The 115343-nt window shown below is 32.7% G+C and carries 102 protein-coding genes, 8 tRNA genes and 1 pseudogene (2 of these 111 cut by a window edge); 73 read left to right on the forward strand and 38 right to left on the reverse strand.

Going from position 1 to position 115343, the window contains the following annotated elements:
• On the reverse strand, positions 1 to 39 hold the 5' end (the start) of the coding sequence (locus B4L98_RS00950; protein ID WP_260509597.1) for a glycerophosphodiester phosphodiesterase family protein. The gene continues 816 nt to the left of window position 1, outside the view; the window shows 39 of its 855 coding nt (coding positions 1-39); it begins with the start codon at positions 37 to 39; the stop codon falls past the left edge of the window.
• Between the two features lie 132 nt (positions 40 to 171).
• On the opposite strand from B4L98_RS00950, the gene B4L98_RS00955 reads away from it, so the two are divergent.
• Positions 172 to 606: a hypothetical protein gene (locus B4L98_RS00955; RefSeq protein WP_038336372.1), complete on the forward strand. Its 435-nt coding sequence runs from the start codon at positions 172 to 174 to the stop codon at positions 604 to 606.
• Positions 607 to 725: 119 nt separating this feature from the next.
• Complete coding sequence (locus tag B4L98_RS00960) at positions 726 to 1700, forward strand: hypothetical protein (RefSeq protein WP_280035376.1); 975 nt, start codon at positions 726 to 728, stop codon at positions 1698 to 1700.
• Positions 1701 to 1759: 59 nt separating this feature from the next.
• On the opposite strand, the gene B4L98_RS00965 is transcribed toward B4L98_RS00960, so the two are convergent.
• Positions 1760 to 2854 carry a mannose-1-phosphate guanylyltransferase gene (locus tag B4L98_RS00965; protein WP_291077325.1) on the reverse strand — a complete coding sequence of 365 codons (1095 nt, stop codon included), beginning with the start codon at positions 2852 to 2854 and terminating at the stop codon, positions 1760 to 1762.
• A gap of 9 nt (positions 2855 to 2863) precedes the next feature.
• Positions 2864 to 3454: a SprT-like domain-containing protein gene (locus B4L98_RS00970; RefSeq protein WP_180905771.1), complete on the reverse strand. Its 591-nt coding sequence runs from the start codon at positions 3452 to 3454 to the stop codon at positions 2864 to 2866.
• Between the two features lie 53 nt (positions 3455 to 3507).
• On the opposite strand from B4L98_RS00970, the gene B4L98_RS00975 reads away from it, so the two are divergent.
• The 6 genes from B4L98_RS00975 (at position 3508) to B4L98_RS01000 (ending at position 7810) form a co-directional block, all read left to right on the forward strand.
• On the forward strand, positions 3508 to 4254 hold the full coding sequence (locus tag B4L98_RS00975) for an MlaE family ABC transporter permease (protein WP_291077326.1): 747 nt from the start codon (positions 3508 to 3510) through the stop codon (positions 4252 to 4254).
• Positions 4254 to 5021 carry an ABC transporter ATP-binding protein gene (locus tag B4L98_RS00980; protein WP_114998788.1) on the forward strand — a complete coding sequence of 256 codons (768 nt, stop codon included), beginning with the start codon at positions 4254 to 4256 and terminating at the stop codon, positions 5019 to 5021. Before B4L98_RS00975 ends, B4L98_RS00980 begins: the two co-directional genes overlap by 1 nt.
• Positions 5022 to 5045: 24 nt before the next feature.
• Positions 5046 to 5645: a porin family protein gene (locus B4L98_RS00985; protein WP_280049384.1), complete on the forward strand. Its 600-nt coding sequence runs from the start codon at positions 5046 to 5048 to the stop codon at positions 5643 to 5645.
• Between the two features lie 74 nt (positions 5646 to 5719).
• Entirely contained in the window at positions 5720 to 6427 is a 708-nt protein-coding gene (locus B4L98_RS00990; protein ID WP_125349548.1) for a tetratricopeptide repeat protein, read from the forward strand.
• A 114-nt stretch (positions 6428 to 6541) separates the two neighbouring features.
• Positions 6542 to 7039, forward strand: coding sequence for a 6,7-dimethyl-8-ribityllumazine synthase (ribH, locus tag B4L98_RS00995; protein ID WP_125349547.1), 498 nt, complete (start codon positions 6542 to 6544; stop codon positions 7037 to 7039).
• Positions 7040 to 7069: 30 nt separating this feature from the next.
• A complete protein-coding gene (locus B4L98_RS01000) occupies positions 7070 to 7810 on the forward strand; it encodes an acyl-[acyl-carrier-protein] thioesterase (protein WP_280035367.1) in 741 nt (246 codons plus the stop codon).
• A 99-nt stretch (positions 7811 to 7909) separates the two neighbouring features.
• Here B4L98_RS01000 and B4L98_RS01005 read toward each other — a convergent pair whose 3' ends face one another.
• Complete coding sequence (locus B4L98_RS01005; RefSeq protein ID WP_180905775.1) at positions 7910 to 8368, reverse strand: copper resistance protein NlpE N-terminal domain-containing protein; 459 nt, start codon at positions 8366 to 8368, stop codon at positions 7910 to 7912.
• A gap of 100 nt (positions 8369 to 8468) precedes the next feature.
• Positions 8469 to 8885: a nucleoside-diphosphate kinase gene (locus tag B4L98_RS01010; RefSeq protein ID WP_038330990.1), complete on the reverse strand. Its 417-nt coding sequence runs from the start codon at positions 8883 to 8885 to the stop codon at positions 8469 to 8471.
• 174 nt (positions 8886 to 9059) lie between these two features.
• Here B4L98_RS01010 and B4L98_RS01015 point away from each other — a divergent pair, with 174 nt between their 5' ends.
• Positions 9060 to 9587, forward strand: coding sequence for a hypothetical protein (locus tag B4L98_RS01015; protein ID WP_221856200.1), 528 nt, complete (start codon positions 9060 to 9062; stop codon positions 9585 to 9587).
• Positions 9588 to 9602: 15 nt separating this feature from the next.
• On the opposite strand, the gene B4L98_RS01020 is transcribed toward B4L98_RS01015, so the two are convergent.
• The 3 genes and pseudogenes from B4L98_RS01020 to alaS form a co-directional block, all read right to left on the reverse strand.
• Complete coding sequence (locus B4L98_RS01020) at positions 9603 to 10022, reverse strand: DUF805 domain-containing protein (RefSeq protein WP_180905777.1); 420 nt, start codon at positions 10020 to 10022, stop codon at positions 9603 to 9605.
• Between the two features lie 56 nt (positions 10023 to 10078).
• A pseudogene (locus B4L98_RS01025) lies at positions 10079 to 10990 on the reverse strand (DMT family transporter).
• Positions 10991 to 11092: 102 nt separating this feature from the next.
• Positions 11093 to 13702, reverse strand: a complete 2610-nt coding sequence (gene alaS, locus B4L98_RS01030; RefSeq protein WP_291077330.1) for an alanine--tRNA ligase — start codon at positions 13700 to 13702, stop codon at positions 11093 to 11095.
• A 99-nt stretch (positions 13703 to 13801) separates the two neighbouring features.
• Here alaS and B4L98_RS01035 point away from each other — a divergent pair, with 99 nt between their 5' ends.
• Positions 13802 to 14752 (forward strand): M23 family metallopeptidase, encoded by a 951-nt coding sequence (locus tag B4L98_RS01035; RefSeq protein WP_038330999.1) that lies wholly within the window; start codon positions 13802 to 13804, stop codon positions 14750 to 14752.
• Between the two features lie 9 nt (positions 14753 to 14761).
• Positions 14762 to 15130, forward strand: coding sequence for a MerR family transcriptional regulator (locus tag B4L98_RS01040; RefSeq protein WP_038331000.1), 369 nt, complete (start codon positions 14762 to 14764; stop codon positions 15128 to 15130).
• A 15-nt stretch (positions 15131 to 15145) separates the two neighbouring features.
• Here B4L98_RS01040 and B4L98_RS01045 read toward each other — a convergent pair whose 3' ends face one another.
• Together B4L98_RS01045 and B4L98_RS01050 are read right to left on the reverse strand one after the other, a co-directional pair.
• Positions 15146 to 15649 carry a hypothetical protein gene (locus B4L98_RS01045; protein WP_038331001.1) on the reverse strand — a complete coding sequence of 168 codons (504 nt, stop codon included), beginning with the start codon at positions 15647 to 15649 and terminating at the stop codon, positions 15146 to 15148.
• Positions 15650 to 15919: 270 nt separating this feature from the next.
• Positions 15920 to 16444 carry an NADPH-dependent FMN reductase gene (locus B4L98_RS01050; protein WP_115001941.1) on the reverse strand — a complete coding sequence of 175 codons (525 nt, stop codon included), beginning with the start codon at positions 16442 to 16444 and terminating at the stop codon, positions 15920 to 15922.
• Between the two features lie 102 nt (positions 16445 to 16546).
• On the opposite strand from B4L98_RS01050, the gene dnaE reads away from it, so the two are divergent.
• From dnaE to B4L98_RS01105, 11 genes are all read left to right on the forward strand, one after another.
• Complete coding sequence (dnaE, locus tag B4L98_RS01055) at positions 16547 to 20947, forward strand: DNA polymerase III subunit alpha (RefSeq protein ID WP_291077332.1); 4401 nt, start codon at positions 16547 to 16549, stop codon at positions 20945 to 20947.
• 111 nt (positions 20948 to 21058) lie between these two features.
• Positions 21059 to 21376: a thioredoxin gene (gene trxA / locus B4L98_RS01060; RefSeq protein WP_038331009.1), complete on the forward strand. Its 318-nt coding sequence runs from the start codon at positions 21059 to 21061 to the stop codon at positions 21374 to 21376.
• A gap of 127 nt (positions 21377 to 21503) precedes the next feature.
• Positions 21504 to 21577: transfer RNA gene (locus B4L98_RS01065), tRNA-Asp, on the forward strand.
• 43 nt (positions 21578 to 21620) lie between these two features.
• Positions 21621 to 21694: transfer RNA gene (locus B4L98_RS01070), tRNA-Asp, on the forward strand.
• Positions 21695 to 21742: 48 nt separating this feature from the next.
• Positions 21743 to 21816, forward strand: a tRNA-Asp gene (locus B4L98_RS01075).
• A 57-nt stretch (positions 21817 to 21873) separates the two neighbouring features.
• A tRNA-Asp gene (locus B4L98_RS01080) sits at positions 21874 to 21950 on the forward strand.
• Between the two features lie 79 nt (positions 21951 to 22029).
• The gene (locus tag B4L98_RS01085) at positions 22030 to 22437 is read left to right on the forward strand and encodes an NUDIX hydrolase (protein WP_291047681.1); all 408 of its coding nucleotides are present in this window, start codon (positions 22030 to 22032) and stop codon (positions 22435 to 22437) included.
• Between the two features lie 78 nt (positions 22438 to 22515).
• On the forward strand, positions 22516 to 22995 hold the full coding sequence (locus B4L98_RS01090; protein ID WP_291047682.1) for a DUF2938 domain-containing protein: 480 nt from the start codon (positions 22516 to 22518) through the stop codon (positions 22993 to 22995).
• A gap of 72 nt (positions 22996 to 23067) precedes the next feature.
• Positions 23068 to 23331: a hypothetical protein gene (locus B4L98_RS01095; RefSeq protein ID WP_291047683.1), complete on the forward strand. Its 264-nt coding sequence runs from the start codon at positions 23068 to 23070 to the stop codon at positions 23329 to 23331.
• A gap of 77 nt (positions 23332 to 23408) precedes the next feature.
• On the forward strand, positions 23409 to 23840 hold the full coding sequence (locus tag B4L98_RS01100) for an RNA polymerase sigma factor (protein ID WP_409410629.1): 432 nt from the start codon (positions 23409 to 23411) through the stop codon (positions 23838 to 23840).
• Positions 23830 to 24420, forward strand: a complete 591-nt coding sequence (locus tag B4L98_RS01105; protein ID WP_291047685.1) for a hypothetical protein — start codon at positions 23830 to 23832, stop codon at positions 24418 to 24420. The genes B4L98_RS01100 and B4L98_RS01105 overlap by 11 nt, the downstream gene beginning before the upstream one ends.
• Before the next feature lie 18 nt (positions 24421 to 24438).
• Here the strand turns inward: B4L98_RS01105 and B4L98_RS01110 are convergent, their stop codons facing one another.
• Together B4L98_RS01110 and B4L98_RS01115 are read right to left on the reverse strand one after the other, a co-directional pair.
• The gene (locus B4L98_RS01110) at positions 24439 to 24741 is read right to left on the reverse strand and encodes a PDZ domain-containing protein (RefSeq protein ID WP_291047687.1); all 303 of its coding nucleotides are present in this window, start codon (positions 24739 to 24741) and stop codon (positions 24439 to 24441) included.
• Positions 24742 to 24759: 18 nt separating this feature from the next.
• Positions 24760 to 25764, reverse strand: coding sequence for an aspartyl protease family protein (locus B4L98_RS01115; protein ID WP_291047689.1), 1005 nt, complete (start codon positions 25762 to 25764; stop codon positions 24760 to 24762).
• A gap of 158 nt (positions 25765 to 25922) precedes the next feature.
• Between B4L98_RS01115 and B4L98_RS01120 the strand changes: the two genes are divergently transcribed.
• Positions 25923 to 26549, forward strand: a complete 627-nt coding sequence (locus B4L98_RS01120) for a hypothetical protein (protein WP_291047691.1) — start codon at positions 25923 to 25925, stop codon at positions 26547 to 26549.
• Positions 26550 to 26570: 21 nt separating this feature from the next.
• On the opposite strand, the gene B4L98_RS01125 is transcribed toward B4L98_RS01120, so the two are convergent.
• Positions 26571 to 27146 (reverse strand): hypothetical protein, encoded by a 576-nt coding sequence (locus B4L98_RS01125; protein WP_291047693.1) that lies wholly within the window; start codon positions 27144 to 27146, stop codon positions 26571 to 26573.
• Positions 27147 to 27306: 160 nt separating this feature from the next.
• Positions 27307 to 28620 (reverse strand): adenosylhomocysteinase, encoded by a 1314-nt coding sequence (ahcY, locus tag B4L98_RS01130; protein WP_291060234.1) that lies wholly within the window; start codon positions 28618 to 28620, stop codon positions 27307 to 27309.
• Positions 28621 to 28694: 74 nt separating this feature from the next.
• On the opposite strand from ahcY, the gene B4L98_RS01135 reads away from it, so the two are divergent.
• The 4 genes from B4L98_RS01135 to B4L98_RS01150 all read left to right on the forward strand — a co-directional run bounded on the left by B4L98_RS01135 (position 28695) and on the right by B4L98_RS01150 (position 31644).
• Positions 28695 to 29324, forward strand: coding sequence for a 4'-phosphopantetheinyl transferase family protein (locus B4L98_RS01135; RefSeq protein ID WP_280049879.1), 630 nt, complete (start codon positions 28695 to 28697; stop codon positions 29322 to 29324).
• An 82-nt stretch (positions 29325 to 29406) separates the two neighbouring features.
• The gene (gene pnuC / locus B4L98_RS01140) at positions 29407 to 30093 is read left to right on the forward strand and encodes a nicotinamide riboside transporter PnuC (RefSeq protein ID WP_291060231.1); all 687 of its coding nucleotides are present in this window, start codon (positions 29407 to 29409) and stop codon (positions 30091 to 30093) included.
• Positions 30094 to 30152: 59 nt separating this feature from the next.
• Entirely contained in the window at positions 30153 to 30857 is a 705-nt protein-coding gene (locus B4L98_RS01145; RefSeq protein WP_284584249.1) for a Bax inhibitor-1/YccA family protein, read from the forward strand.
• 70 nt (positions 30858 to 30927) lie between these two features.
• On the forward strand, positions 30928 to 31644 hold the full coding sequence (locus B4L98_RS01150; RefSeq protein ID WP_225538918.1) for a TIGR00730 family Rossman fold protein: 717 nt from the start codon (positions 30928 to 30930) through the stop codon (positions 31642 to 31644).
• Positions 31645 to 31697: 53 nt separating this feature from the next.
• Here B4L98_RS01150 and B4L98_RS01155 read toward each other — a convergent pair whose 3' ends face one another.
• From B4L98_RS01155 to B4L98_RS01185, 7 genes are all read right to left on the reverse strand, one after another.
• Positions 31698 to 31865 (reverse strand): sialidase family protein, encoded by a 168-nt coding sequence (locus tag B4L98_RS01155; protein ID WP_225532378.1) that lies wholly within the window; start codon positions 31863 to 31865, stop codon positions 31698 to 31700.
• A complete protein-coding gene (locus tag B4L98_RS01160) occupies positions 31852 to 32055 on the reverse strand; it encodes a sialidase family protein (RefSeq protein WP_225532379.1) in 204 nt (67 codons plus the stop codon). The genes B4L98_RS01155 and B4L98_RS01160 overlap by 14 nt, the downstream gene beginning before the upstream one ends.
• Positions 32049 to 32396: an exo-alpha-sialidase gene (locus B4L98_RS01165; protein WP_260541246.1), complete on the reverse strand. Its 348-nt coding sequence runs from the start codon at positions 32394 to 32396 to the stop codon at positions 32049 to 32051. Before B4L98_RS01165 ends, B4L98_RS01160 begins: the two co-directional genes overlap by 7 nt.
• A gap of 404 nt (positions 32397 to 32800) precedes the next feature.
• Positions 32801 to 35605, reverse strand: a complete 2805-nt coding sequence (locus B4L98_RS01170) for an alpha-amylase family glycosyl hydrolase (protein ID WP_291077336.1) — start codon at positions 35603 to 35605, stop codon at positions 32801 to 32803.
• Between the two features lie 88 nt (positions 35606 to 35693).
• The gene (locus B4L98_RS01175) at positions 35694 to 36719 is read right to left on the reverse strand and encodes a SusE domain-containing protein (protein WP_125349454.1); all 1026 of its coding nucleotides are present in this window, start codon (positions 36717 to 36719) and stop codon (positions 35694 to 35696) included.
• Between the two features lies 1 nt (position 36720).
• Entirely contained in the window at positions 36721 to 38349 is a 1629-nt protein-coding gene (locus B4L98_RS01180) for a RagB/SusD family nutrient uptake outer membrane protein (protein WP_291077337.1), read from the reverse strand.
• Between the two features lie 10 nt (positions 38350 to 38359).
• On the reverse strand, positions 38360 to 41278 hold the full coding sequence (locus tag B4L98_RS01185; protein ID WP_125349452.1) for a SusC/RagA family TonB-linked outer membrane protein: 2919 nt from the start codon (positions 41276 to 41278) through the stop codon (positions 38360 to 38362).
• Positions 41279 to 41502: 224 nt separating this feature from the next.
• Between B4L98_RS01185 and B4L98_RS01190 the strand changes: the two genes are divergently transcribed.
• From B4L98_RS01190 to B4L98_RS01240, 11 genes are all read left to right on the forward strand, one after another.
• Positions 41503 to 42522: a LacI family DNA-binding transcriptional regulator gene (locus B4L98_RS01190; RefSeq protein WP_038331040.1), complete on the forward strand. Its 1020-nt coding sequence runs from the start codon at positions 41503 to 41505 to the stop codon at positions 42520 to 42522.
• 162 nt (positions 42523 to 42684) lie between these two features.
• Positions 42685 to 44031, forward strand: a complete 1347-nt coding sequence (locus tag B4L98_RS01195; RefSeq protein ID WP_038331042.1) for an MFS transporter — start codon at positions 42685 to 42687, stop codon at positions 44029 to 44031.
• Positions 44032 to 44036: 5 nt separating this feature from the next.
• Positions 44037 to 44693, forward strand: a complete 657-nt coding sequence (gene pgmB, locus B4L98_RS01200) for a beta-phosphoglucomutase (protein ID WP_221853995.1) — start codon at positions 44037 to 44039, stop codon at positions 44691 to 44693.
• 27 nt (positions 44694 to 44720) lie between these two features.
• On the forward strand, positions 44721 to 47018 hold the full coding sequence (locus B4L98_RS01205; RefSeq protein WP_114998830.1) for a glycoside hydrolase family 65 protein: 2298 nt from the start codon (positions 44721 to 44723) through the stop codon (positions 47016 to 47018).
• Between the two features lie 275 nt (positions 47019 to 47293).
• Positions 47294 to 49150 (forward strand): glycoside hydrolase family 13 protein, encoded by a 1857-nt coding sequence (locus B4L98_RS01210; protein ID WP_291047710.1) that lies wholly within the window; start codon positions 47294 to 47296, stop codon positions 49148 to 49150.
• 107 nt (positions 49151 to 49257) lie between these two features.
• Positions 49258 to 51363, forward strand: a complete 2106-nt coding sequence (locus B4L98_RS01215) for a glycoside hydrolase family 97 protein (protein WP_219033777.1) — start codon at positions 49258 to 49260, stop codon at positions 51361 to 51363.
• Positions 51364 to 51678: 315 nt separating this feature from the next.
• On the forward strand, positions 51679 to 53847 hold the full coding sequence (locus B4L98_RS01220; RefSeq protein ID WP_221853992.1) for a glycoside hydrolase family 97 protein: 2169 nt from the start codon (positions 51679 to 51681) through the stop codon (positions 53845 to 53847).
• A gap of 69 nt (positions 53848 to 53916) precedes the next feature.
• Positions 53917 to 55572, forward strand: a complete 1656-nt coding sequence (locus B4L98_RS01225; protein ID WP_291071909.1) for an alpha-amylase family glycosyl hydrolase — start codon at positions 53917 to 53919, stop codon at positions 55570 to 55572.
• A gap of 25 nt (positions 55573 to 55597) precedes the next feature.
• Positions 55598 to 56986 (forward strand): alpha-amylase family glycosyl hydrolase, encoded by a 1389-nt coding sequence (locus tag B4L98_RS01230; RefSeq protein WP_286495094.1) that lies wholly within the window; start codon positions 55598 to 55600, stop codon positions 56984 to 56986.
• 260 nt (positions 56987 to 57246) lie between these two features.
• Positions 57247 to 57621 (forward strand): PepSY-like domain-containing protein, encoded by a 375-nt coding sequence (locus tag B4L98_RS01235; protein WP_422653351.1) that lies wholly within the window; start codon positions 57247 to 57249, stop codon positions 57619 to 57621.
• A 127-nt stretch (positions 57622 to 57748) separates the two neighbouring features.
• On the forward strand, positions 57749 to 59350 hold the full coding sequence (locus tag B4L98_RS01240) for a class I SAM-dependent methyltransferase (RefSeq protein ID WP_291077341.1): 1602 nt from the start codon (positions 57749 to 57751) through the stop codon (positions 59348 to 59350).
• 72 nt (positions 59351 to 59422) lie between these two features.
• On the opposite strand, the gene B4L98_RS01245 is transcribed toward B4L98_RS01240, so the two are convergent.
• Positions 59423 to 60439 carry a hypothetical protein gene (locus tag B4L98_RS01245; RefSeq protein ID WP_038331054.1) on the reverse strand — a complete coding sequence of 339 codons (1017 nt, stop codon included), beginning with the start codon at positions 60437 to 60439 and terminating at the stop codon, positions 59423 to 59425.
• A gap of 218 nt (positions 60440 to 60657) precedes the next feature.
• A complete protein-coding gene (locus tag B4L98_RS01250; RefSeq protein ID WP_291077343.1) occupies positions 60658 to 63339 on the reverse strand; it encodes a M16 family metallopeptidase in 2682 nt (893 codons plus the stop codon).
• 180 nt (positions 63340 to 63519) lie between these two features.
• Between B4L98_RS01250 and B4L98_RS01255 the strand changes: the two genes are divergently transcribed.
• Positions 63520 to 65934, forward strand: coding sequence for an alpha-ketoacid dehydrogenase subunit alpha/beta (locus B4L98_RS01255; protein ID WP_291047720.1), 2415 nt, complete (start codon positions 63520 to 63522; stop codon positions 65932 to 65934).
• A gap of 84 nt (positions 65935 to 66018) precedes the next feature.
• Entirely contained in the window at positions 66019 to 67275 is a 1257-nt protein-coding gene (locus B4L98_RS01260; RefSeq protein WP_286495085.1) for a type IX secretion system plug protein domain-containing protein, read from the forward strand.
• Between the two features lie 5 nt (positions 67276 to 67280).
• On the opposite strand, the gene B4L98_RS01265 is transcribed toward B4L98_RS01260, so the two are convergent.
• Entirely contained in the window at positions 67281 to 67640 is a 360-nt protein-coding gene (locus B4L98_RS01265) for a DUF2200 domain-containing protein (protein WP_219033767.1), read from the reverse strand.
• A gap of 100 nt (positions 67641 to 67740) precedes the next feature.
• Here B4L98_RS01265 and B4L98_RS01270 point away from each other — a divergent pair, with 100 nt between their 5' ends.
• The 6 genes from B4L98_RS01270 (at position 67741) to B4L98_RS01295 (ending at position 75352) form a co-directional block, all read left to right on the forward strand.
• Positions 67741 to 68730 (forward strand): hypothetical protein, encoded by a 990-nt coding sequence (locus tag B4L98_RS01270; protein ID WP_286495084.1) that lies wholly within the window; start codon positions 67741 to 67743, stop codon positions 68728 to 68730.
• Positions 68727 to 71291 (forward strand): hypothetical protein, encoded by a 2565-nt coding sequence (locus tag B4L98_RS01275; RefSeq protein WP_291077345.1) that lies wholly within the window; start codon positions 68727 to 68729, stop codon positions 71289 to 71291. Before B4L98_RS01270 ends, B4L98_RS01275 begins: the two co-directional genes overlap by 4 nt.
• A gap of 66 nt (positions 71292 to 71357) precedes the next feature.
• A complete protein-coding gene (locus B4L98_RS01280) occupies positions 71358 to 72077 on the forward strand; it encodes a DUF1003 domain-containing protein (protein ID WP_114998848.1) in 720 nt (239 codons plus the stop codon).
• Between the two features lie 113 nt (positions 72078 to 72190).
• The gene (gene pruA / locus B4L98_RS01285) at positions 72191 to 73819 is read left to right on the forward strand and encodes an L-glutamate gamma-semialdehyde dehydrogenase (RefSeq protein WP_125349439.1); all 1629 of its coding nucleotides are present in this window, start codon (positions 72191 to 72193) and stop codon (positions 73817 to 73819) included.
• A gap of 58 nt (positions 73820 to 73877) precedes the next feature.
• The gene (locus B4L98_RS01290) at positions 73878 to 74807 is read left to right on the forward strand and encodes a cation diffusion facilitator family transporter (protein WP_125349438.1); all 930 of its coding nucleotides are present in this window, start codon (positions 73878 to 73880) and stop codon (positions 74805 to 74807) included.
• An 11-nt stretch (positions 74808 to 74818) separates the two neighbouring features.
• Positions 74819 to 75352 (forward strand): hypothetical protein, encoded by a 534-nt coding sequence (locus B4L98_RS01295; protein ID WP_038331063.1) that lies wholly within the window; start codon positions 74819 to 74821, stop codon positions 75350 to 75352.
• Between the two features lie 75 nt (positions 75353 to 75427).
• On the opposite strand, the gene B4L98_RS01300 is transcribed toward B4L98_RS01295, so the two are convergent.
• Positions 75428 to 76072, reverse strand: coding sequence for an OmpW/AlkL family protein (locus B4L98_RS01300; protein ID WP_291077348.1), 645 nt, complete (start codon positions 76070 to 76072; stop codon positions 75428 to 75430).
• Between the two features lie 240 nt (positions 76073 to 76312).
• Between B4L98_RS01300 and B4L98_RS01305 the strand changes: the two genes are divergently transcribed.
• From B4L98_RS01305 to B4L98_RS01395, 19 genes are all read left to right on the forward strand, one after another.
• Complete coding sequence (locus B4L98_RS01305; RefSeq protein WP_038331167.1) at positions 76313 to 77455, forward strand: acyl-CoA dehydrogenase family protein; 1143 nt, start codon at positions 76313 to 76315, stop codon at positions 77453 to 77455.
• A gap of 68 nt (positions 77456 to 77523) precedes the next feature.
• The gene (gene rpsU, locus B4L98_RS01310) at positions 77524 to 77718 is read left to right on the forward strand and encodes a 30S ribosomal protein S21 (RefSeq protein WP_038331168.1); all 195 of its coding nucleotides are present in this window, start codon (positions 77524 to 77526) and stop codon (positions 77716 to 77718) included.
• 82 nt (positions 77719 to 77800) lie between these two features.
• The gene (locus B4L98_RS01315) at positions 77801 to 78700 is read left to right on the forward strand and encodes a tyrosine-type recombinase/integrase (protein WP_125349436.1); all 900 of its coding nucleotides are present in this window, start codon (positions 77801 to 77803) and stop codon (positions 78698 to 78700) included.
• Positions 78701 to 78702: 2 nt separating this feature from the next.
• Positions 78703 to 79002, forward strand: coding sequence for a ribosome hibernation-promoting factor, HPF/YfiA family (gene hpf / locus B4L98_RS01320; RefSeq protein WP_038331066.1), 300 nt, complete (start codon positions 78703 to 78705; stop codon positions 79000 to 79002).
• Between the two features lie 130 nt (positions 79003 to 79132).
• Positions 79133 to 79206, forward strand: a tRNA-Thr gene (locus B4L98_RS01325).
• A 31-nt stretch (positions 79207 to 79237) separates the two neighbouring features.
• Positions 79238 to 79318: transfer RNA gene (locus B4L98_RS01330), tRNA-Tyr, on the forward strand.
• A 73-nt stretch (positions 79319 to 79391) separates the two neighbouring features.
• Positions 79392 to 79464 (forward strand) — tRNA-Gly (locus B4L98_RS01335).
• Between the two features lie 185 nt (positions 79465 to 79649).
• A complete protein-coding gene (gene tuf, locus B4L98_RS01340) occupies positions 79650 to 80837 on the forward strand; it encodes an elongation factor Tu (RefSeq protein ID WP_038331067.1) in 1188 nt (395 codons plus the stop codon).
• 60 nt (positions 80838 to 80897) lie between these two features.
• Positions 80898 to 80968 (forward strand) — tRNA-Trp (locus tag B4L98_RS01345).
• 15 nt (positions 80969 to 80983) lie between these two features.
• The gene (gene secE / locus B4L98_RS01350; RefSeq protein ID WP_038331172.1) at positions 80984 to 81172 is read left to right on the forward strand and encodes a preprotein translocase subunit SecE; all 189 of its coding nucleotides are present in this window, start codon (positions 80984 to 80986) and stop codon (positions 81170 to 81172) included.
• 32 nt (positions 81173 to 81204) lie between these two features.
• Entirely contained in the window at positions 81205 to 81753 is a 549-nt protein-coding gene (gene nusG / locus B4L98_RS01355) for a transcription termination/antitermination protein NusG (protein WP_219033762.1), read from the forward strand.
• Between the two features lie 73 nt (positions 81754 to 81826).
• A complete protein-coding gene (gene rplK, locus B4L98_RS01360; protein ID WP_038331069.1) occupies positions 81827 to 82267 on the forward strand; it encodes a 50S ribosomal protein L11 in 441 nt (146 codons plus the stop codon).
• Positions 82268 to 82284: 17 nt separating this feature from the next.
• Complete coding sequence (gene rplA / locus B4L98_RS01365; protein WP_038331070.1) at positions 82285 to 82980, forward strand: 50S ribosomal protein L1; 696 nt, start codon at positions 82285 to 82287, stop codon at positions 82978 to 82980.
• 18 nt (positions 82981 to 82998) lie between these two features.
• Positions 82999 to 83511, forward strand: coding sequence for a 50S ribosomal protein L10 (rplJ, locus tag B4L98_RS01370; RefSeq protein WP_291059290.1), 513 nt, complete (start codon positions 82999 to 83001; stop codon positions 83509 to 83511).
• Between the two features lie 46 nt (positions 83512 to 83557).
• The gene (gene rplL / locus B4L98_RS01375; RefSeq protein WP_019974307.1) at positions 83558 to 83926 is read left to right on the forward strand and encodes a 50S ribosomal protein L7/L12; all 369 of its coding nucleotides are present in this window, start codon (positions 83558 to 83560) and stop codon (positions 83924 to 83926) included.
• Between the two features lie 102 nt (positions 83927 to 84028).
• On the forward strand, positions 84029 to 87871 hold the full coding sequence (rpoB, locus tag B4L98_RS01380) for a DNA-directed RNA polymerase subunit beta (protein WP_291059288.1): 3843 nt from the start codon (positions 84029 to 84031) through the stop codon (positions 87869 to 87871).
• 62 nt (positions 87872 to 87933) lie between these two features.
• Positions 87934 to 92211 carry a DNA-directed RNA polymerase subunit beta' gene (rpoC, locus tag B4L98_RS01385; RefSeq protein WP_125349433.1) on the forward strand — a complete coding sequence of 1426 codons (4278 nt, stop codon included), beginning with the start codon at positions 87934 to 87936 and terminating at the stop codon, positions 92209 to 92211.
• Entirely contained in the window at positions 92211 to 92504 is a 294-nt protein-coding gene (locus B4L98_RS01390) for a DUF3467 domain-containing protein (protein WP_038331074.1), read from the forward strand. Before rpoC ends, B4L98_RS01390 begins: the two co-directional genes overlap by 1 nt.
• A gap of 235 nt (positions 92505 to 92739) precedes the next feature.
• The gene (locus B4L98_RS01395; RefSeq protein ID WP_291059149.1) at positions 92740 to 94059 is read left to right on the forward strand and encodes a dihydrolipoamide acetyltransferase family protein; all 1320 of its coding nucleotides are present in this window, start codon (positions 92740 to 92742) and stop codon (positions 94057 to 94059) included.
• 38 nt (positions 94060 to 94097) lie between these two features.
• Here the strand turns inward: B4L98_RS01395 and B4L98_RS01400 are convergent, their stop codons facing one another.
• Positions 94098 to 94673: a DUF3575 domain-containing protein gene (locus tag B4L98_RS01400; protein ID WP_291047747.1), complete on the reverse strand. Its 576-nt coding sequence runs from the start codon at positions 94671 to 94673 to the stop codon at positions 94098 to 94100.
• A gap of 99 nt (positions 94674 to 94772) precedes the next feature.
• Here B4L98_RS01400 and B4L98_RS01405 point away from each other — a divergent pair, with 99 nt between their 5' ends.
• On the forward strand, positions 94773 to 95288 hold the full coding sequence (locus B4L98_RS01405; protein ID WP_291047749.1) for a hypothetical protein: 516 nt from the start codon (positions 94773 to 94775) through the stop codon (positions 95286 to 95288).
• On the opposite strand, the gene B4L98_RS01410 is transcribed toward B4L98_RS01405, so the two are convergent.
• The 3 genes from B4L98_RS01410 to B4L98_RS01420 all read right to left on the reverse strand — a co-directional run bounded on the left by B4L98_RS01410 (position 95260) and on the right by B4L98_RS01420 (position 97890).
• Positions 95260 to 95742, reverse strand: coding sequence for a hypothetical protein (locus B4L98_RS01410; RefSeq protein WP_286495068.1), 483 nt, complete (start codon positions 95740 to 95742; stop codon positions 95260 to 95262). The two genes, B4L98_RS01405 and B4L98_RS01410, sit on opposite strands and share 29 nt — an antisense overlap.
• 67 nt (positions 95743 to 95809) lie before the next feature.
• Positions 95810 to 96109 (reverse strand): hypothetical protein, encoded by a 300-nt coding sequence (locus B4L98_RS01415; protein ID WP_286495066.1) that lies wholly within the window; start codon positions 96107 to 96109, stop codon positions 95810 to 95812.
• A gap of 263 nt (positions 96110 to 96372) precedes the next feature.
• The gene (locus B4L98_RS01420; protein ID WP_291077349.1) at positions 96373 to 97890 is read right to left on the reverse strand and encodes a Do family serine endopeptidase; all 1518 of its coding nucleotides are present in this window, start codon (positions 97888 to 97890) and stop codon (positions 96373 to 96375) included.
• A 162-nt stretch (positions 97891 to 98052) separates the two neighbouring features.
• Here B4L98_RS01420 and dapF point away from each other — a divergent pair, with 162 nt between their 5' ends.
• The 3 genes from dapF to B4L98_RS01435 are packed head-to-tail and all read left to right on the forward strand — an operon-like array spanning position 98053 to position 101291.
• Positions 98053 to 98829, forward strand: a complete 777-nt coding sequence (gene dapF / locus B4L98_RS01425) for a diaminopimelate epimerase (protein ID WP_291077351.1) — start codon at positions 98053 to 98055, stop codon at positions 98827 to 98829.
• Positions 98830 to 98838: 9 nt separating this feature from the next.
• The gene (gene mltG, locus B4L98_RS01430; protein WP_291077352.1) at positions 98839 to 99861 is read left to right on the forward strand and encodes an endolytic transglycosylase MltG; all 1023 of its coding nucleotides are present in this window, start codon (positions 98839 to 98841) and stop codon (positions 99859 to 99861) included.
• A gap of 29 nt (positions 99862 to 99890) precedes the next feature.
• Complete coding sequence (locus tag B4L98_RS01435; protein ID WP_291077354.1) at positions 99891 to 101291, forward strand: FAD-dependent oxidoreductase; 1401 nt, start codon at positions 99891 to 99893, stop codon at positions 101289 to 101291.
• 46 nt (positions 101292 to 101337) lie between these two features.
• Here B4L98_RS01435 and B4L98_RS01440 read toward each other — a convergent pair whose 3' ends face one another.
• From B4L98_RS01440 to panB, 9 genes are all read right to left on the reverse strand, one after another.
• Positions 101338 to 104085 (reverse strand): TonB-dependent receptor, encoded by a 2748-nt coding sequence (locus B4L98_RS01440; protein ID WP_291053235.1) that lies wholly within the window; start codon positions 104083 to 104085, stop codon positions 101338 to 101340.
• A gap of 96 nt (positions 104086 to 104181) precedes the next feature.
• Positions 104182 to 104958: a GLPGLI family protein gene (locus B4L98_RS01445; protein WP_291077356.1), complete on the reverse strand. Its 777-nt coding sequence runs from the start codon at positions 104956 to 104958 to the stop codon at positions 104182 to 104184.
• A gap of 139 nt (positions 104959 to 105097) precedes the next feature.
• Positions 105098 to 105700: a bifunctional nicotinamidase/pyrazinamidase gene (pncA, locus tag B4L98_RS01450; RefSeq protein WP_221853970.1), complete on the reverse strand. Its 603-nt coding sequence runs from the start codon at positions 105698 to 105700 to the stop codon at positions 105098 to 105100.
• A gap of 98 nt (positions 105701 to 105798) precedes the next feature.
• The gene (locus tag B4L98_RS01455) at positions 105799 to 106584 is read right to left on the reverse strand and encodes a GLPGLI family protein (protein ID WP_221853969.1); all 786 of its coding nucleotides are present in this window, start codon (positions 106582 to 106584) and stop codon (positions 105799 to 105801) included.
• 64 nt (positions 106585 to 106648) lie between these two features.
• On the reverse strand, positions 106649 to 107440 hold the full coding sequence (locus B4L98_RS01460; protein ID WP_291077358.1) for a GLPGLI family protein: 792 nt from the start codon (positions 107438 to 107440) through the stop codon (positions 106649 to 106651).
• 106 nt (positions 107441 to 107546) lie between these two features.
• Positions 107547 to 108539, reverse strand: a complete 993-nt coding sequence (locus tag B4L98_RS01465; RefSeq protein WP_291061322.1) for a glycosyltransferase family 2 protein — start codon at positions 108537 to 108539, stop codon at positions 107547 to 107549.
• Positions 108540 to 108551: 12 nt separating this feature from the next.
• The gene (locus B4L98_RS01470; protein ID WP_291077360.1) at positions 108552 to 109412 is read right to left on the reverse strand and encodes a lysophospholipid acyltransferase family protein; all 861 of its coding nucleotides are present in this window, start codon (positions 109410 to 109412) and stop codon (positions 108552 to 108554) included.
• A 24-nt stretch (positions 109413 to 109436) separates the two neighbouring features.
• Entirely contained in the window at positions 109437 to 110120 is a 684-nt protein-coding gene (locus tag B4L98_RS01475; RefSeq protein WP_291077362.1) for an RluA family pseudouridine synthase, read from the reverse strand.
• Positions 110121 to 110218: 98 nt separating this feature from the next.
• Positions 110219 to 111034, reverse strand: coding sequence for a 3-methyl-2-oxobutanoate hydroxymethyltransferase (gene panB, locus B4L98_RS01480; protein ID WP_291072575.1), 816 nt, complete (start codon positions 111032 to 111034; stop codon positions 110219 to 110221).
• Positions 111035 to 111281: 247 nt separating this feature from the next.
• On the opposite strand from panB, the gene B4L98_RS01485 reads away from it, so the two are divergent.
• The 4 genes from B4L98_RS01485 to B4L98_RS01500 form a co-directional block, all read left to right on the forward strand.
• The gene (locus B4L98_RS01485; protein ID WP_291077364.1) at positions 111282 to 112448 is read left to right on the forward strand and encodes a nucleotide sugar dehydrogenase; all 1167 of its coding nucleotides are present in this window, start codon (positions 111282 to 111284) and stop codon (positions 112446 to 112448) included.
• 21 nt (positions 112449 to 112469) lie between these two features.
• Positions 112470 to 113516: a dTDP-glucose 4,6-dehydratase gene (gene rfbB / locus B4L98_RS01490; RefSeq protein WP_291077366.1), complete on the forward strand. Its 1047-nt coding sequence runs from the start codon at positions 112470 to 112472 to the stop codon at positions 113514 to 113516.
• A 262-nt stretch (positions 113517 to 113778) separates the two neighbouring features.
• Positions 113779 to 114189, forward strand: coding sequence for an ABC transporter permease (locus B4L98_RS01495; protein ID WP_221853961.1), 411 nt, complete (start codon positions 113779 to 113781; stop codon positions 114187 to 114189).
• Positions 114190 to 114890: 701 nt separating this feature from the next.
• Positions 114891 to 115343 carry the 5' portion of a hypothetical protein gene (locus tag B4L98_RS01500; RefSeq protein WP_221853960.1) on the forward strand. Its footprint extends 264 nt past the window's final position, so the window shows 453 of its 717 coding nt (coding positions 1-453); it begins with the start codon at positions 114891 to 114893; its stop codon lies off the right edge, out of view.

Below are 115343 nucleotides of genomic sequence, written 5' to 3' on the forward strand. Positions count from 1 at the left end.
CTTCGGATTACAACTAAAAATAGTCAGTAAACTGAACATTAAAATTCTGAAATAATATCGTTTAAAATAGCTGAAATTCATATTTTTAAATAAAAAATTAAATTAATTCATTCTAAAATTACGAATGAAGCTGTAAATTTAAACTGAAAATAATCAACAAAATAAATTATTATGGGACTTAGAACTTTTTTGAAAAGAATTTTAGGAAAAACGGAAACCGCGATTGATGTTGCGGGAGATAAATTTGACGATGTTTCGGCAACTGTGAAAAAAGCAGGAACATTGATTGCAGATGATGCATCGGATTTTGCGCGTAAAACAATCAATAATATAAAAGATGCTTCTGGTGATCTGAAAGAACAATCGAAAGAAGCCGCTAGAGATTTTAAAGAAAGATCGAAGCAAGATTATAACGAAGTAAAAGATATTGCGGAAAAGCAAATGAAAGAAACAAGTGCTTTTGTGAAAGAGAAAGTTTCGGATTTGAAAGAAACTTTTAAAGAAGAAAAAACAGAATTGGAAGAAAAAGCTGATGAGTTAAAAACAAAAGCCGAAAATAAATTAGACGAAGCTTCTGAAGATATTAAAAAAGAGACAAACGATTAAAAAGTCTTTATTTATCAAGTTTTATTACAATTTATAAATGTTAAATTTAACATTAGTTATTGATTATTATAAAATTGGTTTAATTTTTGATTCAATAATTTTTCCTCGAAATAATTAAAATGACTGAATACAAAGATCTCGAGCCCTCTACAAACCCTAAACATAAAAATGAATTCGTAAAGAATATTATTATTGCTGTTTTAGCAGTATCCTTGTTATTAGCTATTGGGTATATTGTATATTCTAAAGAAGCAAATGCAAAATCTTCGATAGAAATGCAAAGTGATATCAATGATTTGGAACGATCTAGAGAAATTCTGAAACAAGAATTACGTATAATTAGATCAGATTTTGATGATGCTAAAACTCGTGTTGTAAAAAAAGATTCTTCTTTAAGTTATCAAGATCGATTGATTTTGGAGAAACAAAAAGAGATTCAATCAATCTTAAATAAAGAAGGAATTACAAGTGGAGAATTGCAACGTGCTAAACGTTTGATAACCTCTTTACAAGCAGATATTAAAGTTTATAAAGAAGAAATTGTTCGCTTGAAAGACGAAAATAAAAAGCTGACAAACAAGAATACAGAGTTAACTTCGGAAAATTCTCATTTGAATGAGCAGAAAAAAACTGTTGAATCAAATTTGAGTACTGAAAAAGAAAATCATCAGAATTTAATCAAAGAAACAAATTCTACTTTATCGATTTCAAATTATACGATTAAAGGTTTGCGAGTAAAATCAAGCGGAAAAGAAGTGGAAACAACGCGAGCAAGAAGAATTGATAAGGTTAGAGTATCCTTTGATTTGGATAAAAACTTGAATGCGACTTCAGAAACCAAAGAATTGTATGTATCTATTTATAAACCAAGCGGCGAGATAGGAAAATTTAAAGGGGCTGATGCTGGTGAAACAACTTTACGTTCTGGATCTTCTGTAGAATATTCTGATCGTGTAAAAGTTAATTACAATAATATGTCTGGTTCAAGAGTTAATTTTGACTGGGTTGATTATGATTTTCCAAAAGGTGAATATAAAATTGATATTTACCAAAATGGATACAAAGTTGGTCAAAATGTGATTACACTTCGATAAAGATTAAAATTATAAATACATAAAAAAAACTCTTCAAGATTCTTGAAGAGTTTTTTTTATTAACAATATTTTTCTCCGTTTTTCTGTAATTTTAAATCGCTCACATAAGTTTTTATAAACTGTACATTGCTTCGAGGACAAATGAGTAATCCTTTCTCCGAATTAATAACCACATAACTGTCTAATCCATCAATAATAATAGCTTTATCTTGCGTAGAATAAATAAAATTATTTTTGGCGTTGTAACCAGAAAAATGTTTACATAATAATGTATTGTGATTTTCGTCCTGATCTTCACCTGTATATTTATACTTTTCGTTGATTGCAGACCAAGTTCCAATATCACTCCAGCCAAAAGTTGTTGGAATGACATAAACATTATCCGCTTGTTCTAAAATTCCTTTGTTGATAGAAGTTACGTCTAACGTTGTGTAAATAGGTTTTAAAGTTTCTGTATTTTGTAAAGAACGATCAAGATCAAAATATTTTTTTAAAGTTTCTTTCATCGAAGGTAAATGTTGTTGAAAAGCTTTTACAATACTATCTACAGACCAAACAAGGATTCCTGTATTCCAAATAAATTCACCACTCGTTATAAAAGATTCAGCAAATTCTAAATCAGGTTTATCGATATAAGATTTTACTTTTTTTATAGGTGTTGTATTTTCGATGAACTGAATATAACTGTAATTAACATCTGGACGCGTTGGAGCTACTCCCAAAGTAATCAATCGATCGTTGTCAGCATCCTCGAAAGCAAGATTTACTTTTTCTACAAATTCATCTTCATCAAAAATAAAATGATCTGAAGGAGAAATAATCAATTTTGCATTTGGATTAAATTGTTGGATTGTCATTGCGGCCAATAAATTACAAGCTGCGGTATTCATGACTCTTGGTTCGATGATAAAATTTTTATCCTCAAAATCTGGTAATTGTTCTTTTACAATCTCTTTATAATCTTGAATAGTTACAATGAAAATATTTTCTTGCGGAACGACTTTTTTAAGGCGATTATACGTTAATTGAATAAAAGTTTTTCCTATTCCTAATAAATCATGAAATTGTTTTGGTTTTTTAATTGTACTCAAAGGCCATAATCTCACTCCTGTACCACTGGCAAGGATAACAGCGTAGTTATCTTTATTATTCATGATTGTCTTTTAAAGTTTATTTACAGTTGCAGTTGCGTTTATCAAATATTTTTTCTTGGTTTTCAACTCTAAACAAAGATACCTTAATTTTCTTTTAGATTCTTTTTTAAAGATTCTTTTTCCTATCGAAAATATTGTACCATCCTCCAAATCTTCAAGATAAATTTGAGCAGGATTTTTATCATCTATAATATATTTTGAGATATTAATATCTGCTCCTAAACTCGCTTTCGGATGTTTGGCATGATGAAGAATATACGGTTGCAATTCTTCGGGATAAATGTGAAGAGATTCTAATAATAAATGCCCAAAAATGGTTTTCCATTCTTTTCCATGCGGATTTATTTTACGCGAATCAAACTGAACAAAAGTTTTGAGATGCGCCACTTCATGTGTAAAAACAAAAAAGAAAGCATACTGATTTAAGTCGCCATTCACTGTAATTTGATGACGATTATTTTCGACCAATTTGCGATAATCTCCCAACTTAGTTTCACGTCTTCTTGTAATTTTTAACGTTATAAAATGATTTTCTAACCACTTTTTTACATACAAGTCTGCATTATGAGGGAGATAAGAAGTTAAATGTTCTAAATTCACATTGTGCAAGATAAATAAAAAGCCTTTCCAATAAAAATATTAATTTTGTCGTAATGAAACTAATCGAAAATTTAGGGTCATACTTTATGCTTATGGGTAAAGTATTTAGCAAACCTCAAAAATTGAGCGTTTTCTGGAAATTGACCGTTAGAGAAATATATGATTTAGGTGTCAACTCTTTAGGGATTGTAACCTTTATCTCAACATTTATGGGTGCAGTTGTAGCAATACAAATGGCGCAAAACTTTCAGGGAGCTTCTATTCCTGTTCCAGATGCCTACATTGGTTATGCAACCAAAGTGGTTTTGGTATTAGAGTTTGCTCCAACCATTATGTCGCTAATTTTAGTTGGTAAAGTAGGTTCGTATATCGCTTCGAGTATCGGAACCATGCGTGTTACCGAACAAATTGATGCGTTAGATGTTATGGGAGTCAATTCTGCAAACTTCTTGATTTTACCAAAAATTATCGCCTGTGTATTTTTCAATCCTTTATTGGTTATGATTTCTATCGGATTTGGATTATTAGGCGGTTATTATATTGGAGTTTTTACAAAACTATGGTCGGCAGCCGATTTTATTACAGGTTTACAAATGAATATGGCAACAAAATTGTTTGTCTATACATTCCTTAAAACAATGGTATTCGCGTTTGTTATCGCAACAATTCCGGCATACTATGGTTATAAAGTAAAAGGAGGTTCGTTAGAAGTTGGTCGTTCTGCAACAACAGCTGTTGTATGGACATCAGTAGCAATTATTGTGATCAACTTAATATTAACACAAACAATTTTGAGCTAATGATTGAAGTAAAAGATATCAGAAAATCATTTGATGCAGTAGAAGTTCTGAAAGGTTTTTCTGTCACTTTCGAGAAAGGAAAAGTTAGTTTGATTATTGGTCAAAGTGGTTCTGGAAAAACAGTTTTCTTGAAAAATTTGATTGGATTATTAACACCAACTTCAGGTCAAATTTTGTACGAAGGAGATAATATGATCGAGTTTGATTACAAAGAAAAACAACGTTTACGTTCAGAAATTGGAGTAGTTTTTCAAGGTTCGGCTTTGTATGATACGATGAATATTGTAGAAAATGTAAAATTTCCATTGCAAATGTTTTCGGATATGTCAAATGCTGATGCCGAAAAACGTGCGCGTGAAGTGTTAGATCGTGTAGAAATAGCTCGTACAGCGCTTAAAAAATATCCGTCAGAAATATCTGGAGGAATGCAAAAACGTGTGGCGATTGCGCGCGCGATTGTAAATAATCCAAAATATTTATTTGCTGATGAACCAAACTCTGGTCTTGACCCGAAAACGGCGTTAGTTATCGACCAATTAATTTATGATATCACAAAAGAATACAACACAACAACCGTTGTAAATACACACGATATGAACTCGGTAATGGAAATTGGAGATCATATTGTTTTCTTAAAAAATGGTTTCTTGGAATGGGAAGGGACAAAAGAGGAGATTTTGGTGGCTGATAATCCAAATGTTATTGATTTTGTATATTCGTCAAATCTTTTCAAGAAACTAAGAGAAGCCTTATTAAAAGAACAATAATAAATCAATAAAAATAAAAATTCTATGAAAAAATTAATTTTAACTGCAATTGTAGGTTTAGCTGCAAATTTTGCAACAGCACAAAATATCAATTTTGGTATCAAAGGAGGAGCTGTTTTCAATACAGATAAAGGAAAAGTTTGGGAAGATGCTGGAAATATTTCCAAGAAAGATGGGAAAGCTTCTGCAGGGTTTCAAGCTGGTGCTTTAGCTCGTGTCTCTTTAGCAGGAATTTACATACAACCAGAGTTATTGTATACGCAATTCAAAAATGAATATGATGTTGATGGACAAAAACTGAATGTAACTAAAAAACGTATGGATATTCCTGTAAATGTTGGAAAAAGATTTTTAGGAATCGGACATATTCAAGCTGGTCCAGTTTTCTCTTACTATTTTGATGATAAATTATCTGTAAAAGATTTTACAACTGCAAAACAAGACGAATTTAATGTCGGAATGCAAATTGGTGCAGGTGTAGAAGTTTCTAAATTATTATTCGATTTACGTTACGAATTCGGTTTAGGAAAAGTTGGATCTGACATTTTGAACGGATCAAATGGACAATATAGAACAGAAAATCGTCCGCAAATGTTAAACTTATCAGTAGCATATTTATTCTAAAAGGTTGTTTGTAAATAAATTTATTGGATATATTTGTTCCAAATTGTATTTTTGCAACCTCGTAAATTATTAAAATGGCAAAAAATAATAAAAAAGAAGAATTCGCTACAGAGCAATTCGTAGAAAAATTAGATAGAACAGCTTTCAACGTAGAGTTTTTTGTTGAAAAATATGCTAAAGCAATTGGTATTGGTTTAGGAGTAATTATTGTAGCTGTTTTAGGTTATTTTGCTTACTTAAAATTAGTCGTAGAACCTAAATCAGAAGACGCTTTCAAAGAAATGGTTCAAGCAGAACGTCTTTTTGATCAAGATTCTATTAACGTTGCTCTTAATGGTAGCGCAGGAAGTTTCCAAGGTTTACAACAAATTGTTGATGAATATGGAAATACTGATGCTGGTAATTTAGCACGTTTCAAAGCGGCAAGTTCTTATTATAAATTAGGAGATTACGCATCTGCGGTAAAATTATTAGAAGATTTTGACACAGATGACAATGTAATGTTGGCGCAAAAATATGGTATGTTAGGAAATGCATTAGTTGCTTCTAACAAATTAGAAGAAGGTTTACCTTACTATGTAAAAGCTGCTGAAGCGACAGAAGTTGAAACATTACAATCGACTTACTATACAAAAGCGGGTGAAATTGCGATGGAATTAGGTAAAAATGCTGATGCTTTAAAATATTTTCAAGCTTTAGAGGATAAATATCCAAATGCAAATAATGGTGAAACTGCGAAGTTTATTGAGCGTTTAAAATACGCTTCTGAAACTGCGAAATAATTCACTTCAAAAGATAATTACAAGCCGAACAAATTGTTCGGCTTTTTTTATTGATTCAAATCAAAGTTTATCCTAAATCATTTTTGTAATTTTACCATTCAAATTTTAAACAAAATGGCAACAGAAAATAAAAATTTATCTCAATATAATAAAGCAGAATTACCAAATGTAGCGGGCTCTAAGTTTGCAATCATTACATCTGAATGGAATAATCATATCACATTTAATTTGCGAGATGGAGCAAAAGATACATTGATTGATTTGGGCGCAAATCCTGATGATGTTACTTTATATGAAGTTCCTGGTAGTTTTGAGTTGATTTATGGAGCTGATAAAGTTGCGCAAACTCATCCAGATTTGGACGGAATTATCGTTGTTGGATGTGTGATTCGTGGAGCAACAGCGCATTTTGATTATGTTTGTCAAGGTGTGACGCAAGGTGTAAAAGATTTGAATATCAAACACAATATGCCAATTATTTTTTGTGTTTTAACAGACGAAAATGAACAGCAATCAATTGATCGTTCTGGTGGAAAACATGGAAATAAAGGAGTTGAAGCTGGTGTAGCTGCGGTTATGATGGCGGATATGAAAAAGAAATTAGGAAAATAATTTTAGAATGATAGATTCAAAACTTTATCGATGCCAATAGCAGAAGATTTTAAATCAATTTATACGAAAAATTGGGAGATTTACTTTTCTCAATGTGATCCGACAGGTAAGATGAAATTGTCTGAAATGGCAAATCTTTTTCAATTAACTGCTTCAGAACACGCGATAAAAGGAGGTTTAGGTTTCTTTGATTTACAAGAATTTAATCAATCTTGGGTAATGAATCGACTTCGAATTGAGATTGATGAATTACCTTCTTGGACAGATTTTGTTGACGTGAAAACATGGATTGAAGTTTTGAAAGGTGCAAAATCTATTCGTGATTTTACAATCGAGAAAAATGGAAAAAAATTAATTGGAGCTTCAAGTTTGTGGGCGGTTTTCAATACAGAAAAACGTCGTCCTGATATTCTTCAAATTGATTCATCTCACATTGAACGTTTTCCTGATCTGAAACCAACGGAAGTCGAGAATTCGATTTTAAACATCGATTTTGAACCAACAGAAGTTATTCAATATAAAGTTCAGTTTTCTGATTTAGATATCGTAAAACACGCAAATAATACCAAATATTTGGATTGGTGCTTGAATACTATTGATCCTGAAATCATATTAAAACATCGTATCAAAGCGATTGATATGAATTTCTTGAAAGAATTAAGTTTACATGACAAAATAGAAATTCAGAAATTAGAAACTGAACATTTAATTCAGTTTAAAATTGTTAATCAAGAAAAAGTAAACTTCGTTTGTCGATTGGAGTTGAGGTAAAGTTATTTGAAGAAATGTCATTCTGAATGTAGCATTAGCGCAATGAAAAATCTAAAATTATTACAATAAAAAAAGGTTTCATATCGAAACCTTTTTTATCTATTTTTCTTTTGTCAAAACAAATTTAGCAGAATCGGCCGACTCTATTTTCTTCTGATTTTTATTTAACTGAGTAATTTTTCCTTCTTCAACCAAAAAAGCATTCGGAACATTGGCAATTTCAGGAAAAACAATTGTATTTCCATCTTCTTTAAACTGAAAAGTTCCAGTTGTCATAATAGCCATTTTATCTAACCCCAAACGTTTTGTAGAATAGACATATCCTTTGTTTGGTAATAATTTTATTTCCATTTCAACCTCTTTGCAATCTTTCTCATAACAAGGCAAAATTCCTTTGTAAGCTCCTTCGTATTGAATAGATTCTTCGGCAGTTTTTGCTTCAACTTTTACTGAATCTTCTACATTTTCTACATCATTTTTTACAGGTTCTGTTTCGCTTTTACAACTTGACACAACAAAAGCTGCGATTGTAAATGTGGCTAAAATTATTTTTTTCATTTTTTAGAATTTGATTTAAAGGTAAGTAAATTTTGAGCCAAAAAAAATCCTTCCGAATATTTTCAGAAGGATTTGTATAATGTTTTGTAATCTTATTCGATTAGAAAATTTCTTTCGCAGCAAAGTGGAAAGCAGCTTCAATAGCAGCATTTTCGTCAGAATCAGAACCGTGAACAGCGTTAGCATCGATAGATTCAGCATATTTAGCACGGATTGTACCTTCTGCAGCCTCAGCTGGGTTAGTAGCACCGATTAAAGTACGGAAATCAGCAACTGCGTTGTCTTTTTCTAAAACTGCAGCAACGATTGGTCCAGAAGTCATGAATTCTACTAAATCCTTGAAGAAAGGACGCTCTGCGTGGATAGCGTAAAATGCTTCAGCATCTTGTTTTGCTAATTGAGTCATTTTAGCCGCTTTAATTTTGAAACCAGCGTCAGTAATGTCTTTTAAAATATCTCCGATGTGTCCTTTTGCAACTGCATCAGGCTTAATCATTGTAAATGTAATGTTTGCCATTTTATTGAATTGTATTTATTACTTATTTTTTGAGGTGCAAAATTACAAAAATGATTCGAATGTTTTTGTTTTATAATTAAAATTTCTTATTTTAATAAAAATAGTTAATTGTTATTCATTTAAGATTGTTTCAATTCGATAATATTTCTTATTTTTAAGAGAAATCTAAAACTTATGAATACAAATGATCTTTCCACATTTCATCATAAAACAAAACTCAAAAAGGTTGGTGATAAATATTTTCTACCTTTCGAAATTTGGAATTATTTAGATTTTGGGCTGATGTTTGCACTTGTTTTATTCTTTATTTATGCATCAAGTGAAATGAATATTGTTTTTATTTCAATGATTTTAATTTTTGGAATCCGAATAATAACGACAATTAAAGACAGATTTTTTGTAGAAATTAAAACATCAAAATCGTTGAGTGAGAATATTAATTTAATCAAAGAATTAGCACAGCGTCAACATAATTTTACGCAATCATTGGACGAAGAAGGTTTGTTTCTTTTTGAATATTCGGAACGAAATATTTTTTACAAATACAATTACCGAAGAAGAGATTATATCGAAACAGTTGTGATTTACTGTGAAGACAATTCGATTTGGGTGAACTCTTTTAATCAACGTTATTTCGGAATTTTTAGACGATATAATCTAAAACAATGGATAAAATTGATCCAATTAAAAAGCGAGAATTAATCTCGCTTTTTAATTTTAATATCTTTCGATTAAATCGTTTCCTATTTCGTTGATAGAATCATCAGTTTCTTTTGGGTTTGGTCCCCATTGATTAGAACCTGGTTGACTATCCATAATAAAAAATATTAATAAAATAAGATTTCCTCCAGGTATAAAAGTTAATAAATAGAACCATCCACTTTTTCCTGTGTCATGCAATCTTCTACTTATTAAAGCTAATCTTGGTATAAGAGTTATAAAAAAAAATAAAACTATTATTCCTCCAATAGTATATGAAACTATGTCTGATATATTTATAAATTTAAATAAACAAATGAAAGATATTATAAAAAATATAGTATTAATTAAAGTTGTATACCAAAATTCGCTTCTGCGGGCTCTTCCCGAGAAATTGGCGTAATTGTCAAACATTACTCGTTTGTATATTTCAATCATAGATTAAGTTGTTAAATTATGTTAAAAATATTAAAATAAATTTTATTACGCAACTCTTAATCTGCTTTTAAACGTTTAGTTTTGAACATTTCTGGCTTATAATTAATAATAAAAACACCAAGAATAATTAGAATAGTAGCGACGATAAACTTTGATGAAATTTGTTCGTCTAATATTAACCAACCCAAAATTATTGCAATAATCGTATTGAAATAAGAAAGAATAGAAACTTGTATTGGAGAAATTTTGGTCAACGCATAATGAAATGAAAAAAACGTAATCACAGAACCAAAAACAGCTAAATAAAGCATGGCAGAAATACTTTTTGTACTCCAATTTTCGAAATTATAATTTTTTGTAAAAGCGAAAGCAAAAATAATTTAAACAATTCCAGCAAATATAAATTGGTAAAAAAGATTGAGAGAAATATTTTTGGATTGAATATTCATTTTTTTAATGAAAATAGTTCCTGTTGCCCAACCTGTAATTGCACAAAAAAGTAAAATAATTCCAGTTCTATATGCTAGATTTGCTAATTCTTGATTTCCCTACCAAAAAATAAATATTACGCCGCAAAAACAAAGTAAAACACCTAATAATCCGCGGTAACTAAATTTTTGTAAACCAATAAAAATACTTCCTGAAAAGACTAAAATAGGAGAGGTTGCGCTGATTAATGCAGCTAAACTACTCGATAAATTTTCTTCGGCAACAGTAGTTAATCCATTTGCAGCGATTAACATCAAACTTGAAAATATAAGTTGATAAGACAAATTTTTCCAGCCAATCCATTTTAATTCTTTTTTCGAAAGTAAAATAATTAGCATAATTAGTCCTGCTAAAAATTGACGAATTCCAGCTACAAACCAACCTGGAATGGTTTCTACGGCTACACGAATTCCGAGAAAAGTTGTTCCCCAAACAATTGCAACTATGCTTACGGCAATCAATAATTTGATGTCTTTCAAGATTAAAAAAGTTAAAAGTGTTAATTCTAAAATAGAATTATAAAAATAAAAAAAGCGACTTGATAAACCAAGTCGCTTTTAGAGTATTATAATAGAGATTTGTTATTTAACAAAATCTTCTGCTTGTTTTAGTGCAGCATCTAATCCAGAAACCTCTTTACCACCTGCTGTAGCTAAGAAAGGTTGTCCACCTCCGCCACCGTTGATGTGTTTTGCAATTTCTTTTACAATTTGTCCTGCGTTATAACCTTTTTCTTCCACAAGATTTTTTGTAATAGAAATTGTGATAGATGGTTTTACAGCATCATTAGTACCTACTACGATAAATGCATTTTCGATTTCTTTTGTCAAATCAATTGCATTTTGTTTTGCAGCATTTGTATCTAAATTTGTTTTAACCGCTAAGAAATTAACACCATTAATCTCTTTAATTGCAGCTTTCCAAGTTGCTTTTTCAGCAGCAGCTTGTTGCGCAACAAAAGATTCTAATTGTTTTTTCAATTCTGCATTTTCATCTAATAAATGTTGAACAGCTTTTACCGCATCATTTTTCGTTTTAAGTGCAGCTAAAACATCATTGTAATTTTTCTCAGCATCTTTGTATGCTTCGATTGCTTTGTTTGATGTAATTGCTTCGATACGACGAATACCAGCAGCAGTAGAAGATTCAGATAAAATTCTGAACAAACGAATATCTGCTGTGTTTTTTACGTGCGTACCACCACATAATTCGATTGAAGATCCGAAACGAATGACACGAACTTTATCACCATATTTTTCACCAAATAGAGCCATAGCTCCATCAGCAATAGCTTCGTTGATATCACAATCTCTTTTTTCGATTAATGGTAAAGCTTCTGCAATTTTATCGTTTACTTTTTGCTCAACAATAGCCAATTCTTCATCTGTCATTTTAGAGAAATGAGAAAAGTCAAAACGTAAATAATCGTCTCCAACATACGAACCTTTTTGTTCTACGTGCGTTCCTAAAACTTCGCGTAAAGCTTCGTGCATTAAGTGTGTTGCAGAGTGATTTTTAGTTGTCTCATTACGTTTTTCTGTGTCAACTTTCGCATTGAATGTAGCGTTTACATTTTCTGGTAAAGTTTCAACGAAATGAATTACTAAGTTATTTTCTTTTTTCGTGTCAACAACTTCAATTGTTTCATTCAAAGTAGAAATTGATCCTGTATCACCAATTTGTCCTCCAGATTCTGCATAGAATGGCGTTTGGTTGAATACCAATTGGAAAAATTCTCCTTTTTTATTTTTTACTTTTCTGTAACGTGTAATTTTTACTTCAGCTTCTGTGTTATCATAAGCGATAGAGGTTTCCTTTCCTTTATCATCTAAAATAACCCAGTCATCCGTTACTAAAGCAGTTGCTTTTTTCGAACGTTCTTTTTGTTTCGCCATTTCAGCTTCAAAACCAGCTTCGTCAATTGTGAAACCGTGATCTTCTGCTACAATACGAGATAAATCTGCGGGGAAACCAAATGTGTCATATAATTCGAAAACCACATCACCAGGAACAACTTTAGAATCTCCTAATTGCTCAATGATTTGATTTAATCGATTTAATCCTTGTTCAATTGTACGTAAGAAAGATGCTTCTTCTTCGCGAATAACGCCAGTTACAATTGTTTCTTGTTTTACTAATTCTGGGAAGAAATCGCCCATTTCAGCTTTCAAGATTGGATATAATTTATAGATAAAAGGCTCTTTAAGACCTAAGAAACGATATCCGTAAGAAATAGCACGACGTAAAATACGACGAATTACATATCCAGCTCCTGTGTTTGATGGTAATTGTCCGTCTGCAATTGCAAAAGAAACTGCACGTAAATGGTCAACTACAACACGAATCGCGATATCTGTTTTTTCTGCTGCGCCATATTTTACACCAGAAATTTCTTCTAATTTTTGAATTGTTGGTTGAAAAACATCTGTATCATAATTTGATGATTTTCCTTGTAAAACCATTGCTAAACGCTCAAATCCCATTCCTGTATCGATGTGTCGCGCTGGTAAAGATTCTAAAGAACCATCAGCTTTACGTTGGTATTGCATAAATACCAAGTTCCAAATTTCGATAACTTGTGGGTGATCCATATTAACCAATGTTTTACCATCAACAGCTAAACGATCAGCTTCTGGACGAATATCAACATGAATTTCAGAACATGGTCCACATGGTCCGATATCACCCATTTCCCAGAAATTATCTTTTTTATTTCCGTAAAGAATTCTGTCTTCAGCAATATGTTGTTTCCAAAGTTCTAATGCTTCTTCATCTAATGATGTTCCGTCACCTTTATCACCTTCAAAAACTGTTACATAAATTTGATCTTTAGAGATTCCGTATTTTTCTGTTAGTAATTCCCACGCCCAAGCGATTGCTTCTTTTTTGAAATAATCACCAAAAGACCAGTTTCCTAACATTTCGAACATCGTGTGGTGGTAAGTATCTTTTCCTACATCATCCAAATCATTATGTTTACCAGAAACACGAAGACATTTTTGTGTATCCGCGATACGATTACTTTTTGGAGTTCCGTTTCCTAAAAAATATTCTTTGAATTGTGCCATCCCCGAATTATTGAACATTAATGTCGGATCGTCTTTCAAAACAATCGGCGCAGAGTCTACTATTAAGTGGCCTTTTGTCTCAAAAAAATGCAGAAATTCTTTTCTTATATCTTTGGATTTCATTTAATTAAATTATTTTTATCATTTGATTAACAAGTTTACTCGTACAATATTCGTTACTTTGCAAACGTTTTACAAAGATAATAAAAGGTTGGTTAAGTAATGGAAAATAAAAACTATAAGTATAATTCTGTGAAATTTTTAATGAGTTGGGCGAAGAAAAGAGTCCAAAAAACTCCTAAAACAGCATTATACGTATTACTATTTTTATGTCTATCGACAATATCTGCTGGAATGATTGGTTATCATTTTAATGATTCTGAATACGCATCGAGAGCAGGGAAATTCAAAGACGACAAAAGCAAATTATTAGCTGAGTTGGAAAGAATGGAAAATGAAAATCAGCAATTACATAAAAAATTCAAAGAAGTTGAAGAAGCTTTGACAGAAATCGAAGAAAAAGATCGCAATATTTATCGTACAATTTATGATATGCGTGTCAATGAAAATATCGATTCTGTAAACAAAGAAATTGATAATTATACAGCAGAAGATATCGAAAAATTGATTGATAAAATTGAAATTGAATCAAAATCGTTGGACGAAGTATTTCGTTCGGCTGGTGTTAAAGATGCCAATTTATCATCAATGCCAGTACTAAAACCTGTTGCAGATAAATATGTAAGTAGATTAGCTTCTGGTTATGGATCTCGTTTTCACCCAATTTTGAAAGTGAATAAAATGCACAAAGGTTTAGATTTTGCAGCTTCTACAGGAACACCAATTTATGCAACTGGAGATGGTTCTGTAAAAGTTTCTGAATTTAATTCGGGTTACGGAAATATGGTGGTCTTGAAACACGGAAATGGTTACGAAAGTTTGTATGCTCACATGTCTCGTGCGAAAGTTCGTAGTGGACAAAAAGTGAAAAGAGGCGATGTAATTGGTTATGTTGGGACGACTGGATTGTCGACAGGAGCGCATTTGCATTACGAAATTCACAAGAATGGAGAACCTGTAGATCCAATTATGTATTTCTACAATGATGTAGATCCAGACGATTTCATTAAAATTTATCAAAACTCTAAAAAATTGTCATTATCTTTGGATTAAACGCTGATAATGAACGTAGACCTGCCTGATAAACTATATTACTCGATTGGCGAAGTCGCCAAAGCCTTTGATGTAAATGCATCGTTGATTCGATTTTGGGAGAAAGAATTTGAAATTATTCAACCCAAAAAGAACAAAAAAGGAAATCGATTATTTACCAAAAATGATATTGATTGTTTCAAGAATATCTATTATTTGGTAAAAATAAAAGGCTATACGTTAGAAGGTGCAAAACAAGCGATTGGTAAAAAAGGAATTGCGACAACAACAGATGAAATAGATGTTGTGAAGCGATTAGAAAATATAAAAGATGAACTCATCAAACTTAAAATGAGTTTTGAGTCGGAAGAAATTTTAGAAAAAGATGAACTGAATTAAGTTCATCTTTTTTGGTTATAAAACTTTTGTTTCAATAAATTTAAAGCCAATTGCAAGTATAAAACTTATAATGATTAGAATCCAGTTTGGTTTTAGTTTAGTTTTTAATTCAAATAGTTTCGAAAAAATTTCAATCACTCTTTCTTTGTCAATAATTAAGATAACAAAGACTAAAACTTGATAAAAAATAGAAGAATTTAGCGCAACAATTTCATAGAAATAATCTTGTAGAATAATATTGATTAAAATTGTAGTTAATAACAAGCATGCAAAAATTCTTGTCCTTCTAAAAAGTAATGTGATTGCACCAATCACTTCAAAAATTCCGATGATTATTGGATACCCTTTGGTAAAACTATAAAAATTCCACATCAATCGATGACCTTCAGAAAGATGATTATTAATGCTGTTATCCATATTTGTGAATTGAGTAGGTTTTACAATTCCATACACAAACATTGATATTGAAACCGTAAATATTGCTGACCAATAAAGTATATAGATTAGTTTTTGTTTCATTTATTTTTTAAAATTATTTAGAATAATCATTACAATTTTTATAATTAATACAATAATAGTGATTGGAAGTAAGAAGAGTAAAATGGAGTATAAACTCCAAAAATCATTTAAAATTTTAAAATATTGTAAAAAAAATAAGCTAATCAAGTAAAGCCAGAATAAAAAAACTAAAATGAGAAGGTTATTTATTTTGAATATTTTTCGTTCAACGAAATAAAAAGTCAAAATAATCAAAAGTGGTATTGCAATAGTATAAACGTAAAACATATTTTAGGTTAATAGTTGGTTATAAGCTACGATGAACTCTTCCAATTGTTGTAAAGTTACTTTATCAATAATTTTTCCTTCCGAATTTACTTTTCCTTTAACACCTTGAATGAGTAAAGTTGTTTCATTATTGAAGTTTGTCATCAACGTTTTCATTATCAATTGCAATTCTTCATGTCCTTTTTCTCCATTTGCAGACGCAGTGATAATTCCTAAAGGTTTTCCATCAAAAATGGTTGTAGAAACGCACCATTCTAATACATTTTTTAATCCACTCGGAATACTAAAAATATATTCGGGCGTACAAATAATTATTCCATCAGCTTTTTCTATTTCAGTTCTAAAACCAAGTATTTCTTGCGGCGTATTTTCGATAGAACGTTCTGGATCAAAATGAGGAAGAGTTTTTAATTCATCAAAAACAGTACATTTGAAATATTGAGATGTAGAAGAAATAAAATTTTCTATGATTTTTTGATTAGATGAATTTTCGCTTGTGCTTCCATTAATGATGAAAATATTTTTCATTTTCGTTGATTTGAACATCTAAAATAGATAATTATTCTTAACTTATCTTAAGAAAATCTTCTGCTAAGATTTCGTAAATTTACAGATTCAAACGAAAACTCAATGTACTTAATATACGATACAGAGACAACTGGTCTTCCGAAAGATTGGAATGCGCCGATTTCTGACTCCGACAACTGGCCGCGTTGTATACAAATCGCTTGGCAATTGCACGATGAAATGGGGCAAATTATTGAACATCAAGATTATTTGGTGCGTCCAGATGGTTTTGATATTCCGTATGATTCTGAACGTATTCACGGAATTTCAACTGATTTAGCAACCGAAAAAGGTGTTCCATTAAAAGAAGTTTTAGATAAATTCAACGAAGCTTTAGGTAAAGCTAAATTTATTGTTGGACAAAATTTAGGTTTCGATATTAACATTATGGGAGCCGAATTTTATCGTCTGAATTATGAAAATAATTTAGCCGAAAAACCTGTTTTGGATACCTGTACCGAGGTGACTGCTGAGTTATTGAAACTTCCTGGAGGTCGTGGAGGTCGTTACAAATTACCAACGTTAACGGAATTGCATCAATATCTTTTTGGTGTTTCGTTTGGCGAAGCGCATAACGCAACTGCCGATGTGGAGGCAACTACGCGTTGTTTTTTCGAGTTGATTCGTAAAGGTATTTTTACAAAAAACGAGTTAGAAGTTGAAGATGAATATTTTGTTCGATTTAATGCAATTAATGAAACAAATATTCAGCCAGTTGGACTAAATCACGTAAATCTTAAAAAAGCTTCACAAGAAATTGCGAAAATTAAAGCCAAAGAAGATGGAGGAGATGAGGTTATTGATATTTCGGAAGAAGTTTTAGCACAATTCGAGAAAGCAAAATTTGCACATTTACATAATCACACACAATTTTCAATTCTTCAATCGACTATTTCTGTAAACGATTTGGTGAGTGCTGCGGCAAAAAATAAAATGACTGCAGTTGCAATTACCGATCATGGAAATATGATGGGAGCTTTTCATTTTAATGCAGAAGTACAAAATCATAATAAAGCTGCAAAAGTAAAGAATGAAGAGTTAATTGCTGACGGAGCAGAACCAACGGAAGTTATCTTAAAACCTATTATTGGTTCCGAATTCTTTGTTTGTGAAAATCATTTAGACAAAACAAAAAAGGATAATGGCTATCAAATTGTAATTTTTGCAAAGAACAAAAATGGTTATCATCATTTAGCAAAAATGGCATCGAAGGCTTATACTGATGGGTTTTACTACGTGCCTCGAATTGATAAAGCGATTATTGAAGAATATAAAGAAGATTTAATTGTTTTGTCTGGAAACTTACAAGGTGAAGTTCCAAACAAAATTTTGAATCTTGGTGAAAAGCAAGCCGAAGAAGCTTTACTTTGGTGGAAAGAGCAGTTTGGTGATGATTTTTACATCGAATTGATGCGCCACGGACAAGAAGATGAAGATCGTGTTAATCAGACTTTGCTTGCGTTTGCGCGTAAACACAATGTAAAAGTTGTTGCGACAAATAATACGTATTATATCAATCAAGACGATTCGAATGCACACGATATTTTGTTGTGTGTGCGCGATGCAGAAAAACAATCAACGCCAATTGGTCGTGGTCGTGGATTCCGTTTTGGTTTGCCAAATCAAGAATATTATTTTAAGTCGGAAGCAGAAATGAAACAATTGTTTCAAGACATTCCCGAAGCAATTATTAATATTCAAGAAATTGTTGATAAAATAGAAGAATACACGCTTTATCGAGATGTATTACTTCCAAAATTTGATATTCCCGAAGAATTTCATCACGCAGAAGATGATGAAGATGGAGGGAAAAGAGGTGAGAATGCTTATTTAAAACATTTAACCTACGAAGGTGCAAAAATTCGTTATCCAGAATTGACAGACGAAATTAAAGAACGTTTGGATTTCGAATTAGCCACAATTGAAAAAACAGGTTATCCTGGTTATTTCTTGATTGTACAAGATTTTATTGCTGCGGCGCGTAAAATGGGCGTATCGGTTGGTCCAGGTCGTGGTTCGGCGGCAGGATCAGCAGTTGCTTATTGTTTATGGATTACCAATTTAGATCCAATTCAGTACGATTTACTTTTTGAGCGATTCCTAAATCCTGATCGTGTATCTATGCCCGATATCGATATCGACTTTGATGACGAAGGTCGATCGTTGGTAATGGATTATGTGATTGATAAATATGGAGCAAATCAAGTAGCGCAAATCATCACTTATGGTACAATGGCGGCGAAATCTTCGATTAAAGATACGGCGCGTGTATTGGATTTACCATTGTTTGATGCGAACCGTGTTGCAGGTTTGATTCCGAATATGAAGTTATCTAAAATCTTCAATTTAGATGAAGCTGCATTAAAAGGAGCCTTAAAACCAGAAGAGTTTGATGCTGTAAGCGAATTTAAACGTTTATCGAATGGAGACGATTTAGCTGCGGAAACTATTCAGCAAGCAAAAATCTTAGAAGGTTCTGTTCGTAACACGGGAATTCACGCGTGTGGGGTAATTATTACGCCAGATGATATTACGAATTTCGTACCTGTAACAACAGCTAAAGATTCAGATTTATATGTAACGCAGTTTGATAACTCGGTTGCAGAAAGTGCCGGATTATTGAAGATGGACTTTTTGGGGTTGAAAACCTTAACCTTGATTAAAGATACCATCAAATTAGTAAAAGCGAGAACAGGAATCGAAATCAATCCGGATGAAATTCCGATTGACGACGAAAAAACATATGAGCTTTTCCAGCGTGGCGAAACGGTTGGGGTTTTCCAATACGAGTCACCCGGAATGCAAAAATACATGAAGGATTTACGTCCGACAGTTTTCGCGGATTTAATTGCCATGAATGCCCTTTATCGTCCTGGGCCTATCGAATATATTCCGTCGTTTGTTCGCCGTAAAAATGGTGAAGAACCAATTCAGTACGATTTGGATGCGATGGAAGAATATTTATCAGAAACCTACGGAATTACGGTTTATCAGGAGCAAGTAATGTTGCTTTCGCAAAAATTAGCAGGTTTCTCGAAAGGTGATGCCGACGTTTTGCGTAAAGCAATGGGGAAAAAGCAAAAAGCTGTCTTGGATAAAATGAAACCAAAATTTGTTGCGCAAGCTTCAGAAAAAGGGCATGATCCTAAGATTTTAGAAAAAGTTTGGACAGACTGGGAAGCCTTTGCATCCTATGCCTTCAATAAATCGCACTCGACGTGTTATGCATGGGTAGCGTATCAAACAGCTTATCTGAAAGCACATTATCCAGCAGAATATATGGCGGCTGTTCTTTCAAATAATATGAATGATATCAAGCAAGTGACCTTCTTTATGGAAGAGTGTAAGCGAATGGGATTGGCGGTTCTTGGTCCAGATATCAATGAATCGATTACGAAGTTTAACGTAAACGAAAATTATGAAATTCGTTTTGGAATGGGAGCTGTAAAAGGTGTTGGGCAAGCCGCAGTAAACTCGATAATTTCTGAACGTGAAGCAAATGGTCCGTTCAAAGATATATACGACTTTGTTAAACGTGTCGAATTGCGAACAGTGAACAAAAAAACAATCGAAAACTTAGTTTTAGCTGGAGGTTTTGATTCGTTTGAATTTCATCGTGGACGTTATTTTTTTATCGATAATACAACGACGAATCTGGAAAAATTAATCAAATATGGAGGAAATTATCAGGAGCAAAAAAACTCTTCTCAAACTTCTTTATTTGGTGATTTTGGAGGAGATTCTGTTGTAGAAGATGTGGTTCCGATGTTGCCAGATTGTGAGAAATGGAATATGTTACAACGTTTGTCGAAAGAGAAAGAAGTTGTTGGAATTTATATTTCTTCGCATCCTTTGGATGATTTCAAACATGAGTTGAAAATGGCTTCAAATTGTAGTATTTCTGATATCAATGCGAATGAAGATAATTTTGTCAACAAAGAAGTTTCAATTTGTGGAATGATGTCAAATATTCAACATAGAATTGCCAAAAATGGAAACGAATTTGGTATTTTTACGTTTAGTGATTACACCGATTCGATGGATATCATGGTTTTTGGTAGCGATTATATGAAATATAGACACTTTATGCAGGAAAATATGTTCTTGAATTTGAAATTGAATATCTCGAAAAAAGAATTCAAAGACAAAGAAGGAAATGTAACGCAAGGTCGTGTGTATAAAAACATCACAAATATTTTGTTGTTGAATGAAATTGTTGAAAAACAAGCCGAAAAAATGACGGTGAAGATTGAAGTTCCAGAATTTTCGGAAGAAACATTTAGCAAATTATCAGATATTATGTTCAAATATCAAGGAGATAAATTATTAAAAATTCAATTAATTGATCCAAAAGATTATTTGAATAATTTAGATTTACCAGCAAGTAAAATCAAAATTAACATTTGTCGAGATTTGTTGAAAGAATTAGATGAATTGCAGGAAATTACATTCAAACTGAATTAATTATTCGTTTCATCTATTGAATAATTGATAGATAATATGAACGAAATTTTTCAAGAATAAAATTTTATGTAGATTTGTAAACTTAAGATTAGATAAAAAAAATATAAGATTATGGCATTAGAAGTAACAGACGCATCATTTGCATCAGATATTATAGAGTCAGGAAAACCAGCAATGGTTGATTTTTGGGCTGTTTGGTGTGGTCCTTGTAGAATGGTTGGTCCAGTTGTGGAAGAGCTTGCTACAGAATATCAAGGAAAAGCAGTTATTGGTAAAGTTGATGTAGACACAAACCAAGAAGTTGCAGCAAAATATGGAATTCGCAACATTCCTACAATTTTATTCTTCAAAGACGGAGAAGTAGTAGACAAAGTTGTTGGAGTTGTTCCAAAAGAGCAATTAGTAGAAAAATTAAACGCGATTTTATAATAAATTAAATCGCTGATTTTGAAATAAAAGAATCTCGGATGCAAAATTTCCGAGATTTTTTTTGAAAAAAGTTTAGGTTTTATCAGAAAACCGCCTATATTTGCAATCCGAAATCGATACAGATTTTGATCCGGTAGTTCAGTTGGTTAGAATACTTGCCTGTCACGCAAGTGGTCGCGGGTTCGAGTCCCGTCCGGATCGCAAAAAGTTCGTTCTTTTACACAATATATTTTTTATAATTTCTGATCCGGTAGTTCAGTTGGTTAGAATACTTGCCTGTCACGCAAGTGGTCGCGGGTTCGAGTCCCGTCCGGATCGCAATTTTTTATAAAAATTCATAAAAAATATATCAATTTATAATTTTCTGATCCGGTAGTTCAGTTGGTTAGAATACTTGCCTGTCACGCAAGTGGTCGCGGGTTCGAGTCCCGTCCGGATCGCATCTATTTCTTTTTCTATTTTAGTGCGATCGAAAATTATAAATAAAAAAACAGACTGATCCGGTAGTTCAGTTGGTTAGAATACTTGCCTGTCACGCAAGTGGTCGCGGGTTCGAGTCCCGTCCGGATCGCCAACTTTTATAAGCTTCACTTATTGTGAGGCTTTTTTTTGCTCCAAACTTTTTATTTTTGCATAACGCATAACGCATAACAATGAATCATATTTATTTGGTGAACGCCTTGGTTACAGATGAAACGGGTAGAATGTTAGCTGTCCGAAAAAAGAAATCGAAATTTTTTCAGATGGTTGGTGGAAAACGAGAACAAGATGAAGAATTATTAACCACACTTCGACGCGAATTTTTAGAAGAGATTAATGTTGATATTCTACAGCACGATGTTTCATTTTTAGGGCAACACACTTCTATTGCCGTTAATGAAGTTAATACCGAAGTTTATGCAAATGTATTTCATGTTAAATTAAAATCATTAGAAACGCTTAAAATCGCTTCTGAGATAGAAGAAATGGCGTGGATAACGAAAGAAAACTACAAAGAATTTCAATTGGCTCATTTATTAGAAGAATTCAGTTTACCGATTTGGTTAGAAATGAAATTTTAAGGAAATATTTTGAAATATATTAATGCGATTAAGTTGCATTAATTAAGAAATAATCTATCTTTATTAAAAAAATAAACGATGGAGATAATTATAAAAACAATATTGGTTGGCGTTGGTGCAACAATTGTGATGGATATTTGGGCTTTTATTTTGAAATTATTCAATATTAAATCTTTGGATTATAGATTTGTAGGACGTTGGATTGGACATTTTGCAAATGGAAAGTTTACACATGATAAAATATTTGATTCAAAACCAATTCAAAATGAAATTTTTATCGGTTGGTTGGCGCATTACTTAATCGGAATTACATTTTCTATTTTATTAGTCGTGATTTTTGGGGTAGAATGGTTAAATCATCCGACCGTTTTTCCCGCTTTATTTGTAGGATTGTTTACAATTGTAGCACCTTTTTTTATTATGCAACCAGCATTTGGGCTCGGACTTGCATCTTCCAAACTTCCATCGCCAAATGTAATGCGTTTTCGCAGTTTACTCACACATTTTATTTTCGGTTTTGGCTTATACATTTCTGCATTAATTCTTTCTCTATTCTAAATATTTTTCAAAAAAGTTTGTAACGTTTTTATTTTTTTTCTACTTACTAGTAAACACTAAAATAATTAAACGATGAAATCTATTTGGGAAGCAACAGTTGAAAATAATGTTATCAGAATCGAGAATAATTGGTTTTCTGGCGAAAAACTTTTTGTAAATGACAAATTACAAGATTATCAAATTAACTATTTTTCTGCGCCAATTTTAACGGGGCATTTGAAAAATTCTAAAGATGAAAAGTTAAATATCAAAGTAAATATTTTGCAAGAATTTTTCGGAGTCAATTGTATTTTATTTATCGATGATGAACAAGTTGCGTTGAAAAAAATAAAGTAACGATTTTGGAAGCTAAACAAACTCTTTTTTTAGAATTAATCGATCAGCACAAAGGGATTTTACACAAAATCGCTATGATGTATATGGATAATTCTGAAGATCAAAATGATTTGATACAAGAGATTGTTTTGCAGTTATGGAAATCTTTTGATCGTTTCGAAGGTAAGTCTCAATTTTCGACATGGATGTACCGCGTTTCGTTGAATACGGCGTTAACTTATTTTAGAAAAGAAAAGAGAAAAGCAGATCGTCATACTTTTTTAGAAAATATTGATCAAGTAGATGAGGTGGATTCTGGTGAAAAAGAAACGCAACTCGAATTGTTTTACAAAGCAGTTCATGAATTAAATAAAGTAGAGAAAGCATTGATTTTTCTGTTTTTGGAAGGGCAAAATCACAAGGAAATTAGTATCAACTTGGGAATTTCGGAAGTAAATGCACGTGTGAAATTGAACAGAACGAAAGAAAAAATACAAATCATCATAAAAAAATACGGTTATGAATTTTGATGAATTACAAAAACAATGGGACAATCAATCTTCAGATGAAGTGAAAATTGATCCAAATCTTGAACTTAATCAAGAAGCAAATACCATTATTGATAAAGTAAGAAAAACATTGAAACAAGAATTTTATTTTCAATCATTAGGATTATTGTTTTTATATGCTTTTCCTTTCTTATTTGATGCAAATACGCCAACAATTTGGTGGACATTGTTGTGTATTTCGTTGTCTTTTTTGGTACCGTTTATTTATATTTTCAAGTTTTATAAACGATCTTATCATTTGGAATATAATTCGCTAAAGAACATCAATTGGTTTTATTATAATTACAAATCTGCGATTGATATTTACAGTATTTATTCGTACTTGATTTCTATTTTAGTGTTGATGGTTATTGGTATTTCGTATATCCAGCATCCAAACTCGTTGCAATTTGAATACAAATTTCAGTTTTATCTTTATATTTTTCTTACACTATTTTTCTATGTTTTAATTTGCGTTTTATTATTAAAATGGTGGATTTCTACTTATTATAAAAAGAATCTGGTAGAATTAGAAAATATATTACATCAATTAGAAGAGTAACCAAAAGTTACTCTTTTTTTAATATGGAATATCAAGTACAAACTTAAATTTCATTGGAACATTATTTCGGAGAATTTCTACAGAAATTTGCTGAAATTCATTTTTAATCATGAATTTTTCGATATCATTTAAACTCATTTTATTCACTTGTTTTCCATCCAATTTTGTAAGTATATCATTTGCTTTCAAACCTACTAAATCTGCATTCGATTTTTTACGAACCGCTTCTATTTTATAAACAGGTTTCATTTCAAATTGGTAATTCATCTTTTGTGTTGTAGTACCATTGTCTTTATCAACATCGTTTGTGTTGAATGTCATTCTAACCGATGTTTTTTTTCACTCAAATTGATCGTGAATTATCGTTAATCCGCTTCTATTGTAGTGGAAAGCATCTTTGAAATTTCGATTCGGTTTATAATAAAACAACTGATTTTTATAATCTAAAATAATTGTAAATCTTCTCAAAATTTCATTGCCGATAGAACCTTTTCGATTATTTTTTAAGTTAAGATATTGGATCGATTCGATGTCTGGAATAGCAATTAAAGGTTGATTAAGTTTATATTTATCTAAGTTTACGGCATCTATAACTCCACGTTTGCCATTAATAGAACCATTAAAACCTTTGCCCAATTCATCCGAAAATACATGTTGTAAAGGTGCTAAATTCTCAATTTGATTTTCGAAAAGCCACAAACCATCACTATTTCCAATGTCTATCAACATTTTTTGATTTGTGTAAGTTGTTTGATGCGTAAAATCAACAGTTGTAAAAGGTTTTATTTCTGGACTTATTTCTAATGGATTTGATTGAAATTTCTTTAATTTTTTAACTTCAAGAATAGATTTATAAATGGTGATTTTTCTTTTTGCATAATCTACTTGAATTGGATAGTTTTTAAAAAATTCAGAACCAATTATTCCATGAACATCAATTCCTAACCGAGAAAAGAGGTTGAAATTCTCGTCTTGTATCACGATAATATCCATATTGTTTGAAGAATAATTTTGACCTAAAACGATTTGATTTTTTGATGAAAAAAATCCTTTTGTATCAGCATTATCTTTTCCTAGACCTTTTAAATTAATTTGGCGAAGATTGTTTTTGTTGATTGTTTTGTCATATTGGCTGAATAAAATAGTTTCTTTAAGTCCAGAATCTACAATGAAATTCATTTGATGACCATTAAATGTAATTGGAACAACAACTAAATTCTTGATAAATTGAAATGAGATAGTTTCTTTATTTACATTTTCAGACAAAGAAAGTTCCTTTTTTTGTGCATGAATTTGTAAAAAAGTAAACACAAAAATTATTGAAAGTAATAATCTAATTTTCATTCAAATTTCAGTTTTTATTAAAATTATGCAAAAAAATGATGTGATAATAAAATTATTCTTAATATCCAAATTGAAACTTTAACATGTTATTGTGTAACCTTTATGAATTTTGAACATCTATATTTTATAAAATTGATAAATGATTTTAAAACCAATAGATGACAAAAATTTACTTCTTTTTTTTATGTTTTATAACGTTTGCAAATGCGCAAGATTATAAAAAAGATACGATAGAATTACACGAAACGATTTTGTATGATAAAAGCAAATTTCGCTTGAAACGTGTTGGTCCAGAAACAAAATCTAAAAGTATTTGCCTTCAATTTTCTACAATAAAAGATAGTGTAAAATGGAATAAACCGATCATAGAAAGTTTTATTCAGGTGAATGCTCCTAAGAAAGATTTTATTGTAAAAGCGATTAATTTTAATTTTTCATATCCTCCAAAAGAAGAAAGTTTTAAATTAAATTTAAAACTATATAAATCGTCTAAAAATACTCCTGTTGATAATGTATTTTTTGAAAAGAATAATATTGAGATTTCTCCAAGCGATATTGTAAATCAATCGTACAAACTTGATTTAACCGATGATAATATTAGTTATAATGATGAATTTTATATAAGTGTTTTGATAACAAAAAGATTGGTTGATGAATTTGTTTGTTTAAGTGGTGTTATTTTGTCGAATGGATTTACAAGAAACTTAACGACAAATGGAGGTTTTGAGAAAAATCCTTTGGGAGCAAAACCATCTGTAAACGCTGATTTATTGATAAAAAGATAAAAGAGCTTTTCAGCTCTTTTATTATCGTGGTGTTCCCCACCCCCAAGGTGCTGGCGGAGTTTCAATTTCTTTTGTCAAGTCAAAATAGACATGGAATGGTGTTTTAGAACCAGCTTTTTGCAAATTGTAACTAAACGTTTTATCATCTAAGGTAATCCACCAAATATTTGTCGAAGCATAATCTATTAACGTTGCAGTTTCTTGATCGGCAGGAAACATCTGAAAATCTTTGAAACCATAATTTGTATTTGTTCCTCCATAAAATGTAATTGTTTCCGAAGTTCCATTTTTGTAACGATGATCGTGTTTTAGCGTGATGATTCCATCTTTTTTAGTCAAAATCCACGTTCTCGAATAATTATCACCAACATTGAACGGAATTTTAATTTCGTTTGTAGAACAACTTTTTACATGCATGGTTAATTTTTTACCTGCAAAATCATCGCGCGTAATATGTTCGGGCAATTTGCCTTCGTAAGCTTTACCGCAATGTTTTTCGAGATTTTTCCAGAATATTTCTGAAGGTTTTTCAGTTTGTGCAAAAAGTGAAGAAAAACCAATTAAAACGAATCCAAGTTGTAAACATTTTTTAATCATAATCAGTAATAAAATTATTCAATAATATTTTAAAGATAATCTTTTTAGAATTAATTGTTGAGCTTAATTTTCTATGCATAAAAAAGCCCTCGCTTGTTCAGGGCGAGGGCATATAGTTAAGTGTGTTATTTCTTCAAATAAAAATCTAAATTAAAATTAATTAATATCTATAATATTCTGGTTTATATGGTCCTTCAACCGTTACACCAATGTATTCTGCTTGTTCTTGAGATAAAACTTCTAATTCTACTCCTAATTTAGCTAAGTGTAATTCTGCAACTTTTTCATCTAAATGCTTCGGTAAAGTATATACTTTATTTTTGTAAGCTGATGAATTTGTCCACAACTCGATTTGAGCTAAAGTTTGGTTAGAGAAAGAGTTTGACATCACAAAAGAAGGGTGTCCTGTTGCACAACCTAAGTTAACTAAACGTCCTTCAGCCAAAATGATGATGTCATTTCCGTTGATGTTGTATTTGTCAACTTGTGGTTTAATTTCTTCTTTCGTGTTTCCGTAGTTTCCGTTTAACCAAGCCATATCGATTTCGTTATCGAAGTGACCAATGTTACACACAACTACTTTGTCTTTCATTTTCTCGAAATGCTCTGCACGTACAATTCCAAAGTTACCAGTAGTCGTAATTACGATATCAGCGTTTGCAACCACTGTATCTAATTTTTTTACTTCGTAACCTTCCATAGATGCTTGTAAAGCACAAATAGGGTCGATTTCAGTTACTGTAACAATTGCTCCAGCACCGCGGAAAGAAGCCGCTGTACCTTTACCAACATCACCAAATCCACAAACTACAACACGTTTACCAGCGATCATCAAGTCAGTAGCACGTTTGATAGCATCTACTGCAGATTCACGACATCCGTATTTGTTGTCGAATTTAGATTTTGTTACAGAGTCATTTACGTTAATTGCAGGCATAGGCAATGTACCTTTCTCCATTCTTTCGTAAAGACGGTGTACACCCGTAGTTGTTTCTTCTGATAATCCTTTGATCTCAGCAACCAATTCTGGGTAACGATCAATCACCATATTCGTTAAGTCTCCACCATCATCCAAAATCATGTTTAATGGTTTACGATCTTCTCCGAAGAATAATGTTTGCTCGATACACCAATCGAATTCCTCTTCGTTCATCCCTTTCCAAGCATACACAGGAATCCCAGCAGCAGCTATTGCAGCAGCAGCGTGATCTTGTGTAGAGAAAATATTACATGACGACCATGTAACATCAGCTCCTAAAGCAACCAACGTTTCGATTAATACTGCAGTTTGGATTGTCATGTGTAGACAACCTGCAATGCGAGCACCTTTCAAAGGTTGAGCAGCTTTGTACTCTTCACGGATAGCCATCAACCCAGGCATTTCTGCCTCAGCCAACGTAATTTCCTTTCTTCCCCACTCAGCTAAAGAAATATCTTTAACTTTGTATGGAATGTATTGCGTTTTTGTATCCATCAATTGATATATTTAACTAACTTTTTTTTTAAGTTTATAAGGAACAAATTTACAAACAAATTTCGATTAATAAAATGCCCGTTATCGATTATATTAACGATTTTAAACATACCCGCATTATTACGTGGAATGTAACAGAATCGAATGAAGAATTATTAGAATATCTTCATTTAGAGGACTATAGAATAGAAAAATATAATAATCTTCGACCTAAACAGGCGAGAGAATATCTTGGTTTGCGCGCTTGTCTAAAGAAATTGGACTTGGATTATGATGTAAATTATGACGAAAGAGGAAAACCTTTTTTACCTACAAATAAAGAAATTTCTATCACGCATTCCTATGGATTGGTTTCTGTTGGCGTGAGCGAATATAATATTGGGATAGATATTGAATTGGCTCGACCAAGAAAAATTTTAAACATTAAACACAAATTTGCGCGTCCAGATGAAATCGCTTGGATTCCGCAAGAACATGAAACTGAATATTTGCATGTAATTTGGGGAATGAAAGAAGGTTTGTACAAATTGAATGGTGGAAATCTTTGGAATTTTCTGAATCATTATCGTGCAGAAGAATTTGAATTAATAGAAAATAAACAATTTATTTGTTGGATTTCGGATGATGTGAAATCTCGTAAATATCATGCATTCTATAAAATGATTGGTGAATATTATTTGGTTTGGGTGTTGGATTATGAATAAGTCGAAGTTTAAAATTAGAATTACGAATTTAGATTTTTGATTTAGAATGAATTATTTTTAACTCACAACTCACAACTTAAGAATGAACGATTTTATTGATTATATCCTTGCGCCTTACAAAACCTATTCTAAGTTGAATATCTTGCTCGAAACGATAGCAACTTTTTTCGGAATTATTTCAGTTTATTATACCTACAAACGCAATATTTGGGTTTATCCAACTACAATTATTTCAACATTTATTTTCATTTATTTATTTTTTAATTGGGGATTATATGGTGAAACAATTATTAATGTTTACTATACTTCAATGGCGATTTATGGTTGGATTTTGTGGCAAAAAAATCTTGAAGAAGATCATAAACATGTCGATGTTTCGTGGGCTTCGAAAAAAGAATATTTGTATGCAACGATTTTGTTTGCATTGAGTTTTCTGTTTATTCTGACGATTTATTATTTCCGTCCAGTTATTCAGAATGGATTTGACACAAGTTTTATCAATCAATGTCAATTTCATTATACTCAAATAGATTTTATAGATGCATCGACAACAGCCATCTTTTTGATTGGGATGTGGATGATGGCAAGACGAAAAATTGATAATTGGTTTTTTTGGATAATTGGTGATTTGGTGATGATTCCACTGATGATTCATAAAGGAGCTGTGATTACATCATTTCAGTATATTGTTTTGTTAGTTTTATCGATTATTGGACTAATTGATTGGATTAAATCTATTAAAAATTACCAAAAAATAGTGAGCGAGTAAATAAGTTTATTTTATTATTTTAGCATTAATTATTTATCAAAAATTTTACCTAAAAAAATATGGAAGATCAACACGTATATCAACAAAACCAATTGGTTGCAGAGGCAACGAGTGTAGAAAGGGCAAATTTCTATAAACATACTTACGGACACGTTGCAGGAGGAGTTTTAGTATTTGTTTTAATCGAATCTTTGATGTTAAAATCAGAAGCATTAGTAAGCTTTATGTTAAGTTTAACTTCTGGATATCTTTGGCTTATTTTATTAGCAGGTTTCATGGGAGTTACTTGGGTCGCACAAAAAATGGCTTATGGTTCGATTTCTAAATCAAAACAATACTTAGGTTACTTATTGTATATAATTGCAGAAGCTTTAATTTTTGTTCCAATGCTTTACATCGCATTGTATTATGGCGGAACATACGTTATAAAACAAGCAGCTGTAGTAACAGGAGGATTATTTGTAGGATTATCAGCTATTGTATTTTTAACAAAAGCAGATTTCTCTATTTTACGAGGAGCATTAACTATAGGATTTTTCTTAGCAATTGGATTGATTATTGCAGGAATGTTATTCGGGTTCGATCTAGGATTATGGTTCTCAGTTGGAATGTGCGCCTTAGCTGGTGGAGCAATTTTGTACAACACTCACCAATTAAAATATGAGTTCGGAACACAACAATATGTTGCAGCAGCATTGTCGTTATTTGCATCATTAATGTTACTATTCTGGTATATTTTAAGAATTTTTATGAGCAGAGATTAAACAGAAACAAACAATAAATTTGTATATTGAACCGTAGCATTTTTGTTACGGTTCTTTTTATTAAAATACTATGACAAATAAAGAAAAAGAAGTAGATAGAATACAATCTCCGTTTCGACCAAAAGATTGGAACGAGATTAGAATAAATGACTCTTGGGCATTGTTCAAGATTATGGCAGAGTTTGTAAATGGTTATGAAGCCATGTCAAAAATTGGACCTTGTGTTTCTATTTTTGGTTCGGCACGTACATCAAAAGAAAATCATTATTATCAATTAGCAGAGGAAATTGCCTATCAATTAACTAAAATAGGTTTTGGTGTTATTACAGGAGGAGGACCTGCAATTATGGAAGCTGCAAATAAAGGTGCTCAAAAAGGAGGAGGCTCATCTGTTGGTTTAGGAATTACATTGCCTTTCGAGACAGAATTGAACAAATATATTGACCGTGAATATGAAATAAATTTTGATTATTTCTTTGCTCGAAAAGTGATGTTTGTAAAATATTCTCAAGGATTCATCGTAATGCCAGGAGGTTTCGGAACATTAGATGAACTGTTTGAAGCATTAACTTTAGTTCAGACAAAGAAAACAGGTCGTTTCCCAATTGTGTTAGTTGGAACTGAATATTGGTCAGGTTTAATTGATTGGATCAAAGAAACAGTTTTGAGAGAAGGTTATATTTCTGAGAAAGATTTGGATCTTTTCCGTTTGGTTGATACAGCAGAAGAAGCAGTTGCTCACATCGAGAATTTCTACGAAAAATATAATATTAAGCTTAATTTTTAAGCAACAAAAAACCTCATCATTTGATGAGGTTTTTTATATTTTTATGATTGAATTTATTTTAAATCAACTACTTCAAAAACCATATCTTGGTAATCATTAGCTTCATAAAAAATACCAATTTTATTTTTTGATATATTCGTTAAAACGGAATAAGCCGAAGAATTTGGTTCTATAGTTTTGAAAAAATTCCATGTTTTCGCTTGATCTCTACTTACTTTCAATCCCAGGTTTTTGACTATCTTTTGAATCATGCAAATTACTAAACACAATATCTTTTCCTAAAACCAATGTCGAAGCATTACAAGTTGGATCAATTAATTGTTCATCCATTTTAGAAGTCCATGTTTTTCCTTGATCTTTTGAGATAAATATTTTACGGAAACCAGCATTTTGAATGCGCGCATTTAACATCCAATTTTTGTTTCGTCAGCTTTTTCTGCAACACTCGAAATTCGTTCCCACGTTTTTCCATGATCTTTACTTCCGAATACGTAAACACCGTCTTTCAATCGAACCAATGTATTCAAAATCCAACCTTCTTTTGTGTATGCGCCACGACCAGAAGTAATGAATTTAAAATCTTTTTTCCATTCCGTTGGCGTAATTTGGTCCGTAATATCAACAGGTTTTGACCACGTTTCTCCATTGTCAGCACTTTTTACAAAATGTAATCGAAATTCATTTTTCGCAATTTTATGATTCATGTAATTGTAAAAAAGATAAATTTCTTTTGTCTTTTCATCCAAAACCATTGATACATCAGAAGCAGATTCTTGATCTGGAAAATCGATAACTCGCTTGATTGCTGACTATGTTTTTCCCTTGTCATCACTTTTCCTAATCACAATATTGATATTAGGATTGTAAAGTAAATCGCCACAATTTGGAACACGCTCGTCGATTGCCGCAATCAATATTCCTTTTGCTGATGTAATGATACTCTAAATGCGATAACATTTGACATCCGATTGATTTTGATTGTAAATAAAACTTGTTTGTTGGTTTGGGCAAATCCCAGCGTATAAGCGAAGGAAAAAATGGCAAGTAGAATTTTTCTTTTTTGTCATGGTGTAAATTAACCGACAAGTTATTGATTTTTCAACGATTTGTGAAAATGAAAAGCCATCAAAACGAATTTTAATGGCTTTTTTTAAAATTAATTTTTAATCAGTTTCGCCGACGATTTTCGATTTTTAGCTTCAATGTCAAGAATGTAAATACCTTTTGGTAATTCTTTGATGTTAAATTGATGTATTGCTGAAAATTTTCCTGAAAACTCTTTGATTAGTTTTCCTGTTAAATCATAGATTTTTACTTTTTCTGAATTAATATTTAATGAAAAAGAGGAAGAAACCGGATTTGGAGTTACAGAGATTTTTTCTAAAGTAATCTCAATACTATCTGTTGATAAATTTGCTTTTGCATTCCCGAAAATTCTAAATTCACCTGGATTTAGATTAACTGTAAATGATGAATTTGTATTGGTGACATTCAGCGTTGTTTCGTCCATCAAATTGTACCAATTTCCTGTAAATGGAAAAAGTGGCGCAATTGCTTGAGTGCTTGTTGTGAAGTTTGCAATAACAATTACCTCATATAAATCAGACGACGATAATAAATTATTTGTAATCTGAATACGCGGTTTTAAATCTCCAGATGTAATTGTATAATTATCAGTTTCGAAAACTTTGTTGTTTAATTTAAGACCAATAATTTTTGACCAAACTTCATAAACAGATTTTCTATCGGCATTTGTTAAGTAACCAATTTCGCTTGGAATAGGTTTTGGATTGGTGCGACATCCGTCATTATTTGTTCCATCTTCGCAATGATTGATCGAATAATCATATCCTAATTCTCCAAATTGCCACAACATTTTAGGACCAGGAATCGTAAATAGAACGGCACCTAAAGCTTTTTGTCTTTCTAAAGAAGTTTTTAAATCTTTTACATTATAAGTTCCTGATGATGCACCATATTGTAAATTCTTGTACATCATTCTTTCTTCATCATGACTTTCTGCGTAGGCAACCAAATGTTTTTTCGTAAAACCTTTTACAGTATGCTTCAACCAATCAAAGTTACTATCCGAAGCATATCCCATTGTATTTTGATTAAAATTATTAGTCGCTTTACCCCAAAGCATAATTCCTTTACCTTCGTTAATGCGATAATTCGCCCATTCTGTTTCCTCTTGTGCTGAACCATTATTTCCTAAATGTTCAAAAATGATGTAGGAATTCGGATCAATTGTCCATTGCATATCTGCATATTTTTTTAAAATTGCTACACGATCAGCCTGATATCCGTTTGTACAAGTTTCATCAGAAGGTGTACAATTTTGTGTAAATCCTTTTGTTAAATCCCATCTAAATCCATCAATTTTGAACTCTTCAATCCAATGTTTTAATGTACGTTGTACATAATTTTGAGTTGGTGTTAATTGATGATTTAAATCGTATCCAACATTGTAACTATGTTTTGAGGTTTGATTAACATAAGGATTTGTAGCAGTTGGTTCTCCAAAACCATCATTGTCGGGATCATTCATCCACATTCTAACCAACGGAGATCGACCATAAACATGATTTAAAGCAACATCTAAAATGATTGAAATTCCATTTTGATGACACAAATCGATGAACTCTTTCATTTTATCTGCTGGTCCATAAGCTTTATCCAAAGCAAGATGATAAGCTGTATTATAACCCCAAGAAATATTTCCTTCAAACTCCATTACGGGCATAACTTCGATTGCGTTGATGTTTAATTTTTTGAAATAATCAAAATCATCAATTAAAGATTGCCATGTTTTTGTCGAATTGAAATCACGAATTAATAATTCGTAAATCATCAAATTCTCTTTATTTGGGCGATTGAAATTTGAAACTTTCCAATTGTATTTTGCTTGATTTGTTTGTAAAACCGAAACTTCAAATTGTTGTCCAGTAGGATATACAGGTATATTGGGATAAGTTGAAGCGGTAATATACGGATCGTCATAAGGAGATAAGACTAATGTTGAATAAGGATCTGCAGTTTTGATTCCGTCACTTGTTCGATATTGAAACGTATAGATTTCACCTGCTTTAAGATTAGATAATTCAATCCAATATAAATCCTTGTTAGTTGTATCTCGATTCATCACATATTGATCAGAAAGTTGCCAATTATTGAAACTTCCGATTACATGAATGAACTCTTTTTGTGGAGCGTATAAAACCAAATATGCTTTTGTAAAATCATTATTCAAATAATTAATTCCTTCATGTAAATTAGATGGAATGGCTACATCTTTAACCGTTGGTTTGATATTAATTGTAAAAGATTTGCTTATTGTTTGACCATTAAAAGTTGCATTTAATGTATAATTCTGATTTTGTAAAATGGTATAATTTTTATCAAAAGAAGTTGAATTATTTAATGCATCAATTTGAGTTCCGTTAGCAGATAATGTCCAATTAGCAGATTTTGTAGCTATCGCTTTGATGTTAAAACTTGATCCTGAAGAAACATTTGTAATTGAATTTTCGAGCGGATTAGTTAAAGTAACTTTGAAAGAACCTACCGAAATAGAAAGATCCGTAGTTTGTTGTTTTCCATCTGCACTTCTAAAAACAACATCTATTGCTGTAATATTTTTAGAAGTATCAACTCCATAGAATTGATAAATAGATGTAGGGATTTCTAATTTGTAGGTTGATCCAGAAACGAAAGTTAATTTGGGTTGAGTGGTATTATTTCCCCAACTTTCAATTATATTTTCCCATTGTTTTCCATCAATAGTTACGCCTGTATGCGCATAAATATCTCCTGAATAATTGGCAAGACCTGTTCCTGTTTTATCGAAGTTTATTACAACTGCTTGGTTTGCTTCGGGTGGTGAAGGAGTTGTTGTAATTTGTGCTTTGGTAAAAGATATTACCATTAAAAGCATTAAAATAGATAGAATGTTTTTCATGTTTTGTGTAGTTTTAGAAAAAAGCCATTAAAAAACGTAATTGAATTTTAATGGCTTTTAAAAAATTATTTGTTGATGAGAAAAAATTTTATTGAGCTTCTACTGTATAAGTTTTCTTGTTGAAATTAGCTGTGATTTTATATTTCCCAGCTTTTATTTTGATGTTAGTACCGTCTTTGTCTGTTAATTCTCCTGCATTACTTGTACCACCAAAATTTGTTCCCCAATCATTATTTAAACGGAATTTAAATTCTCCATCTTTTAATGTTGTAGTAATAGTCCAAGCATCTAAAGTACCATCATAAGACAATTTTTGGTCTGGACCATCCCATCCGTTTGCTGTAGCGTCACCTACTAATCCCCAAGAATAATTATCTAATTTATAAGTTAGATTTGTTAAGTCCATAGTTATCTTGTAAGTACCGGCATCTACTGCGATGTTTTTACCTCCTTTTTCAAGTTTTCCATTAGATCCACCATAATCTAACTCCCATTTGTTGTCTTGACGGAATTTGATTTCACCAGCTTTTAAATCTGTATACGCTACAAATACATTTGTAACATCAGTTTTCCAAAATTGAACATCTGGCCCGTCCCAACCGTTAGGAGTAGCAGAACCAACAACACCCCAATTTGTAGATAAATCTGTTGGATATGGCGTTATTTTTAATATATTGACATTAGAAATTAACTGTTGAGAACCAGGAGTACCAACTGTAGAGACAATACGATATTCTATTTCTCCTTCTTTAAAAGGTTCTAATCCTAAAGCAATAACTGCTAAATTCAATTCTTTTACGGTAACATCAGCTGTTAATGTTGAAGTTGAAGTAAGAACTTGATGATTTTCAAAATTATCTCCTTTTACATCAATTTGTAATTCATATTTAGGAGGAGTATTTGTTCCATAATTTGCGGCACTCCAATTAAATGTCATTGCTGTATTTGCAGCATTTTCTTCTAATAATTCAATTGTTGATGAAGCAGGTGTTTCTACTTTCGGTGCAACAAAATTTGAGGGATCTAATTTGATGATATCTTCATCATCGTTACATGCGCTTAAGGCAAAAATACTCGCACAAGCTAACGAAATATATTTTATAAAATTTTTCATCTTAATAACCTGGGTTTTGAGTTAAGTTTGGATTAATGACAATAATATTGTTTGGAATTGGGAAGATAGCTTTTGTAGCATCTACAGAAGTTCCGTTATGAACGCCTCCTTTCCAAGGCCAATTGTAATTATTTGTATATCTACTGAAACGAATTAAATCCGTTCTACGCGTTCCTTCCCAGTACAACTCTCTTGATCTTTCTGCTAAAATGAAATCTAAGTTTAATTGTCCGTCAGTAATATTACCTGATGTATTTCCGTATGCACGAGTTCTTAATTCGTTGATTAAGCTCAATGCAGTTGCACGATCACCACCAGTTCCTCCACGTAAAACAGCTTCGGCATAGTTTAAATAAACTTCTGCTAAACGAATTATAGGAACATCTGTGTCAACATATTCTCCTGTTGCGTCGTTTGCACTTTTTCCGTCTGAACGTTTATTTGACCATTTGTAAACAGCATAACCTTCTCCAAATGTACCTATGTTGTTAATTTCAAATGTTTGTCCATCTGTAAAGAACATCGCACGTTTATCTTTCCATGCAGTTGGATTTCCGTTACTGTCTTTCGTTGTTACAGCATCTGTAAATTGATTCACCAATGCTTTTGTAGAACGAGGACCTCCCCATCCACCATTTACACCATAATCAGCAGCTGTCATTTTTCCACCAATTGCAGCTTTTACTAAGAAAGTAGAACCTCCATATGTACGAGAATTATTTCCGTCAAAATTTAAAACGAAAATAGCTTCGTTCTGCGCGCCATTCGTATTGTTATCAGCTAAAAATAATTCGTCATAAGCAGAACCATTTTTATTTCCATCAGTTATGTTAAGCGTATATCCAGCTTGCATAGCCAATTTAGAATAAGTGATGGCTTCTGTATATTTTGCTTCACCAATCCAAGTTTCTGCATTTAGATATAAACGAGATAATAATGCTTCGGCAGCTGCTTTGTCTACACGTCCGTATTCGTTTGTACGACCAGCTTTTAATTCAGCTTCGATAGCTTTTAGTTCGCTTTCAACGAANNAAGTGAAAATCTCTTTACGATTGCTTTGTTTCGGTAATTCAGAAGAAACTTCTGTTACTAACGGAACATTCGCATATAAATCCATTAAGCTATAATAAGCATATGCTCTAATGAAACGCGCTTCAGCTACATATTCTTTCACTTCTGGAGTTGTGCTTGATAAAGCTTCAGCGTTTGCAATAAATGAATTAGAGAAAGAAACGGTTTGTGCTAAACGATAATACATCGCTTCAACAAAACTGTTACTTGCTCCCCAAGAAATCTCATGCAAGTTTGGTAAACCTGGATCTCCCCAGCCAACAATAGATTCGTCTGTTGTTAATACATTTAAGTTGAACATTAAACGAGTATATTGAGAAGCACCTTCGTCAATACCTTGAATATCTCCACTTCCCGCTGGACCTTTTTGTCCAGTAAGTGCTAAAGAAGAATATACTTTTGCTAAAGCAGATTTTGCAGTAGCAACATCTTTGAATACATCAAATTGTGTATAAGTATCTGGATCATTTGGCATTAAATCTAAATCATCATGACATGAAGAAACAGAGAAAGCCAATGCCGCAGCTAAAATATATGTTGAAATTTTAATCTTTTTCATTGTAGTTTTCTTAGAAATTAACATTTAAACCAAATACATACGTTCTCGGTCTTGGATAAAAACTATTATCAATTCCGCGGTAAATTTCAGGATCTAAACCACTGTAATTTGTGAATACAGCTACGTTTTGAACCGCTCCATAAAGACGAATATCTAATCCTTTGATTGCTTGTTTTAGGTTGTAACCTAATGTAATGTTATCAATACGGAAGAAAGATGCATCTTCTATAAAGTGGTCACTTAACAAATTAGTTTCTGTGATACTTGTGAAACCTGTGTTGTAGTAGCTTGAAAGCACATTAGATAAATAGTTTTGACCATTTCCTGTCGCTTTTTTGCTGTAACCTTTAGACGAAGCCATGTTATTGTAAGCATAGTTTCCGATATTAGCACGAGCAGTTGCACTTAAATCCCAATTTTTGTAACGGAAGAATGTATTGAATCCCATTGTTACTTTTGCGAAAGGACTTTTGTGAATATAACGGTCTTTTTCGTTGATGATTCCGTCGTTGTTCAAATCTTCGTAAGCTCCTTCGATAGGCTTTCCGTTTGCATCATAAATTTGTTTGTATACGTAGAAACTAAATGGTTCTTCTCCTTCACGTTGAATTTGAATATTGTTACCAGTTCCTCCATCGATACCACCTGTTAAATTATCAGTAGGTAAGTTGACAATTTTATTATCATTAAAAGCGATGTTGTATCCAAAAGACCAATCAAAATCTTTTGTTTTTACGATATCAGCATTGATGCTAAATTCGATTCCTTTATTTTCCATATCACCGATATTTTTATCGATCATATTTCCAAAGTTTGTAAATGGATCTACATAAACACTCGCAATTAAATCACTTGTTTTTTTCTTGTAAACGTCTAATGTACCATAGATTCTATTTTTGAATAAAGAGTAATCAATACCAGCATTTAATGTACTAGAAATTTCCCATTTTAAATCACCATTAAATGGTTGAGGACGATAAGTTTGATAGAATGTTGAACCAAATTGATAATAAGCAGTTGATTCTGATCCTTGATAACGCGTTAAGAATTGGAAGTTTCCTAATCCGTTCACATTACCAACTTTACCATATCCAACACGTAATTTCAAATCATTTACAACAGAACTTCCTTTCAAGAATTCTTCTTTAGAGATATTCCATGCAATAGCTGCAGAAGGGAAATAACCCCATTGGTTGTCATGGCTTAATTTTGATGAAGCATCTGCACGCATAGTAGCTGTTAAGATGTAACGATTATCAAAATTATAGTTTAAACGTCCGAAGTATGATAGTAAAGAATAGTGATCACGGTCTACGAATGTAAATTGATCAGAACCTTGTTGTTCTAATTCACTATCGTAATTGGTGTTGTATGTATTAAAGTATTGATAACTGTAACCTCCAACAACAGTTAATCCGTGTTGTCCAAAATCTTTGTTGAATGTTAAATATGCATCAAATAATTTGTTGTAGAATTGTGCGCTAAATGTTGTTTTAGAACCATCCCATGTCAAAGAAGAGTTTGGCATATTTGCAGTTGTTACATTACGTCCATTCGCATTAGAAATATCATAACCTACATTAACTGTTGCAGTAACAGATGGTAAGAAATGTAATTTATAATCCATTTTTGCATTTCCTACAAAACGACGAACTTCTGATGTATCTCTGTTTTCGTTGATTAATGCAACTGGGTTAGTTGGCGCTAAATTGTGTTTAACAGATCCGTCCATCCAAGTGTGGTAACCTCCAAATATATTTGCTCCAGAATAAACTGGTTGAGTTGGATCATACTCTAAAGCAGCTCCAATTGCACCTCTGTTTGCAAATTGATTTTCGATATAAGAACCTCGAGCATTCAATTCAAATTTTAAGTGATCATCTAAGAAAGATGGACTTAAGTTCATAGAAGCTGTTGTACGATTGATGTTATCTCCTTTCAAAATACCATCTTGATCTGTGTTAGAAATAGAAAAACGAGACGGCATTTTACCTCCAATATTTCCTGTTGCACTAAAGTTGTGATCAAAACCTACAGCTGTTCTATAAATTTCTTTTTGCCAATCTGTATTTGCGTTACCTAAACGAGAAATTTCGTCAGCTGTTCCTACAGATTTTACCAATTCACGGAATTGATCTGCATTCATTACATCAATATAACCTTCTGGTTGATAAATTGATGTAATTGAATTATAATTAAAACGGAATTTTTTTCCTTTTCCTTTTTTAGTTGTAACCATTACAACCCCATTCGCAGCACGAGAACCATAAATGGCAGTTGCAGAAGCATCTTTCAAAATAGTCATCGTTTCGATGTCGTTAGGATTTAAGAAATCCAAAGGATTTCGAGAACCTCCAATATTTACTTCAGATAAAGGAACACCATCAACTACATATAATGGTTGAGAGTTTAATGATAACGAACTATTACCACGAATGATAATGTTTTGACCGTCACCAGGAGCTCCACCAGCAGATGTTACCACAACACCAGCGATTTTCCCTGTCATTAATTCTTGCGCAGAAGTGATTGATCCTTTGTTGAAATCTTCTGAATTTAATTGATTTACAGAACCTGTGACATCTTCTTTTTTAGCTGTACCATATCCAATTACAACTACTTCTTTCAAGTTTTCTGTCGTTTTAGACATACGAAGTTGTAATTGCGTTTGTCCCGCAAAAGTTATTTCTTGATCGTCATAACCAAAAAAACTGATAACAATTATATCACCATCGTTCGCTTCTAATGTAAAATTTCCTTTTTCATCAGAAACTGTCGATTCTCCTGTTGTAATGTTCGAAACATCTGCACCAGCTAAAACCGTGTTATTAGCGCTATCTTGTACTGTTCCTTTTATCGCAGTTTGTGCAGATAAAATAGCAGGGCTTGATAAAACTAATGCTAGAAGAGATTGTTTTAAAATCCTCATATATTTTTTGTTTTGTTTCGTTAATTATTAATTTATATTTTTACTTCTCATTACCAAATATAAGTTGTTTAATTGATTGATTGTGTATGTAATACACTAACTAGTTGAACGAAAACGTTTTCGTGTTAATAAATAATTAAATTAATTGTTATAGCATGTTAATTTTTAATAAAAAAGACGGAAATTAGTAGAATAAGATTGATGGTTAAGGTAGAAAGAAGATTATGAAAAAGAATTTGACATTAAAACAGATTGCAAAAGAGTTAGATGTTTCGATATCAACGGTTTCTAAGGCGTTGAAAAATAGCGAAGAGATTAGTGCTGTAACGAAACAAAAGATTCAGGCATTTGCAAAATTATACAACTACAAACCGAATAATATAGCATTAAGTCTAAAGAATCGTAAAACGAAAACCATTGCCGTGATTATTCCCGAAATCGTTCACGATTTTTTTGCGATGGTAATTAGTGGAATCGAAAATTTAGCCAATCAATATGGTTATAATGTCTTAATATGTTTGTCAAATGAATCGTACGAACGTGAAGTGATTAATATGGAGATGCTTGCAGCGGGTAGTATAGACGGATTTGTGATTTCTCTTTCGAAAGAAACTCAAGCCAAAAAAGATTATCATCATATCAAAGAAATCATCAACCAAGGAATGCCAGTTGTGATGTTCGACCGTGTAACGCGTGAGGTTTATACTGATAAAGTGATTATTGATGATGTACTTGCGACACAAGAAGCAATTCAGTATTTTATAAGTAAAGAACGCAAGAAAATCGGTTTTATCACAACGCCAGATTATATAAGTGTTGGACGCTTAAGAACCGAAGGATATAAAAGAACATTAGAAGCGAATGGAATTGCAGTTGACGAAAACTTGATTTTGCGTGTAGAAGACGAGAGTCAGTTGGACACTATGATTGATGAGTTTTTCGAAAAAAATAAATTTGACGCAGTAATGGCAGTAAATGAATTATATGCCGTAAAAGTGTTGAGAGCAGCACTGAAAAAAGGAATCAAAGTGCCAGAAGAATTACATTTAATAGCTTTTACAGATGGTGTAATTTCCAAGAACTCAATTCCAAGCATTTCTACAGTCAAACAAAATGCATTCAAAATGGGTGAGATTGCAGCGCGTTTATTGATTCAAAAATTAGAGTCAGAAAACGAGCATGAGCATTACATTACCGAAGTTGTCGGAACAGAATTATTACACAGAGAAACTACAACGATTTAGTAAGTTTTTTTTGGTTAAATAATTGTTACAGTTGCAATAATCCCAAAAAAAAGTTTTAACATTGTAAACAAATCAAAACATATTTTTACTTCTCAAATTACAAAAATATAGTTTTGATAAGCATAAAACGCTTATCGTAAAATACATAAAAAAATTACGATAATGAGAAAGCGTAGATTAGGATTTCTTGAAATCTGGAATTTAAGTTTCGGATATCTAGGAGTTCAAATGGGTTTCGCCTTGCAAAACGCAAATGCGAGCCGTATTCTAAGTTCATTTGGTGCCGATGTGCACGAATTGTCTTGGTTTTGGATTGTTGCACCGCTAATGGGATTGATTGTTCAACCTATTATTGGTCATTATTCAGATAATACTTGGTCTAAATTTGGACGAAGAAAACCATACTTTTTAGTAGGAGCTTTATTGGCTTCTTTCGGATTAATCTTAATGCCACAAGCAGGTGCATTTACGGCATTGATGCCTGCATTATGGATGGGTGCTGGATTCTTGATGATAATGGATGCTTCATTCAATATCGCGATGGAACCGATGCGTGCATTTGTAGCAGATATGTTGCCTTCGGATCAACGTACATTAGGATATTCAATTCAAACTGTAATTATTGGTTTAGGAGCTGTTGTCGGTTCGTGGTTGCCTTATATTTTGAGCAACTGGTTTGGTGTTTCAAGTATTGCAGCGGAAGGAGAAGTTCCGTTTCACTTAATTTTATCATTCATTATTGGAGCAATTGCAATTATTGTAACCGTTTTAATTACCATTTTTACAACAAAAGAATATTCGCCAGAAGAATTAGACGCTTTCGAAAAAGCAGAAGGTAGAGAACCAATTGTTGAAGAAAAAGCAAGCTTAACACAGATTTTTACCGATTTTGGGAATATGCCAAAAACGATGAAACAATTAGGTTTGGTACAGTTCTTTACGTGGTTTGCATTATTCGGTATGTGGGTATTTGCTACGCCTGCAATCGCTCATCATGTGTACGGTTTGTCTTTGAGTGATACACATTCAGAAACGTACCAAAAAGCAGGGGATTGGGTTGGAATTATCTTCGGAGTTTACAACGGAATTTCTGCAATATTCGCCTTCTTTTTACCAGCAATAGCCTTAAAATTTGGTCGAAAAACAACACATGCTATTTCATTAATTTGTGGAGGATTAGGATTAATTTCAATCTATTTTATTCACGATCCAAAATTACTAATCCTTTCCATGATCGGAGTAGGAATCGCTTGGGCAAGTATCTTATCGATGCCTTATGCAATTTTAGCGGGAGCAATTCCAGCGAAAAAAATGGGTGTTTACATGGGAATTTTCAATTTCTTCATTTGTATGCCTCAAATCGTCAACGCATTGTTAGGCGGTCCAATTGTAAAATATTTATATCACGATAATCCAATTTTCGCCATTGTTACCAGCGGTGTTGCGCTAATTATTGCAGCACTTTTTGTAACGCGCGTAAAAGATGTGGATGAACCAATCAAAGCATAATCATTTTGAAAACTAAAGCATTTATTTTTGATTTAGATGGTGTCATCGTCGACACTGCAAAGTACCATTATTTAGCATGGAAAAAATTAGCGAATAATCTAAACATCGATTTTACGCACGAACATAACGAATTATTGAAAGGTGTTTCTCGTGTGCGATCATTAGAAATTATTCTTGGATTGGGAAATGTTGAAGCTTCTGATGAGCAGAAAAACGAATGGTTAATTCAGAAGAACAAAGAATATTTAGAATACATTGATAAGATGGACGATTCTGAAATTTTACCAGGCGTTATGGACGTTTTAAACTTTCTAAAAGAAAACAATCAACCAATTATTTTGGGATCAGCTTCTAAAAATGCACGTCCAATTTTAGAGAAAGTTAATATTCTAAATTATTTCGATGATATCGTAGATGGAAACGATGTTTCTAACGCAAAACCAGATCCAGAAGTTTTTATCGTTGGAGCGAAAAAAGCGAATCAAACAAACGAAAATTCAATTGTATTTGAAGATTCTGTTGCAGGAATTGAAGCAGCAAATGTAGCAGGAATGACAAGCATCGGAATTGGAGAAGCTTCGGTTTTGAATGAAGCGAAATACAACTTTAAAAATTTTACTGAAATCTCAGAGGATTTCTTGGTCGAATTAATCAATCAATAATTATACAAACTACATACAACAAACAAAATGAATCAAGATTATATCATCCCGAATGCGTGGTCAATTATCGAAGAAGGGTTTGAAAAAGATCGTGTAAAATCGTCTGAAAGTTTATTTTCTATCGGAAATGGAGCAATGGGACAACGTGCCAATTTCGAAGAATTTTATTCAGGTGATACATTTCAAGGAAGCTATATTGCCGGCGTTTATTATCCTGACAAGACAAAAGTGGGATGGTGGAAAAACGGTTATCCAGAATATTTTGCAAAAGTATTAAATGCGCCAGTTTGGATTGGAATTGACATCGAAATTAACGGTGAAAAATTTGATTTAAACACTTGTAAAGAAGTTAAAAATTTCCGTCGCGAATTGAATATGAAAGAAGGTTTATTGGATCGTTCATTTATTGCGATTTTACCTTCAGGATTAGAAATTGAGGTTTTTGTTCGACGTTTTCTTTCTGCTGATTTAGATGAATTAGGAGCAATTAAATATGACATCAAACCAATCAATGATGATGCGAAAATTGTCTTCAAACCTTATGTTGATGCAGCTGTAAAGAACGAAGATGCGAACTGGGAAGAGATTTTTTGGGAACCAATTTTTTCTGAAATTAAAGGTGAACAAGGTTTTGTACAAGCGCGTACGTTCAAAACTCATTTTGAAGTCGTAACATTTATGCAGAATAAAATCTTGGTAAATGGAAGTTATCAACAAAATACACCAACAAGTGATGTTAAAACTGAAACAAAAGTAGAATTTACATATGAAGTTGAGGTAAAAGCGAATGATACCGCGACAATTGAGAAATTTGGAGGTTATGTAGTTTCGACAAATCATCCTAAAAATGAATTAATTAACGCTGCCGAAAATGTATTATCTCAAGCAAATGAACAAGGTTATGAACAATTGTTAATAAACCAAAAAGAAGCTTGGGCAAAGATTTGGGAAATGGCTGATATCACTATAGAAGGTGATACAAAAGCGCAACAAGGTATTCGTTTTAATATTTTTCAATTAAATCAAACGTATTCTGGAAAAGATGAGCGTTTGAATATCGGTCCAAAAGGCTTTACGGGAGAGAAATATGGAGGTTCTACATATTGGGATACAGAAGCATATTGTTTGCCATTTTACATGGTAACAAAAAATCAAGAAGTTGCGCGAAACTTATTAATGTATCGTTTTAATCAATTGGATAAAGCGATTGAAAATGGAGAAAAATTAGGCTTCAACAAAGGTGCAGCTTTGTATCCGATGGTTACGATGAATGGTGAAGAATGCCATAACGAATGGGAAATTACATTCGAGGAAATTCACCGTAATGGAGCTATTGCATTTGCGATTTACAACTATGTTCGTTTTACGGGAGATCAAACGTATATTCCAGAAGCTGGTTTAGAGGTTTTATTAGGAATTGCACGTTTTTGGAAACAGCGTGTGAATTGGTCAAACGACAAAAAACAATATGTGATGTTAGGAGTTACGGGACCTAACGAATATGAAAATAATGTCAACAACAATTTCCATTCAAATTATTGTGCACAATGGTGTATGAATTATTTGTTGGAACAAGTTGAAAACGTCAAAACAAATTATCCAGAGGATTTCGCTCGAATCGCTGCAAAGAGAAGTATTACTGATGCTGAATTAGCAGAAATGAAAGAAGTTGCAGAGAATATTTATTTTCCATTCAGTGAAGAATTAGGAATTTATTTACAGCAAGATGGTTTCTTGGATAAAGATTTAACACCTGTTTCTGAATTACCAAAAGAAGAACGTCCGATTAATCAAAAATGGTCTTGGGATAGAATTTTACGTTCAGCTTATATCAAACAAGCAGACGTTTTACAATCGTTCTATTATTTCGAAGATCAATTTTCGAAAGATCAATTAGAAAAACATTTTGATTTTTACGAACCATTAACGGTTCACGAATCATCATTATCGCCTTGTGTTCATTCCATCCAAGCAGCAACGTTAGGAAGAATGGAGCAAGCATATACATTTTATTTGAGAACTTCTCGTTTAGATTTAGATGATTATAACAAAGAAGTTCACGAAGGATTACACATCACATCTATGGCTGGAACTTGGATGTCGATTGTAGAAGGATTTGGTGGAATGCGTGTGAAAAACGATCAATTGTATTTTGAGCCGCGTTTACCAGAACAATGGGAAGGTTTTTCGTTCAAAGTCAATTTCCGTCATCAAATCCTAAAAGTTATTGTAAATAAAGGAGAAACAATTTTTGAACTGGAAGGAACAGAACCGTTAGAGGTTTATGTTTTCGACCAGAAAGTAGTTGTTCAGCCTTCGATTTAATAAAGGGAATCTAATACCTTGAAGGCTTCGGTTTTCAGGGTATTTTTATTTAGAATAGATGTTTTAAGTTCTAAGTTTATTCTGAAAACTTATTTTAAAAAAGTCATCCTGAATTCATTTCAGGATCGCATGAAGCAGAGAATGAGAAGCTGAAACAAGTTCAGCTGGACAGAGAATTTAAAAAGATTCTTTGATAAACTCAGAATGACAAGTTCATTAACGACAATAAAGTAAATGTCATTCCGCAGAATGGAGGAATCTAAAAAACAAAACACATGAAAAAAATACTATTATTATCATCTTTCCTATCAACATTTGCTTTTGCACAGATTCAAAAAGTAGAGCCAATGTTTTGGTGGAAAGGAATGAAAAATCCAGAAGTTCAAATTCTGGTTTATGGAAAAGATATTAGTAAATACAATATTGAATTATCGGATAATGTAAAAATTCAAAATTTACAGAAAACTGAAAATCCAAATTATGTTTTTGTAACGATTAATACGAATGAAGTAAACAAATCATCATTCAAAATTAACATCAAAAACAAAAATAAAATCGTTGATTCGTATACATACGAGTTAAAAGATCGTCAACCAAATTCAGCGAATCGTTCATCGTTTTCATCAAAAGATGTGGTGTATTTAATTATGCCGGATCGTTTCGCCAATGGAGATGAAAGCAATGATTCGAAAAAAGAATTGCGTGAGAAAGTTAATCGTCAATTGCCAGGTGGTCGTCACGGAGGAGATTTACGAGGAATTATCAACAACTTAGATTATATCCAAAATTTAGGAGCCACTGCAGTTTGGTTAACTCCAGTAAACGAAGACAATGAAAAAGAATATTCGTATCACGGGTATGCTCAAACCGATTTATATAAAATTGATGGTCGTTACGGGACAAACGAAGAATACCGTGAATTGTCTCAGAAATTGAATCAACGTGGAATGTATTTGATTCAAGATTATGTCACGAATCACTGGGGAATCTCACATTGGATGATTCAGGATTTACCTTCAAAAGATTGGATCCATACATTTCCAGAAGGAGAAAATGGATTCCGTCGTTCGAATTATAGAACAACAACCCAATTTGATCCTAATGCTTCAGAGATTGATAAAATAGGCGCATTAAATGGTTGGTTCGATACGACGATGCCAGACATCAATCAAGCAAATCCATTAGTATTAAAGTACATCACTCAAAATGCCATTTGGTGGATAGAATATGCCGAATTAGGAGGTTTACGTGTAGATACATATCCTTACAATAACAAAGAAGGAATGGCAACTTGGGTAAAAGCAATTACAGATGAATATCCCAATCTAAATGTAGTAGGAGAGGCGTGGATGCATTCGCCAGCTCATGTATCGTATTGGCAAAAAGATTCGAAAATCGGTGAAATGGCGGGGTACAATTCGAATTTACCAGCGGTGATGGATTTTTCGTTGTATGCAAATATGACGAAAGCTTTTCAGGAAGAAGAATCGTGGGATAAAGGTTTGGTGAAAATCTACGAATCATTCACGAATGATTTCTTATATCCAGACATCAATAATTTATTGGTCTTTTTTGAAAATCACGATACCGAACGTTGGAACGAAATCTACAAAGGAGATATTAAGCCGTATCAACTAGCAACGACTTTAATCGGAACGGTTCGTGGAATTCCACAAATTTATTACGGCACTGAAATCGGTATGGCTGGAGATAAAAATACTGGTGGAGATGCAGCAATTCGTCAAGATTTTCTTGGTGGTTGGAAGTCTGATACACAAAATGCATTTAATCCAAATTCACGAACAGCAACGCAAAAAGCGTTCTATGATTTTACAGCGAAAGTATTCAATTGGCGTAAAAATAAAGAGGTGATTCATTCCGGTAAAACCAAACATTATGCACCAATCAATGATGTCTATGTGTATTTCCGATACAATGACAACGAATCGGTAATGGTGATTTTAAATAATAAATTAGATAAGCAAACCCTCCAATTGGATCGTTTTGAAGAATCGATCAAAGGATATCATACTGGAAAAGATATTTTATCGAATCAAGATTTCACAATTCATCCAAACGGTGAAATCACAATTGATGGAAAATCTTCGATGATTATTGAATTGATGAAATAGAATTACTGTCACACTGAGCTTGTCGAAATGTTTTTTATAATTCTTAAAAAGCTCAGAATAACAAAATCGTATAACGTAAAACATATCACGTACAACGTAAAAAGCAAATGAAAAAATTAACAACAACTATATTTACTTTACTTGCCATAGGCGCATTAAATGCCCAAATCATTGAATCGCCATCAAAGGAAGTAAAAGTTAACTTCGAATTAACAGCTAATGGTCAACCATCGTATTCGGTAACTTATAAAGGAAAAGAAATTGTAAAACCTTCAACATTAGGTTTCATTTTAAAAGATGCAGAAGCTTTAGAAAACGGATTTACAGTTACAAATTATACGACTAAATCAGTAAATGATGCTTGGCAACCTGTTTTAGGAGAATACAAAGAAATTAAAGATATTCATAACGAAGGTACGTTTCAATTAACGCAAACTTCTACTAACCGAAATGTAAATGTTACGTTTCGAGTTTTTGATGAAGGTGTAGCTTTTCGCTATGAATTTCCGAAGCAACAAAACTTAAATTACTTTGTCGTAAAAGAAGAAAAAACACAATTTAATTTAACAGGAGATCATCAAACATTTTGGTTACCTGGTGATTTCGATACACAAGAATATACATACATCGAATCGAAGATTTCAGGAATCGATCACAGTAAAATTGATATGAATAATGGGATTGGAGTGAAATCAATTGGGAAACCAAATTCAGTTCAAACGCCATTACAAATGAAAACTTCGGATAATATTTACTTAAATATTTTCGAAGCTGCAGTGGTTAATTATCCAGTAATGCATTTAGAATTTGATAAAAACTCCTATCAATTCAAATCGCATTTAGCACCAAACGCAATTGGAGATTTAGCTTATTTACAAGCGCCTTTCAACACACCTTGGCGTACAATAATGGTATCAGATGATGCCCGAGATATCGTAGGGAAAGGTCCTCAAATGATTTTAAATTTAAATGAACCATCAAAAATTGAAGATACATCTTGGATTAAACCAATGAAATATGTCGGAATTTGGTGGGAAATGCACGTTGGGAAATCAACGTGGGATCGTCAAGGAACTCAAAACGCACAAAACCAAGTCGGACAGGAGGCAATTAAATTTCCTCACGGAGCGACTACAGAAAATACAAAACGTTACATCGACTTTGCAGCGAAACACGGATTCGACGGAGTTTTAGTGGAAGGTTGGAATGAAGGATGGGAAGATTGGTATGGGAACTGGAAAGAAGATGTTTTCGATTTCACAACACCTTATGCTGATTTCGATATCAAAGAAATTTCTGCTTATGCAAAATCAAAAGGTGTAAAAATGATTATGCACCACGAAACTTCTGGTTCAGTAGCCAACTACGAACGTCGTTTTGACCGTGCAATGGAGGTAATGAAACATTACGAATATCCTGCAGTAAAAACAGGTTATGTTGGTCGCATCATTCCAAGAGGAGAATATCACGATGGACAAACAATGGTCAATCATTTCAATTGGACGGTAGAGCGTTTCGCTGAAAATAAAATTTTAGTCAATACACACGAGAGTTCTCGTCCTTCGGGTTATCACCGTACGTATCCAAATTATATTGCTGCTGAGGCAGGGAGAGGAAACGAGTTTAATGCATGGAGTTATGGAAATCCTCCAGCGCACGAAACCATTCTACCCTTCACACGTCAGTTAGGTGGTCCTATGGATTATACGCCTGGTATTTTTGAAACAGAAATGAAAGTGTATAATGTTGGTCGTGATACAAAAGTGCATACCACTTTAGCGAAACAATTGGCTTTATATGTGACGTTATATTCTCCGTTACAAATGGCTGCCGATTTACCAGAAAACTACGAGAAGTATGCCGATGCTTTCCAATTCATCAAAGATGTGGCAGTGGATTGGGACGATACAAAATACTTAGAAGCTGAGCCTGGTGATTATTTAACAGTAGCGCGTAAAGCAAAAGGAAGGGAGAATTGGTTTGTAGGTGCGATTACAGATGAAAATCCTCGAAAAACTGAAATTAAATTAGATTTCTTAACGCCTGGAGTAACTTACGAAGCAACAATTTACCAAGATGCGAAAAATGCACATTGGGATAAAAATCCAAAAGCATACGACATCAAAAAAGTAAAAGTAAATTCAAAATCAAAACTGAAATTGAATTTAGCGGCGAGTGGAGGAACAGCAATTTCGATTTTTCCAATAAAGTAGAAAATGTTTTAAGTTCTACGTGATACGTTTTACGTAGAACTTCTTTCAATTCTCATTAATAAATTGTCACACTGAGCTTGTCGAAGTGTATTTTTAAGCTTCTTTGATAAGCTTAGAATGTTATTTAAAGTAATCTTGAATAGGTCACTGAGCGAAGTCGAAGTGCAGGATCAAATTAAAGATGATGAGAAGCTGAAATAAATTTAGCTTGACAATTTGAATACTTTTTTATCAAGAAAAGAATATTGGAGAATTAATTCTTCGGCAATCTCAAAAAGACAAAAAAATATAGATATAAAAAATAAACAAATTATAATGAAACACTTAAAATCAATTATAGCGTTAGGAATTTCAATGATGAGCGTCGTTTACGGTCAAGAATTGAAATCACCAAATGGAAATTTCAAATTAGATTTTTCTTTATCGAAAGATGGAAAACCAACGTATCAATTAAAATACAAAGGGAAAGATGTCATCAAACCTTCAACTTTAGGATTCGAATTTAAAGCGAACAATCAAATGAGTTTTGAATGGGAAAATCAAGTCGGAGATAAAAATGCATTTACAAATTTTGTATCTGGTTTTCAAATCGTAGATACAAAGACTTCAACTTTTGATGAAACGTGGACACCAGTTTGGGGAGAAGTAGCTAAAATCAGAAATAATTTTAACGAATTAGCAGTTACAGTTTCTCAACCGAAAACAGATCGTCAAATGGTGATTAGATTCCGATTATTTGATGATGGTTTAGGATTCCGTTACGAATTTCCTGAGCAAAAGAATTTAAAATATTTTGTGATAAAAGAAGAGCATTCTCAATTTGCTATGGCAGGAGATCACAAAACATGGTGGATTCCGGGTGACTATGATACGCAAGAATATGATTACACAGAATCAAAGTTATCAGAAATTAGAGGATTATTTGATCAAGCCTATACTGGAAATGCATCACAAAAATCATTTTCTAAAACAGGAGTTCAGACTTCATTAATGATGAAAGCTGAGAATGGATTATACATCAACATTCATGAAGCAGCTTTAATCAATTATCCAGCAATGAATCTAAATTTAAACGATAAAAATTTAGTATTTGAATCGTGGTTAACGCCTGATGCCTTAGGTGATAAAGGATATTTACAAGCGCCTTTTAATACACCTTGGAGAACAGTTATTGCAAGTGATAATGCGGCAGATATTGCGTTTAAAGGGCCACAATTAGTATATAATTTAAATGAACCATCAAAGATTGAAGATACTTCATGGATCAAACCAGTGAAGTATGTAGGTATTTGGTGGGAAATGATTACAGGTCGTGGTTCTTGGGCTTATACAGACGATTTTTCTACAGTGCAATTAGGAATAACGGATTATAAAAACGCAAAACCAAATGGAAAACATGCGGCTAATAACGAAAATGTAAAAAATTACATTGACTTTGCTGCAAAACATGGTTTCGATGCGGTATTGGTAGAAGGTTGGAACGAAGGTTGGGAAGATTGGTTCGGAAATCACAAAGATTATGTGTTCGATTTTGTAACGCCTTATCCAGATTTTGATGTAAAAGCATTAAATGAATATGCAAAATCAAAAGGTGTAAAAATTATGATGCATCACGAAACTTCGGGATCAATTCGTAATTACGAAAGACATTTGGATAAAGCATATAAATTCATGAACGATAATGGTTATACATCTGTAAAAAGTGGATATGTTGGTGATATCGTTCCTCGTGGAGATTATCATTACAGCCAAAATACAATTAATCATTATCAATATGCAATCGAAAAAGCGGCTGATTATAAAATAATGGTCAACGCACACGAAGCGGTTCGTCCTACAGGAGTTGCGCGTACATGGCCAAATTTAATCGGAAACGAATCTGCACGTGGAACAGAATACCAAGCTTTCGGTGGTTCTAAACCAAATCACGTAACGGTTTTACCTTTCACACGTCTATTAGGTGGACCAATGGATTACACGCCTGGTATTTTCGAAATGGATGTGAAAAAATTAAATCCAAACAATCATTCTCACGTTAATTCTACGATTGCAAATCAGTTGGCTTTATACGTGACAATGTATTCTCCTTTACAAATGGCTGCTGATATTATCGAGCATTACAAACAATTTTCTGATGCATTTCAATTCATCAAAGATGTGCCTGTAGATTGGCAAGATTCTAATTATTTGGAAGCTGAACCAGGAAGATATTTAACAATTGCGCGTAAAGATAAAAATTCGAACAATTGGTTTGTTGGAAATGTAAATGGTGAAACGCCTCGTTCAACAAAAATTAAATTAGATTTCTTAGATAAAGGAAAAAAATACGAAGCGAAAATTTATGCAGATGCAAAAGATGCGCATTACAAAACAAATCCACAAGCCTATAAAATTGAAACAAAAAAGGTTGATTCAAAATCTGTTTTAGATTTAACATCTCAAGCTGGTGGAGGTTTTGCAATTAGTATCAAAGAAATTAAATAAGTAATGAGTGATGAGTATTGAGAAACTTGTTACTCAATACTCAAAACTTACTACTCAAAGCTTTTTAGTATGAAAAAAATACTTTTCACGTTAGGAATAGCTTCATTGTTTTTAAGCTCTTGTTCAAAAACAACAACACAAGCTACGCAGACAAATCATTCAGAAAAACAACTATTTGTTTGGAATGGTGCAAATATTTATTTTTTATTGACCGATCGTTTCGAGAATGGAGATAAAAAGAATGATGTTAATTACGGGAGAACTGCTAAAACATCTAAATTAAGAGGTTTTGAAGGAGGAGATTTTCGTGGGGTAATCAATAAAATCGAAGATAATTATTTTTCAGATTTAGGAGTTAATGCGATTTGGATGACACCGATTGTGGAGCAAATTCATGGATATGTTGATGAAGGACAAGGAAAAACATATGGATTTCACGGTTATTGGACAAAAGATTGGACGTCGATTGATAAAAACTGGGGAACTGAAAAAGAGTTACAGGAATTAGTAGACAAAGCACATGCGAAAGGCATTCGTATTATGTTGGACGCGGTGATTAATCACACAGGTCCAGTTACAAATTCGGATGGTGTGTTTCCTGCTGATTGGGTTCGTGTTTCGCCACAATGTACTTATGAGTCTTACAAAACGACGATTGAATGTACGTTGGTAAAAAATCTTCCAGACATTTTAACGGAATCAGAAAATGATGTGATGTTGCCCCCGCAATTGTTAGCAAAATGGTCGCAAGAAGGTCGTTTAGACAAAGAAGTTGCTGAATTGAATGCTTTTTTCGCGAAATATAATCTTCCAAAAGCACCGAAATATTATATTATGAAATGGCTTTCAGATTATATTAGAAAGTATGGAATTGATGGTTATCGTGTCGATACGGTGAAACATACGGAAGAAAATGTTTGGAAGAAATTCGAAGAAATTTGTCAAGATGCTTTCGCAGAATATAAAACGAATAATCCTACAAAAGTATTGGATCAAAATAAGTTTTTCTTGTTAGGAGAAGTTTATGGATATTCGATTAATGATGGTCAGCAATATAATTTTCCTGATAAAACAGTTAATTATTTCGAGAATGGATTTGATGCATTAATCAATTTCGATTTGCGTTCAACTCAAAAAGAATCTAATCAAACTGTTTTTGATCGATACAATGATATTCTTCAAAATAAGATGAAAGGAAAGTCTGTGATGAGCTACATTACCTCGCACGATGACGGTTCGCCTTTTGATAAAAATCGTCAAAATACTTGGGATGCAGGAACTCGATTGTTATTGGCGCCAGGGATTTCGCAAATTTATTATGGAGACGAAACGGCTCGTCCGTTAGAGATTGAAGGTGTTGATGGAGATGCAAATCTTCGTTCGAATATGAACTGGGAAGATATTAAACCAAATTCAGAAACGGAATCATTATTGAATCATTACCAAAAATTAGGACAATTTAGACGAAATCATCCAGCGGTTGGAGCAGGAAATCAAACAGATTTGCAAAATTCTCCGTATATTTTTACAAGAAAATATAAGACAGACGAAGTGGTGATTGGTTTGGAAATGCCAATTGAAAAAAAAACAATTAATGTAAGTTCTGTTTGGAAAGATGGTACCAAAGTTCGCGATGCTTATTCAGGTTTTTCTGGAAAAGTTGTGAACGGAAATTTAGAATTGAATACGACTTCCAATATTGTATTATTGGAAAAAGTGAATTAGTTTTTTGAGAAGTAATAGAAGAAAAATGATAAAAAAAATAGTTGGTTTAACCTTGATGACAACTTTGTTTTTAACAAGTTGTGAAAGCAAAAAAGAAACAAAGTCAGAAGACGTTAAAACTGAAAGGAAAGAACAAAGCATTTTGCCTTTTACGGCTGATATGGCAGAAACTTCTGTGATTTATGAAGTGAATGTTCGTCAGTTTTCACCAGAAGGAACTTTTGCAGCGGTTACAAAAGAGATTTCGAATATCAAGAAATTAGGGGTTAAAATCCTTTGGATTATGCCCATTTACCCAATTGGAGAAGAAAATCGAAAAGAAGGTTTAGGTTCGTATTATTCGATCAAAGATTATAGAGGAATCAATCCAGAATTTGGAAATGCCGAAGATTTTAAGAAATTAGTTGATGAGGCGCACAAAAACGGAATCTATGTGATTTTGGATTGGGTTGCGAATCACACGGCTTGGGATCATCCTTGGGTAAAACAACATCCTGATTGGTATGAACAAGATAAGAACGGAAAAATGCATTCTCCTTACGATTGGTCGGATGTTGTGGCGTTAAATTTCGATAACAAAGAAATGCGCAAACAGATGATTGCCGATATGAAATATTGGTTAGATGATTTCAAAATTGATGGTTTCCGTTGTGATATGGCGCACGAAGTTCCGACAGATTTTTGGAATGAAGCAAAACCGCAATTGGCAAATGGTCGCGAAATTTTTATGTTAGCTGAAACGGAGAAACCAGATTTATTAGCAAATAATGCATTTGACGCCGCTTACGGATGGGAAATTCATCATATCATGAATGATATTGCAAAAGGTAAGAAAAACGTTTCTGCGATTGATGCGTACATGGATTCGATTCCGAAAAAATGGCAAGCGGACGATTACAAATTATTATTCACATCAAATCATGACGAAAATTCTTGGGCTGGAACTGAATACGAAAGAATGGGTGATGCGGTAGAAACATTTGCTGCATTAACGTATACTTTACCTGGAATTCCATTGATTTATAATGGACAAGAAGAAGATTTTAATCGTCGTTTAAAATTCTTTGTCAAAGATTCTATTGATCGTAATCCAACAGCAAAAATGCGTGGCGTTTATGAAAAGTTAGGAGAACTTAAAATCACAAATGAAGCATTTAATGGAGCGAAAAAAGCGGCTTCTTACGAACGTTTGAAAACATCTGATGATAAATCTATCTTAGCGTTCAAACGTCATAAAAATACGACAGAAGCTTATTTTATTGCGAATTTTACGAAAGCAAATAAAGAAATTATAGTTCCAATTAATGGTGTGTACAAAAACTTTATGAACAACGAAGATGTTACATTTGATGCAACAACAAAACTGAAATTAAAACCTTGGGAATACCTGATTTTAGTTCAGAAGAAAAAATAAATTCTTAAAAGCTGGTTAAATTTTTAATCAGCTTTTTTTATGGTATAATGCTTGTTGATAAACGTTTAAAATCCAAATCATGAGAAAAATAATTTTATCAACAGCCGCCATTTTAAGCTTAGTTTTCTCTTCGTGTGAATCGAAGAAAACAGAAAACTCAGAAGTTATCACAAGTAAATCTGAAGTTGCAGAACAGCCAATTGTTTCGGANNCAAGATAATGGTCAACAAAAAACGGTAAATATTGATCCAAATGAAACGGTGATTTCAGCAAATAGTTTACCTATTAATGCACAAAATTTTGTTTCGAAAAACTTTGGTAATATGGAGTTTGTGAATGCGATAAAAGAAGTTGAACGCAATATCACAACATATAATATTCAGTTGAAAGACGGAACAAAAATAGAATTTACAGATAATGGTGATTGGAAGGAGGTGAAAAATGGTTTAGGAAAAGCGATTCCGATTAAATTTTTCCCAGATAATATTCAAAAATATCTTCAATCAAAATATCCTAAAATCGATGCGAAATCAATTGAAATGGATACAAAAGACAAAGAAATAAAAGTAGAATTGTTACAAAATAATGTCGATTTGAAATTTGATTTGAATGGTAATTTTATCAAAATTGATTAATCACATACATCAAAAACCTTATCAATAGATGAGGTTTTTTTTATTTCTGATTTTTAAAATTTACAATAACCTTCACATCAACTTTTCGCAATTTTCAATATATTTATAGTAGAAAAAATCAACCAAAATGGATAAAAAATATTTGAGATCGCTAATTTTTAGACATCTCGATGGTTTGGTAACGGCTCCGGTATTAAGCGCTTTGGCTAAAAAAGGAGCTTTGCATTACATTGTCGAGCACAAAACTATACAGTTAGAAGAATTGACAAACGAATTTCAGGCAAACGAAGGTTATCTAAATGTTGCTTTGCGTGTGTTGGCTTCGCAGAATATGTTAGAATATTCAGTGAATAATGCAGAAAATAGCGTCGAGATTCAAACCAATAAATATTCAGATCGCGCATTTACTAATGTTGATATTTACCATGATTTAGCTGTTTTTTTGGCAGAAAATGAAGTAATTAATCAACATGATTTTTCGGATGAATTTTGTAAAAAATGGATTAAATTATTTGATAAATATAAAACTTATTTGATGACTGCTGACGACGAAGAGTTTCTTGAAAAACCTTTGCATTATCAAATTACCAAACATATCGAAGGCGTTTTGGTTGGACCAATTATTGTGCGAATGGGAATGAGTGGTTTGTTTCATAAATACTTTATGGAAGCTTCTTTCAATCCAGATGAATTTCACAAAAATCCACAAACGTTCGAGAAAATTTTGGAACGATTAACCGAATTAGGTTGGTTTACAAAACACGAAAAAAACTATAAATTCACCGAAATAGGACTGTTTTTTGCGCGTCGTGCAACATCGTATGGCGTTACAGTTTCTTTTTTGCCAATGTTTGGGAAGTTGAATGATTTGCTTTTCGGTTCACCAACAAAATTGCGTGAAATTACCGATGGTGAAGATGAGCAACATGTGAATCGCGAAATGAATGTTTGGGGTAGTGGAGGAGCGCATTCCACTTATTTCAAGGTGATTGATGAGTTTATTGTAGATATTTTTAATCGCCCGATAGAAGAGCAACCGAAAGGGATTTTGGATATGGGATGCGGGAATGGAGCGCTTTTGCAACATTTGTATGATGTGATAGAACGTCAAACTTTACGCGGAAAACATCTCGACGAATATCCACTTTTTTTGGTTGGTGCAGATTATAATCAAGCAGCGTTGAAAGTAACGCGTGCCAATTTAATTAAAAATGATATTTGGGCAAAAGTGATTTGGGGCGATATTGGTGATCCAGATCGTTTGGCAACAGATTTGAAAAATGATTATTCAATAGAGTTGAGTGATTTATTAAACATTAGAACATTTTTAGATCATAATCGAATTTGGGAAGATGTAGAAGATGTCAAAACAAATCGAATTAGTGCTTCTACTGGAGCTTTTGCATTTAGAGGAAAACGATTGTCAAATAATGATGTGGAACAAAATTTATTGAATCATCTCAAAAAATGGGCACCTTATGTAGATAAATTTGGATTGTTATTGATCGAATTACATACAATTGCTCCAGATTTAACGGCGGAGAATTTAGGAAATACACCTGCAACAGCGTATGATGCAACGCATGGATTTTCGGATCAATATATTGTAGAAGTCGATGTTTTTCATCGAATTTGTCAAGAAACTGGTTTAGTTCCAGATAAAACATTGTTCAAAAAATATCCAAACAGTGAATTGGCAACTGTTAGTATCAATCTTTTGAAACGATAATATTTAAAAGATATATTAAATCAAAAAAGCTCAGCAATTGCTGAGCTTTCTTGGTTAGTCTTGTGTCAATAATTAGTTTAGGGTTATTTTTGCTTGACTAATCTTAAATCCATTTTCGTAAACATTGAACGTGTAAACTCCTTTTTGGAATTCCTCGTTTTCCCAATCAAACGTAATATTTTTTGTTTGTCCGTTTGTGTAATTAAAGTTGATTGCATCAGAGAAATTAACTGTATCTCCAGATCTCAATTCAATTTGTCCGCCTTGCGCATTTCCATATCTTCCTAATGTTCCGTCAGGATTATAGATAGCAACATATAATTTTTTGTCTCCAGATTCTGTTCTCGAATTACGATCTACATCAAAAGAAACACGAATTTTATCAATACGTTTTGCACGTGTTTTTTCAACTTCTTTTCCGCTATTTCTTACACGAATTCCTTTGATTTGTTGATTAGAAACAGATAAAGTTGAACTTAATTCATTGATCTTTCCTTTCGAAATTGCATTGTCTTTTTGACGAACACTTTTTTCTGTTTCGTAGTTATATGTTAACTCTTTATTGTTTTCTCTTAAATTGTTGTTGTCTGTTGTTAAAGCAGAATTTTTATTATTTAATTCGTCAACACTACGTACAAGAATTGCATTTTCTTTTTGTAAACGAGCAACTTCAGATTTGTAATTTTTTACACTTCCTTCTAAATCGTTAATCATTTTACGAGCACGATTCATTTCCTCTGCAGTTGGATTGTCTTTATCTAAAATTTCTTGAATATCTTGATTCTTTAACTGAATCATATTTTCTTTATCGCTCAATAAATTGTTACGATCTTCGATGCGTGCTTTATATTGTGTATAGTCGTTTAAAATCGAATCATATTGTTTACGAATTTGATCCTTTTGACCTGTTTCGTTTTTAAGGATTTGAGAATTTAAAGATTCATTTTTTTCAAGATTTCCGATCTGATTTGCTTGATAAATATTATATCCTACACTTCCTGCTAATAAGATTCCGACTAATGCCAAAGGAACTACTAAACCGTTTTTTCCTTTGTTTGTTGGTTGATTGTTTTCTTCTAATCCTTGCATATGAACTATTATTTAAGGTTAATTGTTTTTTTATTGTTTTTAGTGTTAAGAAATTATGATGCCAAAAACTTAGTATGATGTTAAAATGAGGATTTTTTAACAAATTTTTTCACATTTTAGACCGAAAATGAATAATTATGCAGATTCTTATTCTAAATAAATCATAAAAAAAGCTTCAGATTATTCTGAAGCTTTTTTTTAATTAATATGAATTGTATTTACTTTTTATCAAAAGTTCCTGGGTAAACAGAAGTTAATTTATCTAAAGAAATGTACTTTTTGAAAACCTCGTTTACTTGGTTTACATTAAGAGCATCTACTTTTTTCTCTAAATTATCAAATTCATCAAACGTAATTCCATTCAATAAATAACCATTCGATAAGCCTAACAAAGTTCCGTCAGTTCCCAAAGAAGTTGTACGACCGTTTTTCCAACTTACAATATTTGTTTTCAATTCGTCCGCTGTGAAACCATCTTTCAATGCTTTTGCAACTTCTTCTTTCAATGCTTTTTCAACTGCTTCACGTTTTGTAGGGTTTAAAAATGCATAATATCCCCAAGAAGCTACATCGTTTTTAGGATCGTTTGGAATCGAAACATATGAACCTGCACCATAGCTGATTCCTTCTTTTTCTCTTAATCGCATTGGAATACGAGCAGATAAAAATCCTCCACTTCCAATCATTTCATTTGCCATAACCATTGCGGCGTAATCAGCACTTTCACGATTCATTTTGAAGTTAATTGATCCAACTGCAGCAGCATTTTCTTTGTCTGGAATGTTATAAAGTTTATCCTCTTTTTTCGTTGCTGTAAAAGTTGGATACGCTTTTTCGTACTTCGATTTGCTATTCCATTTACCAAAAGTATCGTTTAATAATTTTTCAACTTTCGCTTTGTCATTTGTTCCAATAATAGAAACAACACCATTTTGTGCACCTAAAATATTTTTATAAAAATCAACTAAATCAGCTTGTTTGATTTTCTTTAAATCATCTTTTGTTTCAGCAAAAGAAGCTGTATAAAAAATAGAAGATTTAGGATAATTAGATGTTAAACGACTAATTTCGTTGAAGGCTAATGCTTGCGGATCGTTTGTATTTGCATCTAAATATGTTGTGTATTCATTTACAGATTTTGCTAATTCAGCTTCAGGAAAAGTTGGTTCTGTAATGATTTGACGCACGATATCCATTGTTTTGTCTAATGAATTTTTGTACGTATTAATTGTTACAGATAAATTTTGTCCTCCAAATCTAAATCCAACCGAAGATTTTAAAGCATCTAATTGATCTTTGATTTGTTCTTTTGTTAAATTCTTCGTTCCAGACATTAACAATTCAGCCGTTAATTGACCGATCATTCCTTTGTTTGCCAAATCTTTTTCATTCGAAACAGGTAAATTAAATGAAAGAATTACTTTTTCACCTTTAATTTCTTTGTCGATGATTCCATATTTTAGACCATTGTTCAATTTTCCTTCTGCATAATGAGCTTTTAAGTTTTTGATTGAAGCTTCAAATGGTTTTGCTTCTTTCTCAACTGCACGACCTTTGTAATTCGAAACTAATTCTGTAATCTGTTTATTCGTTAATTCAGCTGGTTTTACACGAATTTCATCTTTTGTCGGAATAAAAGTTCCAACTGTTCTATTATTCGCTTTAAAATATTTTTCAGCTACACGTTTTACATCTTCTTTGGTTACTTTTTCGATATTATCGCGGTATAAGAAACCTAAACGATAATCACCCGCACCAACAATTTCTGTTAAACCAATGGCATAATTAATCGTATTATTTTTTTGATTTTCGATGTTTTTCACAATACTTGCTTTCGCACGTTGTACATCTTGATCAGTATAATTAATTGTAGCAACTTTGTCTAATTCTGCACGAATATCATTTTTCGTTTGTTCGATGTTTTTCTCTTTTGGAATTTCAGTTCCGATATAGAAGAAACTTGCATCACGAACTTCTGGACTATACGCCCAAATTGAAGCAATTTTGTGTGTGTCAACTAAAGATTTGTACAAATATCCCGAAGGATCTGAAGTTAAAATATTATTTAAAACATCAATTGCTGCATAATCTTTATCGCTATATGCTGCAACGTGATACATTACACCAACAGATTGGGAATCTCCTGCACGTTTTACTTCAACAAATTTTTCACCATCTTGCGCTGGCTCAACTGTTAAAATTTCGTCTAAAACACGAGTTGGTTTTGGAATCGAAGCAAAATACTGATTCACATATTCCATCGTTTTTTTCTCGTCAAATTTTCCAGCAATAATTAAGGTTGCATTATCTGGTTGATAATATTTTTCGTAGAATTTGCGCAACTGTGGTGTTTTTACACGCTCAATATCTTCTTTAGATCCAATTGTAGATTTTCCGTAATTGTGCCATAAATAGCCAGCAGAAATAACGCGTTCCATTAAAACACTTGACGGATCATTTTCACCAATTTCAAATTCATTACGTACAACCGAAAATTCTTTGTCCAAATCTTCTTGTTTAATGGTTGCATTAATCATACGATCAGCTTCCATTTCCAAACTCCAACGTAAATTTTCGTCGCTTGATGGGAAAACTTCGTAATAATTTGTACGATCATAATATGTCGTTCCATTTGCACGTCCACCTTTGTCAGATAACATTTTCTTGATATCACCTAAGTTTTTTGTTGATTTAAACAACATATGTTCTAACAAATGCGCCATTCCTTTTTCACCGTAACCTTCGTGTTTAGAACCAACATTGTAAACAATATTTACTACAACATTACTTTGCGATTGATCAGAGACTAATAAAACTTGTAATCCATTTGGTAGTTTGTATTCCTTAATTCCTTCTACTTGCGTCACAAAAGTTGCGTTTCCAGATTTCGTTTGAGCCATTAAGTATGGTGAATTTGCAAAGGCAAAAACCAGACATATACTCAGTAAAGTTTTTTTCATGTATTTATTTTTATAGTTATTAATTGGATGATACAATTCTATAATCTATTCGTTAGACGCAAATTGTATGGTGTAAGTTACAAATCTTTTGTTAAATTTGTGATGCAACAAACAAAAGAAATGGAAACAAAAGAGGTAAATAAAATTACTTTCGAAGAGTTTAAAAGTCAAATCATTAATGATTACAAGACGGCTTTTATGTCTCGTGAAGCAAGTCTTTTAGGAAGAAGAGAAGTACTTACTGGGAAAGCAAAATTTGGGATTTTTGGTGATGGAAAAGAATTACCACAAATTGCAATGGCAAAAGTATTCAAAAATGGAGATTTCCGTTCTGGATACTATCGCGATCAAACATTTATGTTCGCAATTGGTCAATTAACTGTTGAACAATTTTTTGCACAATTATACGCTTTAACAGATTTAGAGAAAGAACCTTCATCAGGAGGTCGTCAAATGACATCTCATTTCGGAACACGTTCTTTAAATGAAGATGGTTCTTGGAAAAAATTAACAGAACAAAAAAATTCGAGTGCTGATATTTCGCCAACAGCTGGTCAAATGCCACGTTTGTTAGGCTTAGCACAAGCTTCAAAATATTTTAGAAATGTTCCTCAATCAGACGAAGATCAACAATTTTCTGTAAACGGAAATGAAATTGCTTTCGGAACAATTGGTGACGCAAGTACTTCTGAAGGTCATTTTTGGGAAACGATAAATGCAGGTGGAGTTTTGCAAGTGCCAATGGTTGTTTCTATTTGGGACGATGGTTACGGAATTTCTGTACCAGCTAAATTTCAACGCACAAAATCGAATCTTTCTGAATTATTATCAGGTTTCGGAAGAACGGAAGAGGAAAGAGGTTACGAAATTATTACTGTAAAAGCGTGGGATTATCCTGCTTTGATTGAAGCGTATACACGTGCAGAAAGATTTGCGCGTGAGCATCACATTCCGTGTATTGTACACGTGCAAGAATGTACGCAACCACAAGGTCACTCGACTTCTGGTTCGCACGAGCGTTATAAATCAGAGGAGCGTTTGACATGGGAAAAAGATTTTGATGGAATCTCAAAATTCCGTGAATATATTTTAGCATTTGCAGATCATTCAGAAGCAATTATTTCTGCGGAAGAGTTGGATCAATTAGAAGCTGAAGTAAAAGCTGAAGTAAAAGCTTCTCAAAAACAATGTTGGGACGATTATTTGAATCCAATTTTGGATTTGAAAAATGAAGCGTTAGAATTATTAACGAAAATTGCTTTAGAAAGTGCAAACGGTGCTTTTATCAACATTGAAATTAGTAATCTAAAATCAAAGAAAAGTCCTTTCAAACGTGATGTTTATGGAGCTGTTCGTAAAGTAATTCGTTTAATACGTTCAGAAAATTTAGTTACAAAAGCTGAATTAATTTCTTGGTTAGATGCCAAAATGAAGCGCGAAGAAGAAATCTATTCGACTAAATTAGTTTCAGGAACGGCAACTCAAGTACCACAAGTAAAACCTGAGTTTGGAGAAAATCCAGCGTTAGAAGATGGTCGTGTAATTGTTCGTGATAACTTTGATAAAATTTTCGAAAAATATCCAAAGGCATTAGTTTTTGGTGAAGATGCTGGAAATATTGGTGATGTAAACCAAGGTTTAGAAGGTCTTCAAGCAAAATATGGTATCGATCGTATTTCGGATACAGGTATTCGCGAAGCAACAATTCTTGGTCAAGGAATTGGATTAGCGATGCGTGGTTTACGTCCAATTGCAGAAATTCAATATTTAGATTATATCCTTTATTGTTTACAAGGAATTTCTGATGATTTGGCAACTGTGCTTTATCGTTCGAATGGAGGTCAAAAAGCGCCTGTGATTATCAGAACGCGTGGTCACCGTTTAGAAGGTGTTTGGCATTCAGGTTCGCCAATGGGAGGAATTTTGAATTTGGTTCGTGGCGTGAATGTTTTAGTTCCACGTGATTTAACAAAAGCCGCAGGTTTTTACAATACATTGATGCAAGCAGATGAGCCTGCAATTGTTGTAGAAAGTTTGAATGGTTATCGTTTGAAAGAACCTGCACCAACTAATATTGGAGAATTTACAACGCCAATAGGTGAAGTAGAAATTACAAAAGAAGGAAAAGATGTAACGTTATTAACATACGGTTCTACTTGGAGAATTGTGATGGATGCTGCGAAAGAATTGGAGCAACTAGGTATTTCTGTTGAAGTAATTGATGCACAATCTTTATTGCCTTTCGATATCAATGCAGATGTTGCAAAAAGTTTGAACAAAACGAATCGTTTAGTTATTGTTGACGAAGATGTTCCAGGTGGAGCAAGTGCATTCTTGTTACAAGAAATTATCGAGAAACAAGGTGGATATTTTACATTAGATAGCGCACCATTGACGATTACAGCGAAAGCTCACCGTCCTGCGTATGCGACTGATGGAGATTATTTTTCAAAACCTTCTGTTGATGATATTACAGAACAAGTCTATGAACTAATGCGCGAAGCGAAACCAAACGAGTTTCCTGCTTTGTACTAAAAAATAAATTTTAGAGTTATATAAGCGTATGTCTTTTTCAAAAAGGCATGCGCTTTTTTTGTATTTTTAACAATCAAAATTATAATGAAAATGAAATTCTATTCGATTATACTTTGTCTATTGACTTCAATTCTTTTTGGGCAATTTCAAGATGTAATTCCTCCAAAGAATATCAAGACGGTTCAAGTTTTTAATCCGCAAACAAACGATAATACACCCGTTATCAAGTTAGGTTCTAGCGAAAGATTAATTTTTCTTTTTGATGATATCAGTGCAGGTTATAAGCGTTATCAATATTCTATTGAACACAGAAATGCAGATTGGTCAGAATCGAATATTTTTCAAACCGAATTTTTAAATGGTGTTAATGCTGATTATGCGCGAACATATAAGAATTCATTCAATACGTATCAAAAATATACCAATTATCAAATTCAATTTCCGAATGATCAAATGAATGTAAAATTACCTGGAAATTATGTGTTAAAAGTGTATTTAGAAAATGATTCAAACCCAATTTTCACGAAACGTTTTGCCGTTTATCAACCAATTGCGGATGTTGGAGTGATGGTTTCTCGTTACAATAATCCAACCGTAAAAGAATTGAATCAGCGTTTGCAAGTTCAAGTTTCGAGTGGAACACAAAATTTAACTGAAGTTCCTGATGGTGCAAGATTATTTTTGATGAAAAATAACAATTGGAACGAAGGTTATTTTGTCAATCGACCATCTTTTTCTCGTCCAAATCAATTAACATATAATGATACTAATATTTTGTTTGACGGTGGTGCAGAATACAATTGGTTTGATAACAAAAATTTAGAAGTTCCGAGTTTAACAACAGAAAAAACATTCAGAAAAGATAGTGTTTATCACACTGTTTTGCGTGCAGATATTCCGAAATATAATTTACCTTATGATGATTATCCAGACATTAATGGTAATTTTTATATCCGAAATAACCGTTATGGAAACGAATATGCAGCAAATTCTGAAGCAGATTATTCATGGGTTTATTTTGCCTTAGATGCTTTCGAAGATCAAAATGGATTATACGTTCCGTATGTTGTAGGTGCTTTTAATAATTGGGAAATTGATGAAAATTCGAAATTAGAAAAAGACGATGCAGGATTTTGGGTAACCGAATTATTCTTGAAACAAGGTTATTACAATTATCAATATGTCGTAAAAAATACCAAAACAGGCAAAATCGATCCAAGTTATGTGAGCGGAAGTTTTTGGCAAACCGAAAATCAATATCAAGCATTGTTTTACTATCGCCCTTGGGGACAACGATACGATGTGTTGATGGGATATGGAACTGGAAATTCGAGGAGATAAGTAGCTTAACTTCTCAAAATTTTTTCCATTATTTTTCCTTTGGCTAATTCATCGATTAATTTGTCTAAATATCGAATTTTTTGCATCAATGGATTTTCAATTTCTTCCACACGATAACCGCAAATCACACCTTTTATTTTAGTTGCATTTGGATTAAACTTTGGTGCATTTTCAAAAAAATCATGAAAGTTAGTTTTCTTCGTTAAAATTTCTTCCAAATCTTTTTCAGTATAACCTGTTAACCAAAAAATAATTTGATCAACTTCCGTTTTTGTTCGGTTTTTCTTTTCTGCTTTTGTGATGTAATGCGGATAAACACTTGCAAAAGACATTTCGATTACACGCTGAAAATTTTTATCATTCATTTTTTAAGAATATTATAGAGGATAAATTTCGACAATTAATTTGATAAAATCTCACTATTTTCATCGATTGTGATTTATAGATTTTGAGTTAAATTTGAGTATGAAATTTTTATTTAGATTTTTAATACTGTTTACGATAATTAGTTTGGTTGGATGTACTTCTGAAACCAAAAAATCACCAATTGATTTTTATTATTGGCGAAGTAATTATTCGGTGAATGAAACAGAGAAAAAAGCGGTTGATTCACTAAAAGTGGAAAATATTTATGTTCGTTTTTTTGATGTGGATAAAAAGTTGAATAAAATTTCTCCAGTTGGAATTATTCAGAATTTTGATGCAACGAAACTCAATGTCAATTATATTCCGACGGTTTTTATTACCAATCAAACTTTTCTGAATACATCAAAAGATCAAATCAAAATTTTAGCAAAAGATGTGTATAATTTTTTGAGTGAAACGGCTGAAAGAGGAAATCTAAAAAGTTTCAATGAAATTCAGATAGATTGTGATTGGACGAAATCTACGCGCGAAAATTATTTTATGTTTTTGTCGGAATTGAAACATATTTCGGGCAAAAAACTTTCGGCAACTTTGCGTTTGCATCAAGTCAAATTTAAAGACAAAGAAGGAGTTCCGCCTTTGGATAAAATGGTTTTGATGTGTTATGCAACCGAAAATCCAACTGATCAATCTGAAAATAATTCGATTTTAGATTTGAAAATAGCAAAAGATTATTTAAAAAACTTGAACGATTATCCAATCAAATTAGATGTTGCTTTGCCAATTTATTCGTGGGCAATTTTGACAAATCATCAAGGAAAAATAAAATTAATCAATTCTTTTTCGGAGCAAGATTTGATAGGAAAACCTGTAAAGAAAATCAGAAATGGATTTTATGAAGTGGAAGATGATTTTTTTGTACGAAATTTTTATGTGAGCAAAGGTTTTACAATAAAAGTTGAAATGATTTCTCCTGAATTATTAATTGAAACAAAATCATTTATCGATACAAAATTATCTTACAATTATCGCTTGATTTATTTTCATTTAGACTCAAAATTTTTGAAAACAATACCAACACAATTATGAAAAAAATAGTACTTACTTTATGCTTAACTTTTGGTTTAACCAAAGTATTTGCGTGTGCTGATGGAGGTGGAGAAGATTATTATTACTACAATCTTTTTTCGCAAACTTTAAGCGAAGCGCCTCAATATCAGCCATTTTTGATGACGTTGGATAATCCATATTATACGATGGATGCAAATCAAAAGAATGAGAATATTTTGGATTGGCAAAAAACGTTAGGAATTAGCTATCAGCAAGCGTTTGAGTTGGTTTTTAAAGTATCGAAACAAGAAATTGATTTGATGGTAAAGAATGGAAAATCGTCCAATACGAACTATAATTTTGCGACAACAGATTGGGTAAAAAAGAATAAGCAAAGTTTACTTTACTTGTCGTATGCCAAGTATTTAGAGCCTTATATGGCTTTTTATTATATCGATAATGGTGAATGGTCGTATGTCGATCGTCCAGAAAAAAATGTCAATAATCTAAATTATAAAAAAGTTCTTGAGGTTCTAAAGAAAAGTTGGAATGCAGAAACGGACAAAGAATTAAAAGTTCGTTATGGTTATCAATTGGTTCGTTTTGCGCATTATTTCCACGAATATAAAGATGCCATCAATTATTTTAACATGTATGTGGCGTCGCAAGGACTCAAAAATTCGATGTATTATTATGCATTAGATCAAAAAGGTGGAGCGGAGCGTGCGCTTGGAAATTATATTCAGGCGAATTATGACTTTTTTGAAGTTTTTTCTCATTCGAATGATCGAAAAATGAGCGCTTATCAATCGATGCGCGTGACAGAAGATTTGAATTATGAGAAAATGTTAGCGAATGCCAAAACGATTCAAGAAAAAAATGATTTGTATTTGTTGATTGGTTATAATGATTTTTCGAATCCGTTGGCGCCTGCAAAAAAAATTATTGCGAATGATGTGAATGCTCCACAAGCGAGAATTTTATTTGCACGTTCTATCAATTTAATTGAGCGCGAATATTTGCAACAAAATCCTGAAGATTATTATTGGGATTCGTCGCAAGTGCGAAAAAAATACACGGATTTGTATTTGCCTATAAAAGCGAATAACGATTATTATGGAAGTTCTGATGAAAATTCGAAAGATGAAATTCAGATTAATGAATTAATTTCTTTGGCTAAATCGCAAGCAACAAAAGCTAATGACAAAGAATATTGGAATTTATCGGTGGCATATCTTAATTTATTGAACAAAAATTTTTCGGAAACAAAAACGTATTTAGCCAAAGTAAATTCAACTTCGAAAGAATTTCAACAACAGAAAAAAGTGATTGAAATTTTATTAGAGATTTTCGAACAAAAGAAAATTTCAGATAGTTTCGAGAATCAATTGATGCAAAAATATGCGTCGATTTTGAATTATGAATATCCAAAATTGCCAGAAGATGTTTATGATTATTCGGATGAAGATGATCAAAAAATGAACTTGAAAAATGTGATTTTAGATGTTTTGGCAAATCGATATTTTCTGCAAGGCGATAAAGGAAAAGCATTTTTAATTCATAATGAAATTACACAATTAGGTTCAAATCCAGATTGGGCGATTATCAATGATTTGGATAAATTGGATAAAAAATCGAATAAAACAGCTTTCGAAAAATATTTGATTAATGCAAAAGTAAAATCGAGTTCATGGGATTGGAGAACCGAAAAATCGACGGATATTCAGTTCAGATTATCTGATTATTTAGCCGATTTCAAAGGAACATTGTATTTAGGCGAAATGAAGTTTGATTTGGCGAAGAAAGAATTTGAGAAGATTGATCAAAAATATCATACCTCAGAAAGTGCTTATTTTATTTATGATTACGATTATACAACAGAAAAAGAGAGCAAAACTTGGGTAGAAAATCAGTTTGATGGCTATCATAATATTCCGAATAAAATTTTTGGCTATAATAAGATTGAATGTTTTAATTGTGACGAAAATCAAGTGATCGCAACACCATATTTGAATGAATTCAAATTTATCAAACCAAAAATGTCAAAATTAGAATTGACAAATGCGATGATTGAATTGAATAAAATAGCAAAGAAAAATACCGAAGAAGCTGCGAAAGCGAATTATTTGTTGGGAAATTTCTTCTACAATACGACGACTTTGGGTTATTATCGTTATTTGTTGACATTTGATCGAAACAATGATAATGGACCAAAATTTAATAATTATGGAGATCAATATGAAGCAACAAGCAACTTCTTTTACAAAAGTTTTGGTTGGGGAGGAAATTACGTAGATAATTTTACGCCTTCTGAAAATTATTTGAAAAAAGCATTTGATTCGACAAAAGACAAAGAAATGAAAGCGCAAATATTGTTTGCATTGTCGAAGAATGAACAAGGAAGATTTTATAATGCAAAAGATCCTGTGTTGAAACGTTTGTACGAAAATCAATATGATAACGAAGAGAAGATTTTAGCGTTTAAAGTGGCAAATTATCGTTCTAATTTTAAAAATTTGAAACAATATTCGGACACGAAAACATATCAAGAAATAAAATCAAATTGTAAATATTTCGATTATTACACAAATAACTTTTAATAATTAAAACGCTTCTAATTTTAGGAGCGTTTTTTGTAATGTGATTTTTGACTAAAATAGATTATTATGAAATGTTTTGTAACTCAAGAACCAATTAATCGCTACGAAGCTGTAAAAGGAAAAGAAATTCAGCAAGAGATTTTTAAATTGATTGAGCAAGATTATCCAGCAATTACCGAAGAAGATTATGTTTCGATAAAAATATTGAACAAATATCGTCGTCAATTTTTTGCAAATTTGATTTCGCAAGAAAAAGGTGAAATGGAAAAATTGGATCAAGATGTAGTAGAAGCAATTCGTGATAATTCTATTCTTTCCGAAAATATAAAAGAAAATACATCAAAGCCATTGACAACAGGCGATAGAATTGCAGATAAAGTAGCGTCTTTCGGAGGAAGTTGGACATTTATTATTTCGTTTTTTATTTTCTTATTGGCTTGGATGTTTCTTAATTTCTGGATGTTGCACAACAAAGGTTTTGATCCCTATCCATTTATTTTACTCAATTTGATTTTGTCTTGTTTAGCAGCAATACAAGCTCCAATTATTATGATGAGTCAAAATCGTCAAGAAGATAAAGACCGTGATAGAGCCGAACATGATTATAAAATTAATTTGAAAGCCGAACTGGAAATAAAATTATTAAGCGAAAAAATAGATCATTTATTGGTTCATCAGAATAAGAAATTATTAGAAATACAGGAAATGCAGATTCAATATTTAGAAAATATCGAAAATCAAATTCTTCATACAAAAGATAAAAAAGAAAATAAAAAGGAAGAATAATGGATGATTTTATGTTTAAAGTGATAAAAGACTTAATTATCTGAACTGAAACATTTCCATTTATTTTTCTTAAATTTGAACTTTGAAAAGTATAAACAAACAAAATAATCAAAATGTCAAAATCATTTGCTCAAATTCCTCACGCTGTTAACGAAGAGGTAAAATCATATGCTCCTGGAACGCCAGAGCGTGCGCAATTATTAGACGCATACAAAAAAATGTTTAACGAGGTAACTGAAGTTCCTCAATACATTGGTTCTGAAGAAATTTTTTCAGGAAATAAAAAAGAAATTCGTCCTCCACATGACCACCAAAAAGTTGTTGGTTATTTCCACGAAGGAACACAAGATGATGTAAGAAAAGCGATTGATACAGCTTTAGCTGCAAAAGAAGCTTGGGTTGCAATGCCTTGGGAAGATAGAGCGGCAATTTTCTTGAAAGCTGCAGATTTGATTGCTGGTCCTTACCGTGCAAAAATAAATGCTGCAACAATGATTGGTCAATCTAAAAATGCAATGCAAGCAGAAATTGATTCAGCTTGTGAGTTGATTGACTTTTTACGTTTCAATGTACAATACATGACAGAAATTTATGCAGATCAACCAATTTCTTCTCCTGGAATTTGGAATCGTGTAGATTATCGTCCATTAGAAGGGTTTACTTTTGCAATTACTCCTTTCAACTTTACTGCAATTGCTGGTAACTTACCATCTTGTATGGCTTTGATGGGGAACGTTGTAGTTTGGAAACCTTCTGATAAACAAACTTTAGCTGCTAAAGTAACAATGGAAGTGTTCAAAAAAGCTGGTTTACCAGATGGTGTAATCAACATGATCTTAACTGATGGAGCAGAAACTGCAAAAACAGTTTTAGAACATAAAGATTTTGCAGGTTTACACTTCACAGGTTCTACAAAAGTTTTCAATACTTTATGGAAACAAATTGGAGATAACATCAACAATTACAGAACTTATCCACGTATCGTAGGAGAAACAGGAGGAAAAGATTTCGTAATGGTTCACAAATCAGCTTGTCCAACAGAAGTTGCTGTAGGTTTAGTTCGTGGAGCGTTTGAATACCAAGGACAAAAATGTTCTGCTGCTTCTCGTGCTTATATTCCATCTAACTTATGGAGCGAAGTTGAGAAACAAATGAAAGAAATGTTAGCAACTGTTACATTAGGATCTCCAGAGGATTTCTCTAATTTCATGACAGCGGTTATCGATAAAAACTCTTTCGAAAAATCTAAAGCATATATCGATCGTGCACAAGCATCTTCTGAAGCTGAAGTTGTAATAGGTGGTACTTATGATGATTCAGTTGGATATTTTGTTCAACCAACAGTTATCAAAGCAACGAACCCTAAATATGAATCAATGGTAGAAGAAATCTTCGGGCCTGTATTATCAGTTTATGTTTATGATGAAAATGAATTTGAAGCAACTTTAAAATTAGTTGACGAAACTTCTGCTTACGCATTAACAGGATCAATCTTCGCGAAAGATCGTGCTGCTGTAGAATTAGCTGCTAAAGCATTGAAAAATGCTTGTGGAAATTTCTACATCAACGATAAACCAACAGGTGCAGTTGTAGGACAACAACCATTTGGTGGAGCACGTGCTTCTGGTACAAATGATAAAGCAGGTTCTGCAATGAACTTGTTACGTTGGACTTCTGTTCAAACAATCAAAGAAACATTTGTTCCTGCAAAAGATTACAAATACCCATTCTTAGAAAAATAATATTTTCGAGATATAAAATTAGAATAAGCCTTACATTTGTAGGGCTTATTTTTTTGGTATGAATGATAATTCGGAAAAAGCAATCAAAGCTTCAATTTTTAGTATTGTAGGAAACGCTTCTTTGGCTGGAATTAAGTTTTTGGCTGGTTATTTTGGGAATTCTTACGCACTTATTGCAGATGCAATCGAGTCTTCGGCAGATGTTTTTTCTTCTATATTTGTTTTCTTTGGACTAAAGTATTCTGCAAAACCTGCAGATGAAAATCATCCTTACGGGCACGGAAAAGCAGAAGCGTTAATCACATTTTTAGTGGTTACTTTCCTTATTGTTTCTGCGATTATCATTGCAAAAGAAAGTATTAACAATATTATTACACCACATCATCAGCCCAAACCATTTACCTTATTAGTACTTGGAGGAATTATTTTATTCAAAGAATTATCGTTTCAGTATGTAATGAGAAAAAGTGTTGAGACTAACAGTTCTTCTCTAAAAGCAGATGCTTGGCATCATCGTTCAGATGCAATTACATCATTAATGGCGTTTATCGGAATTTCGATTTCGTTGGTAATGGGACCAGGTTGGGAGGCAGCAGATGATGTTGCGGCGCTTTTTGCTTCAAGTTTTATTTTATACAATGCGTACAAAATCCTTCGACCTGCGTTAGGAGAAATTATGGATGAGCAATTGTACGAAAATGAAATTGAGCAAATTAGAGAAATCGCTTCACATGTTCCTGGTGTTATGGCGACTGAAAAATGTAATGTGCGCAAAAATGGAATGAATTATTATGTGGATTTGCATGCAATAGTCGATGGAACGATTTCGGTGGTGGAAGGACATAAAATTAGTCATGATCTGAAAGATGCTGTACAAGCTAAAATGCCACAAGTAAAAGATGTATTAGTGCATATAGAACCTACTTTTGTTTCGGTTCGAGAATATTTTCGAACAAATCACATCGAAGATAAGAGAGTGGAAGAGTAAAATTTTATCTTATGAAATATTTTGGAATTTGCATTGTTTTGTTTTCATTTTTCTGTTGTAATCCATCAGTTTCAGAGAATAATGCTTTAAGTGAAACAAATTATGGTAAGATTGATGATTCTGATTTAAAATTCAAATTTGGAGATATTATTTTGTTTGAGGATACTAATATTAAAGCGGTTGTGATTGATATTTTTAAAGAGGATAATATAATTTTCTACGGAATATCTTTTATGATGAATGATAATATTTTTGGAAGAAGAATTCCAGAAGGTTTTGAAGGTAATTGCATTGATTTAATCGATATTTTATATGTAAATGAGAATTATTTCACAAACAAAAAAGTTTCTGTAATAAAACATGAAGATTTAAATTTTAAGAAAATTGGAATAGGAGCTTATGATTACATTAATAATTATGAGGAAATTCTAAGTGATTATAAAAAGGGAATCGAAATTCGAAAATTAGAACAAACTCCTTGTACAAATTTGACTGAATTGAAACCTATTTATGAACAATATTTTGATATAAATAAATTTAAATAAAAAAAGAGAAGCAATTGCTTCTCTTTTTGATTTTTCCCTTCGTTTAAAAATCATAATATATAATAAAAGGTCGAGTTAGAATAGTTTGAAACCAATACCTGTACTGATTAACCAAGGATTAAGATCTACATCTGCTGGTACATAAACTTGTTTGTCTAAAGCTGCACCAACTGTAACGTCAGTATTCAAGTATAATTTTTTGACATCTACGTTCCAGTATAATTTATCATTGATTTTGTAATCAAATCCTAATTGAAATCCGAAACCTACATTGTTTTTGTAATCTACACTTGTTACAGCTGCATTTCTACCTTTTCCTTGCCCTTGATCGTAGAAAATTGTATAATTAATTCCTGCACCAACATAAGGTTTTAAGTTTTTGGTTGGATATAAATGATATTGCACATTAAGAGTTGGAGGCAACAACATCACGCGTCCCAAATCCAAATTTCCTAATGCAGTATTTACCGCAACAACTTCGTGTTTAGATGTTCCTAAAATTAATTCGGCTGCGATATTTTTTGTAATATAATAGGTAAAGTCGATTTCTGGAATAAGGTTATTCGTCACTGCGACATTTCCACCTATTGCTTCTATTTTAGCATCTTCCATAGGAACTACACCAGTTGCTCTTACACGCATATGCAATTCACCTGCTTCTTGTCCAAATGAATTTATCGATGCTAAAATTGCTCCTACTATTAATAGTCCTTTTCTCATAATGTTTTATTTTATTTCTGAGAACAAAACTCGGATTAATTTATCCGAATTAAAATGTCAAATATCATTTCCGAAAATGACTTTAAACATTTGTTTTTTTTTAGGATATTATTAACTTAAAAACGCTGATAGTCAATTATTTTTAATGAGTAAAAATAATCATAAAAGAAAAACTTTTCACTTAATAGAAATTTATTACTTTTGGAGGAAAGTCATAAAAAAACAAAAAAACTCAAAAAAATGGATTTCTTAGAAAATGAAAATTTATCATTAATCGCGCAATCGGCAAGAGATTTCGCAAAACAATACATTCAACCGAATATAATGGAGTGGGATGAAGCTCAAACTTTTCCAGTTGAAGTTTTCAAAGAACTTGGAAAAATGGGATTCATGGGAATCGTTGTCCCAGAAGAATATGGAGGAAGTGGTTTGTCTTATGATGAATATGTATCAATTGTAGATGAAATTTCACAAGTTGATCCTTCTATCGGTTTGTCTGTAGCGGCACATAATTCACTTTGTACAAATCATATTTTAGAATTCGGTAATGAAGAACAAAAACAACGTTGGTTACCAAAATTAGCAACAGCAGAATGGATTGGTGCTTGGGGATTAACAGAGCACAACACTGGTTCTGATGCAGGAGGAATGTCTACAACAGCTGTAAAAGATGGTGACGAATGGGTAATTAATGGAGCAAAAAACTTTATTACGCATGCGATTTCTGGTGATGTAGCGGTTGTGATGACAAGAACAGGAGAGAAAGGAGCGAAAAATAACGCAACGGCTTTTGTGATCGAGAAAGGAACGCCAGGTTTTACTTCTGGTAAAAAAGAAAATAAATTAGGAATGCGTGCTTCGGAAACGGCAGAGTTAATCTTCGATAATGTACGTGTTTCGGACGCAAATCGTTTAGGGAACGTAGGTGATGGTTTCAAGCAAGCGCTTAAGATTTTAGATGGTGGTCGTATCTCGATTGCAGCTTTATCTTTAGGAATCGCGAAAGGAGCATACAAAGCAGCATTGAAATATGCACAAGAGCGTCATCAATTTGGAACTGCAATTGCAAATTTCCAAGCAATTAACTTTAAATTGGCTGAAATGATTACAGAAATCGAAGCTTCAGAATTATTAATTCGTAAAGCATCTTATTTAAAAAATCATAAAAAACCAATGACGACAGAAGGTGCAATGGCAAAATATTATGCATCGGAAGCGTGTGTTAAAATCTCGAATGAAGCAGTTCAAATATTTGGTGGATACGGATATACAAAAGATTTTCCAGTAGAGAAATTCTACCGTGATTCTAAGTTGTGTACAATCGGTGAAGGAACAACTGAGATCCAAAAATTAGTGATTGGAAGAAATATTTTGAAAGATTAATACAAAACGATTTGTTTAATTACTAAAGAGTTGTATATTTGCCATCTCAAAAAGAAATAGATAAAATTATGTTGATTATACCAGTAAAAGACGGAGAGTCAATCGAAAGAGCTCTAAAAAAATACAAAAGAAAATTTGATAAAACAGGTGTTGTACGTCAGTTAAGAGCACGTCAACAATTTACAAAACCTTCTGTTACAAATAGAATTAAGATGAGTAGAGCAATCTACAAACAAGCCTTAATCGAAAAGGAGGAAGCATAAATTGCCGTTTTAAACGATATAAAGAAATTAATTTCTGTTGACCTATTTGTTAAAGTTGTAACTTTGATGAATAGGTTTTTTTATGGAATTTATTCAACTATTCTTAGATTATTTAGCGCTCGAGAAAAACTATTCTACGCTAACAATTACTAGCTACAAAAGAGATTTGGACGATTTTGTTGAGTTCTATCAACAAGAAGAAAATTCGTCAGAAATACAACTTGCAACAAAAAATCATATTCGTGCATTTGTGATGCATTTATCAGAATTAGAAAAGTCTGAGAAAACAGTTAATCGCAAATTAAGCGCTTTACGAACGTTTTATAAATATTTGGTCAAAGAAAATCATCTTTCCATTAATCCAATCGAGCAAATTCATTCACTTAAACAAAATAAACAAGTTTTAGTACCTTTTACAGAAGCAGAATTGAATGATTTGTTGAATAATGATGAATTTTTCCCTGACACATTCGAAGGTTTACGTGATCGATTAATGATTGATGTAATGTATCAAACAGGAATTCGACGTGCCGAATTAATTGGTTTGAAAGAAAATGATATCGATCCGAATACACTTTCTATAAAAGTTCTTGGAAAAAGAAATAAAGAACGCATAATTCCTATTTCAACCTTTCTGTTAGAGGATTTGGCGAATTATAACACTAGAAAACATAACGAAATTACTTTACAATGTACGAATGTTTTTGTAACAGAAAAAGGAAAACCTTTGTACGATAATCTTGTTTATTCGAAAGTAAAATACTATCTTAGTCTTATAAGTGTAAAACATAAAAAAAGTCCTCATATGTTGAGGCATTCATTTGCGACTCATATGTTAGATTCAGGAGCAGATCTGAATGCAGTAAAAGATATTTTAGGGCATTCAAGTTTGTCATCGACTCAAATTTATACACATGGGAGTATAGAAAATTTAAAAAAAGTGTTTAACAAAGCTCACCCGCGTGAGAACAAAAAAGAGTAATTATGACAATTAACTTTCAAGCAGTAAACTTCAATACTAAACCAGGTTTAGAGGAGTATTTAGAGAAAAAATTAGAAAAATTAGAAACTTTGTCAGACAAAATCATTGCAGCGAATGTTTCTTTTAAATTAGAGAATACTGCAGAAAAAAATAACAAGACAGTTGATATTAAGTTAGAAGTACCAGGAGATGATATTGTTGTAAGTAAAACAGGACAATCTTTTGAAGAATGTATTGATTTAGCGGTAGATACATTAAAAAAATTAATTATCAGAAAAAAAGAAAAAATTAGCGAAAGATAAAAAATAGGGAATTGACTAAAAAAAGAACCTAAAAATTTGGTTAATTCAAAAAACAACGTAAATTTGCAGTCCGTTAAACAAACATATTTAACGGACTGTTCTTTTAAATAACGCTTTTAAAAACAAAAATGCCGATGTAGCTCAGCTGGCTAGAGCAGCTGATTTGTAATCAGCAGGTCGTGGGTTCGAGTCCCTCTATCGGCTCAAGGTTTTTAGAAGAACAAAAAAATAAGGCGGGGAGATACTCAAGCGGCCAACGAGGACGGACTGTAAATCCGTTGGGTAACCTTCGCAGGTTCGAATCCTGCTCTCCCCACAAACTTAATTTTTAAAATTTTTTGTGGTTTAGGATTTAATCTTTAAATTTGCAAAGCTTTTTAGAAGTGAATGCGGGAATAGCTCAATTGGTAGAGCGTCAGCCTTCCAAGCTGAATGTTGCGGGTTCGAGTCCCGTTTCCCGCTCAAATTCTGGTTCGTCCAGTATAGTTAATCTTTTAAGTAGTTGTTGAAACTCATTTAAACCAAGGTTAACGCGAGTCAAAAATTAATATCTTTATATAAATCAAAAAGTGTACTTTTACACTTGAAAATAATTTAAAGTTATTTTTTTAATTTAAGTATAACAATAGAAATTAATAAAAAGTAAAATGGCAAAGGAAACTTTCAACCGTAATAAGCCGCACTTAAATATTGGTACTATTGGTCACGTTGACCACGGTAAAACAACTTTGACTGCAGCGATTACTAAAGTATTAGCTGATGCTGGTTATTCAGAAGCAAAAGCTTTCGATCAAATCGATAATGCTCCAGAAGAAAAAGAGCGTGGTATTACAATTAATACATCTCACGTAGAGTATGAAACTGCTAACCGTCACTACGCACACGTTGACTGTCCAGGTCACGCGGATTACGTAAAAAACATGGTTACAGGAGCTGCTCAAATGGATGGTGGTATCTTAGTAGTAGCTGCTACTGATGGTCCAATGCCTCAAACTCGTGAGCACATCTTATTATGTCGCCAAGTAAACGTTCCTCGTATCGTTGTTTTCTTAAACAAAGTTGATATGGTTGACGATGCTGAGTTATTAGAGTTAGTAGAAATGGAAGTAAGAGATTTATTATCTTCTTACGAATATGACGGAGATAACACTCCAGTTATCCAAGGATCTGCTTTAGGTGCATTAAACGGTGAGCCTCAATGGGTTGAAACTGTATTAAACTTAATGAACAATGTTGATGAGTGGATTGAGCAACCAGTTCGTGATCAAGATAAACCATTCTTAATGCCAGTAGAGGATGTATTCTCTATTACAGGTCGTGGTACTGTTGCTACAGGACGTATCGAGGCTGGTGTAATTAACTCTGGGGATCCAGTTGACATCGTTGGTATGGGAGAAGAAAAATTAACTTCTACTGTAACAGGTGTTGAAATGTTCCGTAAAATCTTAGATAGAGGTGAAGCTGGTGATAACGTAGGTTTATTATTACGTGGTGTTGATAAAACTGACATCCGTCGTGGTATGGTTATCGCAAAACAAGGATCTGTTAAACCACACAAAAAATTCAAAGCTGAGGTTTATATCTTAACTAAAGAAGAAGGTGGTCGTCACACTCCATTCCATAACCGTTACCGTCCACAGTTCTACGTACGTACAACTGACGTAACAGGGGAAATCAACTTACCAGAAGGAGTTGAGATGGTTTTACCAGGAGATAACTTAACTATTACAGTTGAATTATTACAACCAATCGCATTAAACGAAGGTTTACGTTTCGCAATCCGTGAAGGTGGACGTACAGTTGGTGCTGGTCAGGTAACTGAAATTTTAGACTAATTAGTCAAAATATAATATAGAAGATGTGGTAATCTTCAATGATTACCACTCTTTTTATCTACGGGCATAGTTCAATGGTAGAATAGCGGTCTCCAAAACCGTTGATCAGGGTTCGAATCCTTGTGCCCGTGCTAAATGAAAACGATATGAAAGTCGTACAATATTTTAAAGATTCCTTTGTAGAATTTAAAGATCATGTTACATGGCCATCATTCTCAGATCTACAAAGAGACACAATTATTGTTGCAATAGCTACAGTTTTGTTAGCTATATTTTTATATGCGGTAGATACATTATTCACACAAGTGCTTAACTTTATCTACGGCGCTTTTTAGTTTGTAAAATATCCCGTTTAGTAATTAGAATCATGAGTGAAAAGAAATGGTATGTAATCAAGACTGTAGCTGGACAAGAGCTGAAAGTTAAGGATTATATTGAAAGAGAAATTCAGTACCAAAATTTGAATGATTATGTAGGACAAATTGTTGTTCCTATGGAAAAAGTGATTCAAATCCGTAACGGTAAAAAATATCAAAAGGAAAAAGTACACTTTCCTGGTTACATCATGATAGAAGCCGAACTTGTAGGGGAAATTCCTCACATGGTAAAGAATACATCAGGTGTAATTAGCTTTTTGAGTGCAACGAAAGGAGGTGATCCTGTACCAATGAGACAATCGGAAGTTAACCGAATGTTAGGTAAAGTTGACGAATTAGCAGAAAACGTTGATACAAACTTAGGAATATCTTACATCGTAGGAGAAACTGTAAAAGTAATCGACGGACCATTCAATGGCTTCAACGGAACAGTTGAAAAAATCATTGAAGATAAACGTAAACTTGAAGTGATGGTTTTAATCTTCGGACGTAAAACACCACTAGAGTTAAGTTTTAACCAAGTTGAAAAGATTGCATAATCAATCTATCAACAAATTAAAAGTAGAAATTTAGGCTGCTTCCACATAACGCTTAATTTTAAGAATTAAAAAAATGGCAAAAAAAATTGAAAAAGTTGTAAAACTTCAAGTTAAAGGAGGACAAGCAAATCCTTCGCCACCAGTAGGGCCAGCTTTAGGTGCTGCAGGTGTTAACATCATGGAGTTTTGTAAACAATTTAATGGACGTACACAAGAAAAACAAGGTGCAGTGTTACCAGTTGTTATTACTGTGTATCAAGACAAATCATTCGATTTCGTAATTAAAACTCCACCAGCTGCTATTCAGTTAATGGAAGCTGCGAAATTGAAAAAAGCATCAGGTGTACCAAACCGTCAAAAAGTTGGTACTGTTACTTGGGATCAAGTTAGAGCTATTGCTGAAGACAAATTAGCGGACATGAACTGTTTTACTGTTGAATCTGCTATGAAAATGGTTGCTGGAACTGCACGTTCTATGGGTATAACTGTAAAAGGTGGGCAAGCTCCAGAATAATTAAAACATTTTAGGAAATGGCAAAGTTAACAAAAAGACAAAAAGAAGTATTAGCTAAAGTAGAAAAAAACAAACTTTACTCTATTGATGAAGCATCATCATTAGTAAAGGAAGTTAACTACGCTAAGTTTGATGCTTCTGTAGATATAGCAGTTCGTTTAGGTGTAGATCCTAAGAAAGCTAACCAAATGGTTCGTGGTGTAGTTTCATTACCACACGGAACAGGTAAAGATGTAAAAGTATTAGCATTAGTTACTCCAGACAAAGAAGCAGAAGCTAAAGCAGCAGGTGCAGACTATGTAGGATTAGACGAATACTTACAAAAAATTAAAGAAGGTTGGACAGATGTTGACGTTATCGTTACTATGCCAGCTGTTATGGGTAAATTAGGACCATTAGGACGTGTTTTAGGACCTCGTGGATTAATGCCTAACCCAAAATCAGGTACTGTAACTTTAGAAGTAGGTAAAGCCGTTTCTGAAGTAAAAGCAGGTAAAATCGACTTCAAAGTAGATCGTTACGGAATCATCCACGCTGCAGTTGGTAAAGTATCTTTCGATGCTGATAAAATTAAAGAAAATGCGAATGAGTTAATTCAAACTTTAATTAAATTAAAACCAACAGCTGCTAAAGGAACATATGTAAAAAGCATCACGCTTTCTACAACTCAATCTGTAGGTGTATCAGTAGATCCAAAAAGTGTAAACGCTTAAAATTAGTAGATTATGGCAATGACAAAACAAGATAAAGCAAATATGATAGATGAATTGCAAGCTGTATTAGCAGAAGCAAAAATCATCTACTTAGCAGATATCGACGGATTAAACGCTGTTAATACTACTGAATTAAGAAGAGCTTGCTTCAAAAGCAATGTATCTTTACGCGTAGTAAAAAACACTTTATTAAAGAAAGCTATGGAGCAAATCGAAGACAAAAACTTCGAAGAGCTTTACGGATCTTTAAAAGGAAATACAGCATTAATGACTGCTGAAGTTGGTAATGCACCAGCTAAAGTAATCGATACTTTCAGAAAAAAATCTGAAAAACCTATTTTAAAAGGAGCTTGGATTGAAGATAATACATTCGTAGGTGATGACAAATTACCACAATTAGTAGCATTGAAATCTCGCGAAGAATTAATCGCAGACATCATCATGTTACTTCAATCTCCAATCAAAACTGTTGTTTCTCAATTAGAGAACAAAGACGCTGCAAAAGCAGAAGAAGGAGCTTCAGAAGAATAAGACACACTCATATCAAATAAAAGTTTAAAAAACAAAAAGCATTAAAATGGCAGATTTAAAAAAATTAGCTGAAGAGTTAGTAAACTTAACAGTTTTAGAAGTTAATGAATTATCTACAATCTTAAAAGATGAGTACGGAATCGAACCAGCTGCTGCTGCTGTAGTTGTTGCTGCAGGTGGAGCAGGTGAAGCTGCTGAAGAGCAATCAGAATTCGACGTAATCTTAAAAGAAGCAGGTGCATCTAAATTAGCAGTTGTTAAATTAGTTAAAGAATTAACTGGTAAAGGATTAAAAGAAGCTAAAGATTTAGTAGATTCAACTCCAGCAACAGTTAAAGAAGCAGTTTCTAAAGACGAAGCTGAAGCTTTAAAGAAACAGCTAGAAGAAGCTGGTGCAGTAGTAGAATTGAAGTAATTTTTATTACTCAAAAATATAGGTTTGGACCTAACACAGGACGTGTTAGGTCTAAACCTTTTTACGCATAAAGTCATTATATAAACCAAAATTCATTCGAAATTGGCCACTAAAGCAACATTAAGCAACTCGACTGAGAAAAAAGAAAGATTGAACTTCTCTTCTGCAAAAGCAGTCGCTCAGTTCCCAGATTTCCTTGACATTCAGATCAAATCGTTTGAAGATTTTTTCCAGTTGGAAACAAGACCTGACCAACGAAAAAATGAAGGTCTTTACCGAACATTTGCTGAGAATTTTCCAATTACGGATACTCGCAATCAGTTTGTTTTAGAATTCTTAGATTATTTCGTAGATCCACCACGTTACACAATTGATGAGTGTATCGAAAGAGGATTAACGTACAGCGTACCATTGAAAGCTCGTCTTAAATTGTACTGTACGGACGAAGAACACGAAGATTTCGAAACTGTAGTGCAAGACGTATACTTAGGAACAATTCCTTACATGTCTCCTTCAGGATCATTCATTATTAATGGTGCAGAGCGTGTTATTGTATCTCAATTACACCGTTCTCCTGGGGTATTCTTCGGACAATCTTTCCACGCGAATGGTACAAAATTGTACTCATCTCGTATCATTCCTTTCAAAGGATCTTGGATTGAGTTCGCAACAGACATCAACAGCGTAATGTACGCTTACATCGATCGTAAGAAAAAGTTACCATTAACTACTTTATTACGTGCTATCGGATACGAAAGAGATAAAGATATCTTAGAAATTTTCGACTTAGCTGAAGAAGTAAAAGTTAATAAAGCTAATTTAAAGAAAGTTGTAGGTCGTAAACTTGCTGCACGTGTATTAAATACATGGCACGAGGATTTCGTAGATGAAGATACAGGAGAAGTTGTATCTATCGAGCGTAATGAAATTATCTTAGACCGTGAAACAATCTTAGAGAAAGATCACATCGATCAAATCGTAGATTCTGGTGTTAAGACGATCTTATTACACAAAGAAGATATCAATTCTGCTGATTATGGAATTATCCATAATACTTTACAAAAAGACCCTACTAACACTGAAAAAGAGGCAGTAGAGTACATCTATAGACAATTACGTAACGCTGAGCCACCAGATGAGGAAACAGCAAGAGGAATTATTGACAAATTATTCTTCTCTGATCAACGTTATTCATTAGGTGAAGTAGGTCGTTACAGATTAAATAAAAAATTAGGCTTAAGCATTAGCGAGGAAGTACAAGTATTAACTCGTGAAGATATCATTTCGATTATTAAATACTTAATCGAATTAATCAACTCTAAAGCAGAGGTGGATGATATTGACCACTTATCTAACCGTCGTGTAAGAACGGTAGGTGAGCAAATGGCTAGCCAATTCGGAGTAGGTTTAGCTCGTATGGCTAGAACTATCCGCGAAAGAATGAATGTTCGTGACAACGAGGTGTTTACCCCAATCGATTTGATTAATGCTAAAACATTATCATCTGTTATCAACTCATTCTTCGGAACGAACCAGTTATCTCAGTTCATGGACCAAACAAATCCATTATCAGAGATTACACACAAACGTCGTTTATCAGCATTAGGACCTGGAGGTTTATCAAGAGAAAGAGCGGGATTCGAGGTACGTGACGTACACCACACTCATTACGGACGTTTATGTCCAATTGAAACTCCTGAGGGACCAAACATTGGTTTGATTTCGTCATTATGTGTATTCGCTAAAGTTAATAACTTAGGGTTCATCGAAACACCGTACAGAAAAGTAGAAGATGGAAAAGTGGACGTCGAATCAGCACCAATCTATTTAACTGCGGAAGAGGAGGAATCAAAAGTAATTGCTCAAGCCAATATCGACATGACAGACGATGGTACTATTGCTACTGAACGTGTAACTGCTCGTGAAGATGGGGATTTCCCTGTTGTAACGCCAGCAGAAGTTGATTTAATTGACGTTGCACCTAACCAGATTGCATCTATCTCAGCATCATTAATTCCTTTCTTGGAGCATGATGACGCCAACCGTGCGTTAATGGGATCGAACATGATGCGTCAGGCAGTTCCATTATTAAAACCTCAAGCACCAATTGTAGGTACTGGATTAGAAAAACAAGTTGCAAAAGATTCAAGAATCTTAGTAAATGCAGAACGTGAAGGTACAGTAACTTATGTTGATGCTGACATTATAACAATTAAATATGATCGCTCAGAAGACGAAGAATTAGTAAGCTTCGATACTGCTGAGAAAACATATAATTTAACAAAATTCAGAAAAACGAATCAAGGAACTACAATTACGTTGAAACCAATTGTAAAAGTTGGTGATCGTGTAGAGAAAGGACAAGTTTTATCTGAAGGTTATGCAACAGAAGGAGGAGAATTAGCAATTGGTCGTAACATGGTTGTTGCCTTTATGCCTTGGCAAGGATACAACTTCGAGGATGCCATTGTAATCTCTGAGAAAGCTGTTCGCGAAGACTGGTTTACATCTATCCACATCGATGAGTATTCATTAGATGTACGTGATACAAAATTAGGTATGGAAGAATTAACTTCAGACATTCCTAACGTTTCGGAAGAGGCTACAAAAGACTTAGACGAAAACGGTATGATCCGTATTGGAGCAGAAGTAAAACCTGGTGATATCTTGATTGGTAAGATTACTCCAAAAGGAGAATCTGATCCAACTCCAGAAGAAAAATTATTACGTGCGATCTTTGGTGACAAAGCAGGTGATGTAAAAGATGCTTCTCTTAAAGCCTCTCCATCATTACGTGGTGTTGTTATCGACAAAAAATTATTCTCACGTAGTATTAAGGATAAACGTAAACGTTCTCAAGACAAAGCTATTATTGATAGTGTAGAAGCTGAGTACGACGTTAAATTCAACGAATTAAGAGAGATTTTATTAGAGAAATTATACGTTTTATTAAACGGAAAAACTTCTCAAGGTATTTACAACGATTTGAACGAAGAAGTAATCAAGAAAGGTGTAAAATACACACAAAAAATCTTATCTAATGTTGAAGATTTCTTAAATTTAACTGGAGCAGAGTCTCTTTGGACAACAGACGAGGATAAGAACGAATTAGTAAAAGAATTGTTACATAATTACAAAATTAAGTACAATGATTTACAAGGAGCACTTAACCGCGAAAGATTTACAATCTCTGTTGGAGACGAGTTACCTGCAGGTATCGTTAAATTAGCAAAAATCTACATTGCGAAAAAACGTAAACTAAGAGTAGGGGATAAAATGGCAGGACGTCACGGTAACAAAGGTATTGTTGCACGTATCGTTCGCGACGAAGATATGCCTTTCTTAGAAGACGGAACGCCAGTAAATATCGTACTTAATCCACTTGGGGTACCATCTCGTATGAATATCGGTCAGATTTATGAAACGGTATTAGGATGGGCTGGACTTAAAATGGGTCAAAAATTTGCTACACCTATCTTCGATGGTGCTGAAATCGCTGATATCGATCGCATCACAGAAGAAGCAGGTATTCCAAAACACGGTACAACATATTTATATGACGGTAATACTGGAGAACGTTTTGATCAAAAAGCTACTGTAGGGGTGATTTACATGTTGAAATTAGGACACATGGTTGACGACAAAATGCACGCGCGTTCTATCGGACCATACTCATTAATTACTCAACAACCATTAGGAGGTAAAGCACAATTCGGTGGACAACGTTTCGGAGAGATGGAGGTTTGGGCATTAGAAGCATTCGGTGCATCTAATATCTTACGCGAAATCTTAACAGTTAAGTCGGATGACGTAATTGGACGTGCGAAAACTTACGAAGCAATCGTAAAAGGAGAGCCAATGCCAGAACCTGGTATTCCAGAATCATTTAACGTATTGTTACATGAATTACAAGGTCTTGGATTAGACATAAACTTGGAAGAATAATAGGGCAACCTATTATTCTACCTTTTTCGTTATAATAATATAATTGTTAGATACATTTCTATATGTCAACAAAAAATAAAACAAGTCAATTCTCAAAAATCCGTATCGGGTTAGCTTCTCCAGAATCGATTCTTCAAGAATCTAAAGGTGAAGTTTTAAAACCTGAAACGATTAACTATAGAACGCACAAACCAGAGCGTGACGGGTTATTCTGTGAGCGTATCTTTGGACCTGTAAAAGATTACGAATGTGCCTGCGGAAAATATAAAAGAATCCGTTATAAAGGTATCGTTTGTGACCGTTGTGGGGTTGAAGTTACTGAAAAGAAAGTTCGTCGTGAGCGTATTGGACACATCAATCTTGTTGTGCCAATTGCACATATTTGGTATTTCCGTTCATTACCAAACAAAATTGGTTACATCTTAGGATTACCATCTAAGAAATTAGACATGGTAATTTACTATGAAAGATATGTAGTGATTCAACCAGGTATCGCAAAAGGACCAGAAGGTGAAGAATTAAATAGATTAGATTTCTTATCAGAAGAAGAGTATTTAGATATCTTAGAAACTCTTCCAATCGAGAATCAATATCTAGAAGATACAGATCCTAATAAATTCGTTGCGAAAATGGGTGCTGAAGCATTAGAAGACCTATTATCTCGTATCAATTTAGATGAGTTATCTTACGAATTAAGACACAAAGCACACAACGAAACTTCTAAACAACGTCGTACAGAAGCGTTAAAACGTTTACAAGTTGTTGAGTCGTTACGTGAGTCAAATATGCACCACGTAAACCGTCCAGAATGGATGGTAATGCGCGTTATTCCGGTTATTCCACCAGAATTACGTCCGTTAGTTCCATTAGATGGTGGTCGTTTTGCAACATCAGATTTAAATGATTTATATCGTCGTGTAATTATCCGTAACAATCGTTTGAAACGATTAATGGAAATCAAAGCGCCAGAAGTAATCTTACGTAATGAAAAACGTATGTTACAAGAAGCGGTTGATTCATTATTTGATAACACGCGTAAAGCATCTGCTGTAAAAGCTGATGGTAACCGTCCGTTAAAATCATTATCTGATTCATTAAAAGGTAAACAAGGTCGTTTCCGTCAAAACTTATTAGGTAAACGTGTAGATTATTCTGCTCGTTCTGTAATTGTTGTTGGACCAACACTTAAATTACACGAATGTGGTTTACCAAAAGATATGGCAGCTGAATTATACAAACCATTCGTAGTTCGTAAATTAATCGAGCGTGGAATTGTAAAAACAGTTAAATCGGCTAAGAAAATTATCGATAGAAAAGAGCCAGTTGTTTGGGATATTTTAGAAAATGTAATCAAAGGTCATCCAGTTTTATTAAACCGTGCCCCTACGTTACACCGTTTAGGTATCCAAGCATTCCAACCGAAATTAATCGAAGGTAAAGCAATTCGTTTACACCCATTAGTGTGTACTGCCTTCAATGCCGATTTCGATGGTGACCAGATGGCTGTTCACTTACCATTAGGACCAGAAGCTGTTTTAGAAGCACAATTATTAATGTTGGCTTCTCAAAATATTTTGAATCCTGCAAATGGATCTCCAATTACTGTACCTTCTCAGGATATGGTTTTAGGTCTTTACTACATGACGAAAATTCGTCGTACAGACCACCAATTTACAGTAAAAGGTGAAGGATTAACTTTCTATTCAGATGAAGAAGTTCAAATTGCATACAACGAAGGAGCTGTTGACTTAAACGCGCCAATTCGTGTAAAAGGAACAATTCGTGTAGGAGAGGAGTTAGTAGAAAATCAATTAATCGAAACTTCAGTAGGACGTGTGTTATTTAACCAAATCGTTCCGAAACAAGTAGGTTATATTAATGAAGTATTAACGAAAAAATCGTTACGTACAATTATTAATAAAATCATCAAGATTACAGATTTCCCTACAACGGCTGCTTTCTTGGATGATATGAAACAATTAGGATACCGTAATGCCTTCGAGGGTGGTTTATCATTCTCATTAGGAGATATCTTAATCCCAGAACAAAAGAAAGACCTTATCTCAGGTGCGATCAACCAAGTTGAGAACATTAAGATGAACTATAATATGGGTCTTATTACAAATAACGAACGTTACAACCAAGTTATTGATGTTTGGACAACAACAAACGCAACTTTAACTGAAATTGTAATGAAACGTATGACAGAAGATCAACAAGGATTTAACTCTGTATTCATGATGCTTGATTCTGGAGCGCGTGGATCTAAAGAGCAAATTCGTCAGTTATCAGGTATGCGTGGATTGATGGCTAAACCTCAAAAAGCTGGTTCTACTGGTGGGGATATCATCGAAAACCCAATTATCTCTAACTTCCGTGAAGGTCTGTCTATCTTAGAGTACTTTATTTCTTCGCACGGTGCGCGTAAAGGTCTTGCCGATACTGCCTTAAAAACTGCCGATGCTGGATACTTGACTCGTCGTTTAGTTGACGTTGCGCAAGACGTTATCGTAATGCACGAAGATTGTGGTACATTAAGAGGTTTAGAAGTATCTGCACTTAAGAAAAAAGAAGAAATCATCGAAAGTTTATCTTCTCGTGTATTAGGTCGTACTTCATTAAATGATATTTACAACCCAGATAATGGTGAATTAATCATTTCTGCTGGTAACATTATTACAGAAGATATTGGTGATGCCTTAGAAGCAGCTGGTATTGAAAATGTAGAAGTTCGTTCTCCATTAACATGTGAAGCGAAAACTGGAATTTGTGCTAAATGTTACGGACGCAACTTAGCTACAGGTAAAGGTGTTCAGAAAGGTGAATCAGTTGGTGTAGTTGCTGCGCAATCTATTGGTGAGCCTGGTACACAGTTAACATTACGTACTTTCCACGTTGGGGGTACTGCGGGTAACGTTTCTGAGCAAAATACAATTAATGCTAAAGTTGATGGTACAGTTGAGTTTGATGACTTACGTACTGTTGAATCGACAGATGATGCAGGTAACAAAGTAGATACAGTTGTTTCTCGTTCTACAGAGATGAAAGTAATTGACGATTTAGGAAACGTTCGTCAACAAACTAACATCGCTTATGGTACTATCTTATCTGTCAAAAACGGAGCTAAAGTTCAAAAAGGTCAAGAGATTGCAAGTTGGGACCCTTATAACGGGGTAATCATCGCAGAATCTACTGGTAAAATCGAATACGAACAATTAGAGCAAGGGGTAACTTTCCAAATTGAAATCGATGAGCAAACAGGATTCCAAGAAAAAGTTATTTCTGAATCACGTAATAAAAAATTAGTTCCAGCGTTAAGAGTTATCACGATTGATGGTGAAGAAAAAACATATAACTTACCAGTAGGTGCACACTTAATGGTAAATGATGGTGAAAAAATTAATGCAGGTAAAATCTTAGTTAAGATCCCTCGTAAGTCAGCTAAATCTGGCGATATTACAGGAGGTTTACCTCGTATTACAGAGTTGTTAGAGGCTCGTAATCCATCTAACCCATCAGTTGTTTGTGAAATGGATGGAGTTGTATCTTTCGGTAAAATAAAACGTGGTAACCGCGAAATCATCGTTGAATCTAAAAATGGTGAAATCCGTCGTTACTTAGTTAAATTATCAGCACAGATCTTAGTTCAAGAAAATGACTTCGTTCGTGCAGGTGAGCCTTTATCAGATGGAGCAATTACACCAGAAGATATTTTAAGAATCTTAGGGCCGACAGCGGTTCAAGAATACTTAGTAAACGAGATTCAAGATGTATACCGTTTACAAGGGGTAAAAATCGATGACAAACACTTCGAAATTATCGTACGTCAAATGTTACGTAAAGTTCGTATTGTAGACTCAGGAGATTCAAGATTCTTAGAAGATAGTTTAGAGCACAAAGACGATTTCATGCAAGAAAACGATCGTTTATTTGGAATGAAAGTCGTAGAAGATGCTGGTGATTCTGACACATTAAGTCCAGGACAAATCATCACAGTTCGCGAATTACGTGACGAAAACTCTAAATTAAAACGTGAAGACAAAAACTTAGTGACAGCTCGTGAGGCTTTACCTGCAACAGCAGAGGCAGTTTTACAAGGTATTACAAGAGCGTCTTTACAAACTAAATCTTTCATGTCTGCGGCATCGTTCCAGGAAACTACAAAAGTTCTTAACGAAGCAGCTGTAGCTGGTAAAGTAGACGGTTTAGTAGGATTAAAAGAAAACGTTATTGTTGGTCACTTAATTCCTGCCGGAACTGGATTAAAAGAGTATCAAAACATCATCGTAGGATCTAACCGTGAATACGAGGAATTAATAAACGCAAAACAAGAATTATAATGTCAGAAAATCAACAAAACGAAGGATTAAACATTGAGTTAAACGAATTAGTAGCTCAAGGTGTTTATGCTACAGGAGCAATCATCAACCACTCACCATCTGAGTTCGTTGTAGATTTCGTTCAATTTTTACCAGGTGCTAGACCATCAGTAAAATCAAGAATTATTTTGTCTCCATTACAAGCAAAACAATTATCTCAATCGTTAGCAGAAAACGTAACTAACTTTGAGAAAAGCTTTGGTGAAATCAAAGAACCTCAAGTAAACAACGGTACTGCAACTTACGAAGCTTAAGAATCATTCTTAATATTTCAAAAAGTCCCTCAATCTTAGATTGGGGGATTTTTTTATGCAATCAAAACTATCAAATCATTAAAAATAATCTTATAAATGTTAGATCAATTATTAAATTGATAATTATTTATGATATTAATGCGAATAATTTAAAAATAAAATACATTAATCTTTTTAACAGTATTTTTTTGAATCGAAAAAATGTTTAGATTTGTATTTAGCAAATAACACAAGAATGTCTGACTATAAATTAATTCTACCTTCTATGGGAGAAGGTGTAATGGAAGCTACTGTAACAAATTGGATCAAAAATATTGGCGATTCGATTAGTGAAGATGAATCGGTTGTAGAAATCGCAACAGATAAAGTAGATTCTGATGTTCCTTCGCCAGTTGCAGGAGTTTTAAAAGAAATCTTAGTTCCAGTAGACAAAATTGCAAAAGTAGGTGAGCCTATCGCAATTTTGTCTGTTGATAGAGTTGTAGAACAAGCTGATTCGGTAGAAGAAGTAGATACAAATAGCGATCAGGAAATTGCTGATGCAGCAAAATCTATCGAAGCTGAAGTTGCAACAATCAAAACTGAAACGCTTATTACTTCGTCAGATGATAAATTTTATTCTCCTTTAGTAAAATCTATTGCGAAAGAAGAAGGTGTTTCTCAGGCTGAGTTAGATCAAATTTTAGGTTCAGGAAAAGACGGACGTGTAACGAAAGATGATATTTTGGATTTCGTTAAAAATAGAGGAAATCAACCAGCGAAAACAGTTGTTACGACTTCTGTTGCTGCACCAGTTGCTCAACCTCAAGCACCGCAAGTGCAATCTGCGCCAATTTCTGTTGGTGAAGGAGACGAAATTATCGAAATGGATAGAATGCGTAAAATTATTGCGCAAAATATGCTACAAGCAAAACAAATTGCTCCTCACGTAACGTCTTTCGTAGAAGTTGATATGACGAATATTGTGTTGTGGAGAGATAAAAATAAAAATGAATTTCAGAAAAAACATGGTGAGAAAATTACCTTCATGCCAATTTTTATCGAAGCTGTAGCAAAAGCAATTCAAGATTTCCCAATGATTAATGCTTCGGTTGATGGAGATAAAATTATTAAGAAGAAAAATATCAATATTGGAATGGCGGCTGCTTTACCAAGTGGAAATTTAATTGTTCCTGTTATCAAAAATGCAGATCAATTTAATTTAGCGGGGTTAGCTTCTCAGGTTAATGATTTAGCAAATCGTGCGCGTAATAATAAATTGAAACCAGCAGAAATACAGGGAGGAACGTATACAATTACAAATATTGGTTCTTTCGGAAATACATTAGGAACGCCAATTATTCCTCAACCTCAAGTAGCTATTTTGGCTGTTGGTGCAATTGTGAAAAAACCTGCTGTTATCGAAACTCCGCAAGGAGATATGATTGCAATTCGTCATAAAATGTACTTATCTCATGCTTACGATCACCGTGTTGTAGATGGAGCTTTAGGAGGTATGTTTGTAAAACGTGTTGCCGAATATCTAGAGGCTTTCGATATGAATACGCCTGTGTAAGAGTAAAATAATACTAGATATAAAAAATCCAACTAATTTTAGTTGGATTTTTTTCGTTTAAATTTATAAGTAAGCATTACACCGCCTTTGTAAAGCAGCCACTCCCCACTTTTATTAAATGATTGCGCAGAATCATATCGTCCCAAATTAGGAGAATCTTCTTTATAATATCCTTTGTAATTTCCTTGAGAGTGTCCTCCACCAACAAAAACATCTAATCCCCAATGTTCGTTAATTTTTACTTGATAACCTATTGTAGCTCCTGTTAAGATTGCTACTCCACGTTGATATTTATCAGTGTTCCAATAATTCCATTTTTGAATATCAAAGAAACCAACTCCAATGTTTGGACCTATATAAAATTTACTAAAAGATTTATCAAAGTAATATCTACCTTCACCAAAAGCCATATACATTTGTAAATGATTACCTGCAAATGATTTCCAAGGAGAGATAAAACCGTCAGCTTGTAAAGTTATTCTATCTGTGATTGCATGTTCAACACCAAGATTTACCATTGCAAGTGGCATTGTTAACGCATTAACTTTTATTTGTGTTTCTCCTTTTTGAGCAAAGATTGTGGCGGGAAATAACAACCAAATTAATTTATTCATTCGTAATTTTTATCAGTTTGCGAAGCTAAGGTAAAAAAAAAGGTTTATTTAGATATTAATTCAAGCTTTTTTATAACTTTACTTAACATTTAATATATTATGGCACCAATCATATCAATCCTAATAATATTTTTGATTTTCGGAATTTTTGTTTCGATATTCTTTGTTATTGCCGTATCTGATGCGAAAGTCAGAGAGAAAAATGAACAACATACGCTGAAAAGTTTACCAGATCAGGTAGATCTAAAGGCTGTTGTACGTTATAATATTGGGCGTCCGCAAGGTAGATTTCTTAAAATGAAATCTTTTCAAGGAAGTGGTGTGTTGTATGCGCAAGGAGAACAATTAATCTTCAAAGATATTTTGGGTAATGAAGATCATATTTTTGATTTGAAAACATGCAAATTATCTTGGGTTGAGAACAAAATAAATGGGATTACAAATGCTTTTAAAGTAGCAGATCACGAAGCTATCATCTTCTTTTATATTGATAAAGGTGTCTTTATTTTTAATGCAATTGAAGAAAATGCGTCGACTTCAGATTTATATATTCGTTTGAAAGAATTGCGTAAAAGTATTAGAAATGCTAAAAAAGCTGAGTCGGCAAGTGAATAGTTAATCCAGCTCGGAAACCGCTCATATCTTTAAAATCCTTATTTTCTCTAAACTCGAAAGAATAGCCAGCATTTAACTCTACAATGCTCAAAACTGCGATACCAGCTTTTGGAGTAATTGTCCACGGAGAAACTTCAGTACGGATAACATAAAAAGCAGAGTTAAAGTTAGAGCTATATGGATCACCAGTATTGTTGCGAAAATTGAACATATATCCAGCTCCAACTTCTGGAATTACACGAAATTTGTCTTTCATATAACCCAAATTAGCATTGGCGCTAAACGTCAAAATATTGTTATTATCTTGTACTAAGAACAAATCTGTTCCAACTTTTCCGTAATTTCCGTTCCAATATTCATAACCAAGATTAATTGTAAAATAATCGGATAAATTTTGTTGTGCTTTCGCTTGAAAACTAATGATAAAAACAAAGATTGCGATGAACTTTTTCATGTGATAAAATTAATGAATTATTTAGCTTTCTCCCAAAAAATAAATTTTCATCATCATTAATGATTTTTTATTTCAAATTGAGAGGTATATTTACTCCAATTGAAAATTGAAAACCTTTGATAGGTTTAAAACTATCTTTTTTATTAATCTTAAAACCATATCCAAAACCAAAATCTACAAAAGAAGCTAATGAAATACCAGCTTTTGGAGTAATTGTATAAGGTGTAAATTCACTTTCTACAAATGGAAAAATATACATCAACTGGCTCGCGGCAACATATCCTGTAATGCCAACTTCAGGAATTACGTGAAAATTATCTCGCATATATCCCATATTAGCATTTGAGTCTAATTTAAAATCAACCATATTATCACCTAAGCCGAAAAGAAAAAATAAACCTGCTTTACCAAAGTTTCCAGATTGATTAGAGTAGCTTAAGGTTGGTCCCCATAGAACTTCTTGTTAATAAGAAAAAGAACTAAACAAAAGAAAGAGTGAAAGAATAATTTTTTTAATAAATATGGGATAGTTTTTCGTTAAACAAATATAATGTAAATATAAATAGCTACAACTTATCTTGTTGTAGCTATTTATAATGATTTATTAAAATTTAAAATCTACTCAAAATTTTAATCCATCGTGAATCCTTTTGTATAGATTCGTCCGTAATAATCTGCAAATTTAATTGACACGCGACCTTTATAATTTTTTAAGATTTTTTCGATATCGTCTTGTGAACTTACATTTTTATCATTGATAGATAAGATAATAAATTCTTCTTGAACACCTGCTGCTGCTAATTTTCCTGCATTATCTAAATGTTTTACCATGACACCATAATTAATTCCGAAACTATCTTTTTGACGTTCTGTTAATGGCTCAAATTCTGCACCAAGAACTTCAGTTGGCGTTAAGTCAGATTTGCTTCTCACTTTAGTGCTTCCTTTAGCATCTTTCAATGTGATGTTGTATGTTTTCTCAGAGTTTCCACGTCTTACAGTAAGTGCAACATTGTCACCAGGACGTTTGCTACCTACGATGAATGATAACGAAGAGAAAGATGTAATTGGTTTTCCATCAACAGCTGTAATGATGTCTCCTTCTTCGATTCCAGAATCAATTGCTGATCCTTTCGCAACCAATTCAGTTACCATTACTCCATTATCGGTTTTAATGTTCTTTTTGAACTGTTTGTTATATTGTTTTACAGCATCTTCATTCGATAAATCAAAACCTTTGATACCTAAATATCCACGTTGTACAATTCCGTACGATTTGATATCCTCAACAACTTTTTTTACCAAGTTTGCAGGAACAGCAAACCCGTAACCAGAATAAGCTCCTGTTGGCGAAGAAATAGCTGTATTAATACCAATTAAATCTCCGTTTGCATTCACCAAAGCACCACCAGAGTTTCCTGGATTAATCGCTGCATCGGTTTGAATAAACGATTCGATTGGTGATTCAGAATTTTTACCTAAAATATTAATGCTACGCCCTTTTGCTGAAACAATACCTGCTGTAACAGTAGAAGTCAATCCAAATGGATTACCAACTGCTAACACCCAATCTCCAACATTAATGGCATCAGAATCGACAAATTTTGTGAATGGTAAACCTTTTTCACTAATTTTCAATAAGGCAATATCTGTACTTGGATCAGTTCCAACTAATTCAGCAATATAACTTTTTTGATTATTCAAAGTCACTTCAATCTTAGAAGCACCTTGTATCACGTGATTATTTGTAACTATATATCCATCTTGAGAAATAATTACACCAGAACCCATTCCGGATGGTTGATCTTGATCTGGTTGCTGTTGTTGTCTTCTTCTTTGTTGTTGTTCTGGTTGACCAAAAAAGAAATCAAAAGGATCAAAGAATTGCTGTTGTTGTTGCTGTCTTTGATTCGAATAATTTTTGATACTCACAACCGTATGTACTGCTTTGTTAGATGCCTGCACAAAGTTTGGCGCATCATAGCCATAATTTCCTTTATAATCTACAAATTCAAAGTCTCCGTTTTTCTGATGACTTGCGTTTGTAATAAATGGATTACTTCCATTTTCGTTCATCAAATAAAAACCTCCCATAGTTGTCATAGAACTCACTAATCCAACTAATAAGTATCCTGTATATTTTTTCATCTTTATTATATAAGTTTTTAATGTTTTTAGATTAAATCAAATTTAAGACCAAAATTTTAACATTTCAAACCGTTTAACGCATGTTAACACTATATTATAAATCTTTTATAACATTAGTTAAGAGTGACAAAAATGTATTTACTTTGTTTAAAATTTAGGAAGTTGAAATTAAAATTTTATAAATATCAAGGAGCTGGGAATGATTTTGTCATGATTGATGATCGAGAAAAAACGTTTCCAATCTCTATAGAATTGATTAATAGGCTATGTGATCGTAATTTTGGGATTGGAGCTGATGGTTTGATTTTGTTACAAAATGATGAAAATTCAGACTTCAGAATGGTGTATTTCAATTCGGATGGAAAGGAAAGTACAATGTGCGGAAACGGAGGACGTTGTATTATTCGATTTGCAAATGATTTGGATGTAGCTAATGACAAAATGACATTTAATGCGATTGATGGTTTGCATCATGGTATCGTAGATCAAGAAGTTATTCGTTTACAAATGATTGATGTAAATGAAGTAGAAGATCACGACAAATATTTATTTATGAACACAGGTTCGCCGCATCACGTAGAATTTGTGGAAAATGTAAAAGATGTTAAAGTTTATAAAAAAGGAAAAGCAATTCGTAACGGTGCGCCTTATTTTGAGAAAGGTTCTAATGTAAATTTTGTTGAAGTTATGCCAGATAATAGTCTTACGATACGTACATATGAACGTGGAGTAGAGGACGAAACCTTGGCTTGCGGAACAGGAATTACGGCTGCTGCGATTTCTGCTTATGTCAAAAATTTGGTAGACAAAAAAGATATTAAAGTAAAAGCAATGGGTGGAGATTTATCTGTAAATTTTGAAGAAAATAATCATAACTTTGTCAATGTTTGGTTAAATGGACCAGCAGTAAAAGTTTTTGAAGGTGAAATTGAAATTTAATTCAATCCAATGAAAAAATTAAATTTAGTATTAATATTAATTTGTTCATTCGTATTTGTAGGATGTACATTTATAGACGGTTTCAAAGGAAATGCAACCAAAGATGGTTATATCTATATCTCTCGTGGAGCTAAATTTGAACAAGTTTTAGATTCTTTAAAACCATTTTTGAAGGATGTAAAATTGTTCAAACAATATGCAGAAGATGCAGATTATCCAGCAACGATAAAATCTGGAAAATATAAAATATCAAGCTCAGATTCTAACCGCGATATTATTGATCGTTTGCAAGGGGGAGAGCAAGAAGAAGTGAAGCTTCGTATCAAAAATGAGCCAACAATTTATCATTTGGCGGGTTCAGTTTCCAAACAAATTGATATGGACTCTATCGAAGTTTTGACAGCTATTCGCGATTTTGTGAAAGAAAAAAACGATACAACGTTAAACGACGAAACAGTTAAACAATATTTTATTCCAGAAACGTATTTCGTGTATTGGGGATTAACACCAGAAAAGTTTGTGGACAAAATGGTGGCGCAGCACGACAAAGTGTGGAATGCAGATCGTTTGGCAAAAGCAAAAGCGCTCAACATGACACCTTTGCAAGTGACAACTTTGGCGTCTATTGTACAGTTGGAATCATCTGATAATATGGATGAACAACAAAAAGTTGCACGTGCATATATGAATCGTTTGGCGAAAGATATGCGTTTAGAAGCCGATCCAACATCTATTTATGCGTACAAAATGGAAAATGGTTGGGATCAAAAAGTGCAACGTGTATACAAAAAATGGACGTGGTCTTCGAATGCGTACAACACTTATCGTAACAAAGGTTTGCCACCAGCACCAATTTGTTTACCAAATTTAGGAGCAATTGATGCGGTTTTAACACCAGCAAATCACGATTTTATTTTCTTTGTTGCAGATCCTAAAAAACCAGGTTATCACATTTATACCAACGATTATCAGGAACATTTAAAAAATGCTGAGAATTATAGAAATTGGTTAAAAGAGAATAATATTAAATAGTTGTATCTTTAGCTAAACCAATTTTAGCGATGAAACAACCAAATTATACAAAAAGAGAATTCCTAAAACTACTTGGTACAGGTAGTTTAGGATTTTTTTTTATGTCTTTTTATTCGTTTGATGATTTTTTGGATGATGATTTAATAATCTTGACAAAAGATGATGCAAAATATGATCAATACCGAAAATCATTCAACAAAAGAATTGAGAAGTTTCCGAAAATTATAGCAGTTTGTAAATCTGAAACTGGAATAAAAAAAGCAATTGCATTAGCAAACGAAAAGAAACTAAAAATTGCCATTCGAAGTGGAGGACATAGTTTTGAAGGTTTTTCGAATGTTGATAACGGATTGTTGATTCATCTTGGATTGATGAAGAAAATTACGTGGTTGCAAGAGAATAAAGTGAAATTACAACCAGCTTGTTTGTTGCAAGAGATTTATGCGAATTTTTTACCTAAGAAAAGAATTATTCCAGCTGGTTCGTGTGGAACTGTCGCTATTGGTGGTTTGACTTTGGGCGGTGGTTATGGTTTTTTTAGTCGGAAATATGGTTTGACTTGTGATAATCTGCTTCGTGTAAAAATGATCGATTACAAAGGAAATACAATCGACTCTGATAAAGATCCAGATTTACTTTGGGCGTGTAAAGGAGGAGGAAATGGAAATTTTGGAGTTGTGACGGAATTACATTTCAAAACTTATCCAGCACCACAATCTTTCAGTGGATATCGCATGAAGTTTAATAATTTGACTTCTGATAAATTTGTCAAATTAATTCTACTTTGGTTTCAAGCAACGGAAAAGTTACCCAACGATGCTTTTTCGGCTTTTGTGTTGAATGGAAAATTTTTAACGATTTTATTTACCAATTTTGCAACAAATCAAACTGATTTTGAGAAAACATTTTCGAGTTTAATTCCACTAGCGAATGATTACAAACCGATGAAAAATAGAAATCTGGCTGTTGCACTCAAAAATTATTATGGTGTAACAGAACCAATTTATTTCAAAAATTCTTCGGCTGGTTTGTACACAGGAATTGAAGATATAGAAAAAGGTTTGGAAGATATTTTTGCAAAAGTTGTTGCTTCTAAAGGAATGATTTATCAGATCAATACTTTGGGAGGAAAAATAAATGAAGTCAAAGCTTCAGATTCTGCTTATCCACATCGTGATATTAATTATTTGAGCGAATTACAAGCATATTGGGATTTGCCTTCGCAAGAAGAAAAGTTGACAAAATCATTTGAAGAAGTGCAACAATTGTTAAGAAATCTTGGAAATGTAAAACAATACCGAAATTATCCAGATATCAATTTTCCTGATGCAAATAATGCTTATTTCGGGAATAATTTGGTTCGATTACAAAAGTTGAAAAAGAAATATGATCCGAATAATTTGTTTGATTATCCACAAGTGATTAAATAGTAAAAGCCCTTCAATTGAAGGGCTTTTACTATTTAATTCATTTATTTTAGAACTTATATCGTAAACTCACGATAAAATACCTTCCCAAAACATTTTTAGTTGTAGTCGATATGTAGTTATCATTAAATCCATTCGAAACAATTACGTTATTTCCTAATAAGTTTCCACCTGTAAGAGTTAAATAAGTTTTCTTCGCAATATTATATCGTGCAGAAGCATTCCATTCTTTTGCTGTGTTTATTTCTACTCCATCGCGGTATTGTAAACGATAAGAGAAATCGGTCTGAACTAATAATTTACTTGTAGCGGACCAAGCAGCTTCTCCATATGGACGCCAGTTCGTAAATTTCTGTTCAGATAATGATTGATATTTACTTAGGTTTAAATTAACCCCAGCCTTCAATTCAAATTTCTTTTTGAATGTAAATGAGTTCTCTAAATTATAAGTTTGATTAAAACTCTTGTTGTTAACATTGTTTAATTTATCATTTGTTACAACACCATTTTTGTATTCAATATTTCGTGTAATGGTATAATAATTAGAAGTAGAAATATTACCTGTTAATCGTGCATTGTACCATTTAGCAAAACGTTTCCCAATCATGAAATATCCTGAATAAGTTTCTTGATTATTACCAGAATTAATTAAGGTATTGAATTGATAGTTATTTACAATTGTATCGTTTCCTGAGATGATAAAATCACGGTTTAAAACAGATTGTGTTTGTATACTTTTTTCTTGTAATGTATAACTCAAATTCGCAAAAATATTAAAAAATGTGAATGAGTTAAAATGACTAAAATTAAGACTTGCTGTATGTGTCAAAGCTTGTCTTAAGTTTCTATTTCCATAGAAAATCGATTGATAACTTTGAATTGTGTAAGAATCATTAAAATCTTTTGTGTACGGATAGCTATAGTTTTGTGTATAACTAGCGCGAACACTTGTTGCATTGTTAAACTTGTATTGCAAATTCAAATGAGGTAAAAATTTTGTTTCCGAACGATTTAATTTTTCACCATCTTGGTATTTAGATTTTTCATTAAAAAATGAAATTCCTGCTCCTGCATCTACTTGAAAGTTTCCTAATTTTTTTGTCAACGTTACATCAGCAAAAGACTCGTTGTAATCTAGATCTGTATTACTGATTAATAAATTATTATTCATTAATTTCTGAAAATCATAGATTTTATTCTCAAAATCTTGTGTACTAAAATTTGTTCCAACTTTTACTTTAAGGTTAGATGTATTTGTCAACAAATGATTATAGATTCCATATAATTGAACAGTATTCAAAACAAAGTTTTGATCTTGATTGATATTATATTGATTATTTACTTGAGATAAATTCTTGAACAAATTAAAAGATGAGAACGGATTTGCTGTTGATAAAACATTGTAATCTGGCGTATCTTTTTGATATTGATGACGGAAATATAAACCAACATTATCATCGCGCCCAACTTTACGGATGTAAGATAAAGTTTGTGATAAAGAATAATTCTTCTGTTCAGAATTTACATTTCTAAAGCTATTTTTTTGATCATTATAATAACTATCAACCAATTGCTCGTTTTCGCTATCTAAATAATTAAAGTTTAAGCGATATTTAATTTGTCCTTTATCATTCGGATTATAATCTAAACGCAAACGCGACATTCCCATCAAAATATTGCTCTTATTTTGTTCTTGATCGACAGTTGTATAAGGCGTTTCGATGTTGTTGTAATAACGCTCAGATTTAGAATTGTAACGAATATTATTGGTATTAAGTAAACCAAAACCAGAGATTTTTAATTTCTTATTTGGTTCAACACCAAAATGCACAGCACCATTATAGGTATTCATACTCGGCGCATCATTTTTTGTCATTAAGTTTAGATTGTTCGAATTTCCTCTTAATGAATAAATACTTCCTTCAGAATTAAATTCAGAATATCCACCAAAGAAGCTCATATAATCATCTTGATCAAAAACTTGTTTCCCGAATGTATTAAAATCATTGATTAAAGTACCGTCCGTTTTTTCTGAGAAATAGAAAATCTTTGCTTGTGCATCTGTATGTTTATCCGCATCTCCACCTAACGTCACATTACCAAATGCAAGACGTTTCATATCATCTTTTAGTTCGATGTTTAACGAGAATTGTTCGTCATCTTCTTGTAAGGAAGAAGCAAACGGATTTGATTTGAACTTAGTATTTAATTGAATTTTAGAAACTGCATCCGAAGGTAAATTTTTGTTCAATAATTTTTCGTTACCACCCAAAACTTCACGTCCACCAACTGTTACTTGCGACATAGGTTTACCTTTGTACATTACCTTTCCATTTTGAACTTCAATTCCAGGTAATTTTTTAAGGATATCTTCTAATGTTTCCTCATTTCCAACTTTGAAAGAATCTGCATCAAACTCAATTGTATCACCTTTTACTTTGATCGCTTGTTGAGCTTTTACAATTGTTTCTTTTAAAGAAATTTCTTTTCCTTGTTTAAGCTTTATTTTTTTGTTGACATTTTCAGTCAAATCAACATTTTCAACATATGTTTCGTAACCAGATTGCTCAATTTCGATATCATATTTTTGTCCACAAGGTAATTTGAATTCAAATTCACCCATATTACTTGTAAAAACAAAACCTTTTCCTTCGTTTTTACTATCAAAAATAGAGACAGAAGCATCTGTAACAGGAATTCCAGCATCATTTGCAACAGATCCTTTTAATTTACATTCTTGTCCAAATGAGATTTGAGCAGCAGAAGTAAATAAAATTAGATAGAGTAATTTCTTCATATGTATTTTTTAGTTGATGACTCAAAATAGAGTTTTTTGTAAAACACATCTGTTTATGTGTTAAAAACAGATGCGTTTTATATTTTGTTTGATGAATTATTGGGTGTCTACACCGCTATTCATTTGTTCTTGCATTTTTTTCTGAAAATCTTGAATAAATTGTATATATTGTTTTTCGTTCATTACTTCACCTTTTGTTGGTAATGTTACTTTTAATTCTTTATCCGAAATTTTTAAATCTTTTAAGGTATAAATCATTTCAGTTCCTTTTACTTTAAAATTCGCTTTGATGATAAATCCTGGTAATCCAGCAAATGAATAAGGACCATCTTTTACAGGGATAGAAGGGGCAAACCATGCTGTAACAGGAATAGAGTCTAACATTACACCTTCTGCTTTTGTAACTTGATAACCTGCGATATCCATTTTTTCACGAGAAATTTTCCATTTAAAATCTGGAATTTGATCTTTGATTAATATCTGTTTTACACCAAAATCAACTTCTTTATAGTACATATTTGGTGTTGCAGTAAAATCCTTGTAAGTTGGTTTGTTATCCATTGCTGTTATTTGTTGCGCAATAAATCCTAAACCACCTTGTCCATTACTTACTTTTTGTTCTAAAGTAAAGGTTGATTGTTTACCATTATATTTATAAAAATATGTCATGAAAATTCCTGCATCAATTTCAGCTTTTAACATTGGTCCAAACTGAGATTTATATTGAGAAGGAATCTCCTTCATAGTTTGTTCGTAATCAACTTTTATTTCGCAAACATAAGTTGCGTCTATATTTTGTGTTTTATTGTCTTGCGCGATAGAAATTGTTGTTGTGATAATTCCTAAGGCAAATGTTAAGATTGCTTTTCTCATAATTGTTGTATTTGTCTAATTAGTCTGCTTTTGTTGACTAATGTTACAGATATTTGCTTAAATTATTCTAAAAATAAAATGTCATTCAAAAAGTTAAGGATTTTCAAATGACATTTTTATCTAGCAATTTATTATTTTTTTATAATAAATACGTCGAGACATTTCCTCCTTTTTTGATAAAATCTTCTTTCAATTCATCAAAAAGTTCTTGGTTAATAGCCTTTGTTGTTCCTTCTAAAATATATGTTGTATATCCCAATTCTAAAGCATCTTTTGCTGTATAATACACACAATAATCAGCTGCTAAACCGCAAATGTATACACTCGTTACATTATGATCTTTCAAAAATCCATTTAGCCCTGTTGGATTCTTTTTATTCACATCAAAAAAAGCACTATACGAATCAACTTCTGGATTCATACCTTTTCGGATGATTGCACTTATTTTATTTTGCTTGATATCTTTGTGTATTTCTGCTCCTTTAGTGCCTTGTACACAATGATCTGGCCACAAAACTTGACGATTTCCACCTAATTCGATTACATCAAAAGGTTGTTTATCTGTGTGTTGCGAAGCAAAACTTTTGTGATTTGCTGGATGCCAATCTTGCGTTGCCACAACAACATCATACTTTTCTTGCAATTTATTTATGCGTTCGATAATTTTATCTCCATCATTCACAGCTAACGAACCTCCTGGTAAAAAATCGTATTGCATATCTACGATGATTAAAGCTTTCATAGTATTTTATTTCTTAAGATTAATTTAGAATTAAATATAAGTTTTATAATATGAAATTGAACCAATTTTTATGAAAATTAATCGAATTTTAAGAAACCTTAATCTCGTTTATTTACGCCAGAATTTCTCATTTCTTCGAAACGTGAGCGTTGTTCTTGCATCAATTTATCAAATTCTGTTTGAGAAATAGCACCTTTATCTTTTGGTTTTTCGATTGGTTTTGTATTTGTTGATGTTTTGATATCTGTCAAAGAAATAATTTTAGAACCTTTAAACATTCCTCTGTTAATCTCTGTTTGTACTTCTGCAATTAAACCTGGTAATCCCCAATAATTTTCTGGACCAGTTTTATATTTCAAAGTTGGAATGTACCAAACTGTTGTCTGAACGCTATCAATAATAGCAGTTGCTTTTTTGGCTTCGTTTCCTAAAATTGTTTTCGTTTCACGCGTTAATTTCCAATCAAAATTTTGCAAAGAATCTTTCACAACATAACTTTTCCCCATCATGTTTTGCTCTTTTAAAAGCAAATGATTTGTACTATTTTTATAAATATTATCTCCATTCATCGACATCATTCGCATTCCGCCTCCACGTGGACCCCTTATTCCTTGACTTTGATCGTTTGATATTTTTTCAACCATTTTATACAAAGATTCATCTCCCAAAATAGTCAACTTAGCTTCTTGCGGCTCCTGAATATTTTTCTTGAATTGCTCTTGCATTTCTTTTGGCATCGTACGTCCATTGCCACCTCCCGGAGGTTGAAACGTAAAATCGTCTGGCAAAATAATACGCGTTGTGTACGAAATTTCTACTTTTTCTTGTTGCGCAAAGGCAGAAAAACTAAATAGAAAAATAAAAACTGAAATTATTTTTTTCATTTTAAATGTGATTATAGCTCTTAGACAAGAAATAGTATAAAATGTTTAATGAGTAATTAAAAAATTAATCTTTTTTATCAATAGTTTCTGAGCGCATCGATTTGAATCGTTCCATTTGCTTATCAGATAATTCTTTGAATTCTTTCTCTGTAATTACATTTTTTTCTTTTGGCTTTTCTATCGGTTTCATATCTGGAACTTCTTTAACTTCTGTAGCTTTTATAGTTACATTTCCAAAAGATTTTTTATCAGATTTTGAAGTGTTGATAATTTCCATTTCTAAAATCAATCCAGGTAAACCATTGTACATAGAAGGTCCGTCTTTGACAGCGATACTCGGAGTATACCAAGCAACAACAGATTTTGTACTATCAATTACAGCTGTTGCTTTTTTGACATCAAAACCAATTATTTTTTTTGTTTCACGTGTCAATTGCCATTTGTACTCGGTTAATTTATCTTTTATTAAATACGATTTATCCATCAAATTAGCGCTTTTCGAATATTCCTTTTTTGATAGATCTTTTACAATTCCATTTCCTCCACCAGAAAAACTCACAGACATAGAAAAGCCTCCATTACCTTGACCATTACTAATTTTTTCAACTTTTTTATACGTAGATAAATTATCATTAATTGTTAGTGTAAAATCTTTAGGTTCCGACAGGCTCTTATACATATTGTCATAAAAGTCTTTTGGTAAACTAACAGAACCAGAAGTTTCAACTTTCATATTTTTCTTTAGCTCATCTACGTTAACATCAATAATTTCTTGATAATTCACTTCAAGTTTTTGTGCAAAAGACGAAGTTGTAAGTAGAACGCAATAAGTAAATAATGTAAATAATTTTTTCATTGTAGTTTGATTTGTTCTACAATGATAGTAATATTTTTATATTCTACAATAATAGAGTTGAAAAATTATAGAAATTTTAAGAAATGACTTAATATTTGAAGACTGATTATTTCAAATCCTTAAAGTATTGACGTTTTTTGATAAAATATTGAAATGGCAATAATTCTTTATCAGAATAATTTTTAATTTGATGTTGTTGACGTTTTTTATACATTTTTATAAAGCCAAAATAAAAATGCATATGCGATAAGAAAACAGCCCAAACATGTGGAAGTCCTTGTTTTGGTAAAAAGGCAACAGCGGCAATTCCATCCATAGAAAGACGTGTGAAAAGCATCGGAAAAAGTTTGTTTGCAGGTAGATTTTTAAGCATCATCCACAAACTATTTCGGTAATTTAGATACCATTTTTTTGGATTGGCTTTGTCCAAAGTTGCACCGCCCAAATGATAAACAGTCGATTCTCCACAATAATAAATTTTTCGTCCAGCGTTGTTTAATCGCCAACACAAGTCGATTTCTTCCATGTGTGCAAAGAATTCTTCGTCAAAACCATTTTGTTCAAAGAAATCTTTTTTTCGGATAAATAAACTTGCTCCTGTAGCCCAAAAAATTTTTGTGGAATCATTATATTGTCCATTGTCTTTTTCTAAAGTTGAAAAAACACGTCCGCGACAAAATGGATAACCAAACTTATCGATGAAACCTCCTCCAGCACCAGCATATTCAAAATATTCTTTGTTTTTGTAGTCTAATATTTTGGGTTGAATAGCCGCAATATCAGGATTATTATCGAATAACTTTTCAATTGGTTCTATCCAATTTTCAGTTACTTCGACATCCGAATTTAATAAACAGAAATATTCTGCATCAATTTGTTTTAAACCCTCGTTATAGCCTTGTGCAAAGCCATAATTTCCTTTGTTCTGAATGATTTTGACAGAAGGAAACTGAGTTGTCAACAATTCGATTGAGTTGTCAGTCGACGCATTATCAATTACATAAATTGTTGCATTTTTAGAATTGTTAATAACCGAAGGTAAAAATTGAGGCAATAATTTTTCGCCATTCCAATTTAGGATTGCAATTGCTGTTTTCATGAATATTTAAAATTACAAATCGGCATATTTCCAACGTTTGTGGCTCCAAAGCCAATTATCTGGATGTTGTTGAATGGTTTGTTCTAAATGATGAAAAAATTGATGAACAATTTCATTTTCTTCAAATTTTTCTTGTTGAGGTTGTAGTCGAATAAAAGTTGTGTGATAATGACCGCGTTTTATTTTTTCGGTTTGACAAAAGACAACAGCCATATCTTTGCGGCGTGCAATTTTTTCAAAACCATTAAAAACAGGCGTTCTCTGATTCAGGAAATCAATAAAATAGTGAACAGCTGATTGTTTTGGACTTTGATCTGCGACAAATAAATACGTTAATTCTCCATCATTTGGAGCTTTCATCATAAAACGCAACACATCTTTCATGTCCAACGCTTTTGTCCCGAAACGACCACGCATAGCATTGATTTTATCGTTCCAAAAAGGATTTCGAATTTTATGATAAACAGCTGCACTTTCTTTTGTTGGTAAATGTTTTACCGTTCCAATAAACCATTCCCAATTGAAAATATGCCCACACATCATCATGACATCTCGTTTTTCATTTTTTATTTCATTAAAAACGTCGAGATTAGAATATGTAAATCGTTTGTCCAATTCTTCTTGAGAAATAGAAAAACTTTTTAAGGTTTCGACCAAATAATCACAAAAATTATTATAGAATTTCTTGTGAATAGCTTTGATTTCTTCCTGAGATTTTTCGGGAAAAGAGTTTTCTAAATTTGTTCTAATGACACGTCTTCTATAACCAATAACCGTGTACAACAGAAAGAACAAAAAATCCGAAAATCTGTATAAAACCGAAAGAGGTAAACGCGAAATTTGATAAATTATGAAATAAAAAATGTTGTTCATTTGACAAACAAATAAGCGACAAATTTACGAATTAAATTTGTTCGTTGCTTGCCAAATTGCATCTTTTGGAACTGGAGCTACAATTGTCATTTCTTCTTTTTTGACAGGATGCTCAAATGTAATGCGATGTGCATGTAAACAAATGCTTCCATCAGGATTAGAACGTTTAGCGCCGTATTTCAAATCGCCTTTGATAGGACAACCAACTGAAGAAAGTTGCGCGCGAATTTGATGTGAACGACCTGTAAATAACTTCACTTCGACACAATGAAAAGTATCCAAAGCACCTAAATAGGTGTATTCTAAAATTGCTTTTTTAGCATCAGGCGTTGGTTTAGAATAAACAGTTGTTTTATTATTTTTTGGATTTTTCTTTAGATAATGTTCTAATCTTTCGAAGTCTTTTGACGGTTTACTTTGAACAATTGCACGGTAAACTTTGTCAATATTTCGTTTCTGAAACATTTCGTTCATTCGTGTTAACGCTTTCGAAGTTTTAGCAAAAATCAACACACCAGAAGTTGGACGATCCAAACGGTGCACCAACCCTAAGAAAACATTTCCAGGTTTGTTATCGCGTTCTTTTATATAGTTCTTCAGACTATCGATAAGCGGAATATCGCCTGTTTCGTCTCCTTGTGCTAATTCACCTGCTTTTTTGTTGATGATTAACAAATGATTATCTTCGAATAAAATTTTTGGATTCATGAGTGAGTTTTGAGTGGTGAGATAAAAGTTTTGAGTTAGAATTTCCTCAAGTTGTTATTGAAAAACTCACTACTCAAAACTTATTACTCATGACTTATTTAATATTGTTCATTCACATTTGGAAAGTCGCCCGATTTTACATCCGCAACATATTGTCCAATTGCTTGGTGAATTTGATCTTCTAAGTTTAAATATTTACGAACAAATTTTGGTTTGAATTCGTTGTTTAATCCCAACATATCATGTACAACTAAAACTTGTCCGTCGCAACCAGCTCCTGCTCCAATTCCAATTGTAGGGATATTAACAGAGGCTGTTACTTTAGCAGCTAAATCAGCTGGAATTTTTTCCATTACTAATGAAAAACATCCTAATTCCTCTAATAATTTAGCATCGCTAATTAATTTTTCTGCTTCAGCATCTTCTTTTGCACGTACTTTATATGAACCAAATTGATAGATCGACTGAGGAGTTAAACCTAAGTGTCCCATAACAGGAATACCAGCATTTACGATACGACGAATAGATTCTTCGATTTCTTTTCCACCTTCTAATTTGATCGCATGTGCACCAGATTCTTTCATGATTCGAACAGAAGACTCTAAGGCTTTTTGTGGATCAGATTGATAAGTTCCGAAAGGTAAATCAACAACAACCAAAGCACGTTTAGCTCCTCGAACGACACATTGAGCATGGTAAATCATTTGATCCAAAGTAATTGGTAAAGTAGTTTCGTGACCAGCCATTACATTAGCAGCAGAATCACCAACTAAAATAACTTCAGTTCCAGCCGCATCTACAAGCGAAGCGATTGTAAAATCGTAAGCCGTTAACATCGAAATTTTTTCTCCGGTAAATTTCATGTTACGCACAGTTTCGGTAGTGATACGTTTGATTTCTTTATTTACAGACATTACGTTTATATTTTTAACTTTTGTAAAGTTAATTTGAATATTAAAACAGAACTAATTTTGACTGATATTTTTTCCAGTTTGACAAATGAAGAACTAGATAATCGGTTCGTTGAAAATGAAATAACAATTTTTACAGTTTTATAAACGTAAATAAGCTTGTCTATTTGCTCATTTTTAGTAAATTGGTATTCGAATTGAGAGAATTTCACTAAATTTGTTCTCTTAAACTAATTTTAAATAACCATAAATGAAAATAGCAATAGTGGGAACAGGCTACGTTGGCTTGTCTAACGCAATTTTATTGGCTCAGCATAATGAGGTAGTGGCGTTAGATGTTGTTCCAGAAAAGATTGCAATGCTCAATGCAAAAAAATCTCCAATTGAAGATAAAGAAATTATAGATTTTTTGCAGAATAAGGAGCTTAATTTTCTTGCGACTTTAGACAAAGAAACTGCCTATACAAATGCAGAATATGTGATTGTTGCAACGCCTACGGACTATGATCCAAAAACAAATTATTTTAATACATCAAGTGTAGAATCGGTTATAAAGGATGTAAAACAGTATAATCCGAATGCTGTAGTAATTATAAAATCGACTGTTCCAGTTGGTTTTGTTGAAGATTTAAAATCACGATTAGACTATCAAAATATTATTTTTTCTCCTGAATTTTTGCGAGAAGGAAAAGCTTTGTATGATAACTTGTATCCCTCTCGAATTATTATTGGTGAGCAAAGTGAAAGAGCAGAAGTTTTTGCGAATTTGTTAAAAGAAGGAGCAATTAAGGAAGATATTCCAACGTTGTTTACACATTCAACTGAAGCAGAGGCAATCAAATTATTTTCGAATACCTATTTAGCATTGCGTGTCGCTTATTTTAATGAGTTAGATAGTTATGCACAAACATTCAACTTGGATAGTAAACAAATTATCGAAGGAGTTGGTTTGGATCCTCGTATCGGTTCGCATTACAACAATCCATCGTTTGGTTATGGTGGATATTGTTTACCAAAAGATACGAAGCAATTATTGGCTAATTATGATGCAGTTCCGAATAATATTATTCAAGCAATTGTTGACGCAAACAGAACGCGAAAAGATTTTATTGCAGATTCTATCATTGCAAAAAATCCTAAGAAAGTTGGTGTTTATCGCTTGATTATGAAATCAGGTTCAGATAATTTTAGAGCATCTGCGATTCAAGGAGTCATGAAACGTATCAAAGCAAAAGGAATTGAAGTGGTGGTTTATGAACCAGTTCTGAAAGAAGATTCTTTCTTTGGATCGAAGGTGATGAATGATTTTGAAGCTTTTAAACAAGAGTGTGATGTTATTATCTCGAATCGAAATGCACCTGAATTAGCTGACGTGAAAGAGAAAGTTTATACGCGCGATTTGTTTGGAAACGATTAAAAATAACAACTATAAAATACTATGAAAACTATTTTAATTACAGGTGGAGCTGGATTTATCGGTTCTCACGTTGTAAGAGAATTTGTCTTAAAATATCCTGAAACGAAGATTATCAACCTTGATGCATTGACATATGCAGGAAATTTAGAGAATTTGAAAGATATCGAAAGTAAATCAAATTATGAATTCGTAAAAGCTGATATTACTGACGCAAAACATATATTAGAAGTTTTTGAAAGACATCAGCCAGATGGTGTTATTCATTTAGCTGCCGAATCTCACGTGGATCGTTCGATCACAAATCCATTAGACTTTGTGATGACAAATGTGATTGGAACAGTAAACTTATTGAATGCTGCAAAAACAATTTGGAACAATAATTTCGAAGGAAAACGTTTTCATCATGTTTCTACAGATGAGGTTTTTGGCGCTTTGGGTGATGAAGGATTCTTTACGGAAGAAACATCGTATGATCCGCATTCACCATATTCGGCATCAAAAGCATCTTCGGATCATTTTGTAAGAGCTTATCATGATACCTATGGTTTACCAATTGTGATGACAAATTGTTCGAATAATTATGGGCCAAATCATTTTCCAGAAAAATTAATTCCGTTGTGTATTCATAATATTTTGAACGGAAATCCGCTACCTATTTATGGAGATGGAAAATATACACGCGATTGGTTATTTGTAATCGATCATGCAAAAGCGATTGACTTGGTTTTCCACGAGGGAAAAAATGGAGATTCTTACAATGTAGGAGGTTTCAACGAATGGAAAAATATCGATTTGTTAAAAGAATTGTGTAAACAAATGGACGAAAAATTAGGTAAAGAAGCGGGAACTTCAGAACAATTAATCACTTTTGTGAAAGATCGTCCAGGACATGATTTACGTTATGCAATTGATGCGACTAAAATCAACGAAGAATTAGGCTGGAAACCAAGTGTGACGTTTGAGCAAGGTTTGAGCCTAACAATTGATTGGTTTTTATCAAACAAAGAATGGCTGGACAATGTAACATCTGGCGATTATCAAAATTATTACGAAAAACAATATAATTAAAAAAGGGTTTTATAGGTTAATGAAGAAATTAATCTATAAACTTAAAACCTTAACCTAAAAAGTTTTTATGAGTTTAAAAACAGTAGTTTACTCTTCTGACAAAAAAAACACATTTCCTCAAGGAATTAAAAAATATATTTAAAGATATATCAAATTCTCACTTTTTAGCTTTTCAGATGGCTAAAAGGGACATACAAGCACAGTATAGACAGTCTTATTTGGGTATTTTTTGGCATTTGCTCCAGTTATTATTAACTAATTAGTGTGGCTGTTTTTAAATGGATCAGGTGTTGTTTCAGTACAAGGAGTTGGTATTCCTTATCCTTTGTTTGTTGTGATTGGTACAATTTTATGGAGTGTATTTGCTGATACAGTTCAAAGCTCTATGGTTTCTGTAAACGCAGGAAAGGGAATTATTTCTAAAATTAATTTCCCTAAAGAAGCGCTTCTAATGGCTGGTATGTATAAAATAAGTTTCAATCTAGGATTGAAACTTATTTTGTTAGTCGTCTTTTTAATTTATTTCGGTGTTAATTTAGATATTAATTTTCTCTACTTTCCATTTCTATTGGTGGTACTTTTAATTTTTAGCTTTGCTATCAACAATATCCCAGTTTATTATATCAATCAGATTACTGCCGTTTATACTTTTTCCGAATATATTCACAGTTAGCAAAAAATCATTCAAATCTTATAAATATTAATAATAAGGAGGTTAGCAAATTAAAGAAACTTTAAAAAAAAAGCTAAATAATTCACAAAAGAAACTAATTCATAAAAGAATTAAAAATCATATTTTTTTTATTTTGAAATACTCAACGTTTGATATTTCGTATATAAATTATATTAAAGATATTGGCTTTAGAACATCTTTAAAACTAATAAAATGGAAATGACAACATTTCTACTAAATTAGAGTTACTAAAAAAATCAAGATTACTAAAATTACTATATAAATTAGGACTATTTAAAGGATATAAATACCTATAATTAGAAAAAGCTCATATTAATCGGTAACAACTTTACTTTACAACAAAACCTAATAGCTAACCTCTACTAATCTACATTTAGCAAGAAACACTAAACAATCTGTTTGTATAAAACAAATCAAAATCAAAATTAAGCAATCCACAAATTTATTCAGCATCATTATAGCTAATATACATGAAGTATCATCACAAATTCCTATAACAAACCTCCTCTTTAAGTCGGCTTAGAGGCGACATAAAGGTAGCACAGAGGTAGCATAGAACTACTATAAAAATAACTTAGGAATACAGTTGAAGAAGTAAAAAATAATTAAAAAGGAGAAAAATAGAAATAAATTCGCTAAATTTAATTAATTGATTTTCAATAGTTAAATATAGTAAATTTATGGCTAAAACAGATAATGAATTTAATATAAATGGTAAATTAGGAAATTTAATTTTTTTTCAACGTAATGGTAAATCTTTTGTCAAAAAATATGCAGGCGGATTTGTTAATAGTTCAGCACAACAACATCCAAATACAATAGAAGTTAAGAGACGTTTCAAAGAATTATCGATGTTTTCCGCATCATTCAAGAAACACATACTACCATTCAACTGGAAACAAAAAGACGGAACTTTTCACAACCAATTGGTTTCATTTTTTTCTACTATAAAAAAAGAAACCAATCAATCTACCATGTACACAGCACTAGTAGAAGCCTACAAAAATGGTAAATTACAACATCGTTCACTCAACAAAAAGTGCAAACTATCCCCGTTTTATGTGGAATATAATGCCCAAACAAATGAATTAAAAATACAAGCAGGCCTAGTATTTCAACACAAATCCAAATTC

Origin of the sequence: Empedobacter sp. UBA5528 (genome assembly GCF_002426075.1) — a bacterium.
Lineage (GTDB): Bacteria > Bacteroidota > Bacteroidia > Flavobacteriales > Weeksellaceae > Empedobacter > Empedobacter falsenii_B.

What these genes read in the sequence shown, in the direction of transcription:
- B4L98_RS01215 (WP_219033777.1), top strand. Translation starts at nt 49,258, where the DNA reads ATGAAAAAATTAACAACAACTATATTTACTTTACTTGCCATAGGCGCA.
- B4L98_RS01185 (WP_125349452.1), bottom strand. Translation starts at nt 41,278, where the DNA reads ATGAGGATTTTAAAACAATCTCTTCTAGCATTAGTTTTATCAAGCCCT.
- B4L98_RS01015 (WP_221856200.1), top strand. Translation starts at nt 9,060, where the DNA reads ATGAATACAAATGATCTTTCCACATTTCATCATAAAACAAAACTCAAA.
- B4L98_RS01240 (WP_291077341.1), top strand. Translation starts at nt 57,749, where the DNA reads ATGGATAAAAAATATTTGAGATCGCTAATTTTTAGACATCTCGATGGT.
- B4L98_RS01095 (WP_291047683.1), top strand. Translation starts at nt 23,068, where the DNA reads ATGAAATCTATTTGGGAAGCAACAGTTGAAAATAATGTTATCAGAATC.
- B4L98_RS01300 (WP_291077348.1), bottom strand. Translation starts at nt 76,072, where the DNA reads ATGAGAAAAGGACTATTAATAGTAGGAGCAATTTTAGCATCGATAAAT.
- B4L98_RS01150 (WP_225538918.1), top strand. Translation starts at nt 30,928, where the DNA reads ATGACAAATAAAGAAAAAGAAGTAGATAGAATACAATCTCCGTTTCGA.
- B4L98_RS01135 (WP_280049879.1), top strand. Translation starts at nt 28,695, where the DNA reads ATGCCCGTTATCGATTATATTAACGATTTTAAACATACCCGCATTATT.
- B4L98_RS01035 (WP_038330999.1), top strand. Translation starts at nt 13,802, where the DNA reads ATGGAAAATAAAAACTATAAGTATAATTCTGTGAAATTTTTAATGAGT.
- B4L98_RS01020 (WP_180905777.1), bottom strand. Translation starts at nt 10,022, where the DNA reads ATGATTGAAATATACAAACGAGTAATGTTTGACAATTACGCCAATTTC.
- nusG (WP_219033762.1), top strand. Translation starts at nt 81,205, where the DNA reads ATGAGTGAAAAGAAATGGTATGTAATCAAGACTGTAGCTGGACAAGAG.
- B4L98_RS01455 (WP_221853969.1), bottom strand. Translation starts at nt 106,584, where the DNA reads ATGAAAAAAATAATTTCAGTTTTTATTTTTCTATTTAGTTTTTCTGCC.
- B4L98_RS01275 (WP_291077345.1), top strand. Translation starts at nt 68,727, where the DNA reads ATGAAAAAAATAGTACTTACTTTATGCTTAACTTTTGGTTTAACCAAA.
- secE (WP_038331172.1), top strand. Translation starts at nt 80,984, where the DNA reads ATGAAAGTCGTACAATATTTTAAAGATTCCTTTGTAGAATTTAAAGAT.
- B4L98_RS01410 (WP_286495068.1), bottom strand. Translation starts at nt 95,742, where the DNA reads ATGAAAAAGTTCATCGCAATCTTTGTTTTTATCATTAGTTTTCAAGCG.
- B4L98_RS01470 (WP_291077360.1), bottom strand. Translation starts at nt 109,412, where the DNA reads ATGAACAACATTTTTTATTTCATAATTTATCAAATTTCGCGTTTACCT.
- B4L98_RS01245 (WP_038331054.1), bottom strand. Translation starts at nt 60,439, where the DNA reads ATGCAAGGATTAGAAGAAAACAATCAACCAACAAACAAAGGAAAAAAC.
- B4L98_RS00960 (WP_280035376.1), top strand. Translation starts at nt 726, where the DNA reads ATGACTGAATACAAAGATCTCGAGCCCTCTACAAACCCTAAACATAAA.
- B4L98_RS01265 (WP_219033767.1), bottom strand. Translation starts at nt 67,640, where the DNA reads ATGAATGATAAAAATTTTCAGCGTGTAATCGAAATGTCTTTTGCAAGT.
- B4L98_RS01085 (WP_291047681.1), top strand. Translation starts at nt 22,030, where the DNA reads ATGAATCATATTTATTTGGTGAACGCCTTGGTTACAGATGAAACGGGT.
- B4L98_RS01160 (WP_225532379.1), bottom strand. Translation starts at nt 32,055, where the DNA reads ATGTTAAATGCGCGCATTCAAAATGCTGGTTTCCGTAAAATATTTATC.
- panB (WP_291072575.1), bottom strand. Translation starts at nt 111,034, where the DNA reads ATGTCTGTAAATAAAGAAATCAAACGTATCACTACCGAAACTGTGCGT.
- B4L98_RS01305 (WP_038331167.1), top strand. Translation starts at nt 76,313, where the DNA reads ATGGATTTCTTAGAAAATGAAAATTTATCATTAATCGCGCAATCGGCA.
- trxA (WP_038331009.1), top strand. Translation starts at nt 21,059, where the DNA reads ATGGCATTAGAAGTAACAGACGCATCATTTGCATCAGATATTATAGAG.
- ribH (WP_125349547.1), top strand. Translation starts at nt 6,542, where the DNA reads ATGGCAACAGAAAATAAAAATTTATCTCAATATAATAAAGCAGAATTA.
- B4L98_RS00985 (WP_280049384.1), top strand. Translation starts at nt 5,046, where the DNA reads ATGAAAAAATTAATTTTAACTGCAATTGTAGGTTTAGCTGCAAATTTT.
- B4L98_RS00990 (WP_125349548.1), top strand. Translation starts at nt 5,720, where the DNA reads ATGGCAAAAAATAATAAAAAAGAAGAATTCGCTACAGAGCAATTCGTA.
- B4L98_RS00975 (WP_291077326.1), top strand. Translation starts at nt 3,508, where the DNA reads ATGAAACTAATCGAAAATTTAGGGTCATACTTTATGCTTATGGGTAAA.
- alaS (WP_291077330.1), bottom strand. Translation starts at nt 13,702, where the DNA reads ATGAAATCCAAAGATATAAGAAAAGAATTTCTGCATTTTTTTGAGACA.
- B4L98_RS00965 (WP_291077325.1), bottom strand. Translation starts at nt 2,854, where the DNA reads ATGAATAATAAAGATAACTACGCTGTTATCCTTGCCAGTGGTACAGGA.
- rplL (WP_019974307.1), top strand. Translation starts at nt 83,558, where the DNA reads ATGGCAGATTTAAAAAAATTAGCTGAAGAGTTAGTAAACTTAACAGTT.
- rplA (WP_038331070.1), top strand. Translation starts at nt 82,285, where the DNA reads ATGGCAAAGTTAACAAAAAGACAAAAAGAAGTATTAGCTAAAGTAGAA.
- B4L98_RS01445 (WP_291077356.1), bottom strand. Translation starts at nt 104,958, where the DNA reads ATGAGAAAAGCAATCTTAACATTTGCCTTAGGAATTATCACAACAACA.
- B4L98_RS01110 (WP_291047687.1), bottom strand. Translation starts at nt 24,741, where the DNA reads ATGACATTCAACACAAACGATGTTGATAAAGACAATGGTACTACAACA.
- B4L98_RS01270 (WP_286495084.1), top strand. Translation starts at nt 67,741, where the DNA reads ATGAAATTTTTATTTAGATTTTTAATACTGTTTACGATAATTAGTTTG.
- B4L98_RS01475 (WP_291077362.1), bottom strand. Translation starts at nt 110,120, where the DNA reads ATGAATCCAAAAATTTTATTCGAAGATAATCATTTGTTAATCATCAAC.
- B4L98_RS01195 (WP_038331042.1), top strand. Translation starts at nt 42,685, where the DNA reads ATGAGAAAGCGTAGATTAGGATTTCTTGAAATCTGGAATTTAAGTTTC.
- B4L98_RS01045 (WP_038331001.1), bottom strand. Translation starts at nt 15,649, where the DNA reads ATGAAACAAAAACTAATCTATATACTTTATTGGTCAGCAATATTTACG.
- B4L98_RS01105 (WP_291047685.1), top strand. Translation starts at nt 23,830, where the DNA reads ATGAATTTTGATGAATTACAAAAACAATGGGACAATCAATCTTCAGAT.
- B4L98_RS01485 (WP_291077364.1), top strand. Translation starts at nt 111,282, where the DNA reads ATGAAAATAGCAATAGTGGGAACAGGCTACGTTGGCTTGTCTAACGCA.
- pruA (WP_125349439.1), top strand. Translation starts at nt 72,191, where the DNA reads ATGTCAAAATCATTTGCTCAAATTCCTCACGCTGTTAACGAAGAGGTA.
- B4L98_RS01170 (WP_291077336.1), bottom strand. Translation starts at nt 35,605, where the DNA reads ATGAAAAACATTCTATCTATTTTAATGCTTTTAATGGTAATATCTTTT.
- hpf (WP_038331066.1), top strand. Translation starts at nt 78,703, where the DNA reads ATGACAATTAACTTTCAAGCAGTAAACTTCAATACTAAACCAGGTTTA.
- B4L98_RS01395 (WP_291059149.1), top strand. Translation starts at nt 92,740, where the DNA reads ATGTCTGACTATAAATTAATTCTACCTTCTATGGGAGAAGGTGTAATG.
- B4L98_RS01255 (WP_291047720.1), top strand. Translation starts at nt 63,520, where the DNA reads ATGGAAACAAAAGAGGTAAATAAAATTACTTTCGAAGAGTTTAAAAGT.
- B4L98_RS01120 (WP_291047691.1), top strand. Translation starts at nt 25,923, where the DNA reads ATGACAAAAATTTACTTCTTTTTTTTATGTTTTATAACGTTTGCAAAT.
- B4L98_RS01050 (WP_115001941.1), bottom strand. Translation starts at nt 16,444, where the DNA reads ATGAAAAATATTTTCATCATTAATGGAAGCACAAGCGAAAATTCATCT.
- B4L98_RS01100 (WP_409410629.1), top strand. Translation starts at nt 23,409, where the DNA reads ATGTATATGGATAATTCTGAAGATCAAAATGATTTGATACAAGAGATT.
- rfbB (WP_291077366.1), top strand. Translation starts at nt 112,470, where the DNA reads ATGAAAACTATTTTAATTACAGGTGGAGCTGGATTTATCGGTTCTCAC.
- mltG (WP_291077352.1), top strand. Translation starts at nt 98,839, where the DNA reads ATGAAAAAATTAAATTTAGTATTAATATTAATTTGTTCATTCGTATTT.
- B4L98_RS01145 (WP_284584249.1), top strand. Translation starts at nt 30,153, where the DNA reads ATGGAAGATCAACACGTATATCAACAAAACCAATTGGTTGCAGAGGCA.
- B4L98_RS01010 (WP_038330990.1), bottom strand. Translation starts at nt 8,885, where the DNA reads ATGGCAAACATTACATTTACAATGATTAAGCCTGATGCAGTTGCAAAA.
- B4L98_RS01415 (WP_286495066.1), bottom strand. Translation starts at nt 96,109, where the DNA reads ATGGTTGATTTTAAATTAGACTCAAATGCTAATATGGGATATATGCGA.
- B4L98_RS01205 (WP_114998830.1), top strand. Translation starts at nt 44,721, where the DNA reads ATGAATCAAGATTATATCATCCCGAATGCGTGGTCAATTATCGAAGAA.
- B4L98_RS01040 (WP_038331000.1), top strand. Translation starts at nt 14,762, where the DNA reads ATGAACGTAGACCTGCCTGATAAACTATATTACTCGATTGGCGAAGTC.
- ahcY (WP_291060234.1), bottom strand. Translation starts at nt 28,620, where the DNA reads ATGGATACAAAAACGCAATACATTCCATACAAAGTTAAAGATATTTCT.
- B4L98_RS01115 (WP_291047689.1), bottom strand. Translation starts at nt 25,764, where the DNA reads ATGAAAATTAGATTATTACTTTCAATAATTTTTGTGTTTACTTTTTTA.
- B4L98_RS01165 (WP_260541246.1), bottom strand. Translation starts at nt 32,396, where the DNA reads ATGGTTTTGGATGAAAAGACAAAAGAAATTTATCTTTTTTACAATTAC.
- B4L98_RS01210 (WP_291047710.1), top strand. Translation starts at nt 47,294, where the DNA reads ATGAAAAAAATACTATTATTATCATCTTTCCTATCAACATTTGCTTTT.
- B4L98_RS01125 (WP_291047693.1), bottom strand. Translation starts at nt 27,146, where the DNA reads ATGATTAAAAAATGTTTACAACTTGGATTCGTTTTAATTGGTTTTTCT.
- B4L98_RS01290 (WP_125349438.1), top strand. Translation starts at nt 73,878, where the DNA reads ATGAATGATAATTCGGAAAAAGCAATCAAAGCTTCAATTTTTAGTATT.
- B4L98_RS01220 (WP_221853992.1), top strand. Translation starts at nt 51,679, where the DNA reads ATGAAACACTTAAAATCAATTATAGCGTTAGGAATTTCAATGATGAGC.
- dnaE (WP_291077332.1), top strand. Translation starts at nt 16,547, where the DNA reads ATGTACTTAATATACGATACAGAGACAACTGGTCTTCCGAAAGATTGG.
- B4L98_RS01000 (WP_280035367.1), top strand. Translation starts at nt 7,070, where the DNA reads ATGCCAATAGCAGAAGATTTTAAATCAATTTATACGAAAAATTGGGAG.
- B4L98_RS01400 (WP_291047747.1), bottom strand. Translation starts at nt 94,673, where the DNA reads ATGAATAAATTAATTTGGTTGTTATTTCCCGCCACAATCTTTGCTCAA.
- B4L98_RS01230 (WP_286495094.1), top strand. Translation starts at nt 55,598, where the DNA reads ATGATAAAAAAAATAGTTGGTTTAACCTTGATGACAACTTTGTTTTTA.
- B4L98_RS01280 (WP_114998848.1), top strand. Translation starts at nt 71,358, where the DNA reads ATGAAATGTTTTGTAACTCAAGAACCAATTAATCGCTACGAAGCTGTA.
- pnuC (WP_291060231.1), top strand. Translation starts at nt 29,407, where the DNA reads ATGAACGATTTTATTGATTATATCCTTGCGCCTTACAAAACCTATTCT.
- B4L98_RS01405 (WP_291047749.1), top strand. Translation starts at nt 94,773, where the DNA reads ATGGCACCAATCATATCAATCCTAATAATATTTTTGATTTTCGGAATT.
- rplJ (WP_291059290.1), top strand. Translation starts at nt 82,999, where the DNA reads ATGACAAAACAAGATAAAGCAAATATGATAGATGAATTGCAAGCTGTA.
- B4L98_RS01420 (WP_291077349.1), bottom strand. Translation starts at nt 97,890, where the DNA reads ATGAAAAAATATACAGGATACTTATTAGTTGGATTAGTGAGTTCTATG.
- B4L98_RS01465 (WP_291061322.1), bottom strand. Translation starts at nt 108,539, where the DNA reads ATGAAAACAGCAATTGCAATCCTAAATTGGAATGGCGAAAAATTATTG.
- rpsU (WP_038331168.1), top strand. Translation starts at nt 77,524, where the DNA reads ATGTTGATTATACCAGTAAAAGACGGAGAGTCAATCGAAAGAGCTCTA.
- B4L98_RS01250 (WP_291077343.1), bottom strand. Translation starts at nt 63,339, where the DNA reads ATGGCTCAAACGAAATCTGGAAACGCAACTTTTGTGACGCAAGTAGAA.
- B4L98_RS01460 (WP_291077358.1), bottom strand. Translation starts at nt 107,440, where the DNA reads ATGAAAAAATTATTTACATTATTTACTTATTGCGTTCTACTTACAACT.
- rplK (WP_038331069.1), top strand. Translation starts at nt 81,827, where the DNA reads ATGGCAAAAAAAATTGAAAAAGTTGTAAAACTTCAAGTTAAAGGAGGA.
- B4L98_RS00980 (WP_114998788.1), top strand. Translation starts at nt 4,254, where the DNA reads ATGATTGAAGTAAAAGATATCAGAAAATCATTTGATGCAGTAGAAGTT.
- B4L98_RS01175 (WP_125349454.1), bottom strand. Translation starts at nt 36,719, where the DNA reads ATGAAAAATTTTATAAAATATATTTCGTTAGCTTGTGCGAGTATTTTT.
- B4L98_RS01440 (WP_291053235.1), bottom strand. Translation starts at nt 104,085, where the DNA reads ATGAAGAAATTACTCTATCTAATTTTATTTACTTCTGCTGCTCAAATC.
- B4L98_RS01260 (WP_286495085.1), top strand. Translation starts at nt 66,019, where the DNA reads ATGAAAATGAAATTCTATTCGATTATACTTTGTCTATTGACTTCAATT.
- B4L98_RS01435 (WP_291077354.1), top strand. Translation starts at nt 99,891, where the DNA reads ATGAAACAACCAAATTATACAAAAAGAGAATTCCTAAAACTACTTGGT.
- B4L98_RS01005 (WP_180905775.1), bottom strand. Translation starts at nt 8,368, where the DNA reads ATGAAAAAAATAATTTTAGCCACATTTACAATCGCAGCTTTTGTTGTG.
- B4L98_RS01090 (WP_291047682.1), top strand. Translation starts at nt 22,516, where the DNA reads ATGGAGATAATTATAAAAACAATATTGGTTGGCGTTGGTGCAACAATT.
- tuf (WP_038331067.1), top strand. Translation starts at nt 79,650, where the DNA reads ATGGCAAAGGAAACTTTCAACCGTAATAAGCCGCACTTAAATATTGGT.
- B4L98_RS01390 (WP_038331074.1), top strand. Translation starts at nt 92,211, where the DNA reads ATGTCAGAAAATCAACAAAACGAAGGATTAAACATTGAGTTAAACGAA.
- rpoC (WP_125349433.1), top strand. Translation starts at nt 87,934, where the DNA reads ATGTCAACAAAAAATAAAACAAGTCAATTCTCAAAAATCCGTATCGGG.
- B4L98_RS00955 (WP_038336372.1), top strand. Translation starts at nt 172, where the DNA reads ATGGGACTTAGAACTTTTTTGAAAAGAATTTTAGGAAAAACGGAAACC.
- pncA (WP_221853970.1), bottom strand. Translation starts at nt 105,700, where the DNA reads ATGAAAGCTTTAATCATCGTAGATATGCAATACGATTTTTTACCAGGA.
- B4L98_RS01190 (WP_038331040.1), top strand. Translation starts at nt 41,503, where the DNA reads ATGAAAAAGAATTTGACATTAAAACAGATTGCAAAAGAGTTAGATGTT.
- B4L98_RS01225 (WP_291071909.1), top strand. Translation starts at nt 53,917, where the DNA reads ATGAAAAAAATACTTTTCACGTTAGGAATAGCTTCATTGTTTTTAAGC.
- B4L98_RS01295 (WP_038331063.1), top strand. Translation starts at nt 74,819, where the DNA reads ATGAAATATTTTGGAATTTGCATTGTTTTGTTTTCATTTTTCTGTTGT.
- B4L98_RS01315 (WP_125349436.1), top strand. Translation starts at nt 77,801, where the DNA reads ATGGAATTTATTCAACTATTCTTAGATTATTTAGCGCTCGAGAAAAAC.